95 protein-coding genes and 1 pseudogene (2 of these 96 cut by a window edge) are annotated in these 115343 nt (G+C 47.5%); 41 read left to right on the forward strand and 55 right to left on the reverse strand.

Annotated features, from left to right (window positions below):
- On the reverse strand, positions 1 to 610 hold the 5' portion of the coding sequence (locus LZU85_RS00945; RefSeq protein WP_237286137.1) for an HD domain-containing phosphohydrolase. 2270 nt of this gene lie to the left of the window's left edge; the window shows 610 of its 2880 coding nt (coding positions 1-610); it begins with the start codon at positions 608 to 610; its stop codon lies beyond the left edge, outside the window.
- A gap of 195 nt (positions 611 to 805) precedes the next feature.
- On the opposite strand from LZU85_RS00945, the gene LZU85_RS00950 reads away from it, so the two are divergent.
- The 5 genes from LZU85_RS00950 to LZU85_RS00970 all read left to right on the forward strand — a co-directional run bounded on the left by LZU85_RS00950 (position 806) and on the right by LZU85_RS00970 (position 4656).
- Positions 806 to 1246: an SRPBCC family protein gene (locus tag LZU85_RS00950; RefSeq protein WP_176297893.1), complete on the forward strand. Its 441-nt coding sequence runs from the start codon at positions 806 to 808 to the stop codon at positions 1244 to 1246.
- An 82-nt stretch (positions 1247 to 1328) separates the two neighbouring features.
- A complete protein-coding gene (locus tag LZU85_RS00955) occupies positions 1329 to 2078 on the forward strand; it encodes a phosphatase (RefSeq protein WP_176297894.1) in 750 nt (249 codons plus the stop codon).
- Positions 2079 to 2162: 84 nt separating this feature from the next.
- On the forward strand, positions 2163 to 2564 hold the full coding sequence (locus LZU85_RS00960) for a cytochrome b562 (protein WP_176297895.1): 402 nt from the start codon (positions 2163 to 2165) through the stop codon (positions 2562 to 2564).
- A 212-nt stretch (positions 2565 to 2776) separates the two neighbouring features.
- Entirely contained in the window at positions 2777 to 3133 is a 357-nt protein-coding gene (locus LZU85_RS00965) for a hypothetical protein (RefSeq protein ID WP_237286473.1), read from the forward strand.
- Positions 3134 to 3240: 107 nt separating this feature from the next.
- The gene (locus tag LZU85_RS00970) at positions 3241 to 4656 is read left to right on the forward strand and encodes a PepSY-associated TM helix domain-containing protein (RefSeq protein ID WP_237286138.1); all 1416 of its coding nucleotides are present in this window, start codon (positions 3241 to 3243) and stop codon (positions 4654 to 4656) included.
- Positions 4657 to 4849: 193 nt separating this feature from the next.
- On the opposite strand, the gene gloA2 is transcribed toward LZU85_RS00970, so the two are convergent.
- Complete coding sequence (gene gloA2, locus LZU85_RS00975) at positions 4850 to 5233, reverse strand: SMU1112c/YaeR family gloxylase I-like metalloprotein (RefSeq protein WP_080537021.1); 384 nt, start codon at positions 5231 to 5233, stop codon at positions 4850 to 4852.
- Positions 5233 to 6144, reverse strand: coding sequence for a LysR family transcriptional regulator (locus LZU85_RS00980; protein ID WP_011082336.1), 912 nt, complete (start codon positions 6142 to 6144; stop codon positions 5233 to 5235). Before LZU85_RS00980 ends, gloA2 begins: the two co-directional genes overlap by 1 nt.
- A 320-nt stretch (positions 6145 to 6464) precedes the next feature.
- Between LZU85_RS00980 and LZU85_RS00985 the strand changes: the two genes are divergently transcribed.
- The 4 genes from LZU85_RS00985 (at position 6465) to tdh (ending at position 12089) form a co-directional block, all read left to right on the forward strand.
- Positions 6465 to 7706, forward strand: a complete 1242-nt coding sequence (locus LZU85_RS00985; protein WP_011082337.1) for an MDR family MFS transporter — start codon at positions 6465 to 6467, stop codon at positions 7704 to 7706.
- A 560-nt stretch (positions 7707 to 8266) separates the two neighbouring features.
- Positions 8267 to 9520, forward strand: coding sequence for an SGNH/GDSL hydrolase family protein (locus LZU85_RS00990; RefSeq protein ID WP_237286139.1), 1254 nt, complete (start codon positions 8267 to 8269; stop codon positions 9518 to 9520).
- 271 nt (positions 9521 to 9791) lie between these two features.
- Complete coding sequence (locus tag LZU85_RS00995) at positions 9792 to 10985, forward strand: glycine C-acetyltransferase (RefSeq protein ID WP_011082341.1); 1194 nt, start codon at positions 9792 to 9794, stop codon at positions 10983 to 10985.
- 72 nt (positions 10986 to 11057) lie between these two features.
- Positions 11058 to 12089 (forward strand): L-threonine 3-dehydrogenase, encoded by a 1032-nt coding sequence (tdh, locus tag LZU85_RS01000; protein ID WP_011082342.1) that lies wholly within the window; start codon positions 11058 to 11060, stop codon positions 12087 to 12089.
- A gap of 79 nt (positions 12090 to 12168) precedes the next feature.
- On the opposite strand, the gene LZU85_RS01005 is transcribed toward tdh, so the two are convergent.
- The 3 genes from LZU85_RS01005 to LZU85_RS01015 all read right to left on the reverse strand — a co-directional run bounded on the left by LZU85_RS01005 (position 12169) and on the right by LZU85_RS01015 (position 14077).
- The gene (locus tag LZU85_RS01005; protein WP_237286140.1) at positions 12169 to 12669 is read right to left on the reverse strand and encodes an opioid growth factor receptor-related protein; all 501 of its coding nucleotides are present in this window, start codon (positions 12667 to 12669) and stop codon (positions 12169 to 12171) included.
- Between the two features lie 77 nt (positions 12670 to 12746).
- Positions 12747 to 13010, reverse strand: a complete 264-nt coding sequence (locus LZU85_RS01010; protein WP_011082346.1) for a hypothetical protein — start codon at positions 13008 to 13010, stop codon at positions 12747 to 12749.
- Positions 13011 to 13249: 239 nt separating this feature from the next.
- On the reverse strand, positions 13250 to 14077 hold the full coding sequence (locus tag LZU85_RS01015) for a formylglycine-generating enzyme family protein (protein ID WP_237286141.1): 828 nt from the start codon (positions 14075 to 14077) through the stop codon (positions 13250 to 13252).
- Between the two features lie 215 nt (positions 14078 to 14292).
- Here LZU85_RS01015 and LZU85_RS01020 point away from each other — a divergent pair, with 215 nt between their 5' ends.
- On the forward strand, positions 14293 to 14577 hold the full coding sequence (locus LZU85_RS01020) for a type II toxin-antitoxin system TacA family antitoxin (protein WP_011082348.1): 285 nt from the start codon (positions 14293 to 14295) through the stop codon (positions 14575 to 14577).
- Positions 14574 to 14852, forward strand: coding sequence for a type II toxin-antitoxin system RelE/ParE family toxin (locus LZU85_RS01025; RefSeq protein ID WP_237286142.1), 279 nt, complete (start codon positions 14574 to 14576; stop codon positions 14850 to 14852). Before LZU85_RS01020 ends, LZU85_RS01025 begins: the two co-directional genes overlap by 4 nt.
- A 144-nt stretch (positions 14853 to 14996) precedes the next feature.
- Here LZU85_RS01025 and LZU85_RS01035 read toward each other — a convergent pair whose 3' ends face one another.
- The 5 genes from LZU85_RS01035 to LZU85_RS01055 form a co-directional block, all read right to left on the reverse strand.
- Positions 14997 to 16721: an ATP-dependent nuclease gene (locus LZU85_RS01035; protein ID WP_237286143.1), complete on the reverse strand. Its 1725-nt coding sequence runs from the start codon at positions 16719 to 16721 to the stop codon at positions 14997 to 14999.
- A 175-nt stretch (positions 16722 to 16896) separates the two neighbouring features.
- Complete coding sequence (locus LZU85_RS01040) at positions 16897 to 18219, reverse strand: hypothetical protein (protein ID WP_108653530.1); 1323 nt, start codon at positions 18217 to 18219, stop codon at positions 16897 to 16899.
- Between the two features lie 530 nt (positions 18220 to 18749).
- Positions 18750 to 19349, reverse strand: coding sequence for a pentapeptide repeat-containing protein (locus LZU85_RS01045; RefSeq protein ID WP_237286144.1), 600 nt, complete (start codon positions 19347 to 19349; stop codon positions 18750 to 18752).
- Between the two features lie 378 nt (positions 19350 to 19727).
- The gene (locus LZU85_RS01050) at positions 19728 to 20243 is read right to left on the reverse strand and encodes a lipocalin family protein (RefSeq protein WP_176297900.1); all 516 of its coding nucleotides are present in this window, start codon (positions 20241 to 20243) and stop codon (positions 19728 to 19730) included.
- 217 nt (positions 20244 to 20460) lie between these two features.
- Entirely contained in the window at positions 20461 to 21189 is a 729-nt protein-coding gene (locus LZU85_RS01055; RefSeq protein WP_237286145.1) for a MipA/OmpV family protein, read from the reverse strand.
- 449 nt (positions 21190 to 21638) lie between these two features.
- Here LZU85_RS01055 and LZU85_RS01060 point away from each other — a divergent pair, with 449 nt between their 5' ends.
- Positions 21639 to 22226 (forward strand): response regulator transcription factor, encoded by a 588-nt coding sequence (locus LZU85_RS01060; protein WP_237286146.1) that lies wholly within the window; start codon positions 21639 to 21641, stop codon positions 22224 to 22226.
- A 96-nt stretch (positions 22227 to 22322) separates the two neighbouring features.
- Here the strand turns inward: LZU85_RS01060 and LZU85_RS01065 are convergent, their stop codons facing one another.
- The 5 genes from LZU85_RS01065 to LZU85_RS01085 form a co-directional block, all read right to left on the reverse strand.
- Entirely contained in the window at positions 22323 to 23678 is a 1356-nt protein-coding gene (locus tag LZU85_RS01065; protein ID WP_237286147.1) for a GGDEF domain-containing protein, read from the reverse strand.
- 34 nt (positions 23679 to 23712) lie between these two features.
- Positions 23713 to 24312, reverse strand: coding sequence for a response regulator transcription factor (locus tag LZU85_RS01070; protein ID WP_011151728.1), 600 nt, complete (start codon positions 24310 to 24312; stop codon positions 23713 to 23715).
- A 1-nt stretch (position 24313) separates the two neighbouring features.
- Positions 24314 to 25474 (reverse strand): EAL domain-containing response regulator, encoded by a 1161-nt coding sequence (locus LZU85_RS01075; RefSeq protein ID WP_237286148.1) that lies wholly within the window; start codon positions 25472 to 25474, stop codon positions 24314 to 24316.
- Positions 25467 to 29120, reverse strand: coding sequence for an ATP-binding protein (locus LZU85_RS01080; protein ID WP_237286149.1), 3654 nt, complete (start codon positions 29118 to 29120; stop codon positions 25467 to 25469). The genes LZU85_RS01075 and LZU85_RS01080 overlap by 8 nt, the downstream gene beginning before the upstream one ends.
- Before the next feature lie 343 nt (positions 29121 to 29463).
- A complete protein-coding gene (locus LZU85_RS01085) occupies positions 29464 to 30135 on the reverse strand; it encodes a tRNA (adenine(22)-N(1))-methyltransferase (protein WP_237286150.1) in 672 nt (223 codons plus the stop codon).
- A 447-nt stretch (positions 30136 to 30582) separates the two neighbouring features.
- Between LZU85_RS01085 and LZU85_RS01090 the strand changes: the two genes are divergently transcribed.
- The gene (locus tag LZU85_RS01090; protein WP_237286151.1) at positions 30583 to 31782 is read left to right on the forward strand and encodes a type III PLP-dependent enzyme; all 1200 of its coding nucleotides are present in this window, start codon (positions 30583 to 30585) and stop codon (positions 31780 to 31782) included.
- A gap of 81 nt (positions 31783 to 31863) precedes the next feature.
- Here LZU85_RS01090 and pulA read toward each other — a convergent pair whose 3' ends face one another.
- The 6 genes from pulA to LZU85_RS01120 all read right to left on the reverse strand — a co-directional run bounded on the left by pulA (position 31864) and on the right by LZU85_RS01120 (position 41791).
- Entirely contained in the window at positions 31864 to 35481 is a 3618-nt protein-coding gene (gene pulA / locus LZU85_RS01095) for a pullulanase-type alpha-1,6-glucosidase (protein WP_237286152.1), read from the reverse strand.
- Positions 35482 to 35928: 447 nt separating this feature from the next.
- Entirely contained in the window at positions 35929 to 37212 is a 1284-nt protein-coding gene (locus LZU85_RS01100) for a hypothetical protein (protein ID WP_237286153.1), read from the reverse strand.
- Positions 37206 to 39290, reverse strand: a complete 2085-nt coding sequence (locus LZU85_RS01105; RefSeq protein WP_237286154.1) for a TonB-dependent receptor family protein — start codon at positions 39288 to 39290, stop codon at positions 37206 to 37208. Before LZU85_RS01105 ends, LZU85_RS01100 begins: the two co-directional genes overlap by 7 nt.
- On the reverse strand, positions 39287 to 40732 hold the full coding sequence (locus tag LZU85_RS01110) for a hypothetical protein (protein ID WP_237286155.1): 1446 nt from the start codon (positions 40730 to 40732) through the stop codon (positions 39287 to 39289). Before LZU85_RS01110 ends, LZU85_RS01105 begins: the two co-directional genes overlap by 4 nt.
- Positions 40733 to 40786: 54 nt before the next feature.
- Entirely contained in the window at positions 40787 to 41278 is a 492-nt protein-coding gene (locus LZU85_RS01115) for a hypothetical protein (protein WP_038968303.1), read from the reverse strand.
- Between the two features lie 72 nt (positions 41279 to 41350).
- Complete coding sequence (locus LZU85_RS01120) at positions 41351 to 41791, reverse strand: CopD family copper resistance protein (protein WP_038963193.1); 441 nt, start codon at positions 41789 to 41791, stop codon at positions 41351 to 41353.
- A gap of 87 nt (positions 41792 to 41878) precedes the next feature.
- On the opposite strand from LZU85_RS01120, the gene LZU85_RS01125 reads away from it, so the two are divergent.
- Positions 41879 to 42661: a Crp/Fnr family transcriptional regulator gene (locus LZU85_RS01125; RefSeq protein WP_237286156.1), complete on the forward strand. Its 783-nt coding sequence runs from the start codon at positions 41879 to 41881 to the stop codon at positions 42659 to 42661.
- 63 nt (positions 42662 to 42724) lie between these two features.
- On the opposite strand, the gene sstT is transcribed toward LZU85_RS01125, so the two are convergent.
- From sstT to LZU85_RS01185, 12 genes are all read right to left on the reverse strand, one after another.
- Positions 42725 to 43945: a serine/threonine transporter SstT gene (sstT, locus tag LZU85_RS01130; RefSeq protein WP_133295537.1), complete on the reverse strand. Its 1221-nt coding sequence runs from the start codon at positions 43943 to 43945 to the stop codon at positions 42725 to 42727.
- Positions 43946 to 44227: 282 nt separating this feature from the next.
- Positions 44228 to 45289 carry a ribosome small subunit-dependent GTPase A gene (gene rsgA / locus LZU85_RS01135; RefSeq protein WP_194624699.1) on the reverse strand — a complete coding sequence of 354 codons (1062 nt, stop codon included), beginning with the start codon at positions 45287 to 45289 and terminating at the stop codon, positions 44228 to 44230.
- Positions 45290 to 45594: 305 nt separating this feature from the next.
- Positions 45595 to 46044 (reverse strand): copper chaperone PCu(A)C, encoded by a 450-nt coding sequence (locus LZU85_RS01140; protein WP_237286157.1) that lies wholly within the window; start codon positions 46042 to 46044, stop codon positions 45595 to 45597.
- A 1-nt stretch (position 46045) separates the two neighbouring features.
- A complete protein-coding gene (locus LZU85_RS01145) occupies positions 46046 to 46645 on the reverse strand; it encodes an SCO family protein (RefSeq protein ID WP_011082133.1) in 600 nt (199 codons plus the stop codon).
- Positions 46642 to 47085 carry a hypothetical protein gene (locus tag LZU85_RS01150; RefSeq protein ID WP_044024003.1) on the reverse strand — a complete coding sequence of 148 codons (444 nt, stop codon included), beginning with the start codon at positions 47083 to 47085 and terminating at the stop codon, positions 46642 to 46644. Before LZU85_RS01150 ends, LZU85_RS01145 begins: the two co-directional genes overlap by 4 nt.
- Before the next feature lie 135 nt (positions 47086 to 47220).
- Positions 47221 to 48141 (reverse strand): polyprenyl-phosphate transporter, encoded by a 921-nt coding sequence (locus LZU85_RS01155; protein WP_086016894.1) that lies wholly within the window; start codon positions 48139 to 48141, stop codon positions 47221 to 47223.
- A 466-nt stretch (positions 48142 to 48607) separates the two neighbouring features.
- The gene (locus LZU85_RS01160) at positions 48608 to 49414 is read right to left on the reverse strand and encodes a TrmB family transcriptional regulator (protein WP_053541507.1); all 807 of its coding nucleotides are present in this window, start codon (positions 49412 to 49414) and stop codon (positions 48608 to 48610) included.
- 55 nt (positions 49415 to 49469) lie between these two features.
- Positions 49470 to 50363: an ROK family protein gene (locus LZU85_RS01165; RefSeq protein WP_103194375.1), complete on the reverse strand. Its 894-nt coding sequence runs from the start codon at positions 50361 to 50363 to the stop codon at positions 49470 to 49472.
- A 5-nt stretch (positions 50364 to 50368) separates the two neighbouring features.
- Entirely contained in the window at positions 50369 to 52147 is a 1779-nt protein-coding gene (locus tag LZU85_RS01170; protein WP_206625059.1) for a glycoside hydrolase family 13 protein, read from the reverse strand.
- A 14-nt stretch (positions 52148 to 52161) separates the two neighbouring features.
- Positions 52162 to 52995, reverse strand: a complete 834-nt coding sequence (locus LZU85_RS01175) for a sugar ABC transporter permease (RefSeq protein WP_206625060.1) — start codon at positions 52993 to 52995, stop codon at positions 52162 to 52164.
- Positions 52996 to 52997: 2 nt separating this feature from the next.
- Positions 52998 to 54281: a carbohydrate ABC transporter permease gene (locus tag LZU85_RS01180; protein ID WP_060533081.1), complete on the reverse strand. Its 1284-nt coding sequence runs from the start codon at positions 54279 to 54281 to the stop codon at positions 52998 to 53000.
- A 2-nt stretch (positions 54282 to 54283) separates the two neighbouring features.
- Positions 54284 to 55513, reverse strand: coding sequence for a sugar ABC transporter substrate-binding protein (locus LZU85_RS01185; RefSeq protein WP_237286158.1), 1230 nt, complete (start codon positions 55511 to 55513; stop codon positions 54284 to 54286).
- Between the two features lie 401 nt (positions 55514 to 55914).
- Here LZU85_RS01185 and LZU85_RS01190 point away from each other — a divergent pair, with 401 nt between their 5' ends.
- The 4 genes from LZU85_RS01190 to LZU85_RS01205 all read left to right on the forward strand — a co-directional run bounded on the left by LZU85_RS01190 (position 55915) and on the right by LZU85_RS01205 (position 59824).
- On the forward strand, positions 55915 to 56952 hold the full coding sequence (locus LZU85_RS01190; protein WP_045597562.1) for a hypothetical protein: 1038 nt from the start codon (positions 55915 to 55917) through the stop codon (positions 56950 to 56952).
- A gap of 33 nt (positions 56953 to 56985) precedes the next feature.
- Complete coding sequence (gene lpxD, locus LZU85_RS01195) at positions 56986 to 57996, forward strand: UDP-3-O-(3-hydroxymyristoyl)glucosamine N-acyltransferase (protein ID WP_053541506.1); 1011 nt, start codon at positions 56986 to 56988, stop codon at positions 57994 to 57996.
- Positions 57997 to 58083: 87 nt separating this feature from the next.
- Positions 58084 to 58572: a glycosidase gene (locus LZU85_RS01200; protein WP_237286159.1), complete on the forward strand. Its 489-nt coding sequence runs from the start codon at positions 58084 to 58086 to the stop codon at positions 58570 to 58572.
- Positions 58573 to 58693: 121 nt separating this feature from the next.
- A complete protein-coding gene (locus LZU85_RS01205) occupies positions 58694 to 59824 on the forward strand; it encodes an ABC transporter ATP-binding protein (RefSeq protein WP_017421728.1) in 1131 nt (376 codons plus the stop codon).
- 167 nt (positions 59825 to 59991) lie between these two features.
- Here the strand turns inward: LZU85_RS01205 and malT are convergent, their stop codons facing one another.
- Entirely contained in the window at positions 59992 to 62700 is a 2709-nt protein-coding gene (gene malT / locus LZU85_RS01210; protein WP_040110391.1) for an HTH-type transcriptional regulator MalT, read from the reverse strand.
- 555 nt (positions 62701 to 63255) lie between these two features.
- Here malT and LZU85_RS01215 point away from each other — a divergent pair.
- The 4 genes from LZU85_RS01215 (at position 63256) to rimO (ending at position 72074) form a co-directional block, all read left to right on the forward strand.
- Positions 63256 to 65709: a glycogen/starch/alpha-glucan phosphorylase gene (locus LZU85_RS01215; RefSeq protein WP_045597592.1), complete on the forward strand. Its 2454-nt coding sequence runs from the start codon at positions 63256 to 63258 to the stop codon at positions 65707 to 65709.
- A gap of 112 nt (positions 65710 to 65821) precedes the next feature.
- Positions 65822 to 68002: a 4-alpha-glucanotransferase gene (gene malQ / locus LZU85_RS01220; protein WP_011082140.1), complete on the forward strand. Its 2181-nt coding sequence runs from the start codon at positions 65822 to 65824 to the stop codon at positions 68000 to 68002.
- A gap of 186 nt (positions 68003 to 68188) precedes the next feature.
- The gene (glgB, locus tag LZU85_RS01225; RefSeq protein ID WP_237286160.1) at positions 68189 to 70417 is read left to right on the forward strand and encodes a 1,4-alpha-glucan branching protein GlgB; all 2229 of its coding nucleotides are present in this window, start codon (positions 68189 to 68191) and stop codon (positions 70415 to 70417) included.
- Between the two features lie 247 nt (positions 70418 to 70664).
- Entirely contained in the window at positions 70665 to 72074 is a 1410-nt protein-coding gene (rimO, locus tag LZU85_RS01230) for a 30S ribosomal protein S12 methylthiotransferase RimO (protein WP_237286161.1), read from the forward strand.
- Positions 72075 to 72151: 77 nt separating this feature from the next.
- Here rimO and LZU85_RS01235 read toward each other — a convergent pair whose 3' ends face one another.
- The gene (locus LZU85_RS01235; RefSeq protein ID WP_015727381.1) at positions 72152 to 72739 is read right to left on the reverse strand and encodes a LysE family translocator; all 588 of its coding nucleotides are present in this window, start codon (positions 72737 to 72739) and stop codon (positions 72152 to 72154) included.
- A 122-nt stretch (positions 72740 to 72861) separates the two neighbouring features.
- On the opposite strand from LZU85_RS01235, the gene LZU85_RS01240 reads away from it, so the two are divergent.
- Positions 72862 to 73302, forward strand: a complete 441-nt coding sequence (locus tag LZU85_RS01240; RefSeq protein WP_015727382.1) for an Lrp/AsnC family transcriptional regulator — start codon at positions 72862 to 72864, stop codon at positions 73300 to 73302.
- Here LZU85_RS01240 and pcp read toward each other — a convergent pair.
- Complete coding sequence (pcp, locus tag LZU85_RS01245; protein ID WP_040110398.1) at positions 73299 to 73937, reverse strand: pyroglutamyl-peptidase I; 639 nt, start codon at positions 73935 to 73937, stop codon at positions 73299 to 73301. The genes LZU85_RS01240 and pcp overlap by 4 nt on opposite strands.
- A gap of 407 nt (positions 73938 to 74344) precedes the next feature.
- On the opposite strand from pcp, the gene LZU85_RS01250 reads away from it, so the two are divergent.
- The 3 genes from LZU85_RS01250 to LZU85_RS01260 all read left to right on the forward strand — a co-directional run bounded on the left by LZU85_RS01250 (position 74345) and on the right by LZU85_RS01260 (position 76478).
- Complete coding sequence (locus tag LZU85_RS01250; protein WP_237286162.1) at positions 74345 to 75526, forward strand: lytic polysaccharide monooxygenase; 1182 nt, start codon at positions 74345 to 74347, stop codon at positions 75524 to 75526.
- Between the two features lie 195 nt (positions 75527 to 75721).
- On the forward strand, positions 75722 to 75877 hold the full coding sequence (locus LZU85_RS01255) for a hypothetical protein (protein WP_237286163.1): 156 nt from the start codon (positions 75722 to 75724) through the stop codon (positions 75875 to 75877).
- Entirely contained in the window at positions 75867 to 76478 is a 612-nt protein-coding gene (locus LZU85_RS01260; protein ID WP_237286164.1) for a Fic/DOC family protein, read from the forward strand. The genes LZU85_RS01255 and LZU85_RS01260 overlap by 11 nt, the downstream gene beginning before the upstream one ends.
- 81 nt (positions 76479 to 76559) lie before the next feature.
- Here LZU85_RS01260 and LZU85_RS01265 read toward each other — a convergent pair whose 3' ends face one another.
- On the reverse strand, positions 76560 to 77162 hold the full coding sequence (locus tag LZU85_RS01265; RefSeq protein WP_237286474.1) for an HAD family hydrolase: 603 nt from the start codon (positions 77160 to 77162) through the stop codon (positions 76560 to 76562).
- Between the two features lie 214 nt (positions 77163 to 77376).
- On the opposite strand from LZU85_RS01265, the gene LZU85_RS01270 reads away from it, so the two are divergent.
- The gene (locus LZU85_RS01270) at positions 77377 to 78999 is read left to right on the forward strand and encodes a methyl-accepting chemotaxis protein (RefSeq protein WP_237286165.1); all 1623 of its coding nucleotides are present in this window, start codon (positions 77377 to 77379) and stop codon (positions 78997 to 78999) included.
- Positions 79000 to 79067: 68 nt separating this feature from the next.
- Here the strand turns inward: LZU85_RS01270 and LZU85_RS01275 are convergent, their stop codons facing one another.
- Positions 79068 to 79613 (reverse strand): hypothetical protein, encoded by a 546-nt coding sequence (locus LZU85_RS01275; protein WP_237286166.1) that lies wholly within the window; start codon positions 79611 to 79613, stop codon positions 79068 to 79070.
- Positions 79614 to 79888: 275 nt separating this feature from the next.
- On the opposite strand from LZU85_RS01275, the gene LZU85_RS01280 reads away from it, so the two are divergent.
- Positions 79889 to 81316, forward strand: a complete 1428-nt coding sequence (locus LZU85_RS01280; RefSeq protein WP_237286167.1) for an NAD-dependent succinate-semialdehyde dehydrogenase — start codon at positions 79889 to 79891, stop codon at positions 81314 to 81316.
- A 153-nt stretch (positions 81317 to 81469) separates the two neighbouring features.
- Positions 81470 to 82327, forward strand: coding sequence for a glutathione-dependent disulfide-bond oxidoreductase (gene yghU, locus LZU85_RS01285; protein WP_237286168.1), 858 nt, complete (start codon positions 81470 to 81472; stop codon positions 82325 to 82327).
- Between the two features lie 72 nt (positions 82328 to 82399).
- On the opposite strand, the gene LZU85_RS01290 is transcribed toward yghU, so the two are convergent.
- Both LZU85_RS01290 and LZU85_RS01295 read right to left on the reverse strand, forming a co-directional pair.
- Positions 82400 to 83746 carry an HD-GYP domain-containing protein gene (locus tag LZU85_RS01290; RefSeq protein ID WP_237286169.1) on the reverse strand — a complete coding sequence of 449 codons (1347 nt, stop codon included), beginning with the start codon at positions 83744 to 83746 and terminating at the stop codon, positions 82400 to 82402.
- A 116-nt stretch (positions 83747 to 83862) separates the two neighbouring features.
- The gene (locus LZU85_RS01295; RefSeq protein WP_176299140.1) at positions 83863 to 85671 is read right to left on the reverse strand and encodes a Na/Pi cotransporter family protein; all 1809 of its coding nucleotides are present in this window, start codon (positions 85669 to 85671) and stop codon (positions 83863 to 83865) included.
- A 189-nt stretch (positions 85672 to 85860) separates the two neighbouring features.
- Between LZU85_RS01295 and LZU85_RS01300 the strand changes: the two genes are divergently transcribed.
- On the forward strand, positions 85861 to 88611 hold the full coding sequence (locus LZU85_RS01300) for a M16 family metallopeptidase (RefSeq protein WP_237286170.1): 2751 nt from the start codon (positions 85861 to 85863) through the stop codon (positions 88609 to 88611).
- A 108-nt stretch (positions 88612 to 88719) separates the two neighbouring features.
- Here LZU85_RS01300 and LZU85_RS01305 read toward each other — a convergent pair whose 3' ends face one another.
- Positions 88720 to 89205: a VOC family protein gene (locus LZU85_RS01305; protein ID WP_176299142.1), complete on the reverse strand. Its 486-nt coding sequence runs from the start codon at positions 89203 to 89205 to the stop codon at positions 88720 to 88722.
- Between the two features lie 187 nt (positions 89206 to 89392).
- Here LZU85_RS01305 and LZU85_RS01310 point away from each other — a divergent pair, with 187 nt between their 5' ends.
- A complete protein-coding gene (locus tag LZU85_RS01310) occupies positions 89393 to 90268 on the forward strand; it encodes a LysR family transcriptional regulator (RefSeq protein WP_237286171.1) in 876 nt (291 codons plus the stop codon).
- Positions 90269 to 90296: 28 nt separating this feature from the next.
- On the opposite strand, the gene LZU85_RS01315 is transcribed toward LZU85_RS01310, so the two are convergent.
- From LZU85_RS01315 to LZU85_RS01325, 3 genes are all read right to left on the reverse strand, one after another.
- On the reverse strand, positions 90297 to 91238 hold the full coding sequence (locus LZU85_RS01315; protein WP_237286172.1) for a LysR family transcriptional regulator: 942 nt from the start codon (positions 91236 to 91238) through the stop codon (positions 90297 to 90299).
- A gap of 370 nt (positions 91239 to 91608) precedes the next feature.
- Positions 91609 to 92694: a calcium:cation antiporter gene (locus tag LZU85_RS01320; RefSeq protein ID WP_176299144.1), complete on the reverse strand. Its 1086-nt coding sequence runs from the start codon at positions 92692 to 92694 to the stop codon at positions 91609 to 91611.
- Between the two features lie 33 nt (positions 92695 to 92727).
- Positions 92728 to 93351 (reverse strand): DedA family protein, encoded by a 624-nt coding sequence (locus LZU85_RS01325; RefSeq protein ID WP_237286173.1) that lies wholly within the window; start codon positions 93349 to 93351, stop codon positions 92728 to 92730.
- 348 nt (positions 93352 to 93699) lie between these two features.
- On the opposite strand from LZU85_RS01325, the gene LZU85_RS01330 reads away from it, so the two are divergent.
- Positions 93700 to 94512 carry a substrate-binding periplasmic protein gene (locus LZU85_RS01330; RefSeq protein ID WP_065090882.1) on the forward strand — a complete coding sequence of 271 codons (813 nt, stop codon included), beginning with the start codon at positions 93700 to 93702 and terminating at the stop codon, positions 94510 to 94512.
- A gap of 86 nt (positions 94513 to 94598) precedes the next feature.
- Here LZU85_RS01330 and LZU85_RS01335 read toward each other — a convergent pair whose 3' ends face one another.
- The 9 genes and pseudogenes from LZU85_RS01335 to LZU85_RS01375 form a co-directional block, all read right to left on the reverse strand.
- The gene (locus LZU85_RS01335; RefSeq protein ID WP_237286174.1) at positions 94599 to 96017 is read right to left on the reverse strand and encodes an ATP-binding protein; all 1419 of its coding nucleotides are present in this window, start codon (positions 96015 to 96017) and stop codon (positions 94599 to 94601) included.
- Complete coding sequence (locus tag LZU85_RS01340; RefSeq protein ID WP_237286175.1) at positions 96007 to 96663, reverse strand: response regulator; 657 nt, start codon at positions 96661 to 96663, stop codon at positions 96007 to 96009. Before LZU85_RS01340 ends, LZU85_RS01335 begins: the two co-directional genes overlap by 11 nt.
- A gap of 3 nt (positions 96664 to 96666) precedes the next feature.
- The gene (locus LZU85_RS01345) at positions 96667 to 97296 is read right to left on the reverse strand and encodes a tetratricopeptide repeat protein (RefSeq protein WP_045618959.1); all 630 of its coding nucleotides are present in this window, start codon (positions 97294 to 97296) and stop codon (positions 96667 to 96669) included.
- Positions 97297 to 97309: 13 nt separating this feature from the next.
- Entirely contained in the window at positions 97310 to 98116 is an 807-nt protein-coding gene (locus LZU85_RS01350; protein ID WP_237286176.1) for an SDR family oxidoreductase, read from the reverse strand.
- Positions 98117 to 98125: 9 nt separating this feature from the next.
- A complete protein-coding gene (locus LZU85_RS01355) occupies positions 98126 to 98809 on the reverse strand; it encodes an iron-containing redox enzyme family protein (protein WP_224638775.1) in 684 nt (227 codons plus the stop codon).
- Between the two features lie 513 nt (positions 98810 to 99322).
- Positions 99323 to 100318 (reverse strand): annotated as a pseudogene (locus LZU85_RS01360) (AMP-binding protein); the annotation flags it as partial.
- 9 nt (positions 100319 to 100327) lie between these two features.
- Positions 100328 to 100870, reverse strand: a complete 543-nt coding sequence (locus tag LZU85_RS01365) for a thermostable hemolysin (RefSeq protein ID WP_175546629.1) — start codon at positions 100868 to 100870, stop codon at positions 100328 to 100330.
- A gap of 279 nt (positions 100871 to 101149) precedes the next feature.
- Positions 101150 to 102241: a GGDEF domain-containing protein gene (locus tag LZU85_RS01370; protein ID WP_332189851.1), complete on the reverse strand. Its 1092-nt coding sequence runs from the start codon at positions 102239 to 102241 to the stop codon at positions 101150 to 101152.
- Complete coding sequence (locus LZU85_RS01375; RefSeq protein ID WP_237286178.1) at positions 102241 to 102582, reverse strand: putative pterin-binding protein; 342 nt, start codon at positions 102580 to 102582, stop codon at positions 102241 to 102243. The genes LZU85_RS01370 and LZU85_RS01375 overlap by 1 nt, the downstream gene beginning before the upstream one ends.
- Positions 102583 to 103224: 642 nt before the next feature.
- Here LZU85_RS01375 and LZU85_RS01380 point away from each other — a divergent pair.
- The 8 genes from LZU85_RS01380 to LZU85_RS01415 all read left to right on the forward strand — a co-directional run bounded on the left by LZU85_RS01380 (position 103225) and on the right by LZU85_RS01415 (position 112736).
- Entirely contained in the window at positions 103225 to 104505 is a 1281-nt protein-coding gene (locus LZU85_RS01380; protein WP_237286179.1) for a carbohydrate porin, read from the forward strand.
- A 332-nt stretch (positions 104506 to 104837) separates the two neighbouring features.
- Positions 104838 to 105842 (forward strand): LacI family DNA-binding transcriptional regulator, encoded by a 1005-nt coding sequence (locus tag LZU85_RS01385; protein ID WP_206638200.1) that lies wholly within the window; start codon positions 104838 to 104840, stop codon positions 105840 to 105842.
- Between the two features lie 20 nt (positions 105843 to 105862).
- On the forward strand, positions 105863 to 107107 hold the full coding sequence (locus tag LZU85_RS01390) for an extracellular solute-binding protein (protein WP_011082171.1): 1245 nt from the start codon (positions 105863 to 105865) through the stop codon (positions 107105 to 107107).
- A gap of 88 nt (positions 107108 to 107195) precedes the next feature.
- Entirely contained in the window at positions 107196 to 108185 is a 990-nt protein-coding gene (locus LZU85_RS01395; RefSeq protein WP_038939207.1) for a carbohydrate ABC transporter permease, read from the forward strand.
- Between the two features lies 1 nt (position 108186).
- A complete protein-coding gene (locus LZU85_RS01400; RefSeq protein ID WP_011082173.1) occupies positions 108187 to 109068 on the forward strand; it encodes a carbohydrate ABC transporter permease in 882 nt (293 codons plus the stop codon).
- Between the two features lie 32 nt (positions 109069 to 109100).
- Entirely contained in the window at positions 109101 to 110450 is a 1350-nt protein-coding gene (locus tag LZU85_RS01405) for a GH1 family beta-glucosidase (protein WP_176301461.1), read from the forward strand.
- Complete coding sequence (locus LZU85_RS01410; protein ID WP_237286180.1) at positions 110450 to 111547, forward strand: ABC transporter ATP-binding protein; 1098 nt, start codon at positions 110450 to 110452, stop codon at positions 111545 to 111547. The genes LZU85_RS01405 and LZU85_RS01410 overlap by 1 nt, the downstream gene beginning before the upstream one ends.
- 166 nt (positions 111548 to 111713) lie before the next feature.
- Positions 111714 to 112736, forward strand: a complete 1023-nt coding sequence (locus LZU85_RS01415; protein WP_011082176.1) for a LacI family DNA-binding transcriptional regulator — start codon at positions 111714 to 111716, stop codon at positions 112734 to 112736.
- Between the two features lie 17 nt (positions 112737 to 112753).
- Here LZU85_RS01415 and LZU85_RS01420 read toward each other — a convergent pair whose 3' ends face one another.
- A complete protein-coding gene (locus tag LZU85_RS01420; protein ID WP_130268002.1) occupies positions 112754 to 113533 on the reverse strand; it encodes a type 2 periplasmic-binding domain-containing protein in 780 nt (259 codons plus the stop codon).
- Between the two features lie 478 nt (positions 113534 to 114011).
- Here LZU85_RS01420 and LZU85_RS01425 point away from each other — a divergent pair, with 478 nt between their 5' ends.
- Positions 114012 to 115343 carry the 5' portion of an ABC transporter substrate-binding protein gene (locus LZU85_RS01425; RefSeq protein WP_237286181.1) on the forward strand. The gene runs 306 nt beyond the window's last position, so the window shows 1332 of its 1638 coding nt (coding positions 1-1332); its start codon is at positions 114012 to 114014; the stop codon falls past the right edge of the window.

Genomic DNA, 115343 nt, shown 5'->3' on the forward strand with positions numbered 1-115343 from the left:
CGTTGGTTTTGAGAAAAAAGAAGAAGTAGGGCTCCGTGAGTCGTATTTCTCCGTCGCGTTCAGCGTTGATAAACCAAGGCCTCACTCGTGGGTCAAGCGTGTTGTCGCTGGTTTTCTTTTGCGCGATTTTCTTGAACTGATCATCAAGGTAAATGAACTCATTGGTGCCATCGACATCTGTATTATTGATCAAAAAAAAGGTATTGGTTGGCGCGTCAAAACTGCTGCGTATTTCCGGTGAGCTCAGTATTCGATATTGCGTAAACATCCCCGTTTCGGAGGCGTGGTAAAGCGCGACAAGATTTGGGTTTTCCTCAAAAATGTGTGCAAGCGTCTCTAACCAAGGCTTGAATTTCTCTGGCTGCTTATAGTCCTCGAGAAAGGAGCTGACCGACATAAAATCGAGTGTGGTCAAAATGGGCCCCACCGAGGTCTGAAAAGCCGATTCCAATTTATGGGCGTGTTCGTTACTTAAACTTTCAGCCGTTTTGGTTAACAGAGTTTGGGAATGGGTGTAGCTGATCGCAATAAGAGCCACGCCCACGATAGTGGTAAGAAAGAGGAACAGGCTAGTGATATGAATACTCAGAGGGTAACGTTGTTTCTTCATGAGCGCTCCGGGTTCGCATCAACAAACTCGTTACTGTCACCCGTTCAAACCATTAGGGGGTGTTCAGTCAAATCGAGACATGGTAGTTACTTTGAATAAGTATTGTCGAAATTATCCGGCTTGCCAAAAAATAACTGGTTGATTTTTAGCCTATATACGCTAGCGTGTTTACTAGGCAAGCAAGGAGGCAAAAGGATGTTGACACTGAATTATCATATCGAAATCGAGGCCAACGCAGAAAAAGTGTGGCAAGTGCTCACCGATTTTGAGCTTTATAAGCAATGGGCTAAAGCGTTTTCTCCACAATCGCAGTTCGACGGTGTTTGGCGCGAGGGCGAAGATATCAAATTTTTTGACCCAGACATGGGCGGCACGCGAGCGGTCATTGACGCAATAGAGCCTCAACAACGCATCGAATTTCATCATGTTGCCATCTTTAATCCTGACCATATTCAAGATATCGACAGCGATGTGGCGATGAAATGGATTGGTTCTACGGAACGTTACCAACTTCGCCCGAAAGACGGCAGGTTACTGTTGATGGTGACCATCACGACACACAGCGATTTTGTTTCCATGTTCAATCATGGTTGGGAAAAGGCGCTTCCCCTGATAAAAGCGCTGAGTGAAGAGTAAACTTATTTCACATCAGATCGTTGCGCTACGAAGTGTCGTACAATATCGATGTCAATCCGATTAAGTGAACTAGAGAAGTGAAATGGAACTGAAGATCGACACACATAGCCATACTTATGCGAGTGGCCACGCCTATAGCACGCTGATTGAAAATGCGCGTAGCGCGAAAGAAAACGGCTTGGCGATGTTTTGTACCACCGACCATGCAGAATCCATGCCCGGAGCGCCTCACTATTGGTTTTTCGCCAACCAACGTGTCTTGCCTCGTTTCCTCGAAGGCGTGGCGATTTTACGCGGTGTGGAAGCCAATATTCTCAATACCGAAGGAGAGATTGACCTCCCTCTCAGCGTGGACCCCAATTTGGATTGGGCGATAGCCAGTTTCCATGAGCCTGTTTTTGCTCCTTCCAATAAAGAAGCGCACACCCAAGCATTGCTCAATGTGATTCAATCTGGTCGTGTTGATGCGTTGGGGCATTTGGGTAATCCACACTTTGATTTTGATTTCCATGCGGTATTGCTCTGCGCTAAAGAACATAACGTGGCCATCGAGATCAATAATTCCACGTTGAAAGGGCATAGCCGAGTCGGCAGTGTTGAGCGCTGTTATGAGATTGCGCGAGTGGGTAAAGCGCTTGGCGTCTACTTTACAACGGGCAGTGATGCACATTTTTGTCACGATGTTGGCAAGTTGGATCTCGCTAGAGAGCTACTGACTTCACTCGATATCGATTCCCGTCAAGTGATCACGCACAGCCCAGAGCAGTTCCTGAACTTTCTTGAGTTGAGGGGACGTGGAGTGATTGAAGAATTTGCCTCTCTCCGTAAGTGATATTTACAATTTCTTTACCCTATTATCGAGGCTCATAGAGTACACTTGCAGCGCAAAATAACCACAACAAAACTCGGAGAAGTAATGAAGTTAAGTAAAGTGCTGCTAGGTTCAGTTTTGGTATTGGCCTCTTTTTCAGGATTGGCAAGCGAAGAAACCAAAGTCGATTTGAAAGCCAACATGAAAGAGATGAAGCTGGAGTTTCGTCAAGCAGCAGAAGCGCAGGATATTGAGTCAATGCAAGCGGCGGTTAAGCAGCTGATCACTTTGGTGGAAAACTCAAAAACCGGTGAATACGCACCAGAAAAAAATGACTTGTACCAAGAAGGCTTCAACAAGCTGACCATTGCGCTGGACAAAGTCAACGGTGAGCTGGCTCAGGGAAATCTTGAGGCCGCCAAGCAAGCACTGGTTGAAGTGGATGAGCTGCGTAAAGAGTACCACGAGAAGAAGAAAACCAGCATCTGGGGTAAGTTGTTTAGCTAACCTCCACTCTTGAATGTCCTGATTAACCCGAAAGAGCTCATAACGGATGAGCTCTTTTTTGTGGGACTCAGAAAAGGGTTCACCTTTTGCAGCAGACAATCTCGTTTTTGGCCTCTATTTGTTGTGATAAACGAATCACTTATTCACCTCCATTTTGCAAGTATTGACGCTTTGCTATAACATTTCGAGCAAATTGTTAAACAACGGTTATGATGCGTTTCTCTTCTTTCCATCGTTCAATGCTCGTGGCGACCGCGTTAAGCTGGGTACTAGTCACGCTAATGCCTGTTATCAATGCTCATGGTAGCAGCGCAGGCGTATGGGCGACGCTGTGTACCGTTAATGGCTTTGAACTGGTTCAAATAGAAGAAGGCGAAGAGGTGCCTACCCACAGTGGTAAGCCTTGTCCATTTAGCCATTTTTCTACCTTCCACCAAGATTCGCTTCCAACTGCACTTGTTCTTACACGACAGAGCTTGGTTATTTCAGACAGCTACACTTTTTTGGCTCTAAGTGTACGATTTGAAAGACAAGTTCCGCGCGCGCCTCCTTTCACGACGCTGACTTAATACAAAACCTAAAACAACACTCATTTAAGTAAAGTCAACACGCTCAAAGCGCACTGTTTCCTCTTCGGTCACGGTGTTTTTTAGCGTTCGCAAAAGGAATTTATAAAATGTTGAGCGATCACTCTAAGACCGCCAAACCCAGCTCGAGTGCAAAATCTCGCTACTTTCTCACCTGGCGTTGGCATTTTTATGCCGGGCTATTTGTTATCCCCTTTATGCTGATGCTCAGTGTCACTGGGCTTGTGATGCTGTTTGATGATGAAATCGAATTTGCTCGCTATCAATCTATTCTTCAAGTTACGCCTCAACATCATGAGGTATTGCCATCTGTTCAGCTGGCCAACGTGCAAGCGCGTTATCCCGAGGGCACCGTTACCCAATTTGTGCCGGCGAAACAGGTCGATTTGGCCAACCGTTTTAACGTCAAGTTTGCCGACGGCACCTCACGTTTTGTCACGGTGGATCCCTACACTGGCGCGGTGCTTGGCACGATTGATCGCAGCGACAGTTGGTACCAATTGGCGAATGATATCCACGGAGAGCTGCTGATGGGGGAGTATGGCGATTACCTCATCGAAGTGGCGGCCAGTTTGTCTATTTTGTTACTGGTGACGGGGATTTACTTGTGGTGGCCACGAGATAATGCCAGCCGTGCGGGCTTTTTGCGCCTGCGTTTGAACTCAGGCAAGCGCGTGATGATGCGAGATCTGCACGCCAACCTCGGTGGGCTAACCAGCGTTGTTCTGCTCTTTTTCTTGCTTTCCGGCTTGGCGTGGGCAGGCATTTGGGGAGGCAAGTTTGTGCAACCTTGGAGTAGCTTTCCTGCGCAGAAATGGGACGATGTGCCGTTTTCTACCCTCACACACCAAGATCTGAACCACGGCAGCGAAGAAGAAATGCCGTGGAATCTGGAACAAACGCCACTGCCAGCCTCTCACGATCACAGCAACATGGCGGATTCAGAGCATCACACCATGATGGAAAACATTGGCATTGATGCCATGGTGAGCAAAGCGCGTGAGTTAGGATTTACCCACTACAAACTCAATTTTCCTCGCTCAGAGACAGGCGTCTTTACCCTTTCCGCCAACACCATGAGCGGTGACATTATCGACCCAACGCAGGATCGCACCAGCCATTTCGATCAATACAGTGGTGCGTTATTGGCCGATGTAACATGGGAAGATTACAACCTCGTCGCCAAAGCCATGGCAGCAGGGATTGCGCTGCACCAAGGAGACATCAGTGTGTTCAATAAAGTGGCCAACGCGTTATTGTGTTTGGGCTTTGTGGTGATTGCCGTGACAGGGGGAATCATGTGGTGGCTTCGTCGCCCTGTTGGTCAGGGTAAGCTTGGCGTGCCCGCAAAATTTGCCAGCGATGGCGTGTGGAAAACAGCGTTGGTGACGCTCGTGGTGATCGGCGTGCTCTTCCCGCTGGCGGGTGCAAGTATTGTGGTGGCGTTGCTACTCGATTGGCTGCTGTTTAATCGTGTTGAACGTCTGAAAACGGTGTTTAGCTAGCCGTTAAGCTCATTGGTTTGAATCGAGTTATTTGAATCGAGCGATTTGAATCGATCTATTTGAAATAGAGAGGTTTGAATAGCGCGTTTTAAATAGATCGCAGAACGCGTTCTTAGGTGATTTGGGTATTCGCGCCCAAATCACCTTGGTTAGCGCGATAACGCTATCGTTAGTAAAGCTATTGTTGGTAAAGCTACTGTTGGTAAAGCTCCAACGGCAGGCCATCAGGGTCGGCGAAAAAGGTGTACTGCTTACCGGTAAATTCATCGATCCGGATCGGCTCGACCAGCACATCGTGGCTTTCTAAATAGTCTTTCATTTGCACAATGTCTTCCACCACAAACGCCAAATGCCTTAACCCTTGCGCTTCGGGGAAACTGGGCCGCTCTGGTGCGTTGGGAAAACTAAACAGTTCGATCTGCGTACCACAAGGTAGCGCCAGATCAAGCTTATAAGAATCTCGCGCCTCGCGGTAATTTTCTGCAATGATCGTCAGCCCCAACAGTTCACTGTAGAACTGCTTTGAGCGAGGGTAGTCGGAACAAATAATCGCGACATGATGAACGGTTTTCAGCATCACAACACCAACTTCTGGTTAATAAAATCGATAAACACGCGCAAACGAGCGGGCATGTATTTGGTTTGCGGATATTGCATGGCAATCGCGCCGTGATAATTACTTTTGATCATCCAATCGTCCAACACCTTAACCACTTCACCGCGTTCAAGCGCATCGCGAATCACAAAATCATGGAAGATGCCGATGCCGAGTCCTTGTTTGACGCCGTTGAGGCGCATTTGCGAATGGTTAACGGCATAGCGACCAGAAACGGCCACCGAATAAAACGCTTCATCTTTAAAGAATGACCACAGGTTGTCTTTGTCGTTTTCCGCCAGATACAAGCAGTCATGCTCGGTGAGTTCGGTCGGGTGGGTGGGCATGCCGCGCTGCGCTAGGTAATCCGGAGAGGCGCACAAAACCAGATGGGTTTTACTGAGCTCTTTGAGCACCAAATTTTCATCCGGTTTGTCGGTCAGTTTAAACGCCACGTCAATATTGTCGCGGAACAGGTCAATCTCGCCGTCTGCGGCGCGCAGTTTGAGTTGGATATTCGGGTACTGCTGCAAAAAGGGCACCACAAAGGGTTGCAACACGGAATTCAAAAACGCTTCAGGTGCCGCCACGGTTAAGGCTCCTGCTGGCTCACTGTGGTCAGAGGCTGAAATCTCAATCGCTTGCTGAGCGGCATTCACCATCGCAATGCTTTGGTCATACACCTTTTGTCCCGCCTGAGTGATAAGCAATTTGCGCGTGGTGCGTTCAAACAATTTCACCTGCAATGCCTGTTCTAAGCGGGTGATCAACTTGCTTAACGCGGAAGGGGTCACATCGAGCTTTTTTGCTGCGGCGGTAAAACTGCCCTCATTCACCACCAAGATAAAACTGGCAAGATCGGGCAGGAGGGCGATGAGTTTCGGGTTAACCATGAGAATGCGCTTCTTTTACAACACCATTTAGCTTGGCAGTGTAACAGAAATCCGCCTGTTTTCGCGCGCAACAGTTCACGTTTGCTTTGTTAAAAAAACGCATTTCGGGCAGTGCGTTAGCTCGCGGTATAAGAGGGAAAAATAATATTAACAATGGGGTTACATATTGTGACTTAGCTCTCTATACTGGCCAAATTGTGATCAGCAACCGATTGTGAAAGGGCGCGCTTTCAATGCTTGCTATGGGTACTGTGATGGGCAGGTTGACACAAACTTAAAAAAGAAAAAAAACAGAAAAACGGACGAGAGAGGCTAGGCGTATGGAAAGAGAAAGTTTATTTCAAAGAGAGAGAATAAGGCGTTTTAATTTTTCCATCTGGACGGTGCTCAGTGGGACTTTATTGGCGCGCACCAGTTACTTTATGGCGTGGCCATTTTTAATTGTTTTCCTATACCAAGATTACAACGCCAGTGCGGCGCAAATCGGCGGCATGCTGGCTGGCTCAGCGATTGTTGGCGCAGTGACAGGGCTCTATTCGGGCTATTTGTCCGATAAGTTTGGCCGCAAGTGGGTAATGGTGATCGGCAGTTTGGTGGCGTCTGCGGCGTACACTGGCATCGCCTTAGCGGATCAATTGTGGCACTTCTATTTTCTGATGCTGGTGACGGGCCTAATGCGTCCGATGATTGAAGCGCCCGCCAAAGCGGTGATTGGCGATAATCTTGCCAACGTGAAAGACCGCGAACTGGCGCTGAACATTCGTTACTTTTTACTCAACCTAGGTGGTGCGATTGGCCCGCTGTTGGGGGTGACGATTGGTTTGAGCTCACCACAACATCTTTTCTACATCACCGGTGTGACGTATTTGGTTTACACCGTGTGGCTGTTTTTTGGCATTGAACGCAAACAGACCTTTACCAAGCCCGATCCCTCTTTGTTGCCTAACTTCCGTGCCACGATGAAGGTCATCAGTCGCGATGCCATCTTTGTTAAATTGATGATTGCCAACTTCTTGATGATGTTTGTCTATGCCCAGTTGGAATCGTCTATCCCGCAGGTCATCGTACGTTCGGACATTACCGATGCGGCAACGCTGGTGGCCGGATTGGTGCTGGTGAACACGTTGACCATCATCATTTTTCAGTTTCCGATGTTGAAATGGCTAGAGCACGTGCCGCTCTTTTTACGTACGCGTATTGGCATGATGTTGATGGCGCTGGCACAAATCGGATTTATGCTCACGCCAGCGGATTTACCTTGGGGCTGGGCTCTGGCTTGTTTTGTGATGAGCTTAGGCGAAGTGATAGCCTTCCCAACCTTGAATGTGCAGATTGACCGCTTGGCACCGGCGCATTTGCGCGGCTCCTATTTTGGAGCATCGGCACTTTATTCGTTGGGTTTTGCGGTGTCCCCATTGGTTGGCGGTATGGTGATCGATTCGCTGAACTCAAACTGGTTATTTGGGCTCTGTTTCGCTCTATGCCTAATGATGATTTGGCTCTACTGGCTTGCCGAAAACAGCCAAGATAATGTGGAAAGAGAACAAGCCATCGCGCAGTGACCCTTTATGACAGGCACCAATATGACAGGTGCAATAAATGGCCGCGAACCATAAGCAGCGGCCAAGAACCATAAACAGTGGCCAACAATAGACGAAACGCCCCAACATGCTGGGGCGTTTTTGTTCCCTCTCTTGTCTTGATTGCATTTCTATTCATTTCCCCATTATTTAATTCACTTTTTATTTCTGTAATACCGTCGCTGAATTAGAGGGGGCACAAGTAAAAAGCACTCATTTTTCGTTGTGTCGAACCGGTACGAGTAGGACTCTGCCGAACCAAGATAATTGGAAAAATGAATGGAGTTGAATTTAAAAACACTTATAAAGCATATGCTTAATTAGATTTTGATCATGATAAATGATGGTTAGGATAGGTTGTTTTGAGTCGAATAGCATGAAGAACAAATAAATCTTATGAATGTTATTTGATGTTGCTGCCATTTTCTGAATGTGAATATTTAGTTGTTTGACATGGTAGAGTAATTACTCAAAACTAAATTGCACTCTTACGAGGCAACGTCTAACAAATCATTGTAATGAAATAATAAGAAGATAGTTCTATGAAGAAGATAACTATTCTGTTGGGTGCTCTGTTGCCCTTCACATCTGCAGTGGCGGATGAGCCAGCTCTCTCTCCTGAAGCGATCACTTCAGCACAGGTGTTCAGTACGCAAAGTAAAGAAACGTATACATATGTACGTTGTTGGTATCGAACGGGCAACTCTCATGACGAATCGGCGACCGATTGGGAATGGGCGGAAAATCCGGACGGCAGCTACTTTACCATCGACGGTTACTGGTGGAGCTCGGTTCGCCTGAAAAACATGTTCTACACCAACACATCACAAAATGTGATTAAGCAACGTTGTGAAGAAACGCTAGGCGTCACGCACGATGCCGCAGACATCACCTATTTTGCTGCGGACAACCGTTGGTCATACAACCACACCATTTGGACCAATGATCCGGTGATGCAAGCCGATCAAATCAACAAGATTGTCGCATTCGGTGACAGCCTCTCTGATACCGGCAACATCTTCAACGCGGCGCAGTGGCGTTTCCCGAACCCGGATACCTGGTTCCTTGGCCATTTCTCTAACGGTTTTGTTTGGACGGAATACATCGCGCAGGCGAAGAAACTGCCTCTTTATAACTGGGCAGTGGGCGGCGCGGCCGGTTCCAACCAATACGTGGCGCTAACTGGCGTGAAAGATCAGGTTCTTTCTTACCTCACGTACGTCAAAATGGCGAAAAACTACAAGCCAGAAAACACCTTGTTCACACTGGAGTTTGGCTTGAACGACTTCATGAACTACAACCGCGAAGTGGTGGATGTGAAAGCCGATTTCAGCACCGCGCTGATCAAACTCACTGACGCAGGGGCGAAGAACATCATGCTGATGACCTTGCCTGATGCAACCAAAGCGCCACAGTTCAAATACTCCACTCAAGCGGAAATAGAGAAAGTGCGCGCGAAGATCGTCGAGTTCAACGAGTTCATCAAAGCACAAGCGGCCTTTTACATCATTCAGGGTTACAACATTACCCTTTACGATACACATGGCCTGTTTGAACAACTGACGCAAAACCCACAGCAACATGGTTTTGTAAACGCCAGCGACGCCTGCTTAAACATCAATCGTGCCTCTTCTGCGGACTACCTATACAGCCACAGCTTGACCAACGATTGTGCCACTCACAGCTCAGACAAATACGTATTCTGGGGTGTGACGCATCCCACCACGGCAGTGCACAAGTACATCGCTGAGAAAATGCTCGCACCAGGGGCAGGCATGCAACGCTTTAATTTTTAGGTCAACAGAGCCTAATATCTCTTAACGTTAACAATGAAAACGGAAGCCAAGTGCTTCCGTTTTCTTTTTCGGTAGGGGGGGGAGGGGAGTAAATTTCATTTGTGCCTGAAATTCACTAATGCTTTTCCAAATACTGGGATAATCGTTTTCTCTGCCATGGATTACACTTGAAAGTAATAACGCGCATTCGCCTGTGACCCTTGTCACATAAAGGCTGCCCTATAATCAGCCGACCTCAAGGTTGGCCAATCAAACTGGAAGGAAATTCTCCATGTCGTCTGCATTTTACCAGCAAATTCGCGATCAACTTGAAGATGTGAAAGCGGAAGGTCTCTACAAATCTGAACGTATCATTACTTCTCACCAGCAAGCAGCCGTTAAGATTGCCAGTGGCGAAGAAGTGTTGAACTTCTGTGCCAACAACTACCTAGGTTTGGCGAATCACCCTGCGCTGATTGAAGCGGCAAAAGAGGGCATGGACGGCCACGGTTTTGGTATGGCGTCTGTGCGTTTTATCTGTGGTACACAAGACATCCATAAAGAGCTAGAGCAAAAGCTTTCTCAATTCCTAGGTAAAGAAGACACCATCCTTTACACCTCTTGTTTCGATGCCAACGCTGGCCTATTTGAAACCTTGCTGGACAAAGAAGACGCGATCATCTCTGACGCACTGAACCACGCTTCTATCATTGACGGTGTGCGCCTATGTAAAGCAATGCGTTTCCGCTATTCAAACAACAACATGGCTGAGCTAGAAGAGCAATTGATCGCAGCGGATGCCGCTGGCGCTCGCCACAAATTGATCGTCACTGACGGCGTGTTCTCAATGGATGGTGTGGTTGCGAACCTACCAGCAATTTGTGACCTTGCGGACAAATACAACGCGCTTGTGATGGTGGATGACTCTCACGCCGTCGGCTTTATGGGCAAAAACGGCGCAGGCACGCACGAGTACCACAACGTGATGGATCGCATCGACATCATCACTGGTACGCTTGGCAAAGCGATGGGTGGCGCATCAGGCGGTTACACATCCGCAAAAGCAGAAGTGATCGACTGGTTACGTCAGCGTTCTCGTCCATACCTATTCTCTAACTCAGTGGCACCTGCCATTGTTGCCGCCTCAATTCGCGTATTGGATTTGCTACAAGAAAGTGGCGATCTACGTGAGCGCCTATGGGAAAACGCAGCGCACTTCCGCACGCGTATGGAAGCGGCTGGCTTCACCATGGGTGGTGCCGATCACGCTATCATTCCAATCATGCTAGGCGATGCCAAAGTGGCCGCAGAGTTTGCTGAGCGTGCCCTTGCAAAAGGCATCTACGTCATTGGTTTCTCTTTCCCTGTGGTACCAAAAGGCCAAGCGCGTATTCGTACGCAAATGTCTGCGGCGCACTCACGCGAGCAACTAGACCGCGCGATCGATGCCTTCATCGAAGTGGGCAAAGACATGGGTATCATCTAGGATTCTAGTACCTAGTACCTAGTACCTAGTACCTAGTACCTAGTACCTAGTACCTTTATTTAAGGCTAAATTATGAAAATCAAAGCACTATCAAAGCTAAAGCCAGAAGAAGGCATTTGGATGACCGAAGTGGACAAGCCTGTTCTTGGCCACAACGATCTGCTGATCAAAATTAAGAAAACCGCGATTTGTGGTACCGACGTACACATCTACAACTGGGACGAATGGTCACAAAAAACCATCCCAGTACCTATGGTGGTTGGTCATGAATACGTGGGTGAAGTGGTTGGCATTGGCCAAGAAGTTCGTGGTTTTGAAATCGGCGACCGCGTTTCTGGCGAAGGTCACATCACTTGTGGCCACTGTCGTAACTGCCGTGGTGGCCGCACGCACTTGTGCCGCAACACCATTGGTGTGGGCGTAAACCGCACAGGTTGTTTCTCTGAATATCTTGTGATCCCAGCGTTCAACGCTTTTAAGATCCCTGCAAACATCTCTGATGATCTTGCGTCTATCTTCGACCCGTTTGGCAACGCAGTACACACTGCACTGTCGTTCGATCTGGTTGGTGAAGATGTACTGATCACCGGCGCTGGCCCAATCGGCATTATGGCGGCTGCGGTCGCGAAGCACGTTGGTGCGCGCCACGTCGTGATCACCGATGTGAACGAATACCGTCTAGACCTCGCACGCAAAATGGGCGTGACTCGCGCGGTGAACGTTGCCGAGCAGAAACTTGACGATGTGATGGCAGAGCTAGGCATGACAGAAGGCTTCGACGTGGGCCTAGAGATGTCGGGCAACCCATCAGCATTCAACTCAATGCTGAAAACCATGAACCACGGTGGCCGCATTGCACTGCTTGGCATTCCACCATCAGACATGGGTATCGACTGGAACCAAGTGATCTTCAAAGGCTTGGTGATCAAAGGCATCTATGGCCGTGAAATGTTTGAAACTTGGTATAAGATGGCAAGCTTGATTCAATCTGGCCTTGATCTAACACCAATCATCACTCACCACTTCAAAGTGGATGATTTCCAGCAAGGCTTCGACATCATGCGCAGCGGCATGTCAGGCAAAGTGATTCTTGATTGGGAATAATCGGCCCTAGCCAAAAACAACGAAAGCGCTCCGAAAGGGGCGCTTTTTCGTTGTCATCCATCGATATGCTTCGCTTTTCTCACTCTTCTAGAGCATAGCACCAATACTGCTGCGTTTTCTCCGAGACACTACCCACTTGCTTGGCGGCAGAGAGGAGGAAATCACACAGGTTGCGTGCAATGCGCTCATTACCCAATAGATACAAGCTGCGAATTACCCGCGTTAATCGCAGTTGGTTGTGATCGTGATGTTTGAGCCAAACATGATTAGTAGGGCTGAGCGGCAGTAACGATGAGATTTCATCGCCATTTCTCACCATGCCCCAAAATTCGAGCATAAGGTCGAGAGCCTTCAAATGCGCGGTGCGAAGGGCTAAAGAGCTGGCAAATTGCTCTCTGTCTTGCACTGTTACAAGAGGAGCGTGTTGATTGAACTTGGTTCCCTCGTCAATCGGAAACAGCACTTGTATGTATTTGTGGTCGTGCTCCAACCAAAAGTGGTTGTAAGCCAGCAACTGTTTTATGTTGCGACCAAACTTATCTGGCGCTTCGCCAGAGATGAAACGAGCAATCTCACTCATTGTAAATCCTGTAAAAACTCTCTAGTGGGGGAATGTGTTTTGAGTGAAGCCTTCACAACGCCACTGTGAAGCGGTGGTTAACGTTTTTCACACTCTTTTTTATCTTTGAATAAGTTTGTAAGTGCCGTTGCTTCCGTCCGCTCAAGATCTTGGTATGCGTCAAAAGCATCGCCATTTTTGTAGCCTAATAAGCATAAACCGCCTTGAATGATCAGGGTAAAAAGCGACACTACGAGTACCAAAAACGGGATCACACCAAACATATCAATCGAAATCAAAATGGAAGACAAGACGATAGCAATGGCAGAAATAACGACTTTAACTTTGCTAGTAAAAACCATAACGCACTCTAATATTAGGAATTTTAGCCATTTTATAAGTTCTCAGTTGCGCATAGTGATTGCTTGGTCACATGAAAGCGACAGAGACCACACCGCAGGGCGTGTATGTAGTGATGTGGGGGTTGCCGATTTGAGTTCTAAGCCCAACGCATGTGAGGATGCGTTGGGGATTCTTAAATGCTTTGTTAACTGAGCGCGTCACTATTCACGCTCACGAATGGCAAGAACGCATGATCATATTATTTTTCTTCAACAAGTCGAAAACCTACGTATGGCTCTCGAATATCAATATGTCGTGCCCAGTAGGTATGAGGAACTAAATCTTGTCCCGGTAAAAACCACCCTCCGCCGACAAACAAGTAAACTGCACATTCTTGACTTCCTTTTTCTCGTTTAGGTAAACATTGCTCTACCCACTCTCCTACATTTCCTAGCATGTCAAAAACGCCAAACCGATTTGGAGGAAAAGAGCCTACTTGTGCGGTTTGTTTATTACTCCAAGCTGTGCCACAGTTATTGCAGTTAGCGTTGCTGGCCTTAGGTGGGTTTCCCCAATCATAACTCTCCGACATACCTGCTCTCGCAACATACTCCCACTCAGCACGCGTAGGTAAGCGGTATTTTTTACCAAACTTGGCATTAGCCCAGTCTATATAACCTTGCACATCAGAATAACTTACATTGATAACGGGACGAGTTCCTCTACCCCAACCCATATCATCAGGGTATTGACAGACTTCCCCCTCTACACATGGCGCTTTTATAGGACGATTTTTATATGCCCAGTCAGATTTAGGCTTTTGACAGCCTCCATCAGAAACACAGGTGTCCCATTGTTCCATTGTGACTTCAAATTTACCGATGCGAAAAGAAGGAACTGCAATATTGCGTAATATAAACTCGGGTTCGCTGCAAATTCTCGCATCATCAGGACATGTATAAAGATCAACGTTACCCTTTGGAACATCTATCATTTCTAAAATAGTAAGTTGACTCTCTGCATACACTTTCAAAGAGATACAGCTGACACTTACAATCCAAAAAAACAGACTAACAACTCTTGCCACATTACCCTCTCTAAAATAACGACCAATTGCCAGTTAACACCGCGTTAAGGTGTGGGTGGCGCAATCACGAAACCTAATCAGACCACCGTAAATACAAAATCCAACAATGGAATGAAAAATGCCATGCGTTGGGAATCACTCTTAAATTGTTTGTTAGTTGCCCATCTCAAAGCCTAGTGCTAACATTTGTACACACACCAACAAAGGAACAAATCATGGACACTAGAATTCAATTTCGTGTTGATGAAGAAACAAAACGCCTAGCTCAACAAATGGCTGAGAGCCAAGGTCGCACTCTTAGTGACGCATGCCGTGAACTTACTGAGCAACTCGCTGAACAACAAAGAAAAACATTGTCTCACGATGCATGGCTAACTGAACAAGTAAATCTAGCATTTGAGAAGTTTGACTCAGGAAAATCCGTTTTCATTGAGCACCAAACTGCTAAATCTCGAATGGAAGAGCGCAAAGCCAGAATCCGTAATCGAGGTAAGCAATGATTTTATGGGAAGAAGAGTCACTTAATGATCGTGAAAAGATCTTCGAGTTTCTCTATGACTTCAACCCTGATGCGGCAGAAAAAACTGACAATCTCATTGAAGCAAAAGTAGAAAACTTGCTTGAACAACCTTTAATGGGTGTACAACGAGATAGCATCCGCGGTCGATTACTCATTATTCCTAAGATTTCGATGGTTATCTCTTACTGGGTCGAGGGCGATATCATCCGAATTATGCGTGTCCTCCACCAGAAACAAAAATTCCCTACGGATTGATTGCTTCCTCTTGGGAACTAACGCCCGCTTAAGGGGTGAACAACGCAATACCGAAGCCGCCGCATACCACCTTAAACACTAAAACCAACGCATAGTAAAAATGCCACGCATTGCGAATCACTCTTAAACAGTTTGTTATACGTTTCAAGCTTCTAGCTGGTATCGTTCAACAACAACTTCTTCTAAGTTCTCTTGGGTAAATTCGGTTGTACGAGGATCAATACTCGCTATCTGTCTAACAAAGCTGGTAATTGATGCATCACCTGCAATGTCGAGATTTTGCGCAAATTCCCATGCTGATAAAGGTTTCCCTTTTTTAGCATCATGACTGTAATTATGCGAATCTTCGAAATTTTGAACTGACACGTAACGCCTTACAATATTTGGAAATATCTCATTACTAGTAACCATCTGATCCCAAATGGTTTGATTAAGGGTCCAAGCACTGTTTGCTTTCGGTGTTTGATCATTTTTCAAAAGCACATTACCTTCTCGATCGTATTGGTACCTACAATCACTATCGTGGATTACATGTTGTTTTATCTTAAAGTGTGAGAGCACTTTAACAAAAAAGGGCATGTTGTTTTTTGTACCAGTATTTAAAACAAATATATCTTTTTCAGGGTAATGTTCATGTAAGAGTTGTCTTACTACTATAGCTTCCGTGTCGCCCTCAACCAAAACAACTTCATCCGCAAAGAACGTTTCGCAGATGTGTGGGTTAAAGCGATTGAGCATTAGAATACGGTCTCGGTTTTCGCCCTGAGAATCAAACACATTATCCCCCACTTGATGAATAATAGTCGTTCCATCTTCTTGTGCCGTCAAACGAGCCAATGTCGTGTGAGGCTTAGATAAATCAATTAGTTGAGGATTGTGTGATGCGCATAAAATTTGAAATTTTGATGCTCGGCAAAGAGAATAAAGTGTGTCTTTTAGTAAGCGAATTCGCTTAGGGTGTAGGTACAACTCAGGCTCTTCAAAAAGGATGATAAATTCCTTTTTAACTCCTTCATTTGCGTCTTCGGGATCATAGTCATTTTTAGATAAGCCCAAGAAGTTAAACATAGCTTGGCGTATTACGCCATGCCCGTGAGAGTTAAACTCGCTCTTACCATCTTGCCCTTCATGATTGATAGCAACGCAGAACTCTTTATCCAATGCTTTCGTTACATCGACACTTTGTCCAATCAGCGGTGATATAGATAGTGATAATTCTGGGAAAACTTTTTGAAAGTTAGCGTTGGCTTTATCTGAAAATCCTTTTACTAAGTCAGTATCTTCAATTTGAGCCTGAAGCTCATTCAACTTATCAAGTGCTTCTTGATAAGTTTCAGCATGTTCTGTAGAGAGAGTTTTCAATACCTGCTTTTTAATTGTCTCAGTAATCCACTTACTTAAATCTTCTGGAGTTGGCATAGCAGGTATGACTATTGGAGTAGGAGCCTCTTTTGCCAAGTGTGAGTCAAAACCACCAAAACCATTATTTACAAAATCACCTTCAACGGGGTCAAATGTTTCTTTCTGCCCTTCAGCACCTGCGCGAGTCCACGTTTTCCGAAACCTAATTTCGTTTTGTTCTGATACCCATCGGTTAAGTCCCTTACGCTCGAATACAGCCTCATCACCAGCTTCTTTAGTAAACACCATTTCCATTTCAATAGTGTTTTCTTCATCAAACTTGTGAAAATCTGATAAGGCGCTTTTTTTCTTGGGTGTTACGAAATATTCATATGCTCGCAGAAAGGTGGATTTACCAACATTGTTCTGACCAAAGATAAAAATAATGTCAGAATCATCGAACTCTAACACGTTATTTTTACCGTTGATGTTTCTGAAACTTATGACTTTTAATGATTTTATTTTCATTTTTACCAACTGATATTTTATATGTATGACTCAAAACTTGGGGAAACGTATAACGCCCTGTTAAGGGGCAGACAACGCTACTACTAACTTTCCGCATACCATCGTAATCACGACAGCCAACGCACAGTAAAAATGCCATGCGTTGGCTGTCCTTTTCAAAGCGTTTGTTAGCTGCCTATCTCATTAGTGAGTCATAGTCCGTTTTAACTCCACTAGGGATGCTTGCAGGATCAAATAATTCTAAAGCTTGTTTTAGTCGAGTTCTTGCCGCAGCAGAATTACTAAGTCTTCGACCAAGATCTGAATGGCGGTTCATTGCAAGACGAATTAATGTCGCAATTTCCCGAGGCGAGAAGGCTTCAATAATTTTCTTGTAATAAGGGACAGCTGCGTTAGAAACTCCATACCCATTCCCAACAGTACAGCAAGCCACAACATGAACTAAAGTTTCTTGCATTGTTTCAGGAATTGCTCCTTGCTGAGTCAGTTCTAATAAGCGTTCAGCAAAAGGAGGCTCATTATAAAAATTATTCATTCCATTATGGACATTCCACAAACGTGTTGTCGCTTTTGAGAATACAGCATGTTGCTCAGACTCGTTTAGAAGACCTAAATAGCCTAATTTTTCAAAAAACTGTAAGGATGCTGTGTGCTTATCTTCTAAGCCTTTAGCCACATAGTCAGTATGGTTGTTTATTAACTCTGATTTAATCGAGCTTGTAAGTGTATCCCTCAAGCCCAAACAAATGTCTAAAGCATTCAAGCGAGCTGGTTCGCTTGTAGCTGAATCACAATAAATGCCATGAACCATTGTTACTAATAATTGACGTTGAGCATCATGGGTATCATTTAACCTTTGTGTCCAAATTTGGCATTGCTGCTCATTAAACCTAGGACCTTTAACAGCAGAAATAAATGCGCCTATTTCGACACCTTTTGGTGATACTGAGTCAGCCAATGCATATCGCACACAGCGATTTAAGAAAGTGGTAAATTCACGATCGTTTACTTTTCCCATTGTAGGGTGGGCTGCTGAGAAATTATTCCTAACATCTCGACATTGATCTAAGAAGAAATAACCATCTTCATCAATGATATTCAGCTTGAGACATAATTCGAGGAGCCGGCTGTCCTGAAGCTCCAACAAGTGCTTTTCTTCAAAGTCACATTGGCGAATTTGAGCCACAACAGCCAAACCAAAATTTCTAATTTTCTGACGTAAATGAAGAATTGCAGCATTCCATATGTAATTCATTGCACCATCAAATAAGCCCGAACTTACAGCAACACACATTCTTGCAACAAGCTCTCCACGGAGATCTGATGGTATTTCTCTTAATTCTCTTGGCAAATCACGCCAGGCGTATTCAATTTCTTCATCACTAGCAAGGACATTACGAGGAATACCTAACGAAGCTGTTAATTCAGCAAGAGCTGGAAGTACAGTGTTAGGAAGTGATGGTAATTGGATGTTTTCTCTTACTACTATATCTGTCATGGCAAATATAACCTTTTTCTAATAATTTCTACTAAACGTGAAATGCGAGAGCAGCTAACCACTGCTAGTAATCACTGTGCTTATCTAACCTTTGTAATTGTGATTTAGGTGTCGCACCGAATGCTAACGTAATGCGCAAATGCTAGCATATTTATCAATAAAGTCATTGCTCTTTAAGTGGTTACATTCACACTTTGGCTACTAACTAATGATCTGATATATATAGGAAAAGTTTATAAAATGGCGTGTGTTTGGAGCATCTTGTAATGAGCGCTGAAACTATGGTTTCCTAACCGAACTTCCAGCACACTTTGCGCAATGGATTCTGCATCACGCTCGTACCTCGCTGTCCAGAATGACGAGCGCAGAGAGCGGTGTCTGGGAAAGGGCTTTAAGCGGCAAGTTGTCTGTGAAGAGAGCTAAAAACGACAGAAAACAGGCCGCAGGGCGGGGACGTAGTGATGTGATGACTGAGCAACTTGAGCTCTAAGCCCAACCCATAGGGCTGCTTTAAAAAGTTTGTTCTGTTATTAGTCAACCAACTCAATACCTAAGCTCTCGAGCAGGCTTAATGCTTCATAGCGTGAGAACTTTGCCTTTTTAACGTTGTTTCCTAACACATCAATCGAGTAGGCTGTGGATTCGCTGAAATCGACACCTTGCAAATTTGTCCGCATGAACAAACTATGATGAAAATCGCTATAAGTCATGGTTGAATCTGCAAAGTTACCGTCGCGAAAGTCGACATCATGCAACTTACATTCATCTAAAACCAATTCATTAAGGGTAAGACCAAAGAAAGACGAGTCATTTAAAATGCAACGTTTAAAACTGAGCTCAAAGTCTGAGTGATAAACTGGCCATGTCGCTTTAGTCCAATCCACACCAACTAACTTACAATCGTTGAACTCGAGCTCAAAGAGCTTAGAACCAGAAAAGTCGACCAAGCTTAAGTTACAACGCTCAAATGTGCAGTTTGTGAACTTACATTTTTGAAACCGGACTGCTGAAAAATCGCAATCGGAAAACTGGCACTCTTCAAACTCGATCTCACGGTACTGCTCATCCGGTACGGAAAGCTTCTCAAAAGAAACATCGAAATACTGCTCATTGTTTATTAAATCTTTCATCGCGTCCTCTGAATAGCTTAACTACTACGAGTAATCGCTGTGCCTATTTAACCCTATGGGTCGTGTTTTTAGATGTCACAACGAACGTTAAATCAATGCGCAAATACTAGCATACTCATCAATAAAGTCATTACTATAAAAGGGATATGCCACTCTTTGGTTTTCATCTAATTAGTTGATATGAATGGAAAGTTGATCAAAAGTGGAAGGTTTTGAGAGCCTTGTAATGCGCGTTGATACTGTGGCTTTCTCACCGAGCTTCAATCACATGTTGTTGAATGGATTTTAAGTCACGCTCGTTCCTTGCTGCCCCGTATGACGAGCTTAAAGAGCGCTTCCTAGAAGAAGCGCGAGCGTTAAGCGTTCTTATCTCTGGCGTTATTTTTGCTCAACAAAGATAAGGCGATCTGTATCAAATCCACGCTCTTTGGCCATGGATACGAAAGTATCGATGAGCGATTGGTCGACGGTTGGGGTGCGTGCTAAAAGCCATAAATAGTCGGTATTAGGACCAGAGACAAAGGCGTATTGGTAGTCGGTTTTGTCGAGTGCAAACACCACATAAGAGCCGTAAAACGGGCCAAAGAACGAGACTTTCAAGTAACCTTCAGAGTCGCCATTGACGAAGTAGGCTTTTCCTTCGGCTTCTTTCCATTGGTTTTCATCGGCCAAAAAGCCTTTGTTGAGTACCGCGACACCGCCATCGTCTTTTAAGGTGTATTCGGCGGTAACTTGAGTTAATCCTTCTTCAAAAGAGTGGTCGAGGCGGGCGATTTCGTACCATTTCCCCAAGTAATTTTGTAGGTTGAACTCGTCGACGGGTTTGACGGTTTCTGGCATGCCAAGGCAGCCACTTAGCGTGATTGAAAGTGCTAACAGTAGAATTTTTCTCACAATTCGCTCCTGAAAAATGAGTATCACATTGCCTTCAAGTCTAAGCGTTTGAACTAAAAAACAGAAGCGACATATGGGTAGATTATGTGAAGGCGTTTGGGAGCTCTAGTAAGTAGCATCTCAACGGAAAAGTGTTAGAAGGTAAAAATAAAAAGCGCTCGTTGATCGAGCGCTTTGCTTATTCCCTAGAGGGGGAGTTTTGTGGGAATTCGAGTTATTAAAACTTATACGCCCCGCCTAAGCTGATTTGCCAAGCAAGGTCGTTTTGAATCAGTGGGCTATTTGAATCGTGGTGTTCAAACTCCACTTTGGCAATGGCTAGCCACTGCTCGGTGATATCGTAGAGTGAAATCAAACCTGCCTTGTAAACCCAAGTCTCTTCAGCATCAAATTGCGCTAAACCGGACGCGGCAGATTCTTGCGCTGAGACGTTGTAAAGATGCTGCGAGAGTTTTTTGGAGCGGTAATCCACTTCAACATAAGGGGAGAGCACCCACTGATCAAACGGGGTATCAAAAGCGCGACCAAGATGAAGTTGAATCTCATAACCGTCGTGAACATTGGTGACATCTTGCAGGTAGGTGAGGCGTGCACCAACTGTTCCCACGGTGATACCAAGATCGGCATTACCATCGCGGTTTTTGATGCCGCGGGAGATGTCATCGAAATCGTCCGACACTTCAGCAAAACGTAAGTTGCCCGACAAACCCAACCAAGGGGTGAGTGAATAATTGGCTAAGCTGCCATCAATAAAGCCGTATTTTCCGTTGTAAAACAAAGAGGGCTCAATGCCAGCTTTGGCTCCATCCGTTGACAATGCCGATTCGCCGTAGGTGACACCCGCGCCAACAAACGCGTAATCTTGGTATCGCTCTTGCGCCAACACAGAAGCAGACAGTATCAGCAGGGGGATGGACACGCGCATGCCGCGCATAAGATTTTTCATCGCTAACTTCCTTTTTCTTTTCGTTTTATAAAAGAACGGCTAAGTGGCGGTTTTCTTACATCAGCGGGGAAACTCCGTATTTAACCACGCGTTAAAAAGATTGAATCACAGTGTGGATTGGCATCGTTGCTGGCGCATTTTTCGATGGTTCCACAGTTGTTGCAGCATGCCTCTACAGGAGAGTAATGTTAGTGGGTGCTCTATTTTGCAAAATATCATTTTCCATTTTTGAAAAATAGACCGAGAGAAAATAGAGAAATGATTTTAAAACAGTATGTTATGACAAGTTGTGAGTAAATTAGGCTGGTCTAATTTAGCGGTGTGTTATGGAAGTGTCAGAGCAGAAATAAATTATGACGTGGCAATAACAGAATTTTCCTACAAGCACTTAAGCTGTGTGTCTTACAAAAACCGACAAGGAGTGTTGTGAATAAAAAGAGAAAGTAAACATGACAGTAGAAAAAGTATTGATTATCGACTCACAACCCCTTTACGCAAGAGCGCTCTACTCATTGGTCAAAGAGGTGATTAATCCCCTTGAAGTGACCATCACGACAAACACTAAGCAGATCCTCGACGGCGTGCGCGAGGGAAATGTGGAACTGATCATCATGGACGTTTCAATTGAAGGCCGAGATGGTATCAGTTTGGCGAAGTCGATTTTTGCCAATGGCTATGCTGGAAAGCTGCTTTTTGTCTCTTCCAATGACTATGACAGCCTGTCCAACGTAGCGTATACCATCGGCGCACATGGGTATTTGACCAAGTACGCGAGTCAATCGACACTTAGCAATGCCATTGTTAACGTGCTGAAAGGGTATACGATGTTTAAAGGGCAACCTGCTCAGTCTGATCAACAAGCATTATCTGAACGCGAAGTCACGGTGCTGAGTTACTTAATGCAAGGCTACAGTAATCAGAAGATCTCCGAGCTTTTGATGCTGAGCAACAAAACCATCAGCACCTACAAAGCTCGAATTTTGAAGAAGTACAACGCGAAGTCCATTGTCGAAATTGCGGAAATCCATCGTTCTTAAGTACTTGTTTAGATGTTTGCGAATTGCCAATCCCCATTCGTGCAGATAGCCATGCTATGCACGGTCGCAATGCGATGGGGATGGCGAAGTAAACCGTTATCTTCGGCTCTCCTTGGCTTTATAGAGCGCTTCATCCGCTTGCATCATCAATTCTTGCAATGTTTCGCCTTGTGCTCGCGTGGCAACCCCTGCGCTTACTGCAATCGTAAGATCTTTATAAGGTAGAGTGCTGTTTTTTAAATGCTGCTTGAGCTTTCCAACCAGTTCACTGGCTTTCCTGTGATCACAATCTGGCAATATTGCCAAAAATTCATCTCCTCCGGTTCGAATGAGGAAATCACCACGGCGAAATGTGGCCTTCATGGATTTGCCGACTTGGCAAATCACTTCATCACCGACGTGATGGCCAAAGGTGTCGTTGATGTTTTTAAAACCGTCGCCATCAATGGCGATCACCGTGTATTGAGAATCTTCCAGCGTGTCTTTAAACAGAGTGTCATTGAAGACCTTTCGATTGTGCAGCCCGGTGAGTTCGTCTTTGATCACCTCGGAAGAAACTTCTTCTAACTGCTGTTTTCTGGTTTTGGATTGTTCATACAGACTCAAGTAGACAAAAAACAACAGCAGAAAAACGAAAAACAGATACGAATAATCCATCACCAGTTTTGAAAGAGGGTAGGAAAATAAGAAAATGGTTTTGTTATCCGCAATGTAGGTTTTAGTGTAGGCAAACTTAGCCAAAGGATAGCCATTGTAGGTTAACAGTGTGGTTTTAAACCCTTGGTTGAAGATGGTTTCGACACTTCTCCCGTTCAGATCATAGAAGATACTAAAGACATATTCGCCGACAATTTCATCTTCTTCTTCGCTTGAATAGACAGGGCTAGCGACAGAAATTAAGTTTTCTCCTAGATCGCTGTCGTGGTAGATGGTGGACACCACCGCGCGATCCAACAGTTGATCTGGCCATGCGTACTGAGTACAGACAAATTGTGTTTTACACCAGTTTTCGCTGAACTTGCGCGCATCGACTTTGAAGCCGTTGACTTTGCGATCAAGCAGGTATTTCTTACCGGAATAAGAGCGGTAATAAAAAATGGAATTTTGATAACTAAATAAACTCAAAAAGTAGTTTCTTGTTTCATGCATGGTTTTATAGGCAACCGACTCATAATAATCCAACTCTGAACTGTCAATGGCGTAAATATACTCTTCAAACGAACGTTGAGTGGATTGAATGATGTTCTTTCTATCCTTTTTCTCAGAGGTATCGATGTTAGATTGGGTTAATAAGCCCATGGTTACCACGTAGTTTTTAATACTTTCTAAGCGGTCTGCGTGCCTATCAAATCGCTCCACTTCAATGGAAACGGCATAGATAGCCAGTGCAATTAAACACGATAAAAAAGAAAGTGTGGCAAACAAAAAGGCCAGGCTTAAACTTTTTTTCATTTTCTTTCTCAGCTGAAGGTGGTGATTGTTATTTTTATAGTGAAACGAGTTTTGCTAAATCAACGATGTTTTCGACATTGAATTTATTCAGCAATCGCCGTTTGTAGGTGCTAATGGTTTTATCGCTGATCGACAAAATATTGGCTATTTCACGGTTGGTTTTGCCTTTTAAAAGGTAATTCATTACGGCCGCTTCTCGGTCTGAAAGTTCTGGTTGAGCTTGGTTGACCGCAGAATTTGGCTTGAATTTGAAAAAGGTGTAACCGTTGATCACCGCGTCGATAGCGTCTTTCAATATGCTTTGATCTTCGGATTTGCACACATAACCATCCGCGCCTAAGCGAAAGGCTATCTCGCTAAACAGCTGGCTGGTTTCCGCGGAAAAGAAGATCACTTTGCCTTTATAACCGTGGGATTTGATGCGTCTTAAGAAGTCAAATCCATCACAGTCTGAAAGATTAACGTCCAATAAGATGAGGTTTATTTGCTCTTGTTTGATTAAGGCCATCGCAGACTTCATCGAGCCCGCAGTGCTGACACTCTCCACATGGCAAAACCGCTCAATTAACGTCTTGATAGCGAAACAGACCATTGGGTGATCATCAAAGATCAGGCAGTTGACTTTATTTATCATGCTATGCGCTCAATATATTGATTGCCTCAATCGGCATCGGTTTGTTAAAGAGATAACCTTGGCAAACGTCGATATTGTATTTTTTCAACATGTTCCAAGTGGATTGTTTTTCAACGCCTTCGGCGACGATTTTTAAATTTAAACTTTTCGCCAGTCCGCAAATGGAATTGACAATTTTCTGCTTTTTGCTGTCTATTTCCATTTCGGAGACAAACGAGCGATCGATTTTCAGTTCGTTAAAAGGCAGCAAAGAAAGTTTCTCGAGAGACGAGTGCCCTGTTCCAAAATCATCAATTGAGACATTGACGCCGTTGAGGCGCAGTTTTGCCAAGTTTTTATACAGCGCCACGCTGTTGCTAAACGACGTGTTTTCCGTAATTTCAATGGTAAAAACGCTTGGCTCCACCTGGCTTTCTAGGCACTTAGCGATAAAACGCTCGCTGAAGTTGCCATCTTCGATGTTGATTTGATCCGCATTGATTGAGATACGCTGGCCTTGGTTGATGTGCCTTGCGTCGCGAATGGCGTTATCCGTGACAATATCAAACAGCTCATGTGAGAGATTGCATCGCTCAACGATGGGCAAAAAGTGCGCCGGAGAGAGCATGCCGTAGATAGGGTGCAACCATCTTGCGAGTGCTTCATAACCAACCACGTCACCAGTGCGGCAATCTACTAACGGTTGGTAGTAGTTTTTTACGCGGCCATTGGCCAAATCGAACAAAAACTCTTGATCGCTCACATCGATTTTTCGACGCAACTTTCGCGCAGGCTTTAGGGCCTTGGCGGCGTTGTCCAGTAATTGCTGAATGTCGCTATTGGAGTAAGGCTTGCTAATCTTGCCTAACACTTGAAACGAAAAGTTTTCACACATGGCAGAAACGGCAGAAATAATCGGGCGGTCCAGTGCGCTGATTAACGCGACATTGCCGGCGTATTTCTGTTCATTCAGTGATATCAACAAGTCAATGCCATCACTGTGTGGCATGTCTAAATCACAGAAGACGAAATCGTAATGCTCTTTAGACAGGGTGCTCAAGGCGCTTGCCACGGTTTGCTCGGTGGCAACACGGGTATTGGGTATTTTCGCCAGTTGTTGTTTCATCAAAGTCAGATGGATCGGATGATCATCAACAACCAATATTTTCAAATCATTACGCATAGCTTTCCATCCACATGATTGTTCGGTTAATTTCCGCATCCAGTTCAGAGATCACTTTCTCCACCAATGCGGGTTTGCGCGCCATCTCCACCGATTCAGCGTCTTCACAAAGGGCGACAATGTGCTGAATGCCCAGCGCGCCACATGCGCCTTTTACCTTGTGCACTGCCGCTCTCATTTGGTGGCCACTCTCCGCTTGTTCCAGTTGCGTTAAGTCTTTGGCCATTTCGACAATGAAGACTTTCGCCACTTCTTGGGCGTCGTTTTCCGAGAACTTATCGAGCCAGTTTTCTCGAGCCTTTGGTCTGACGAGGTAACGCGCTAATAATGCGCCGAGTTGTTTCAGGTCATAGGGTTTATACAAAATTTCATTGATGCCGCTTTGCACCGCTTTTTCATTGGCGATTCTCGAGTCTTCAGCGGTCACGCCGACAACCGGAAGCGTGGCAAAGCGCTCGTTCGCACGTAATGTTTTCACTAACTCATAGCCATCCATTTCTGGCATATGGAAGTCGGTCAGTAAGAGGGCAACATCGCCGTGCTGTTTGATGTAGTTCAGCGCTTCGACGCCGTTGTTGACCACAATGGGGGTGAGCCCCAACTCGGCAAATTGCATTTTGACAATGTGCTGGTTGATCTTGTTGTCCTCCGCCACGAGCACCTTGCCTGCCAGTGCGTCCATCGGGATTTCCTCGATGTGGCGCTCTTGCTCTGTACTGGTCATCTTTAATAAGCAATCCAATAACGCATCTGGGTATTGCGTGCATTCCAGTGCGCTGTTTCTCTGACAGCCACTTGGCTGGCAACTGAGCGTGTTGCATTCACCGCTTAGCCCCTTGTTTACGCTTGGGTTAGCGTCGTTTTTGACCAGCCCCCAGCATTGACACCAATCCTGAATGACCGTAGGTAATTGTGACGAATAGCTTAAGGCGTTCAGCTCAGGATAAGCGCCTTCACACGGGGTCAATGGCAGTTCAATGTCAACTTGAGTCCCGACATTCAACGCACTATGCAACGCGATGTGACCACCCATTTGCTTCAACAGTTGTTCAACAATGGCCAATCCCAATCCTGTCCCGCCAAATTGTCTGGTGATGGAGTCATCAGCTTGAACAAAGGGCTTGAAGATATTGGCCAGTTGCTCTTGCGTCATACCAATACCAGTGTCTTTGATGGTCAGAAGTAATCGCTCTTTGACCACTTGCGCTGTCAGCGTAATGTCTCCTTGTTCAGTAAACTTGATGGCATTGGAAATCAAATTACTGACGATCTGGTTAAATCTGAGATCATCAATCATCGCCCACCTCAATGAGAACGGAATGATGTTCACCGTGTAGTCCAGCCCTTTGCTGTTGGCTTTGGCTTCAAACCCGCGCAAGGTTTGGCTCAACAGACGCAACAGTTCATTTTTAGCTGGATGAATTTGCAACTCGCCCGCTTCCAGTTTTGAGTAATCAAGTACCTCATCCACCAACAGATTGAGGTGGTTTAGCGACTGCTTGGCTCGTAACACCAGCTCTTTGTCTCGCTCACTGGTGGAGTGGATTGCCACTAAATCGAGCAAGCCATAAGTCGCGGCGAGTGGCGTTCTCAATTCATGGCTCATGGTTGCCAAGAATCGCTCGCGTGCTTTAACGGCACTTTGTGCTTCATGCTGAGCGGCGATCAGTGCGGCCTCGCGCTCTTTTTGCGCCGTCACATCTTGCAATACGGTTAAAACGAACTGCTTGCTATGATCTAAAGAGCGAATGGCTTTGCGCTCACGATAAATGTGCTCGATTTGCAAATCACAGTTAACGGTCTGGCTGTACTCTTTGATTCGTTTACCGCTCAGGACTTGCTGCACTTCCTCGAAATCACCAACGAGTGAGATTTGCGTTGCGGCGTTCTTAATTTGGCAATTCGTGCAGTTGCCTTTGAGATAATCAGAGCAGTTGCTAAGAACCAGTTGTCCCTTATCATCATGAATAAAAACTTTGTTATTCAGTTCTTGAATGATTTGGGTTAACCACTGTTTCTCTTTCTCTTCATTGTCGGCGTTAATTTCCGCTAAGCTCACTTTGAGCTTCATATTGCTAATCACGAAATAAATAATGATCGCAACAATGATTAATAAAACCGATATGATAATGGCGGAAAAAATAACTTTTTCTGAGTCGTAGCCATACGTGAGATTAAAGTCTCGATAGCTTTTGTTTATTTTCTCGATTTCTTTACTATCGATGGTGTCGATTATGCTATCGAGCAGTTTCTTTAACTTAACGTCATGGTTAGACACCGAAAATGCGATAGAGAAATGTTTTTCTTGAGATTTGTCGACCTTCAGATGCCCTTTATTAAACTGAGATAGAAGGCTGTAAAGCACATCATCAGACATATATGCCGATTGAATTTTTCCGTCTTCCAAGTCCTTCATCAGTTTTTTAATGTCAGAATATTCTTTGACGTTTTCATTGCTCCAAGCGTTGATATGGATCAGCCCTTGCTTTTGTAAACTGAGCAAAATGCCAGAGATCGGTTTGCTATTATCGCTGGCTTTAGCTGAAGCCAACTCCACTTTGTGAAACTTTATCTGCATAAAGGGCTTAGTGAGGAGCCAATTAGGTGACTCCACACGATCAATGTAGGCAACAGGAATAATATTGGCATTGAACGTAGCAAGTTCTTGATTGTATTCAAATATAGGGCTCTTATATTCAAAATCTAAACCAGAACGTGACTGGATCAAATCGAGAAAATCGGCTAATAACCCTCTTTGTTCACCATTGTCTGATATTTCAAAAAATGGGTAGGCGTTATTGCTGGTGCTGAATGTGATGACATCATCGTCATGATGCTCCCTGCGATATTCAGAGAGAAGCCTGTCATTAAGATGGTAAAGATTATTCGATGCAACCGAGCGAATATTCTTGCCTTTCACTTCCCATTCTAAAACTTTATCAATACTCTCCATTAATGCGACGTTGTTTTTCGCGGTAATAAAACTGATCTCTTCTGGTTCTATCCAATCGGGTATTTCAACTGCGCCACGTACAACATCATGCTTGTCGAGATATTCGTTAATCGTGACAAATGACGAGATAAACGCATTCGCTTGCCCTTTATTCATGATCGCAATGGCGTCAGTAAAATTCAGAGCATAATGAATGTTTTTGATGCCTTTGATTCTTAAATATTCGCAGTAAGAAGTGCCTTTCACACATGTCCAATTGAGCGTGCTAAATGGCCTTGTTTGATAAAAACTTTCTTTGAACCAAATGGAAACACTGCTTTTAAATAGAGGCTTAGAAAAGAGAAAACGGTTCATCCTTTCTGGTGTTTTTGCAAAACCTACTGTGCCATCAATTACACCGGTTTCAACGTCATGCAGCAGCTCAACGACGTTTGAATAATGTTTCAGTTGAATATTGATGTTGAGAATTTTGGCGATATTTCTTAGGTATTCAACATTGACGCCCCAATAAACGCCCAACGATTCACTATCCAGTGATGGGTTGATCGATTTTGAGGTGATGCCGATCACTATTGTTGATGGAGGATTCGTTTCTTGTTCAGAGTTTTCTTCTTGTGGCAGTGCATTACCCGAAAATAACAGTCCGGATAGTAAAATTAAAAATGAAACGAATCTAATGTGGGCGTTCAACATCTTATATTCCTCAAATATGGAATATAAGATTAAAATTATGTGAGAATTTGTCAAATTTTGAGTTTTTAATAAATCTACATAAATTATTGAATTTTAAAAATAAATTTTGATTGTGCAAGAATGTTCCTACAGAGGAATCGGTATAGGATTACAAATGGAGATAGGGGAGGATTATATTAATTTGAATTTTATTTACGTTTAATGAACATGGGAAAGTCGGCGAAAGAAAATAATGAAAGTGCGTGTGTATGTCAATGTTGTTCAAAATACACGTTTGCGAATTTGAAGAATACCAAACGAGTTGAGTAATGGCGTTTCAACGTCGTTTGGTATGCCAAACCGCTTAGTCGGCGAACTGGATTTGTTGGTAGTGCTCAATGATCTTTTCAATGGCTTCACCCTGCCCAATTTTTATACGTTGATAGTGCGCCACGGTTTTCTTTTGATAGCGTATTGCGGTCGCTTTGTCGGCATTTTGCCAAAGTTGTTGACCGACGGGGCTCACGAGCTGCGGGAAATCTTCTGAATTGCTGATGTGTAGTAGCTCATAGAACCTGCGGTTCTCTTCGATAAGGGTCTCAGACAATAAGCGAAAATCCATCTCTCTTAGTGCTTGGCGCAACATATAAAGGTGGTGAACGGGGCAGAGTAAGAAATCCAGTGGCTGGTTTGGATGTTTGGCTCGCAATTGCATGACCAGTTCAAGGGTGAGATCGCCCCCCACACCGGCAATAATGATCAAATGCTTACCAGGGTATTGCTCAAGGGGCAGCGAGGCAACATCGATACAGTGAGTCACCCCATTTGAATGATTGGTACGAGCCATTTGTTGGACAGACAGCGAGACGTTATCGATCAACTCCGGCACGATGTCGACGAAATGAACGGTTCGCTGCGGGTATTTTTCCATCAAGGCTAAGCCAAGATAGCCGTGGTCACAGCAACAATCCCAAATATGGTGGTAATCGTCTTTTACCATGTCTAACAATGCTTGGATGCGTCGGCTGAGTTTCACGGAAGTCTCCGAACCAATGAGAGGAATGCGGGGGCGGATTGTAGAATGATTTTTAACGGGTGGCGAGGTTCTCTGAGTTATGTCTATCGACGAAGACTCAATAGAGAGTGATGAGTTTTGAATGACTATTCGGATAACGGTGTTTTCCTGCAAAATATTGCTTTTTTATTCATCTTGGCTTGCATAACAAATCATGGTCATTACAACAAAAAATCGTTGCCGTTCTCGGGACATTTTTTATTGCACTGAGAAAAAGATGACCTTACTATCGCATCGCTTCTTGATGATAGCCAATCCGAGTACATCACAGCTGTTTATGTGGCAAGGCGATAGAGCAACTATCCAAGAGTGACTTTGACGGCGCACCAGCGCTTTTATTGACGCTCCACTTTTCATACCCACTCATCTCTTATGTATGAAAAGTGCCCATTACTTTGGAGGTTTGCGATGGCACATTCACATTCTATTTTTGATATTCATTCATTAGCTTCACCTGTGTTAAATGCTGAAGAAATCCATTTGATCGAAGCGTCGGTTGAGCAATTTGGTGCGCCTTTATTGCTACTGGATTGCGATGTGATTCGTCAGCAGTACCGCGCTTTGAAAAACGCGTTGCCAAACGTGACGCTGCACTACGCATTAAAACCGCTGCCACACCCAGTGGTGGTGCGTACTTTGTTAGCAGAAGGGGCGAGTTTCGACCTTGCAACCACAGGGGAAGTGGAGTTGGTCGCTTCTGAAGGCGTACCGGCGGATCTTACTATCCACACTCACCCAATCAAGCGCGATGCCGACATTCGTGATGCACTGGCATACGGCTGCAACGTGTTTGTGGTGGATAACTTGAATGAGCTAGAGAAATTCAAAGCGTATCGTGATGACGTCGAGTTATTGGTGCGTTTGAGCTTCCGTAACTCTGAAGCGTTTGCCGATTTGTCGAAGAAGTTTGGTTGTTCAGCAGAGCAGGCATTGGTGATCATCGAAACCGCGAAAGAGTGGAATATTCGCATCAAAGGTTTGTCGTTCCATGTGGGCTCACAAACCACTAACCCAAACAAGTATGTTGAAGCGATCCACACTTGCCGACATGTGATGGAACAAGTGGTTGAACGCGGTTTGCCAGCGTTGAGCACGCTTGATATTGGTGGTGGCTTCCCGGTGAACTACACCCAACAAGTGATGCCGATTGATCAGTTCTGCGCGCCAATTAATGAAGCGCTAAGCTTGTTGCCAGAAACCGTTCATGTTTTGGCAGAACCGGGTCGCTTTATCTGTGCACCTGCGGTGACCAGTGTGGCTTCAGTGATGGGGCAAGCCGAGCGTGAAGGGCAAATCTGGTACTACTTGGATGACGGTATTTATGGCTCGTTCAGTGGTTTGATGTTTGACGATGCACGTTATCCGCTCACCACCATCAAACAAGGTGGCGAGCTGATCCCAAGCGTACTTTCTGGCCCAACGTGCGACAGCGTGGATGTGATTGCAGAAAACATTCTGTTGCCAAAATTAAACAATGGCGATTTGGTGATTGGCCGCACCATGGGTGCCTACACCAGTGCAACCGCGACCGATTTTAACTTCTTTAAACGCGCTCAAACCATCGCATTGAACGAACATGTCGCGGTGAGCGAACGTTTGATTGGTTAAGCACTCGCTAACTTGAACAAAAAAGGGGGAAGCCATTTGGCTTCCCCCTTTGTTTTATATCCTGTTATTGATGAACAAGGATTAACGCAGTTTTTCAAATACGGCAACAGACCACGCAGGGACGGAGAGGGCTCCGTTTGTCACGGTTGCCACACTGGTTTGGTTCTCCGCTAGAGATGCATTGCCTGCATTGATCGCACTGGTTTGCAGGGCATGGAGCGTGTAACCCGCTGCATCAAACTTGGCAAAGTCACTAACCATGGTTGGCGCTGCGTTCACCACAATCACCACGCCATCACGTTGAGCATCAATGGTGGCATCGTGGTTATCACCGCTGTTGTCGATGCTCATCACGATGAGGCCAGGTCTTTGCTCCGCGCCTGTATTGTGGAACTTCACGCGTTTGACGATCTCCTCCCCTTTACCTAGGGTAAACAGGCCAGAAGAAGCGCGTAGGGCTGCCAACTCGTTGAAGAACGTGTCCATGTTATCGATATCAGTCGTATTTGGCCTTGCATGATCGTCTGCCATTTCTAAGACGCTATCGATGATTGCCCAGTTGCTGCCGTCTTTGTCTTCGCGTGGCAGGCCAACATTCCAGTTGTTGTCTTGCTTAGTGAAGTCAACGCGGTTGTACCAATCACCAGAGTCATACGAGTCGCGCTGCATCGATTTAGAACGCAGTAGCTCACTACCCATATGGATAAATGGCACGCCTTGACCTAGCATTGCGGTAGACAAGCCAACCGCTTGCATACGTGTGCGCTCTGCGGATGTCGCGGTGTAAGCAATCTTGTACTGGTTGTTGTCCCACAGGGTTTGGTTGTCATGTTTGGAGACGTAGTTCTGGATTTCCCAGGCATGGTCTGCGTAACCCGCGGGTTGGCCGTTGTAATCCAACTCAGCACCGGTGATCGCATTGCCTTTGCTATCGATGAATGGGAAGGCTTTTAAGTTGCCCGCCATGCCCAAACGAGTCAGATCGGCAAGGTGCAGCGCAGTTGCCATCAGCTCGGCGTTTTGCTGGTTCTTATCATTCACTTGAACGTAGATGCCGTTACCAAAACCTTGATTTGAGCGAAGCGTATCTTGGCTGTCGAATGGGCCACCGCCGCGCACGGCATCACGAAGACGATCAGAGAACGAACCAATGCCGGTACCCGCGAGGTTCAGCTGAGTGGCTTGTTTGAACATGCGATCGTTACCCACTTCACCGAAGTTCCAACCTTCACCGTAGAAGTAGACATTTGGATCCACGGCTTGGGCGGCAGTCAAGGTTTGCTGTATTTGCGCCAGTGGGTGGTGGCCCATCAAATCCCAGCGGAACGCATCGATCTTGTACTCTTTCACCCAAGTGGTAATGGAGTCATCAATCAGCTTGGCAAACATTTGGTTTTCCGGAGCCGTGTTAGAACAACAGGTCGATTGCTCCACTGCACCTGAAAACTCGTTCAGGCGTTGGTAGTACCAAGGTACAATGCGATCCAACACCGATTTGGACGATACCCCTGATTCGTTAGTGTGGTTGTAGACCACATCCATCACCACGTTCATGCCGATCTCTTTTTTCACCGACATCACCATTTCACGGAACTCTTTGATTCTCACCATGCCTTCGGCATCCGATGCGTAAGAACCTTCAGGCACCGTGTAGTGGAACGGATCGTAACCCCAGTTAAACGAGTCTAGATTGCGCACATGGCTGTTTAGACGTTGCACCAATGGGTTGTCTTTATCATCGATTTTAGCCAGTGTTTCAAACACTGTACTGAGCGTTTCATTGCTGTCGCAGTAGCTGCTGAAATCGGCATCGTCTTTCACGCTCGCATCCAGTTCACACAACTTGGCAAAGGGCTGATTGATGTTCGCCACTTTGGTTGGGTCTTCATTGATGGTTGCAATATCAAAGGTTGGCAGCAGGTGTAAGTGCGTGACGCCCGATTGAGCCAGTTTTTTCAGATGCTCGACAGGTACTGCGTCTTGTTGAGTAAACGCTTTGTACTTGCCACGATTGGCTTCGGCCGTTGACTGATCCAGTGCCGAGAAGTCACGAATGTGTGCTTCATACAAGACAAACTCGGCTGGGTTTGCTTGGTTGTGTGGTGCAGCAAGGGCATCCCATCCAGATGGCGTCAGCTCCGTGTTGGCCAAATCCACCACTTGGCTGTATTCCGAGTTCATCGATAGGCTCAAGGAATAGGGATCGGTCACTTGGTACGTTTCGACCTTGTCTGTCGCTGGGTGGTAAACCGTCACTTCGTAGCGGTAGAAATCACCGTGTTTGAGTGCGGTGTTCTCCGCTACCCAGGCACCGCTGGTGGCATCAAATGTCATTGCGATGGCGGTTTGCGCTTGCTTTTCAGCATTGTATGGGATCAGCTTGACGCTCTGCGCCGTTGGAGCCCAAAGTCGGAATGTGGTGGTGCTGTCTGGGTTGATCACCGCACCATAACTGAGCTTGGTCGCAGCCGTGGCGTAGAGTGCATCTAATGCGCTGGCGGGTTGTACTTCGGTCGCTTTAATAACGCCTGTCGCATCGCTTGCCACCAAGATCAATTGACCTTTCAGCAGATCTTTCAGCGCGTTACCTTCGCCACTAAAGTCCATTTCAAAACCGATAAAATCGTTGCTCAGATGAGGCTTGGTTTTGTTCCAATCGTTGTTCGCCGCTTTGCTGGAACTGATTTGTTTGGTTGCGCCAGTGACTTTTTTGCTAGCGCTATCGAAGGCCAATTCACCGCTTTCTGAGTAGTAGAGTGTAACGCTGGTGGCGTCTTTGGCGTTGACCAGAATCACGCTGTCATCGGCAAAAATCGCGCTCGCGCCCGCCAGTTCAACTTGTGCCACAGGTTTTTGTGCTAAGGCGGTGTAGTACACCTTGTTGGTGCCTTTAAACACAAACGCGACATTGCCAATCGCGGTGGTTTTATCAAACTCAAACTTAAGGTCTGAAGTTTGGTAGTCGCCGTTGGATTTGTTGTTTGGGATGATGTTGATGCAACCCTCTGCGCCTTTCACTGGCAGATCCCAATACGGTCCGTACACATCACTAAAGCCGGTGGGCTCCATACCAGGCCAATCTCTGTTGTTACCATTAAACGCGCCACAGGTGTCGTTGTTCCAAACGTGTAAGGTGAAGTGCCCTTCATCGCCATCTGGCGTGTTCATGTAAACGCGTGCCGTGTTGGCCGGGATGTCAGAGGTGGAGATCAGCTCTGGGTAAACCGCAGCGACACCTTGCTGGGTGTAGACGGCGTTATTTTTGCCTGTTTGGGTCAGATCGAGTTTGGCATCGAAGTTACCAAGGGGTTTATCGTTGCCAACGCGAGGAATAAAGTTGATGCACTGGGTCGCTTCGCTGCGCACTTGCAGATCCCAGTAGGCACCAAACTTATCGTCCACACCAGTGGGTTTAATACCCGTGTTCCAATCATCATGGCCTTCGTCGGTTTCGGCGTAGCCACCACAGGTTTCATTGTTCCAAACGTATAACGTTGCGTTGTCATAACCGCTGCTCTCCGCAGCAGGAGTGACCGTTTCGCTGGCTTTGAAATAGACACGTGCCATTTTTTTAGGCTCTGAGCGGGGTGGGGTGTTTTCACCGTCGTTCGAGGCATTGCAACCAATGAGTAACGAGGTTGCCATGATGGGCATGATGGCTTTCGCCAGCAGAGATAAATTGAAAGGTTGTTTGTTCACGTTTTATATCCATATGCGTAATGATAATAAGCTCGGATATGCTATGAATTTCGTTTGCCTGCAAAATGTGAGAGAGCGCAGCAAAGATTTTTGTTATTGATAAATAAAGCAATGTAGGTATGGCGATCACGAATGGTAGAAGGAAGCCGTGTGAAATGACGCACACATTTAGGGCGTAGGTGGGGGGATGAAAAGTCTGTTTTGTGATCGAGCCACGCTGGAAAAACCGTCGCAAGAGAAAAAGCCGTTGTCACTCAATGTGCTGACGTTCACGTTTTCAACGATAGTTAATTTTTATCGGAAATTAACGAACAGTGGATGATGGATAAGCGAGCTAGCAGCAAACGTATAAAAACAGTGGAAATACATTGGCTTTACGAGTGCAAAAGGAGGCTGCATGCCAGCCGATGAACGACTGGCAGTTTTTGGTGTCAACGAGGGTGCTGGTTATCCACGTGATGGGCGGCGTCGCCAAACCGCTATGATGCCTAAGAACCATAACCAGTGCATTGCTAGGCTACCAGCCGATGAGCCCGCGTGTTGTTCGCGAGCGACATCACCCAAGGTATTTTCCGCAAGGGCAAGCGTGAGTTGCGGTTGGCCACTGGCATTTGGTTGCAGCCAAGCATCGTCACTATTGAGTAACAGCGTGATGGTACGGTCGTCATCGCGACGAATTCGACTTGCGGGAATACGTTGATACTGATGCTCGACCTTGGGGTCATAAGCGTACAGCAAAAGCTTTTGTGGCAAATGGGCAGAAAAACGCAAACGAAGGGATTGCTGCTGAAATTGGCTGGTGGCAGGTGAGAACGTCAGCGCGAGATTTCCCCATGGGTAGTCCAAACCGGGTTGGCCCAAGGTGGAGTCGAGCTCAATAAAATCATCACTGTTGTCTGGGTTCGACACCGGTTTTAGCATCGAGCCAATTTGAGCGTTGTGGAGGGTAAAGTGTGGATAACCATCAACGGATAAGCGTTGTTGGTTGAGCGTTTTCAGCCCGGAGGCTAGGTGTGGATTGTGGGCATCGCTACCGTGTTCTAAGGCATCGATAACTGAGTCACCATCGCTATCGAGTGGTGTGGAAAGGTTGCCCGCGATTTCTTGCCAATCGCTGATGCCATCGTTATCGCTGTCGAGGGCGTTGGGGTCGAGCCCAAGTTGCAGCGCGATATGATCCTCAATGCCATCGTGGTTGCTGTCTTGTCCTGAAGCCACAATAAAACCGGCCAAATCCGGTTCAATCACCAAAGGAAATACATTGGGAATTTGCGTACCCACAATGCCATCGGGCCCATTTGCTTCCCAATCGATCGCTTTCACCATGAGCTTTGCGCCTTCTTGGGTCACCGCAAAACGCGTCGATGTGTTGGCCATGGGGTTACCCAAACCTGGGTGGTAGATCTGCAGTGCGTAATGCAGCGTTAAGGTGCCATCGGCATTTCGAGTGAAGTGGAGAACATCACTCTTTGCATCTTGGTTATTGAGATCGTGTAGTGCGTAGTTAAAGCCAACCGATAAAGTGGTGCCAGACACCACGGCGGTATCGTTGTCAAAATCCCATTGCCAATTGGCGTGAGTGACGCCATAGCCGAGAATGTTCCCCAGTGGCGCGGCACGCATGGTGATTTGATATTGGCCTTGGTAAAGGCCGGTGTGTGGGATCTCTGCTTGCACTGAAAGAGCGGAGAATATGCCCAAACCAATGAGTAATGCGCAACGTTTTACCATGTGTAGCTCGCTCCTATCATGGCGTTGATTCCTGGGCCTGGAATGAATGTGGGCAAATCTGGCGCCCCCAATCCACGAATGGCATAAGCGGTTTGATAGTCGGTGTTGGTCAAGTTATTGATCTCCAAAAACAGTGACAAGTCGTGGTTTGGCTCGTAACCCAGTTTGAGGCCTAGCAGGAAATAAGGGTCTTGGCGGTTGGCTTGGCTATTGGCGTGGTCGGTGTAGGTTTCGCTTGGCTGCCAAGTGAAATTGGGGGTGATGCGCCATTGCTGGGATGGGCGATAATCCCATTCCCCTTGAATCAAATGGACAGGAATGCCAGCAATTTGATTGCCCTGATAGAGCCCGTCGGCAAAATAGAAATGGCTCCAGTTGTAAATGAGCCGGCTTGCCAACGCATCGCCTTCAAATAGCAGCGAATCGCTGTGGTGGGCCAACGCCGCTTCGATACCGTGATGAATGGTTTCGCCTTGGTAGTTGATGGTTTTGCCGTTTACCGCAAAATCGCCTACCACTGAGATCAGTTCATCTTGCACCCAAGAGTAATACCAAGCGAGATCCCACTGCAGGGTTTGCTGTTGCCAAGAGCCGCCGATTTCTAGGGTGGTGGCGGTTTGTAATTGCAGATCATTGATATAAACGTGGTTGTTGAGGGGATCGGTTGGGTTGGCGGAAACGGTGGCCAATTGCCAAAAGTTGGGCGCTTCGGAGCTGCCACTGAGATTGGCAAATACGCGTTTATTGCTGTCCCATTGATACACCACACCCAGCTTGGGGTTGAACACTTGATAGTCAAAGTCGCTGTCTAAAATGCCTTCACTCATCAAGTCGGTGATGGTGCGTTGATTGTGCACCCACTGAACCGCAGCGATGGTCGAGAATCCGGACCACAGCTCGTAGCGCAGTTGTCCACCAATGGTGAGGTTTTTTGCTTGCAAATCTAGGCGAGCAAAAGGGCTGAGCAAATCGCCGCTGACAGGATGCACCGAGGCAAACTCTCGCGGCATTTCACCGTGGTTGAACTGAGCAAAGACGAGCAACTGACGATTTAGGTAATCATTGGACGACCAATCCCATCCACTGGATAGATCGATCCCGACATTCTTATGCTCGCTGTTGGCTTGGGTTAACGGGTTACGAAATTGATCATCGAGATGTTCATAATAAAAGCCGAGCTGTGTTTCATGTTGCTCTCCTTGCCACACGGTTTGGTTGGCGAGGCGTTGCTGCTCTGTGGTCCGAAATGGCTTGCGGCGTGGAATGTTCAGCAGGGTGTCCATTGGCTGATTGCCTTGACCCATCACTTGCTGGGGATCCGCAAGGGCGCGATCTTTCGGCAGCAGAAAAGGGATCTCAAAATGGTTCTCTACCCAAGTAAAATAGGTGCGGTTGTGCCACGTTTCCCCTTGGTAACCCACATTGACGTTCACAGAATCACGTTTGGCTGCGCTGTTGGGGCGATAGCCTTCACGTTGGCTGTGAGCAATGCTCAATAGGCTGTCCCACTGCTGGTTTTGATTGGCCAATGTGGCCCCTGCTTTGAATGCGCCGAAAGAGCCGCCTTCCAGTTGCAGTTGATTCGGTTGGTTTTGGCCATTTTTGCTGTGGAAGTTGATCGCGCCACCGAGAGTGGTTGCGCCATAGCGTAAGGCATTGGCGCCGCGATAAACGGAGATCAAACTGGCTTGTTCAGGGTCGATCAGGCCGATGACAAAGGATCCATCCGCTTGGTTGAGTGCCAATCCATCATAGAGCAACTGAATGCCACGGTTGACCGGATTGTCTTGTAAGCCAGAGCCACGGATATTAATCCGTGGCTGATCATTGCCACCAAAAAACTCTTGAACGATGATGCCTGCCTGCTGATTGAGCACCTTGGCTAAGGACGATTGACTGCCCGCGAGCGCGTTGGTGTCAATCAAATTGGTGCCACCTGGAATTTGGCTCAGTTGCTCTTGCAACACGACTTTGTCGATGGATTCATCACCGTGGCCTTGAATGATGATCGTGTCATTCACCGCAAAGCAAAAGGGGCTCACCAAGGCGAGCCCATAAATCATACCCGATTGTTTCATCGTGACTGTCGCTTCCAGCTTGTGAGTGGACGACGTAACGATGCCAAACCCAATAGCAATAGTGACCACATGCCCATGCCGCCACCTGAGCTGCTGCTTGCAGCGGTGTCTGGTTTGTCGCCTTCACTCTTCACTTGTGGTGCGGTGAAAATGAGGTTTGCCTGAAAAATCGGATTAAAGTCAGGATTTTGCAATTTCAGTGAAATCTGACCATTGTCCGGGCTCGCCCAGCTCAGTTTGACAAACTCTTGAGTCCATCCACCGATGTCAAAATCGGTTTTTCTCACCACTTGATAGATTTCTAACCCTGCGGGGAGTTGAGTCAATGTAAGGTTGAGCTCAACGTGATCCGATTCGAGCATTTTTTCTGGGGTGCCGATGTTAAAGGCTAACATGCCATAACCATAATCGAGGGTTTGTAGTTCGGCATTTTTACTCGGTGGCAACTCGCCAACTAAGGTGTGCATAGGTGGCAGCGAAGTATCAAGCTTGCCTACACGAGTGTGGGTGATCGGGATTGGTGTGGGATTGGATAAGTCAAGGCGTAAACCATTTTCCAATCTTACTCCACTGACTAACATCGAGTTATTTGCCGCATCGCCCGCTTCATGGGCATCGGACAATCCGTCAAAATCAGAGTCTTTGGCTCGTAGGAACACGGGGATTTCCACAATGTCATCTAAGTGGTCACCATCGGTGTCTCCAGAAATAGGATCTAAACCGAGTAATTTGGCCACCGTATCAGTAATACCGTCATTGTTGCTGTCGGTTTTAGGGTCGAAACGCATGCCTTTGGCGTTATATTCAACCTGAACAATCGCAGGGAAGACCCCTTCAATGCGCGTTCCCGGAACCTGATCAGGTTCGATACCCTCTTCAACATCGGCGGTGCTGATGGTCAAAGTGCCATTCTCTTGTTGTTGGATGCGCAGGTAAGATTGCGTGAGGCCAATAGGGTAGTTGGCGACGCCTTCAACGGGAAACGGAGGCTGCACGTATTTCTTCTGTGCGTACTCTATTTTGTATAAGCCAGTGACACTGTCGTACTCAAAGGGGAATGTAATTTCAGTGAGATCATCAATCACAACGGTTTGATCCGCTCTGCGGTTTTCAATTTCTGCGGCATTGAAGGCTTGGAAAGGCACATACAACATGCCCATGGCCAAGAGAGTGCTGCCGGAGATGGTGACCGTCTGTTGGTCGAAATCCCACACCCAGATGCCATCCGTAATGCTGTTGCCTAAAATTTTGTATTTATTGCCTTGATACTCGCCATCGAGCGAGCGTTCAGGCCATGGCATATTGTTGATGCCATTGTCTCGGTGGGCATTCATGGTCAGAGAATAATGGCCAGCATAGGTGCCGGAAAGAGCAGCGGAAAATGCCGAAGTCGAAATGACTAGGCTGGCTGCGAGAGTCGATGCGAGTGCGCACTTTTTCATGGGGTATCCTTTTAATATCGGTGGCCAAACGGCCACCGAGCATCCGTGTGAGGTTTATTGGGCGGTGCCAGTCCAGTTCAGTTCGATATCCCAAGGGAACAAGCCGTAAATGGCTTCGCCAATCACGCCATCTTGGTCTGAATCCAAGGTTTTGATTTCAAGACCAAAACCGGTATCCGTGATTTCAAACGTGGTACTAGTGTTGGCTTTCGGGAAACCATAAAGCGGGTTATACGCTTGGAAGACGTAGTCAATGGTGTACGTACCGTCCCCATTGTCAGCCAGCGTAATTGGCTGGTGCGCGTTATAGCCAATAGGAATCGAGGCAAAAGCACTGCGAATAAAACCGGCATTGATGGTCACCGTTTTGGCGTCGAAGTCCCACTTCCAGTCGTAACGTTGGGCGCTTTTCGCCATCAATTGGTTGCTGGTGGTCCTCACTTCCAACTGGTAGTTACCGCTGTAGCTGCCGCTTAAGTGTGGCGTGCCCGCAGAAAATGCAGAAAGGGAGACAAAGGCAAGGGCCATTGTGGATAGTTTGAGCATGGTGTCTTTCTCCAAAATTAAAATATGCTTTGGTTGAATCAATGGTGTGTGCATTGCTCTAGCGGCAATTGGCTACCAGTGGATGTAATACATGCCTTTGGCGAGGAAGATGATCGCCAGCATGTGAATGAATACGCTGAGATGGGTGTACTTAAAGCGTTTAGAGGTCATGTTGCCGCAGATCGAGTACTTCATGGCGATCAAGAAATGAGTCAAAACACTCAGCGCCAGTAAGATCTTGATGGTCAACAGGGTCGAAAAGGACGATGCAAACAATGAAGGCAGCGGGCTGAGATGCTGATAGCCCATTAAGCCGCCCGTAATGAAGAGTGTTGCCACCACAAAGGGCATGATTTTCCGGCCACGAAGATGGATGCCTTGCTCTACCAGCGACATGGTTTTAGCAGGAAGGTGCGGGCGAATCCCTTCAAGTATCAATACTTCAAACGCGACGATGCCGATAAAGATGGCCGCACATAAAAGGTGTAAACCCACTAATACGCCGTAATGCATGTTGTTAGTCCCAATTCCAGTTAATCTTGTTATTGATGTGTGTGATAATACTTATCAATTAGATTAACATTTGTAATTGGAACTCAAATGACATTTGTCAATTCGGCAAAAAAGATGGACGACTGTACTCGCCAATTGATTCAAGATTCCTTCATCTTTTCAGGTATTCCACTGGAAGCGAAAGTCTCGATTTGCAAAGGAATGCAAGTGGTGCATGTCAAGCAGGGTCGGCATCTGTTTGAAACGGGTGAAAATGCCCAACGGTTTTATTTGATTCAATCGGGTGAAATTTGCCTTTATCGCTTTTCTCCAGAGGGAGAAGAAAAAGTTTTTCAGTTACTCAGTAGTGGCGACAGCATCGCGGAAGCGGTGATGTTCATGCGGCCAAGCCATTATCCAGTCAGTGCCAAAGCCAAAGTGGATTCTGTGGTGCTCTCTTTCTCCAGAGAAGTGCTACTGGCGTTTTGTGAGAAAAACTCTGAGTTTGCGTTTCACTTGCTGGGGGCGATGGCGACCAAGCTCAATCAAGCGGTCAATCGCGTTGATCAACTGACATTGAAAAATGCCAATCAACGTTTGGTTTCTTATCTGTTGGAGCTGTATCAGCAGCAAGGCAGTGATTGGTTGAAGTTACCTGTGGCACACAGTGTCTTGGCGGGGCAACTTAATATTGCGCCAGAAACTTTGTCTCGGTTGTTTAAGAAGCTAAAACAGCAAGAGGTGATCAGTGGTAAAGGTAACGTGGTGGTGCTTTTAGACATTGAAGCCATGTGCCAGTTGGTTAACTTGCCCAATCCCATGGAGGCGTCTTTGGCTTGTTCAAGCCAAGCTTGGGGCGGTTGCTGTAATCTTTCAGGTCAGTGGATTTAACCCCCAAAAATGAAAACGCCCTGCATAAAGCAGGGCGTTGCAGTATTGAGCAGTGAGGCAAGATTAACCTTTTGCTTTCTGCGCTTCTGACTCACAGACAGCGGCAGTAAATACCACGTCCGTTGAGCTGTTTAGCGCCGTTTCAGCAGAATCTTGAATCACACCGATGATGAAGCCAACCGCGACCACTTGCATCGCGATGTCGTTTGAAATACCAAACAGACCACACGCAAGTGGGATCAGGAGCAAAGAACCGCCAGCAACACCTGATGCACCACAAGCAGAAACGGCAGCAACCACGCTCAGTAGAATCGCTGTCATCAAGTCTACTTCGATACCCATGGTATGAACTGCAGCCAGCGTCAGTGTGGTGATGGTGATGGCCGCACCCGCCATGTTGATGGTTGCACCCAGTGGGATAGAGACAGAGTACGTATCTTCGTCTAATTTTAGTTTTTCACACAACGCCATGTTTACCGGAATGTTGGCGGCACTTGAACGAGTGAAGAAGGCCGTTACACCACTTTCACGTAGGCATTGGAATACCAATGGATATGGGTTTTGCTTGGTTTTCACGTAAACCATGGCAGGGTTCACGATCAACGCAATGATCGCCATGGCGCTCAGCAACACCACCAATAGGTGCGCATAGCCAGCTAAGGCATCGAAACCCGTCGTCGCGAATGTAGAAGCCACTAAGCCAAAGATACCAAATGGCGCAAGACGAATGATGAAGCGCACGATGTGAGAAACACTGTGGCTCAGGTCTTCAAATACCGCTTTGGTGGTGTCTGATGCGTGGTGAAGTGCCAAACCAAGGCCGACACCCCATGCCAAAATACCAATGTAGTTTGCGCTCATCAGTGCATTAACTGGGTTATCAACCAACTTGAACAGCAAGGTTTTGATCACTTCCAGAATGCCTTGAGGAGGGTTTGCCCCTTCTGCGCCAGTGACTAGAGTTAATGTCGTCGGGAACATGAAGCTCAAAACAACGGCTGTTAGAGCGGCAAAGAAAGTCCCGGCTAAGTACATTACAATGATAGGGCGCATATGGGTGTGTTGGTTTTTCTTTTGATTAGCAATCGAAGCGGCGACCAAAATGAACACAAGAATAGGGGCGATCGCTTTCAGTGCGCCGACAAACAAGCTGCCTAGCATACCGACACTTTCCGCTGAGCTTGGTGAAACCAACGCGAGCGAGATACCGAGGATGATACCGACTAAGATTTGGAGCACCAGATTGCCTTGGGCAAATCGGGCGATAAGACTGTTATGTTGCATACATCATTCCTGCATTTATCAGAATTATGGTTATTTGAATAATCGTTTTATAGAACTAATAAAAATTCAGCCATTTTTATGCTGAATGGAACCTATAGTAGCTTGGTAATATTTTGTGTCTAGTTTTAGTTTGTTTTTGGGGTTATTGTTTGTTCAATGTTGTGATGCATGGTTAAAAATGTTGAATAATGGTAAATTTGACATGGTGATTGGTAAGGAGAAAGCATAACCAAAGTGAATGAATGCCCACTTTGGTTATGAAAAAGTTACGCTCTGTCGAGGTTAATAGGTGGTTTTGAGTTTTTGCTTATCACTTTGCACGTGACGGCACATTTTGCCAAATTGTTTCATTCTGTTCCTTTGCTCTGCAAACGTTGAAGCGTTGTAGGCTTGTTCTCGTTGCAGCTTAAAGTAGTTTTGTAAACGTCTGGTTTCCAAGGTGCCATTGTTAATCGCTTGTTGAACGGCGCATCCTGGCTCTTGCTGATGCTGGCAATCTTTAAAGCGACAGTGTTGCGCGAGCGTTTCGATCTCAGCAAAAGTCTCGCTGACGCCTTCACTACAATCGGCAAGTTGCAGTTCACGCATTCCCGGTGTATCGATGATCAATGCACCATCAGGGATCATATGAACAGAGCGTGCCGTGGTGGTGTGGCGGCCTTTGCTGTCATCTTCACGAATTCCACCCGTTTGTTGGGTTTCTTCACCAAGTAAGGTATTGGTGAGTGTCGATTTACCCACACCAGAAGAACCAATAAATGCCACTGTTCTGCCTTTGGCACACCAAGGTTGTAATGCCGCGACGCTGACAGGATCGAGCGCATTTACCGCCTCTACCCATAACGTTGCACTGAGCTGCTGAACCTGCGTAATGTTTTGCTCTGCCTGCGGAGATAAATCGGCTTTGGTGAGCACCACCACAGGCTCGATGTGCGCTTCTTTTGCGATGCTCAGATAGCGCTCAATACGGCTGAGGTTAAAGTCATCATTGAGCGAGCAGACGATAAACAGTGTATCGACATTGGTGGCGATCAACTGCTCCGCAATTTTGCTGCCAGCCGCTTTGCGACTCAGTTCGCTTTGGCGTTCAAGTAGACGTTTAAACTGTTGCTGCTCATCGAGCAAAACCCAATCGCCAACCGTCATTTTCGGTTGCGCATGGTGAATGGCAAGGTGAAAGCGCCCTTGTTCACTGCAAAGCTGATAACCACTGCGATGATGAGCAACGATACGGCAGATCTGCGTATTTTCGTAATCTTCAAGCGTCAGTTGTTGTTGAAAAAATGGTTTCCAGCCTAGTTGAGTCAAAGTGTAAGGCTGAGAAGACGTCATTGTGTTGTTCATTGCGAATTTTCCCGGTGCGCAAAAGCACCCACTAAGTAATAGCTTCAGGGTTTCATTCGTAAATCAAATAGAATCACCCCGGTTTGACCGGGCAAATTGAGAAGGGAAGGGAGAAGTCGCGTAATGCGATAATAGAATTGAAAACGGACTTTCCGTTAACCCAACCATGCCCTTTGAATTTGGTTTGTTACAATCATCAGAATTCCTCCAGTCAGTCATAGAAACCGCATGAGTATACGTTGCATAAAGAAAAGGAGCAAACTGAGTTGCTCCTTTTTTACATTTTGCTGTCAGCTGCCAAGGACTTAGTGGCCTGAGCGCTGCATGCCTTTCATTACTTTTTTTACCGGCGCTTGGAAGGTCATCTTTTCACCGTTGGCGAAAGTCACCGTGACATCGATCTGCTCGCCTTCATTCAATGGCGCTTTGAGATCAAACAGCATGATGTGAAGGCTGCCCGGTTTGAGCACGGTTTTGCCTTTCGCTGGGATCTCAATCGAATCAACTTGACGCATCTTCATCACATCGCCTTCTTTGATGACGTCATGCAGTTCCACTTTGCCTGCTGCTGGTGTTTCTGCGGCAACAATCGTGCGCACGTTGTCACTGCGGTTCATCAGTTCAACAAAGACCGCACTGTTCACGGCACCCGGGGCCATCGCTCGGGCATAAGGGTGGTGAGCCATGAGATCCATTTGCGCGCTAACCAACGGGCTGACAAATAGTGCGGCAAGCGCGAGAGCTTTAAGTTTCATCCTAATTTCCTTGGGTTATCGTTTTTATTGCTTCCACAATCGGAGCGGGAGTTAAGGTGTGTGGCACTTTGGTGATCAAGGTGCCATCGGGCTGCAAAAAGTAGAAGTAAGAGCTGTGATCGAGCGTGTACTTCAACTCTGAGTCTTTTAATTCTGTTTTGCGGAAAATGACCCCGTAGCGTTTGGCCAGTTCCGTGGTGACGTCCAGTGAAGAAGAGAGCCCTTCAATCATTGGGTGGAAATAGTGGGCGTACTGCGCAGAAAGCTTCGCGTCATCACGCTCAGGATCGAGCGAAATAAACAGAGGGCGCAGCTTCGCCTTGGTGGCATCGTCCAACTCGTTCAAAGCGCCAGAGAGCATCGCCAAAGACGTCGGGCACACATCTGGGCAGCGCGTAAAACCAAAATAGACCACACGGATGCGCGTATCTTCCGTGTCAAAAATGTTCACCGCTTGCTCATCTTGCCCATAGAGCATGGCTGCTGAGTGCGTTGGTGGTGTGGCTTCGTTTTCCACTTTACCTTGCAGATCCAAATAGCTTTTGAGTGCAAATCCAAGCACAAAAGCGACCACCAGAAAGAGAGACCAATTTTTACTCATCGTTGCATCCTTATTGCAGGGTAAACCGTGGTAGTACCGTCGGTAAGCTCGCCTAACCACGTCATCGCATCGGTGGTGCAAACGGGCAGAATCACTTCACCGCGAAAAAGACCGGGTGAGGTTTGCTTTAAGATAAACTTTGGCGTGCCCATTTCCATTTCTAGCCCGCGCAGACTCAGCATAAGTTGCTCACCGCTTGTCGAAGGCCATTCCACCGTGATTTCACTGGCAATCAGCGGTTGCGCGGTATCGTTGCTTAACGTCATGCTTACCGCTTGCTGCGTGCAAGCTTGGGTTGAGAGCATGCAATAATCCTCTAACCGAGGCGCAGATTGAGCCACAGCGGTTGTGTCGGATGAAAACAGCTGTACGATGTCTTTGGCAAAGAATCCGCCTGAGAGAGCGACGATAAACGCGATAATTTTCAGTATGTTGTTCATTATTTTTGAAGCTGGAAGAAGCGTGAGGCGATCCTACCACATTCCATTTGAAACACTGCGACAGCCGTTGAAAATTGTGCGTTAGCAATAAAAAAGCGGAGAGGATTCTCCGCTTTGAACTGATTTAGGTCGGGGTTATTTGGCGTTGGCTTCGGCAAACTTCTCTAAGCCCAGCACCAAAGCAATGGCGACCAGCGCCATGATAATCGCCATCACCCATTGCGAAGGTTGCGAGGTCAGCGCTTCGAACTCAAAAGGTGACAGGTTGTGTTGCACTAATGGCACTTGCTCACCTTTAGAGTTCAAACGCCAGCTAATGGTCTCTTTCCAAGGCCAGATTTTCGGCAGTGTGCCGATCATCAATCCCGTTAAGAACATCAGCGTGAAATCGCGGAACTTGCGCAGCAACCAGGACAACACGTGAGAGAACGTCAGCAGGCCTGTTACACAGCCCACTAAGAACAGCGCCAGAATGTCAACTTGGAAGCTTTTAACAGCGCCAAGAACCGGCGCGTACATGCCAATGAGCAGCAGAATAAAGCTGCCTGAAATACCCGGTAGAATCATCGCGCAAATCGCAATTGCCCCCGCAATCAAGACATTGATGGACGTGGGTTCTAAATGAAGTGGTTTAAGCACAGTAATGCTGTAGGCAAACGCGATGCCGAGAAACAACAGAGCGAAACGAGTGAGGTCTTTTTTCTCAACCTGTTTGAGGATGTGATAAACCGATACCAAGATGAGACCAAAGAAAAACGACCAAATTGGAATAGGGTGATTGGCCAAAAGCCAAGTGATCAGTTTGGCAAGCGTTGCGATACTAGTCAGTACGCCACCAAACAAAGCGATTAAGAAAAAGCCGTTAATGTGGTTAAACGCCGCCTTAAAGCCTTCTGCACGCCAGATTTTTATCACGCTAGGGTTAATGCGACGAATGCTTTCGAGCAAGGTGTCATAGATACCCGTAATAAACGCGATTGTGCCACCAGAGACACCTGGCACCACGTCGGCGGCGCCCATCGCTAAACCTTTTAAGAAAGTAAACAAATAATTCATGTCGTTGAAATCGTAAAAAAGCAGTGCAGCGAGTATACCCAGATTCATGTCAAAAAAGTATGAAATTACGTGGACATAGCGCTCCTTGCCTTCGAACAATGGTCACGATTCTTATCTTTTAGATTCATCGTATAAAAAGTAAGCGCAACTGTATTCACAATAGCTATTTGCATAACCATTTGCAAAATGCTTTTGCATAATGCAAAAATTATTTTAGCAACAGTTAATATATGAGATATTCAGCCCAAAAATAGGGCTTTTAAAGTTGGCATGATTAATGCATAATACTTCTCGACCCTTATTAAGCCGAGGGTCACCTAGCCAACTGACGTTGTTAGTGAATACACATTGTTCACATCATACATAAGCCAATCGCACTTATTTTGCGGTTGGTTTTTTTTTGCTTGTGATTTGGGAGATGGATGACAGGCAGAACGTTTGCTCTGCCTGTAAAAAAGCGGAAGGCTCAAGAAGGTGTGTGGACTTGCTGACGATCATCCACAACCATGTCATTTTCGAGCTCGTGAATGGTCGCGATACGGCAACGTTTCTCAGGGTCTAACTTTTCATACTCAGTGAGATAAATGTCGCTGTGGATGTGCTCGGCCATCATTTTCACAATCAAGCGATTGTTAGAATACAGCCCTTGAGTTTCCTGGCGGTGTGAAAACATCATCGCTTGCTTCATATCCACCACAAGCATAAATCGGTGTGAAGGATAGCGTTTTTCGCTTTGTTCTGAGCGCGAGTACAACTCCACTTTAGGGTGAGGGATAGCGAGTCGGTTAAAGGAGAAAACAATCACTCTGACGCCGCGCTCAATCGCTTGACTGATCTCTTCTGAGAGTAACTCTAGATGAAAATCGGTATTGAGGTAAATTTCCACCTGAGCGAGGTTTAGCATCTCTCTGGCTTTTTGTAGAAGGTTTTCAAACCCAGTCACGTTGTAGATGAACTCTTTCTCTTCTTGCAGCATCATGCGAGAGAGCTCTTTCTTCAAAATTTGAATGTTTTCAATCGTCTTTTTTTCAATTTGGTTGAAGATCAAATCGGGCGACTTCGCTTCATATTCTTTTGTTTCTCCATCAGACATAAAAATGCAGCCATTTTTGTATAGATTATCGATGGAAGAATAAACAGAGGATCGTGATAAACCGATCTCTTTGGCAATTTTGTATCCGCTTGCTCGGCCATTTTTTAGCAAATTGATGTAAACCAAGGCGTCGGTCTTAGTAAAACCGAAATCCATCAATTTTGTTACCAGCTCTGTCACGGGGGCTCCTCGGTACTGATTCACGCTTTTATATTCCTATGTAGGTTATCACTCATCACGCAGTGAATGTAGAGACTTGTCTTGGATTTATGTCGCACATTGACGCTGCGCCATGGGCAAATCGATACTCGTCTACTGGTAAGCACTGTATGTTGAGTGAGTAGTCAATCGCGCAATGGCGACTTAAGGTGCTTTTTAGGTTAAGAGCAAGATCGTCATTCTGGATTAAGCTACCACTTAGCAGCAGCAAGCTTGGCTGGAAACGCAGAATAGGCTCAGTCAGTGCACGCGCCAGTTGGTCAATCCATATTCGATAGATTCGAATGGCCCATGATTGTTGATTAGCCACATTTTGTAGAATGTCTTGATAACCCAGAGTTTGAAGCGAAAGTTGATGATACTGTCGCTCAATGCCTTTTTGAGTTAAGTACTGTCGATGACATTCATCTGAACCACAGCCGCAGAGAGGCGTTAAGCCGTCAATGAGGCTTTGATAATTTTTAAGTGGTTTATGAGCCCAAGACAATTGCAACGTATTTCCAATCCACTGATCGTCATTTTGGTTGGTGGTCATGCAAAGTTCACAGCCATCATCTAGAACCGCACTTAGAATGTTCCCTTTAGGAAGATGATTAACTTGGCTTAGAGCAATGATAGCACTACTCACTTGGCTGCATGGCACTGGCAATGATTGTGCAAGGACTCTAGGCAAGTTGTTGTTTGCTGTCAGCGTGAATTCGTCTTGCCAACAATCTTCCATAACATTGAGGCCTGCCATTGAGATGCTCCCAAACATTCGTTGCATATTGGCAGTCATGTAGCTAAGGGTGCTTGCTGCTTGCAATGGTGTGCTTGGAGTCCTGACTTGAGTGCGATAGAGAACGTTTTGATTCTCTAACAAAACGCCTCTTATCCATTGTGAATCAAGTGATAAGCCAAGTTTGATCATGTGCTTTATGACACCGTTAATAGCAGGTAGCCGTATGGGTTTAGCGAGATTGTTTGCTCTTCAAACATCACCTCAACATAACAGTCACTATTGTTGAGGAAAAATTGAGAGTCTCCTCTTTGGTAGCCAATGATGTCGGGGTGGTTGATATTTAACCAGTGAAGAACAGGGGCATTCCACTCGGGGTTCGTTTGACGCCAAGTGATCAGTTGTTGGATGAATGCTTTGAACTCCAGATCTTGCTCGTTGTTATCCCAAGTCATGCATTTTCGGTTGAGTTCAAGCCCCATTCCACGTTTTCCATCCATGCCAATTTCGCCGCCATAGTAAAGACAAGGAGAGCCAACCTGGCTGAACATGAATAGATAAGCGAGTTTGGCTTTACGCTTGTCATTCCCACATAAACTCAACAAGCGTGTAGTGTCATGGCTTTCAAGCAAGTTAAACATTGCTTCGTTTACGTTACGCGGATATGCCAAGTAGGCGCGAGTTACCGCGTTCATAAATGTAGTTTTGTCGTCGGCACCCAGAGCAAAAAAATCGGTAATGGCTTGAGTGAGAGGATAATTCATCAGCGAGTCGTATTGATCGCCTCTTAGCCAAGGCATGCCTTCGTGCCAGATTTCTCCGAGTATGTAACAACTTGGTTTAATTTCTTTCACGACCTGACGAAAATCGCGCCAAAATGCGTGATCAACTTCATTCGCCACGTCCAAACGCCAGCCATCAATATCAAATTCTTCCACCCAATGGCGGGCTACATCTAATAGATAGGCGCGACATTCTGGGTTCTCGGTATTCAGTTTTGGCATTTCCGCCACGTTACCAAACGTTTCGTAGTTGAGATTGCTGTAATCCCACTGAGACTTTGGCTTATCAGGATAAACGGGGAACTGTTTAATCCAGAACCAGTCTGCGTAAGCGGATTGTTGGCCTTTTTTCACCACATCTAACCACAAAGGAGATTGATCGCCAATGTGGTTAAAAACTGCGTCCAACATCACTTTCATACCGCGAGAATGCGCTTGCTTTACTAAGGCTCTAAAAGCCTCGTTACCACCAAAATGGGGATCCACATTGTAATAGTCGACGGTATCGTATTTGTGATTTGCGTTAGCGGTAAAAATAGGACAAAAGTAGAGTCCATTGACCCCCAACTCTTGTAAATAATCCAGTTTATCAATCACTCCCCAAAGATCTCCGCCCATGAAGTTATCGCTTTTGGGCTCACTTCCCCAAGGTTGTACATCCGAAGGTGAAACCTCTGGGCGACCATTGCAAAAGCGTTCTGGGAATATTTGATACCAGATGGTGTTACGTACCCAATCTGGTGTTTTCAATACGTCTTTGGGGTTGATAAACGGAAAGCAGAAAAAGTTACTTAAATTACTCAACTCTCTTTCCGCGTCACGCGGATCGTGAATATCCACACAGCGTTTTTCACCAAAGAGCAGTTTTTCGCCGTGTTTCCCGTACAGGATAAACCCGTAACGAGCGCGTTTTTTTGGTGGAGAGAATTCGGCAAACCAATGGTCGTGGTGCTCCGTTTGTCCCTCAAGGACCATGTTAACCTCCGTACCGCCAATCCAGCCATGTGCATCGCTGCCACCGAGGTTACCGCCATCTAAGCCACCTTCGGCCCATTGATAAGGGTCGCCAATCCATAGGGTGACGCGATTAATTTCGTTTTTTGCGCTGCGAAAACGGATGTGCAACGTCTCATTGTTATAGGCGTAGCTGTCCGCACTTTTTGCCAAGTGAGTTAGTGAGCTTCTAGTAATCATAATTATTCCTAAAGTTATTCTTTTACTGCGCCACTGACTAAGCCAGTTGTAATGTGTTTTTGTGTGGCAACAAACAGCAAGGTGATCGGTACAGCGACCAGCAACGAGCCTGCCGCGAATAAAGTGAAGTTTTCTGCTGAGTTAGAAGAGATCCAACTGAAGATACCAATTGCCAAGGTCATTTTCTCTTCGCTACGCAGAATCAGTGTTGGCAAAATGAAATCCATCCATGGGCCCGTGAAGGAGACGAGTGCGACAAATACCAGTATGGGTTTGGCAAGAGGCAAGATGATTTCGAGGAAGATGGTCATATGGCCAGCACCGTCGATTTTTGCCGCTTCATCAAGTGAGGTAGGTATTGCATCAAAGTAACCTTTTACTAACCAGGTCATGAAAGGCAGGGAGCCCGTTACGTAAACGAACAACAAACCGAGATAGGTATCAATCAACCCCATCTTAGACAGCAAAATGTAAATTGCGGTCATGGAGAGAAACGCAGGGAACATCTGTAACACCAAAATGCTCATGAGTACGTTTCGTTTTCCCTGAAAACGGTATCGAGAGAACACAAATGCCGTCATAGTGACAATCACTAAAGAGATCAACATATTGGCTGTTGCGAGCATAAAAGTGTTTTTGTACCAATCTAAGTATGGTGTGTCGGTAAACAGTGTTTGGTAGTGGTCTAAAGTGAAGGTCCATTCACCAAACGATGAACTGAACAGGTTATTACCGGGTTTAAATGACGCGAGGATGGTCCATAGCACCGGGCCTAAAACCAATAGGGCATTTAACGTCAAAAAAAGATAGACGATCACGGTCCCCAGTTTTTCTAATATACGACTCATAGTTACATCCCCACATCGTCTTTAAAGGATTTCATGCGACGGAACTGCCATATCGCGATGACGGATAGGAAGAGGAAGATGACGATCGAAATCACCGACGCAATTTGGTACTGCTGGAAGTCTAAGGTGAGTTTGTAAATCCATGTGATTAAGATGTCAGTGTGACCAGCAAAGCGATATTCCGGGTTGATAGGGCCACCTTCTGTCAGCAAGAAAATTGCACCGAAGTTATTGAAGTTATGCGCAAAGGTCATCACCAATGATGGCGCAACTTGATGAAGTACCATTGGTAGCGTGATTTCTCGAAATTGCTGAAACTTACTGGCCCCATCCACTTCGCTCGCTTCATAAAGATCGCGTGGAATGTTGGTTAATGCGCCAGCAATCAGCAACATAAAATAGGGGGCTCCTACCCAAACGCTCACGGCGATCACCGTCAGTTTTGCCAAAAATGGGTCGGAGAGAAAAGCGACCGATTCGAATCCCCAAGAATTCAGTGTGGCGTTGATTGGGCCGATGCCATTCAACAACAAGCGGAACATCAATAAGGTGACAAAGGCTGGAATGGCATAAGGCAGAATAAAGATAAAGCGCCACAGTTTTTTCGCTTTGATGTTGCGATTCTCCAGTGCCAGAGCTAAGACAAAACCAAAACCACAGGTGCACACTGTGGCAGCGATGGCCCATATTACCGTCCACGTTGCCACGCCGACGAACGTGCTCGACCAGATTCTCAACTCAAATAAGGTGAGGAAGTTCTTAAATCCGACCCAGTCCACCAAGTTTCTCGGAGGAATATGGTGTGGTGATGAGTAGTTGGTAAACGAAACCAAGACCGTAATAGCGATCGGCATGATAATGAAAGCAATACTGGCAACAAAGGCTGGTGACAGCACGATGAACGCGAACTTTTCTTCATAAATTGATTTCGCTTGTTGCGCAACGCTTAGGTGAGAGACGCGACATTGCTTGGCGTCTCTCACGTTCATGAAATAAATCACAAGGAAGAGGAAGAGAAAGAGTGCGGCAATGACCCCCTCTACCAGCATAAAGATCGAATTGTCACCTTGGATGACCTTGAAGCCCTGACGAGTTTGGGCAACGTCACCTAGTGTGATCAATCCTTTCAGTGCGCTGGCCATGTCAGGTAGATAGACAATGAACGTGCATTGGAGAGCCAGCAATATTGCCCCTTTCACCCAATGTCTGTTAGCCAGCTGGGTTGCTCCCATGATCAACCAAGAGGCATGCAACGTGGGGACTTTGATGTTTTGAGACAACAGCATGATTACTCCTGAAATGCGATCTGCTCTTCGATGATCGCTTTAGCATGATCAAGCACTTTCTTAGGGGATTGATCGTTGACCCACATGGCGGTGATCGCACTTGCCATCGGTGACCATAAGTAGCCCATTTCAGGGATAGATGGCATTGCATCGGAATAGAAGCCTTGTGCAATGATGGCGTAGGTTGCTTCGTCGGCATCGACGATGATTTTTTCCATCAGAGCCTGAACGGGTGGGATTGATTTTGTCATCTCATAGCGTTTCATCAACATTTTGTCCGAGCTGAGATAGTCGGCAAATAGCTGAGCCGCTTGTGGGTATTCGCTGTACGAAGAGACGACCGCCAATCTTACCGTCGAAAAGGTACGTGGTTGCTGGCCTTCAAATGTTGGAATAGGAACGACGCCATAATTGACGTTACTGCTGTCATAGCTTTGGATTGCCCAAGGGCCATCAATGATCGCTGCAACTTTTCCTTCGCCAAAGAGCCCGCGCCTCACTTGAGGGTTGCGCATATCAACAGGGTTGGAATTATTCGCCGCTTTCAAGCTTTTCATTGCTTCCATTCCTTGCAGTGCAAGCGGTGAATTAATGCCCAGATCTTTCGCATCAGTGCCGTTTTGACCGAATTCGTAAGCCCCATACAAGGTTAAGAACATTCTCGATTCGTAGTAATTTTGAATATCCCAAAGCAACGCATACTTGTTCTCTTTGACGTTGTTGAATGCTTTGCCAAACGTGATGATTTCTTCAAATGTTTTTGGTGCATTTGGCAGAAGCTCTTTATTGTAAAACAGCGCTAAAGTGGCGTAACTGACAGGGAAGCCATAACTTGCTCCTGCGTATTCTGCTGCAGAAGTGGCATTAGGTAAAAAGGTGGATTTTATTCTCGCCGCAGAAACTAAATTCTCCATTGCGCCACCTGCGACAACGAGGCGACCGAGCAAGTCGTGCTCAATCTCTGCAATATCTGCCACTCGAGCAGAACCACCGTCTTGAATCATTCTCGATGCCGCATCAATGGGGGCTAGCCCACGGAATGAGAATTTAACGTTGTAGCCAAAATCTTGGTTGAACGACTCCGCAGCGTATTTCATGTAGTCGAGTGTTGTCGTATCTGTCCACACCAATAAATCGGCACCAGACTCTGGGGCAATTTCTTGAGCATGTGAAACGACGGGTAACCCAAACAGTGAAGTGATCAGTGCAGCTTTAATCCATGTCTTATTCATAGTGATAGCTCTGTAGTAGTTCAGAATATACTACTAGGTTAGATGCGGCGATTTTTAAGTCAATCAATATTCACAGCTCAGACTGTCTAAATGTGATCTTTCTCAACAAAGCTTGTTGTGATAAGCAATTGCCTTACTGGATGGGTATGAGTGTATAGGTGTAACTTTGGTGAGCAAAAAGTGCGCACAATTTGATTTTACTTTGCGCTCATTTGGGTGTTTTTGTGATTCACGTCACTTAAGTGAGGTAATGAAAGTGATGGGTATCTCATTTGAAGAAAAGTGTTGAGGAAAAACAGAATCACATGCTGAAGAATAAATAGGCGTTCACAGTGAACTACTAAAAATTCAACTAAACAATACAGACGATTTACAACCTGAATGGTTGATAAGGACCTATCGTGAAAAGAACGTTAATTTCTGTCTCCGTGGCAACGGCGCTTGCTCTTTCTTCTTCATCCGTAGTTGCGGCCAGTGGTCGTGGGTTGGATGCAGAAAACAGCTTCTTCGATGAAGCCTTACAGTTCGGTGGCCATATTGGTACTTCTATCGAGTACGAAGATAAAGTCACGGATGGTTTCAATGGCAACAAGAAGAAAGAAAAAACCACCACCAACGAAGTCTTTGGTATCTACTACAACAATGCGCGTTGGAACTTAACCGCGTTGTATTCACTGAAAACACAAGATCGTTCTCAAGTCGAGCCTGGGTATCACGAGAACGAAGATGGTATGAAACATCTTGTGTCGTTGAACAAAGGCTTTGACCTCAGCAATGGTTGGGCGACTGGGGTGATTTACGATCTAGAGTTCACGAAGAGCAAAGTGTATTCACCCTATGTGACGGGCTTGCGTAAAGAGCTCGCCGAGCACAGCTTACGTCCTTATCTCACTTACTTTAACAACGATCACAACTGGGGTTTCTATTCGAACCTTGAGTATCTCTATAGCAAAGAAGATAAGAGTGCTTGGGGGGAACGCATCGAAGAAGGCTACAGCATTCTATTTAAGCCATACAAGCGCTTGGGGAATTGGGAGCTCGGCGTTGAATTTTACTACCAAATTAAAGACAACGAAGATCGCCAAGCTAGTGGCGGCATAAATGAAATCAGTGACTTCACTGAGAAGTATATCGAACCTATTGTGCAATACAGTTTTGATGATGCGGGTGTTCTTTACGCACGTGTTCGTGTTGGTGAAAATGAAACCAATAATGCTGCTAACAGCGGTGGTGGCAACGCCAATGTTGATTACTTTAAAGATATTCGTAAAGCCACGCTTGGTTATGAACAGGCGGTCGGTGATAACTGGTTGCTAAAAGGTGAATATGAGTATGCGAATGAAATTGAAGAAAAAAGTAAACTGGCTGGATGGGAAGCTAAAAATGAGAGTGAGCTAAAGCAGCATACTCTCTATCTTCAAGCTTTGTACCGCTTTTAACTCAGCGTTCAACCAAATTCATGAGGGGGCGTCATGCTAACCGTTTTAGAAATCGCGCAATGTTTGTCTGGCCGTATTGAAGGAGATCGTTCCATCATTGTGGATACCATTCGACCGATACAAAGTCAGCAAACGGGTGGCCTTGCAGTGGTCTTTGCACGGTCAGATCTCAAGTGGGTATCTAAATCGCAAGCGGACGTATTGGTTGGACCTGAAGCTATTCTTCAGAGTTCAGCCAAAGCTCATGTGGTCATTGAACAGCTTGAAGTCGACAAACTCAATCAGTTGCTTCGATATTACAAAGTGCATAAATATCAGCTCTTTGATCAAGAAAATACCTCAACAATTGAAGGGGTCTACATAGGAAAACATTGCCATATTGGTCAAGGTTGTCACTTTATGCCCGGTGTTCGCATCATGAATGGTGTCACCATTGGTAACAACGTGGCAATTCACGCGAATACAGTGATTAAAGAAGGAACGGTTATTGGTAACAATGTCACCATTGATTCAAACAACTCGATTGGCAACTACAGCTTTGAATATATGTCGGGCAAAGGAGGGCAATATCAAAGAGTAGAAAGTGTCGGTAGAGTAGTCATTGAAGATGATGTTGAGATCGGCTGTAACAACACCATAGACCGTGGCACATTAGGCGATACAGTAATCGGCCAAGGTAGCAAAATCGATAATCAAGTGCAGATTGGTCACGACTGCCGTCTTGGCAAACACTGCCTGATAGTCTCTCAGTGTGGTTTTGCGGGACACACTGTCATGGGAGATCACGTCGTGGTTCACGGGCAAGTGGGCACTGCGGGGCATATTACTATCGGGAGCCACTCCGTTATTAAAGCCAAATCTGGCGTGAGTCATTCCTTTCCTGCTGGTAGCGATTTGTTTGGTTATCCCGCCAAAGAGTCCAAAGCGTATTACCGTAACTTAGCGGTACTCAACAAAATCACCCAGCAATACGAACACATGAAAGCTTCTCGGCCAGAGCAAAAACGCTGGTTTGCTCGGCTGTTTGACAAGAAATCAGCCTAATGGCTGGTGAGGACCAACCATCGCTGAGATCTCAAGGGGTTGGGCTCAACAGTTATCCAGTAAAAATTGATTTTTCAAGGATTTGTTATGAAACGTACTTTTTTGATTGCCGTCGTGACAGCGACCGTTCTCGCCGGTTGTGCCAGTACTTCGCCAGAGCAAGCCGCTCCTGAACTCACCAATGTGGATGCTCGTTTTTCAGATTGCCGTTTACCAACATTGGAAAGCGATCGTGGCCCAATTAAACCGTCGTTATTTGTTGTGGGTACCTTCCCCGATGGTCAGTGGATTCACATGGATAATCGTAAGATGGGTTACAAAGGAGATGGCATTTACCAAGTAGTGAGCGAAGAAAAAGCAGGTAACGTTAGCTTGCAATTTGCCACCATGAGTTGGACACCTCAGTTCACGGTTTCTGGTATGGAAATGGCCGTTGGGCAACTTAAAGAGCTTAAACGCGGTGGTTTTGCTAAAAACACCGTCGTGCATTTGCCCAAAGATGCTAAGTATTTGTGGACGATTCAACTGTCGCCAGATAAGAAGCCGCAATGGGCGATGGTGACGGATTGCCAATAGCGAGTTGGTTTGACCGCTCATCAAGGTGAGTGGTCACATTTACCCAGATAGATTGGTGCTTTCAGTCTGTCTGGGTAAATGAAAAACCTGTTTGAATACCCTGAGGTATGTGGAGAGATTCATGGCAACGGTAAGCCTACGTAAAGTAGAAAAAAAATATGAGAACGGCTTCAAAGCTGTCCATGGCATAGATTTAGAGATTCATGAAGGTGAGTTTATGGTGTTTGTCGGCCCATCGGGTTGTGCCAAATCTACCACGTTGAGAATGATTGCGGGCCTTGAAAGTATCTCAGGTGGTGAAATCCGTATCGGTAATCAAGTGGTGAACGATTTACCGCCGAAAGATCGTGGTATCGCGATGGTGTTTCAGAATTACGCGCTTTACCCCCATAAAACGGTCTTCGATAACATGGCCTTTGGTTTGAAAATGCAAAAGCGCCCTAAAGATGAGATTAAACGACGGGTTGAAGAAGCTGCAGAAAAATTGGAGATTACCGATCTTCTTTATCGAAAACCGAAAGAAATGTCTGGTGGACAGCGCCAACGTGTAGCTGTGGGGCGTGCGATAGTGCGTAAGCCTGATGTTTTCCTTTTTGACGAACCGTTGTCCAATCTTGACGCAAAATTGCGTGTGTCGATGCGCGTAAAAATTGCTCAACTACATCAATCGCTCAAAGAAGAAGGCAATCCTGCAACCATGATCTATGTGACGCACGATCAAACAGAAGCGTTGACGCTAGGAGATCGCATTTGCGTATTGAATCAAGGCAAAATCATGCAGGTGGATACGCCTGCGAACCTTTACAATTTTCCAGCTAACAAGTTTGTAGCGAGCTTCATTGGCTCTCCTGCCATGAACCTAATTGATACCGTGATTCGCGAAGAGAATGGCCAACTTTACATTGAAATTGGCAATGAGATTCGCATGTTTATTCCAGTGGAAAAGCAGAAGTTGTTGAGCGAATACATCGACAAACCGGTCTGCTTTGGTATTCGTCCTGAACATATCCGCGTTGCTGCACCTGGTGACAAAATTAACGCCGTTGAGGGAATATTAACGGTGGTCGAAAATATGGGTAATGAGAAATATCTCTACTTTAAAGTGGGTGGTAAAGAGTTGATCGCCAGAGTGAACGATCAAACCATCACGACCGCAGATATCGGTAAACCGATGCGCTTTAATCTCAACACTGCGTTTTGCCATATTTTTGATTTCTACAGTGAAAAGAACTTAACCAACATCCGGGAATAACCACCGGATTATGGTAGATAGAATGCTGTTATTTTGAATCCGATGCCTAGATGGTTATCGGATTTTTTGTAAATTTTCCGAAATCTTGCTTGTTCATAGAAAGAAAAAAAAGCCGATCGATTGATCGGCTTTTGAGTGTTGTAACTATTATCTAAAATCGGGAGTATTTAATACCCCATCAACTGCAAGAGATTCTCTGCGGTGGTGACCGCTTCTTTACGGTTGGCGATATTGAGTTTTTGGTACAAGTTGCGGATGTGGGTTTTGATGGTGGTGCCCGCCACATCGAGCTCTTGGGCGATCTGCTCGTTACTAAAGCCAGAATAGATCAAACCCAGCACTTGCCACTCTCTTTGTGTCAGTGGGCTGGTGCGCACTAACTCAGGCACATTCGGGTGGGTGACCAGTTTCTCGACAAATTCTTCGTCAAAGTGAACCGAACGGCTGCGCTGATTGGAAGAGATGTCTTTCATCAATTGCAGCGCGCGGTGGCGTTCTAAGTCACCCAGCTCATGGCGGTTGGTGAGTTTTTCCAACAAGGTGCCAATCGTCGCGCCATCAATCAAGAAATTACCGACCATACCAGTTTGGTTAGTGAGCTGCAGTGCTTCCTTAAGCAGCACTTTGGCTTGATTTTCATCTTTCTGATGAACAGCGAAAATTGCCTCAATGATCAGGTTACGGTTGCGATCGGTGACTAAATTCGCTTTCTCAGCCTCACTTTGCAAGAAATCCAAGGCTTGGCGCGCTTGGTCGTATTGACCAAGGTTGATGTGAGCACGAGCGATATTGCGCCACTGTAATTGGCAGAAGTGGTTGCAGGCATTTTCAGGACGCACTGCCGTGTCTAGCCACTCTTGAATTGCGTTGAGTTTGCCTTTCGCTTGCCAGTATAGGATCAGTGAAAGTGAAGCATTGGCGGTCCAATCCACGTGGTAGGTGGACTGCTTCATCAAATGTTGAATGTGTTCGATGAACTTGCCTGCGCGATCGAGCTCGCCACGGCCAATCGCAATGCGAGCCAGCATCGAATAACTGTGCAAGTGTTTACTTGGCGCGTGATTTTCCAGAATTTGCAGCCCTTTGTAAGCGCACTCTTCGGCTTCGTCCAAACGGTTCCAACACCACAACACTTGCGCTCGTACGCGCAGTAAGAACTCATGCAAAGGCACATGTTGAAGCTGCTGCTCCTCAATCAGACGGAAGGCGGAATCTTGCAGCTCAAACGCTGCTTGCACATAGCCTTGCGCGATGAGGATTTCGCTTTGCTGCAAAATCGCCCACAGCGCTTGGTGGTAAACCTGGTATTGGCGCGCCAGCTTTTCGGTTTGCTGCATCATTGGCAGAGCGCGATCAAGGCGGCCAATCACGTGGTTCACTTCCCCTACGACTGAAGTAGCGACGATGCGGCTGCGGTAAACCGTGCTATCCAGTTGGCTTAATGCCAGTTCAGCCAGCTCGAGGGCTTTTTCTGGATCGTTGCTGTTGATCGCTACCTGAGCAAGTAATGCATTCGCTTGGCCTTGGTATTGGATATCAAGATCAATATTGCGCTTTTTGTGCTCATTTTCTGCTTCGGCCAGTAAGGTGCCCACTTGGTTGTAGCGGTGCTGACTTTGTGCAAGCCAAGCGCGGAGCATGGTCAGTTTTGGGTTGCTGAACAGCAGATCTTTTTCCAGCAGATTGATGGCGGATTCCAGAGTAGATAGCTCACCTTGGTTGAACATTTTCCAACCAAACTCGTTGAGGATCTCCGCCACCAGTTCTCCGTCATACGCTTTTTGGGCGTGACGAATCGCTTGATGCGGGGATTTTTGTTTCAACCACGCGATGGCAGCATTGCGGTTGAGCTCCTGCTCCTGTTGTGGAATACGCGCTTGACGCTCGTGAGACAAAAACTCGCCAAACAAGTTGTGGAAGCGGAACCAGTTTTGCTCCCCTTCAAGCGGGTAGATGAATAAGCCGTAGCGGTTGAGAGATTCAATCATCCCCAATGCATCTTCACGCTGGGTGAGAGCGTAAACCAGCTCATCGTTAAAGTGATCGAGCACTGACACCTGCATCAAGAATTTGCGAGTATCGGCATCGAGCAAGTCAAACACCTCTTCCACCAAATAATCCCAGAGATGAGCATGATTAAACTGGGAAACCGATTCGGCCGATTGCGCTAAGGTGCGTTTTTGATGCTGTGCTTGAAGGGCGATCAGTTGCAATGCCGATGGCCAGCCTTCCACATAGTTACGCAGATTATTCGCGGTATCTTCATCGATGCCATCGGCGACGCGCTGGTTGAAAAATCGTGTGGTCTCTTCGGTGTCGAAGGCCAACATCTCATTGCCAATCTCAATCATCAGATCGCGCACACGCAAGTTGGCTGTGCCCAGAGGTGGGTTGGCACGGCTGGTGACCACAAGGGTGAGGTTGTCTGGCATGTGTTTTAGGAAGAAACGCATCGCTTCGTGCACTTCTTCGTTGTTGATCACGTGGTAGTCATCCAGTACCACATAGCACTCTTGATGAAAGTCGACCATCTCAGCGAACACATCGCTAAACAGCGAGCGCAGGGAGGAAAACTGGCGCTTTTCTGCTAATTTTTGTGCATTGTTGCAGTTGCCATTAGTCGCTTTATTGAGTGCTTGCAGCAGGTAGTTAATGAAGCGGAAACCGTCGTTATCACTGTCATCGATGCTGTACCAACCCACGTTGGTTTTGTCTGCCAACCATTGTGCAGCCATGGTGGTTTTTCCGTAGCCAGCGGGAGAGCGGAACAGCACCAACTTATAGTAAGGGGCTTGTTGCAGCAGCTCTAACACTCTCGGGCGGACAATCGCATTATGCAGTCGGCCTGGACGTGTGAGTTTTGAAGGAATCCACATTCTAATACTTCCTTTTTATATTGGGTTTTTCATGGCAGAAAAACCGGATGTAGCCAGCGAACAAAAATTAGACAAAATGCTCGAATTGCTGGGCATGTTACGTTAAAGAAATCACCTCAGACTTTGATCCACTTCCTAATTCTCAAGAGTTGATGGTTTTGACGCCAACTACGCCCCAATTTTGTGAATTTGATCTATAAATTCTCCATCTGAATCGTTAAGTAAGAATGGCATTGCGCAATATTTTGCAACATTTTTCATAAACCAAAACTTTATTGTGATCGAATTTACAAAAATGGATTTTCTAAAATCGCTCTTCAACCTGGGCGTCATATTTGCCATCTAGAGTTATTAGTTGATGGCTGTGATCTCAATCACTGCAATCTGGTGTCTGAGTGGGAAAGGTGGGAGACGGATCACTAACAGTCCCCCAATCCCCCCTCTACGCCCTTGCCCCTCCTCCTGTAGAGGCTGAAAACTAGGAGGATGTTTATTCATTGCCATCCATGCACGATGTATCGCAGATGGATTAGAACCAAAAGTGAGATTTCGGTAATGAAACCTACTCAACAGAAACAGTTCGACAAAGTGTCGTTCCAAGAAAGTGTTAAAAAACACCTGTCAGCAACCTATGCACACACGCTTGAAAACGCAGATAGCCGCGCTTGGTATCTTGCAATGGGCCGTGCGTTAGCTGAGCTGACAACTTTTGATTTGCTTGCAACAGAGACAGACAAAAAAATCGTTGAAGCGAAAAGCGTCAACTACCTATCGCTTGAATTCTTGATTGGCCGTTTAACCGGTAACAACTTGATCAGCATGGGTCTGTACGAGCAGATCACCGAAGCGATGGCAGAGCTTGGCCAAAACCTAACGGATCTTCTTGAAGAAGAACGCGACCCATCATTGGGTAATGGTGGTCTAGGCCGTCTAGCAGCGTGTTTTATGGATTCTTTGGCGGCGCAAGAGTTCCCAACCGTGGGTTACGGCTTGCACTACGAATACGGTCTATTCAAACAATCCTTTGAAGCAGGTCGTCAAAAAGAAGCGCCAGACGCATGGCGCGGTGTAGAAGGCTACCCATGGGAAGTAGCTCGTCCTGAATTGGCTCAAGAGATTGGTTTCTACGGTCATGTTGAAGTCATCAACGAAGGTGGCAAAGAGCGCCGTCAGTGGGTACCAGGCATGCATGTTAAAGCCATGCCATGGGATCTACCGATCGTAGGTTACGAAAGCGATACTGTTTATCCGCTACGTTTGTGGGAATGTCAGGCGATTGCGCCATTCTCACTAGAGAGCTTCAATAACGGTAACTACTTTGAAGCGCAGCACGCACTGATCGACGCGGGCAACATCACCAAAGTACTTTACCCGAACGACAACCACGAAAAAGGCAAAACGCTACGTTTGATGCAACAGTACTTCCACAGTGCAGCATCGGTACGCGATATTCTTCGTCGTCATGAAGCGGCTGGCCACACATTGGCTTCGCTACCAAACTTTGAAACCATTCAGTTGAACGACACGCACCCAACCATCGCGATTCCTGAGTTGATGCGTATTCTGATTGATGAAAAAGGCCTAAATTGGGATGAAGCGTGGGCGATCAGCTCGAAGACATTTGCTTACACCAACCACACGCTATTGCCAGAAGCATTAGAAACGTGGAGCGAATCTCTGATTCAGCACCTACTTCCTCGTCACATGGAAATCATTTACGAAATCAACCACCGCTTCCTACAAGAAGTGCGTGCGAAGTGGCCTGGTGATGTTGCGAAGCAGCAGAAGCTTTCTATCATCCAAGAAGGTTTCCACCGCATGGTTCGCATGGCAAACCTGTGTGTGATTGGCTCTTACGCAGTCAACGGTGTAGCAGCGCTTCACTCTGAGTTGGTTAAACGTGACCTATTCCCAGAGTTTGATGAGCTTTACCCAACACGTCTACAAAACGTGACAAACGGTGTAACTCCACGTCGTTGGTTGAAATTCTGTAACCCAGGTTTGTCTGCACTGATCTCTGAGAAGATTGGTACGGATTGGCCTGCGCACCTAGAGCAGCTAGAAGGTGTTGCCAAGTTTGCTGATGACGCGAAATTCCAGAAGGAATACATGGCGGTTAAGAAGGCGAACAAAGAGCGCCTAGCGAACTGGGTGAAAGAGAACATGAACATCGATCTCGATACTAATGCGATCTTCGATGTGCAAATCAAGCGTCTACACGAGTACAAGCGTCAGCACCTAAACATGCTGCACATTTTGTCTCTGTACCACCGCCTACTGAACGATGCGAACTTCGACATGGCGCCACGCGTGGTGTTCTTCGCAGCGAAAGCGGCACCGGGTTACCACCTAGCGAAAGAGATCATTTTTGCGCTGAACAAGATTGCAGAGAAGATCAACAACGATCCACGTATCGGTAACAAGCTAAAAGTGGTCTTCATTCCTGATTACCGCGTGAGCATGGCTGAAATCATCATTCCAGCGGCGGATGTGTCTGAGCAAATCTCAACCGCAGGTAAAGAAGCATCCGGTACTGGTAACATGAAGATGGCACTGAACGGTGCGTTGACTATCGGTACTATGGACGGTGCGAACGTTGAGATTCGTGAAGAAGTGGGCGATGACAACATCTACATCTTCGGTCTAGAAGTGGATGGCGTAGAAGCGCTGAAAGCGAAAGGGTACAACCCATTCGACTACTACAACGCAGACCCACTACTGAAAGCGTCGATGGATCTTCTTCTTGGTGAAGAGTTCACTCCGGGTCAACCTGGCCTACTACGAGCGACCTTCGATAGCCTACTCGATGGCGGTGACCCGTACCTATGTCTTGCAGACTTCGCTTCCTATGTGAAAGCGCACGAAGCGATGGACAAACAGTACCGCGATCAAGCCGGTTGGGCGAAGAAAGCGATTCTGAACACCGCTTTGGTTGGCAAGTTCAGTTCAGACCGCTCCATTCGCGATTACGTGAACAACATTTGGAAACTCGAAGCTGTTCACCGTTAATCAACAAAACCAAGGTAGCCCAATGGCTGCCTTGGTCCTTTATCTACAGATAATGACTAGCAGCAAATAAACCCTACATTGAAGGTTTTCAGAAGTACCTTCGGAGAGAGCGATGAAAGAACAAACAGCATTAAAGAAAGTCGCAGAAATGGCACGATTAGCTGACAGCTATGTCAGCGCTTGGGGAGACGAAGCATTGGTCTCCGAAGAAACGCTACGCCGCCTGCTCAACTCTCTTGGCTATGACACTAGCAGCGATGAAAAACTACTGGCTTCAGCTGAGAAAAAACACAAGAAAGACGTATTAGCGCCAGTATTGGTATTGCGTGATGGCGATCCGGTGGAAGTGGAACTGAATCTTGGCACCAGTGCGCGTGAAAGCGAGTTCAACTGGCGTTTAGAAACAGAACAAGGAGAGGTACTGGAAGGCTATCTTCAGTCACAGATTGTTCGCGATGAACGTGCCGAGGGTGGCCCTCTAGTGTTTGCCCTGCCAAAAGATTTGGCTTGGGGTTATCACAAACTATACGTGAGCCGTAAGCGTCGTAAAGCACCGTATGAAATGGCGTTGATCATCACGCCACGCGCTTGTTTCAAACAAGATTCTCTAGAGTTGAACAAAAAGCTCTGGGGCCCAAGTATCCAGCTTTACACCCTACGCACCCAGCACAACTGGGGTATCGGTGATTTCGGCGATCTTAAATTGCTGGTGAGTGACATCGCATCTCGCGGCGGTGATTTCATCGGTCTGAACCCGATCCACTCGCTATTCCCTGCCAACCCAGAAGGCGCTAGCCCATACAGCCCATCGTCTCGCCGTTGGTTGAACATTCTTTATATCGATGTGAGCTCTGTTCCTGAGTTTGCGCTCAGTGCGGAAGCGCAACAGAAAGTTGGCAGCGCCGAATTCCAGCAGCGCCTGCAAAAAGCGCGCGAATCACATTGGGTGAACTACACCGAAGTGGCAGAGCTGAAAATGAGCGTATTGCCACTGCTGTTTGCGGAGTTTAAAACTCGCCATCTCGACAAAAACAGCGATCGTGCTCGCGCGTTCTTAGAGTTTGTGGAAGAAGGTGGTGACAGCCTCGTGCACCAAGCGGCGTTCGATGCATTGCACGCAGAGCTACACGCGCAAGATTCAAACGTGTGGGGCTGGCCAGTTTTCCCTGAGCAATACCGCCGCTTTGATTCTGCCGCGACGCAGAAATTCATCAAAGACAACCAAGAAAAAGTACACCTTTACATGTACTTGCAGTGGATTGCCGACGGCCAGATCAAAGAAGCGCAAGCGCTGGCTGAAGAGAAAGGCATGTCTGTTGGTCTCTACCGTGACCTTGCAGTCGGTGTGGCTGATTCTGGTAGCGAAACATGGGCAGATAACGGCAACCTAGTACTGGATGCTAGCATCGGTGCGCCACCGGATATCCTTGGTCCACTGGGGCAAAACTGGGGTCTGCCACCACTCAACCCTGAAGTGCTGCAAGCCACAGGTTATGACGCGTACATCAAACTGCTGCGTGCCAACATGAAACATTGTGGCGCACTGCGTATTGACCACGTACTTGGCCTTCTTCGCCTATGGTGGATTCCAAAAGGCGAAAAAGCGACAGAAGGGGCGTACCTCTACTACCCAGTCGAAGACATGCTAGCGATTTTGGCGTTGGAATCTCACCGTCATCAGTGCAGCGTGATCGGTGAAGACTTGGGTACGGTGCCAGATGAAATCGTTGATATCCTGCGTGATGCGGGCGTGCACTCATACAAAGTGTTCTTCTTCGAAACATCAAAAGAAGATGGCGGTTTCATTTCGCCAAAACACTATGCCGATCAGTCGATGGCGGCTTTGTGTACCCACGATATGCCAACGCTTCGCGGCTTCTGGCATTGCGATGACCTCAAAATGGGGCGTGAAATTGGCCTCTATCCAAACGAAGAGCAGCTCAATGGCTTGTTCGACGATCGCCTAAAATGCAAGCAAGGCATTTTGGATAGCGTGCGTTGGCATGGTTACTTGCCAGAAGGCATTGGCCACGATGCGCAATACGTGCCAATGGATGCGCATTTAAGTGAAGCATTGCAGTTGCATGTTGCAGCAGGCGCTTCCGCATTGCTCAGTGTTCAGCTGGAAGACTGGTTGCAAATGGACAACCCAGTCAACATCCCGGGCACGGTCGATGAGTACCCGAACTGGCGTCGTAAATTGTCGATGAACCTTGAAGAGATTTTCAGCCGTGAGGATGTGAATCGAATCGCTCGTCGTCTAACGGAAGTGCGCGCGCAAGCGAGCAAATAAGAGTGAACTCAATGAGATGACCCATATGTAATGACTTGATTTGCAGACAGAAACTACAGCCTGGGTCACTCTCTGTATACCAGTAAAATGGTAGAATGAGGTACCGTTATTATGCCCGCACCAATAGCGGGCATTTTTATTATTTGCGTACCTTGTGGATGAACAAGAATAAGTACGCGGTCGTGAATGAGGATTGTGTTCACAACGTTGGCTGTTTGGCGAGGGAAAAAAGGTTTGAAAAAATTAGTAAAAAGTAAAGTGAATCAGATGTTTGAGAAATTGTCTCAAGCCGCTTGTTCAGAGCCGTTTGCATTTTTAGGTCCATTTATCGACCCAACACAAGGGGCACTGCGCGTCTGGATGCCGGGTGCAACGGGGGTGGCATTGGTATTAGAAGGCCAACCACGTATCGCGCTTGAGCGAGAAAAAGAGAGTGCCTTCATTCTCAAAGCCGATCTCAATCTGCATCTTACCCATTATCAATTGGCGATCGATTGGAATGGCGTCGAGCAACTTGTCGATGACCCATACCAATACCACGGTATCTACGCCGAGTATGACGATCTCCACACGCCGAAAACCATGTATCAACACATGGGCTCACAGTTCATGACGCTTGAGCGCGACGGCAAATCAATCTCAGGCATCCGTTTCTTGGTGTACGCACCGCATGCGACCGCAGTAAGTCTCGTGGGCTGTTTCAATGATTGGGATGGCCGACGCCATCCAATGCAGCGCCTTGATTACGGCATTTGGGGTCTATTCATTCCGGATTTAGCCGAAGGGGTGAGCTACAAATTCGAAATGAAAGGGCCGAAGGGTGAAGGCTTACCACACAAAGCTGACCCTTGGGGTTTCTACGCAGAGCAATACCCATCTTTTGCTTCCGTCACGTACGATCACGCTCGCTACCAGTGGCAAGATGCCCAATGGCAAACTCGCCCAGTGACCGAGAAACGCAAAGAAGCGCTCTCTTTCTACGAGCTGCATGCCGGTTCTTGGAAGCGCAACGAGCAAGGTGAATTCCTGAATTATCGCGAACTGGCCGCCGAGTTGGTGCCATATTTAGTGGATATGGGCTACACCCATGTTGAACTGATGCCTGTTTCTGAGCACCCGTTCTACGGCTCTTGGGGTTACCAGCCTGTGGGTCTCTTTGCACCAACCAGCCGCTATGGTTCACCCGATGATTTCAAATTCTTCGTCGATGCGTGTCACCAAGCGGGCATTGGTGTGGTATTGGATTGGGTGCCTGCGCACTTCCCATCGGACGATCACGGCTTGGCCAATTTTGATGGTACGCCATTGTTCCACGACCCAGATCCACGCCGTGGCTGGCACCAAGACTGGAACTCGTTTATCTACGATCTTGGCCGCGAGCAAGTACGCCGTTTCTTGGTTTCTAATGCACTGTATTGGTTTGAGCAGTTCCATATCGATGGTATTCGGGTGGATGCGGTGGCATCGATGCTGTATCTCGATTATTCACGCAGCCATGGCCAGTGGATACCGAACATGGATGGCGGCAACGAAAACTACGATGCGATTGCCACCCTAAAATGGATGAATGAGGAAGTGTACAAATACTTCCCGAATGCGATGACGATTGCGGAAGAGTCGACCGCTTTCCCTGGCGTGTCCGCACCGACCTTTATGGGCGGTTTGGGCTTTGGCTTTAAGTGGAATATGGGGTGGATGCACGATAGCCTTTCTTACATCAAAGAAGAGCCTGTTCATCGTAAATACCACCACAATACCCTCACGTTCCCGCTCGTTTACGCTCACAGTGAGAACTACGTCTTGTCGCTTTCCCACGATGAAGTGGTGTACGGCAAAGGCTCTATTCACAACAAGATGCCAGGTGATGAGTGGCAGCAAACCGCCAATTTACGTGCGTATTTTGGTTACATGTATGGTCAACCGGGCAAAAAACTCAACTTTATGGGCGCGGAAATTGGCCAAACGGCAGAGTGGAATCACGATGACCAACTGCAATGGTTCTTGCTCGATTTCCCCCGTCACCAAGGCGTGCAAGCCTTGACGCGTGATCTCAACCACTTGTATCGAAATGAAGCGGCGCTGCACGATCAAGATTGCATTCCAGCCGGTTTTGAGTGGCGTTTACAAGATGCTGCCGAACAGAGCATTATTGCGCACGAGCGTATCAGTGAAGCAGGCGAGCGTATCTTGGTGGTGAGTAACTTTACCCCTGTGCCACGTGATGAATTCCGCTTAGGCGTGCCAAACAAAGGCCGCTACCAATTGCTGCTCAACACCGACGACAGCAAATACGCAGGCAGCGGCTACGAGGTTGTAGTAGACGTCAAGAGCGAAGCGGTGGTCAGTGAAGATTTAGCCCAGTCGATTGTGCTGCGCCTACCACCACTGTCGACCCTGTTCTACAAACTTAGTTAACGATTTGTTCCTTCTGGAATGAACGGTGAGGGAGGTTAAACACCTCCCTTTTTTGTTTGTTTTTTGCTCAAAAATACATTGCAGGATCTATGCATTTTTTTATCCTCAGTTATAATTCGCGCTCGCGATACCTAAGCGGCTTTTAACAAGCAACAGAAGCCTTTTCGCTATCGATTTTTCACCAGTAAACCGTGGCGATTCGATCACTGATGACTGGCACCAATCAACACTGGAAGCAAAGCAAGTAATGACAGTTCAAACGTTTACGCCAAACCAAACCACGACGTTGGATACGGCCAAAAAAACCATCGAGCAACAGAGCCAAGAGTTAACGCCAAGCGGCGGTAACAAAATCGGTTTCGTCTCATTAGGTTGTCCCAAAAACCTCGTTGATTCTGAACGAATCCTGACGCAACTTCGCACCGAAGGCTATGAAATCGTCAACAGCTACCACGATTCGGACGTGGTGATCGTCAACACTTGTGGCTTTATTGATAGCGCAGTTCAAGAGTCGCTCGACACTATCGGTGAAGCGCTTAAAGAGAACGGTAAAGTGATCGTGACCGGTTGCTTGGGCGCGCGTGAAGATGAAATTCGCGAAGTGCACCCGGGCGTTTTAGGCATTACGGGCCCACATGCGTATGAAAACGTGTTAGAGCACGTACATCAGTTTGCGCCAAAGCCAGAGCACAACCCGTTTACCAGCCTAGTGCCTGACCACGGCGTGAAGCTGACGCCAAAACACTATGCTTACCTAAAAATATCGGAAGGCTGTAACCACCGTTGTACCTTCTGCATCATCCCGTCCATGCGTGGTGACTTGGTCAGCCGCCCGGTGGGAGAAATCCTCAGTGAAGCAGAACGTCTGAAAAACGCAGGGGTGAAAGAGCTATTGGTGATCAGCCAAGACACCAGTGCCTACGGTGTGGACAGCAAACACAGCCTGGGTTTTGCTAACGGTTCTCCAGTGCGTCAAAACATCAAAGCGCTGAGTGAAGAGTTGGGCAAAATGGGCATTTGGGTGCGCCTGCACTACGTTTACCCATACCCACATGTGGATGATTTGATCCCGCTGATGGCGGAAGGAAAAATCCTGCCTTACTTGGATATTCCATTCCAGCACGCCAGCCCGAATGTACTTAAAGCGATGAAGCGCCCTGGCCGTGCGGAACGCACGCTCGATCAAATCAAAAAATGGCGCGAGATCTGCCCAGAGTTGGTGATTCGCTCAACCTTTATCGTTGGTTTCCCAGGCGAAACGGAAGAAGATTTCGAGATGCTGCTAGAGTGGCTAAAAGAAGCGCAACTGGATCGTGTGGGCTGTTTCAAATACTCACCAGTAGAAGGGGCGGCTGCAAACGACATTGATGATCAGATCTCAGAAGAAGTGAAGCAAGAGCGTTTTGAGCGTTTCATGCTGGTTCAACAAGAAATCAGCGCGGCGAAGCTACAAAAACGCATTGGCAGAACCATGAAAGTGATCATCGATGAAGTAGACGAAGAAGGCGCGATTGGCCGCACCTACGCGGATGCACCAGAAATCGATGGTTTAGTTTACCTAAACGGTGAAACCAGCCTCAAAGCAGGCGAGTTGGTGGATGTGCTTATCGAGCACGCTGACGAATACGACCTATGGGGCTCGTTGGTTAGCGCCTAATCTCGCTGTGTTACGTCACACCGACAAAGAGCCGATGATTCGGCTCTTTGTTTTTTTCTGTCACTCTCTGTCTACGGTTAGTTGAGCATTGGTACGGTCGACAGCAACAGCAGTAATGCCATGCTGATATTAAAGCTCTTTACTCGGGTATGCGTGGTGAGCCAGCGCTGTAACTGAGTTCCTGCCGCGGTCCAAAAGCTGACCGAAGGCAGATTGGCCAAAATGAATACCCCAGCGATCAAAACCAATTCCCACCATTGACTCCCGGTGCTGTAAACGCTGACTGCCGTCAGGGCCATGGTCCAGCCTTTTGGGTTCACCCACTGGAAACTTGCCGCTTGCAAAAAACTCATCGGTTTAAAATCTTTTCGCTCACTGGCTTTGCCGCTGAAAGCAATCTTCGCCGCCAGATAAACCAAATAGCTCAAACTGAGGTACTTAAGGATTTGGTGCGAGAGTGGGTAGCTGTGAAAAAGCCCCATCAAGCCCACACCAATGAGCATCACCATCACCGCAAAGCCAAGCGTAATGCCGAGCATGTGCGGAATGGTACGAACAAACCCGACATTGGCGCCGGAGGTCATCAACATAATGTTGTTGGGACCGGGGGTAAACGTCGATACAAAGGCAAACAGCGCCAAGGCGCTGAGCTGAGACAGCTCCATTTTTTCTCTCCTACACGTTGATAATTGTTTTCTGACCGGTCAACACAATCATAGGTAGTTATCGTCGCAATTTTGTGCTTTTATTTGATCATCAAGCCGACACTGCGCAAGAAAATTTCACTATGGATAGATTTGACGAAAAAATATTGCACGCCCTCAAGCGTGATGGCCGAATTTCAAATGTAGAGCTCTCAGAAAGGGTTGGATTGTCGCCTTCCGCGACTCTGCGCCGCGTGCAGGAGCTGGAGCGAAAAGGGGTTATCAAGGGGTATCGTGCGGTATTGGATAGCAACCAATTGGGGATCGGTTTTGTCGCCTACGTGTCGATTGGTTTGGCATCGCACAGCAAAAAAGCGCAGCAAGAGTTTGAAGATCACGTCCGCTTCGTTGATGAAGTGGTGGAATGCCACAACATTACCGGCGCCAATGAGTATTTGTTACGGGTAGAAACCAAAGATCTCGTCGCGTATAAGAAGTTTCACGCCGATGTGCTGGGTGAATGCGAGCAGGTAAAATCCATCACCACCATGGTCGTGATGGATTCGCCGAAAGATGAGCGTTAACAAATCGTGCCGCCAGTGTGTTTGGTGTCTTGTTCTGTTTCAAGGCAGGTCATCATCATAATTTCCAAGCCATGTACCAATGTCTCTAAGCTCATACTCGGTTGGTTGGAAGCACTGGCTTGCTCTGGCAGCAGAGGGATGTGGACAAATCCACTGCGAATTGCGCGTGTGTGCAAATGATGCTGAACACCGTAGAAAAGGTGATTGCACACAAACGTGCCTGCGCTGTGAGAGAGTTGGCACGGGATGCCTGCTTGTTGCAGCGCGTGGGTGATCGCCTTCACGGGTAAGGTCGAAAAATAGGCAGCAGGGCCCGTTGCTATGATCGGCTCGTCCACCGGTTGATGACCGGCATTGTCTTCGATGCGATAGTCATCCAGATTAATCGCAACACGCTCAGGAGTGATGGCGCAACGCCCTGACGCTTGGCCAATCATGAGTACTAAATCTGGTTGATGTGTTTCAACGGCTTGCAGCACTGTCTCGATCGCTTGGTAGCGAACCACAGGCACTTCACAGCCAATGATCTCCACCTGTGGCAAAGCGCGCGAAGCCATTTGCTTGACCAACTCCAGTGAGGGGTTGATTGATTCGCCACCAAATGGCTCAAATCCGGTGAGTAGTACCTTGCGCATAGAAAATATCCTTTAGACAACTGCTTCGCATAGAAAACCGCTCTGCACTATGCATCAAATCCGTCGGCTTGCCAATGAATCCGCCATAAACCTTGCCGAGTCAATTTGAAGTGACTCGAAAATGTTTGTTACACCAATCTCCGTGCTACAAAACGTCTGGAAAGCAAGTAGCAAACTCGCGACAAAAACACCCGACAATTTGCCCTATCCACACTATGAAACAGACATCCTGCTAGCTTTATTACACCCGAATAAGATCGGGATTAGAGGTTCTGTTACCCAAACTACGGGGAGTTGCAGGTAGGTGGCAAGTGAATGAGCGTAGCCAACGCCACTGCGGCATCAAGTAGCACGGGTATACTCTCCCGTATGCCGTAGAGGGAGTGACAATCACAAAAGGAAATAGGATGAAAAAAGCACTTTCTTTTTCGCTGGCTGGTGCCAGTGTTCTTGCCGCGTTAAGCACCTTTCAGGTTCAGGCTCACGGTTGGGTTGAATACCCAAGTGCCAGACAAAATACCTGTTATGAAGATGGCGGTTTTTGGACCAATGAGATCCCAAACCAAGCATGTCAGGCGGCGTTTGACGCCTCTGGCGCTTACCCATTTGTGCAACGCAGCGAAATTGCCGCGAACGTACCGAATTACCGCGATATGGCGCATGTCAAAGCGATCGTACCGAATGGCGAGCTTTGTTCAGCGGGTGATTCTGCCAAAGCGGGATTAAACATACCTTCACCCTATTGGCAGCGCACGTCAATCACGCCAGATGCGAACAATCAAATTGAACTGGTGTTCTTTGGTAAAGCGCCGCACAACCCTTCTTACTGGGAATTTTACTTAACCAAGCCGAGCTACGATGCGTCTTTGCCGTTGACTTGGGATGATCTGGAGCTGATTGACACCGCAGGTGACATTTTTGTCGATGAGCAAAAACGCTACCGCATGAAAGTGACCTTCCCGGCGGACCGCAGTGGTGATGCCATTCTCTACACACGTTGGCAGCGCATTGATGTGGTTGGTGAAGGTTTCTATAACTGCAGTGACATTACCTTGAGAAGCGGAGGCACAACACCACCAACAGACCCAACCGATCCACCAACGGAACCAGGCAACAACCTCAGCGTACTTGGCTATTTCGTACCACAAGGTTTTGGCCCTGTTGAATCCGGTGATACGGTTCGCTTGCGTACCTTTGACGCGACTGGCGCTGAGCAGGTGGACATCTCATTGGCTATTTCTGCCAACAACACCGGCACTTGGGCTGCGGAGCTGGCGGGGCAATTTAATGGTCAACAACATAAAGATTGGTACATCGGCATTTGGCACCAAGAGATGAACCACTACATGTACGACAGCAGCAATGTGTTTGCTAACCAAGTGCATGCACCTAGCGCTAACTTTAGCTACGCGCTTTCGTTGATCAAAGCGGATACCACGCCTCCAACGTTACCCACCAACGGTTGGAGTAAAGAGAAAGTGTATGTCGCGGGCGATGTGGTAAGCCACAATGGTCGTGAGTGGACGGCAAAATGGTGGACAACGGGTGAAGAGCCGGGAACCACGGGTGAGTGGGGCGTTTGGCGTTAAGCGATTGTTCTGCTTCAACACTGAGGAGGCTGCGGCCTCCTTTTTGCTAAGAGAATCTCGTCTAAGCTACGATGATTTGCGATTGTCTATGCCTTACTAGAGTTGAGTTTATAAATGGCATTGCGCTACTGAATTTGCTAGTTATAGGTTTGAAAGCTAAAATGACGACATTAGACATGTTGTTAGAGTATCGCGATGAAAAATGATAAGAAAGAAGTGAGCACAACAGATACCGAGCGTCGTTTTGTACCTAAAGCGAGAAACTTTAAAGTTAGTGCGTCTTATGAAGGGCTTACTTCAAGCGGTAAGCAAAAAACATTGGAGGCACTAAAGCGCCAGTATGCGAGATAAGTACGGCGCAGAGCAGGATCATTATTGCTATCCAGATTCCAACACTCTTGTTAACTTGCTTGATATCCGTGATAGCGACGAATTAGACACAGCAGAAGTTGCATTTTCTGAACTTAGGTATATCGAATATTCGAGTTCAGTGTTAACACTGGAAGAAATGGATATCACTCATTTCAAACACCTTCATTGGGTTCTTTTTCAGGATGTATATGGGTGGGCTGGAGAGTTTCGAGATGTTGATATAAGTAAAGGTAGTTCTCGTTTTGCTCATTGTGATTTTATAGAGCGTAGTCTTGTAAAAGAGTTGGGACGTATTCCTCAGTTAAGGCATAGCAAGGATCGCATTTCAGCTGTACGGCTTATTGCTGATATCTTTTGTGAAATTAATGTTATTCACCCATTCCGAGAAGGCAATGGTCGAGCAACACGTTTCTTTTTTGAAGAACTGGTTTTTATTGCTGGCTATGATATTAATTGGCCAGAGATATCAAAAGAAGAGTGGGTTGAGGCCAACATACAAGGCTTTTTGGGTAATACATCATTTCTTGAATCTATTTTTGATATCGCAATCAGTGGTGATAAATATCACTCTACTAACTAATTATATACTACGCATATCGAATACTAGCCGGTTCGATTTTGCTTAGACTAAGTTGAATATTATTCCGGTTTACTACACTACTCATCCCTGCGGCGCAACTCTCTCCCATTGAAAATACGCTTCGTCTGCCAGTGCCAGCATTGGGCGATCTTCATCGGTATCGCCATAGGCATAAATGCGCGGGTATTGGTCGATATCGCAATGTGCTTTGACTCTGGCAACTTTGCGGGTTTTGCTGCAATCCCCATTGAGGTAGGTACCAGTTAATGCGGTGTGGTGGATTTTCATTTCGCTGCAAAGCAATTCAATACCTTGGGTTTGACACCAAGGCGCAAGGTAAAGGTCGAGCGAAGCGGAGACCAAGATAATACGGTCGCCTTTGGCTTGGTGCCACGCCAGTTTTTCCATTGCTTCTACTCGGAGGTAATGAGGAATCACCTCAGCTGCAAAATGTTCCCCCAACTGTTGCAGTTGATGGGCATCGCGGCCACGGAAAGCCACCCAACTGGCAATCGGGCGCATTACATGTGCAGGCAACAGCTTGAGTTTGTATAGGGCATAAAACGGCATGATCACGAGCCGACCTAGCCATTTGCGCTTGGGAGACGCGGAGTGCTGCAAAAAGAGCGAAAACATATCTTCATGAGTGATGGTGCCATCAAAATCAAACAGAGCGAGATGCATGCGAATACCTAAGCGAAGGGGATAGCTGTTTATAGTGATAGGTAATGGAAAGCGCAAGTATTTCTGTTGTGTCATAGCAATATCGCTTTGCTCTCTAAGTTTGAGTCACTCATGACTCAAATATAAATAGAACAGAAATTAAACTTTTAGATCAGTCATAGAATAGAAAATGGCTTTTCCAGACAATATGCCTAAACAGTAACTAGGTAGTCATATGAAAATACAACACAAACTAACAATTCCTGTAGGCATTATTTTGCTGACGTTTTTGTTGGTCTCTTTTATTAATTATTCGCTGTCTGAAAAACAAGCCAAAATTGCCGATGATATTAACAATGGTATGTATCCGGTGGTTATGAGCCTAGAAGATGCCTATCGAGATTTATACCAAGCAAGCAATGCTGCTCAAGGATTGTTGCTATCGACGTCTGAGGAAGAGCTGGCATACCATACCGAAGAGTTTGAATTTAATGGATACAAAGCGATTCCACGTATCAAAAAAGTGCAAACATTAATCGACTCCCAACTTATCCCTTCAACAATGCAACGTGAATTAGATCGACTGGTCAATTTAACACAGAGTTGGATCTCTCTTTACGAGCCCATATTTAAGCGGCCTGAGTTCGCAGCGGCTTATTATGCTGATAATAAAGAGAAAATACACGATGAGTTTGTGCTGATGCGTGCTCAACTCAAAACCCTGAGTAATGCCATTGATGATGAGTTGATGTTGCTCAATCAGCAATATGTTGAACGCCAGAACTTTGTCGACAACGTGATCCTCATGGGTCTGGTGGCGGTGGTGATCAGCGTGTCGTTTGCCTACTGGGTGATTCAGCGTTTTGTGATGAAACCGATGCGACAAATTCAGGTAGCGATGCGCGATATTGCGGAGGGGGAAGGGGATCTTTCTCGCCGTATCGACATTCGCAGCCACGATGAATTGGGCGAGCTTGCGCACTCCTTCAACCAATTTACCAGCCGCATTCATAACACTATTGACGAGGTAGTAGCGGCAACGCAAAGCGTGCGCAGTAACATGCATTTGATTTTGCAATCGACACAGAAAATCAGCCAGTTTTCTCATGGGCAGCAGCACGAAAGCCATACGGTTGCGGCAGCAGTGAACGAGATGCAAGCCACCAGCCAATCCGTGAGTGACAGCGCGAGTGATGCGGCGGATTCCAGTTCGCAAGCCAGCCAGCAAGTGGCTCAAGCTCAACACACAGTGCAGCAGACGGTGGCGTCGATCGAGCATCTTGCCAGCGAAATAGAGACAGCGACGCAAGTGATTCATCGTTTGGACTCACAAGTAAGCAACATTGCCTCAGTGTTGGATGTGATTCGTGGCATCGCTGACCAAACCAATTTGTTGGCGCTTAACGCGGCGATTGAAGCGGCACGTGCGGGTGAGCAAGGGCGCGGTTTTGCCGTGGTGGCGGACGAAGTGCGCTCTTTGGCGAGTCGTACATCCGACAGTACGGGAGAAATTCAGGCGATGATTGAACGCTTACAGCAAGGCGCTCAAGAGGCGGTGGCAGTGATGTCGCGCAGCGTGTCTAGCCGTGAAGAAACGCTGCATAAAGCGAGTTATGCGACTGATTCCTTAGCGCAAATCGGTGCATCTATTCTTCACATGAACGACATGAACAGCCAAATCGCTTCTGCTGCAACTCAGCAAAGTACGGTGAGCGCCGACATAAACCTGAATGTGCAGAACATTGCTGACAGTTCAAAACAGATGGTCAGTATGGTGGCGCAGGTACAACAAGCGTGTGAGAGTCTAGACTCCCAATGTGAGCAGCTGGATACGTTGTTGGGACGATTCAAAATCTAGTCAGTAGAGAAGCAAGTCAAGCGCTGCGAAAGCGTATTTTGCAGCGCTTGAGTGGTAGAAAAGACGGATCACTCGATTTTGGCGTAGTGGTCCACCGCGAAGCTGAAAACAACCTTCATCATGAAAAACAGCGAGCAGGCCAAAAACCAAGGTTCCAGCGGTAACATAGTTAAGAGTAATAACCCGTAACACAATAGGTTTGCCGCAACGATCAATTGAAGTCGATGCCCCTTGAGTGCATTGATGATGAGAGCGGCTGCAATGGTGCTACCCCATACAATCCAAGCGTTCAGTAACGAACCTCCGAGCAGCCAAGCAATCACAACAATATGAAAATGAATGGCGATAAAGGTGTATCGACTACTCGGACGAGCGGCGTAATATTGGTTTGTACCTTTAGTGAAGTTAGCCACGCAGCCAGCCAGCACGTCAGCGATGACAACAAAGCCCACAACGATCTTCCAATTAAGCTCCGAAGACGTTGGTAAATAGAGTTGCCAATAAATGAGGAAAGTGCCAGCGATAGCGAAAGCGAACACACTGGCAATTTCAAATACGGTTTGCCGCTCACCGAAAACATCATGCAGGGACTTAGGTACTTGAATCTCAGCCATCATTGGCTCCTGTCAATTAAGGTTGTGCGACCACTATCAAATAGCTACCAATGATAAATCAATCTTGTTTATCGCGTTACTTTGGTTGCATGGTTTATGTTTGTGATGGGGCACAGTTTGGCGGTTCCTTGGGGTAGGTTGGACGTGCATAGAGATCGCGAAACGACAAATAGTGACGATTAGGCGTATAGTGTCTCTGATTTGGCCCACACTGAAAGGGTCACCCATTTTCATTGCCAGCAAAACGGCAATGTCACGCTCAATAGGAATCCAGTATGAACTCATTATTCAGGCAGCAATGTTATCTGCTCGGGGAATGGCGCGGTGCGCCGCAAACCATGACCATTACCAATCCTTTTAACGATGAAGTGATTGGTACGGTGCCGAATATGGGGGAAAAGGAGACCCAAGAAGTGATCGCGGGTGCAGACAAAGCGTTTCAGCAGTTTAAAGCACTCACGGCACAAGAACGGGCCAATCTGCTGCATTGTTGGCATCAGTTGATCCTAGAACACAGCGATGAGTTGGCGCACATCATGACGTTAGAACAAGGTAAGCCATTGGCTGAAGCGAAGGGAGAAGTGCTTTATGCCGCCAGTTTTATTGAATGGTTTGCTGAAGAGGCGCGCAGAGCCTATGGCACGCTCGTGCCAAGCCACAAAGCAAACGCCAAGATTTTGGTGACCAAAGAGCCGATCGGCGTGGTGGCCGCGATTACCCCTTGGAACTTCCCTGCGGCGATGATCACCCGCAAGTGTGGCCCTGCCTTTGCAGCGGGTTGCCCGGTGATTTTAAAACCCGCGCCGGATACCCCTTTTACCGCACTTGCACTGGCTGTGCTGGCGGAAAAAGCGGGTTTTCCTGCTGGGGTATTTAACGTGATCACCGGTGATGCGGTTGCGATTGGTGGCGAACTGACCAGTAACAAGCGCGTTCGTAAATTATCGTTCACGGGCTCAACGCCGGTAGGCAAACTGTTGATGCGTCAATCGGCAGACAACATCAAAAAGCTCTCTCTTGAATTGGGTGGCAATGCCCCGTTTATCGTCTTTGAAGATGCCGATTTGGATGCCGCCGTTGAGGGGGCAATGATCGCCAAATTCCGCAATGCCGGGCAAACCTGCGTCTGTGCAAACCGCCTTTATGTTCAACGTTCGGTCTATACAGAGTTTTGTGAAAAATTGGTGGAGAAAGTCTCAGCACTTAACGTGGGCAATGGTTTTGACCAAGGCGTTCATCTTGGCCCGCTGATCAACGATGCCGCAGTCGCCAAGGTGGTGCAACACGTCGAAGATGCCCAAAGCAAAGGGGCGCACATTGAATGTGGCCAATTGCCCATGGCAGGCAGTCGACTTGTGCAGCCTTTGGTGCTCAGTGGCGTGACGGATGAGATGTTGGTGGCGCAGGAGGAAACCTTTGGCCCAATGGCACCACTGTTTGTCTTTGATAGCGAAGAGGAAGTGCTGGCGCGTGCCAACAACACCGATTTTGGCCTCGCGGCGTACTTCTATACACAATCGCTCTCACGAGCTTGGCGCGTGTCGGAAGCGCTTGAAGCGGGCATTGTCGGTGTTAATGAAGGATTGATTTCCACCACCGTTGCGCCGTTTGGTGGAGTGAAAGAATCGGGCTTAGGGAGAGAAGGTTCATTCCTTGGCATGGATGATTACATGGAAAGTAAGTACATCCTGATGGGGTTATAAAAGGCGTGATTGAGGCGGGTACTGAGCTCAGAAAAGATATATAACCGATCGTTCTAGTTAAGACGAGTTTCGTTGGAAAGTATTCCTTTTAATTTGAGGTCTAAGGACTGATATTAAACAGGTAATTACCTCCAAACCAAAAAAGGACACATCATGGCAAATACCTATACTCCTCCAGCAGTCTGGACCATGAATGAAGAAAACGGCGGTCAGTGGGCGAGCATCAACCGTCCAGATTCGGGTGCGAGATTTGAACGCGAGCTGCCAGTTGGCTCACACCCACTCCAGCTTTACTCTATGGGTACACCCAATGGTCAGAAGGTGACCATCATGCTGGAGGAGTTGTTGGCTCTTGGCGTGAAAGAAGCCGAATACGATGCGCACATCATCAAGATTGGCGATGCGGATCAGTTTTCATCGGGCTTTGTGGCGGTGAATCCAAACTCAAAAATTCCCGCCTTGGTTGACCGCTCCGTGGCTGAGTCGATCAATGTGTTTGAGTCGGGTCATATTCTGCTTTATCTCGCCGAGAAGTTTGGCAAATTGCTGCCTACGGATTTAGCGGCGCGCACTCAAGTCATGAACTGGCTATTCTGGCTGCAAGGTTCAGCTCCCTACTTGGGCGGTGGTTTTGGCCATTTTTATGCTTACGCACCAGAGAAATTTGAGTACCCGATTAATCGCTTCACTATGGAAGCCAAGCGTCAACTTGACGTGCTGGATAAGCAATTGGCGAAACATCGTTACCTCGGCGGCGATGAATATTCGATTGCTGACATTGCCGTTTGGCCTTGGTATGGCAACCTTGTGCTGGGCAAACTGTACAATGCGGCTGAGTTTTTAGACGTGGCGAGCTACCAGAACGTGGTGCGTTGGGCGAAAGACATTGAACAACGTGACGCAGTAAAACGTGGCCGTATCGTCAATAAAACCTGGGGCGAATCGTGGGAGATGGTGGAAGAGCGTCACAGCGCCAGTGACATCGATCAAGCGTTAGCCAGCCAAGCTTGATCATCCTGTCTATTTATTCAAAAGCCTCTGAAATCAGAGGCTTTTCTTTTACGCTGTGTTTTTTGTGGCCAGTTAGGCCGTTAACGTGGTCGGCGGTGAAAGCGACATCGTGGTCTGCGTTTCCGCTTGCTCGCACGGTGTTGAGAGTTGTTGTTCAGAATCTTCAACACTGATTTGGTAGCAAGTGTTGAGATTGCGCGCGAGATGATCGTAAACATCGGCATCCAACTTACTCTGTATCACCATCGGCCGCATGATGTTGGTGATCTCTTGTGGCGACAACTTGTTGCGATAGGGACGGTTTTGCGACAGTGCTTGAAACACATCGGCAATGGCGATAATACGTGATGGGAGATCGATCTGCTCAGCCGTTTTTCCGTACGGATAGCCACTACCATCTAACCTTTCATGGTGATTAGACGCCCATTCGCTAAGTTTCGAGTTGGGGAATATCATTTTTAACGCAACATCGGTATCGACGGTGTGCCGTCTGATGTGAATATATTCGTTTTCCGTTAGAGGTCCTTCTTTATGCAAGATCTCGTCTGGGGTTCTCAATTTGCCAATGTCATGCACCAATCCAGCCACGTAGATCAGCTTGCTGGTCGATTTTGGCAACCCCATTCGATTGGCAAGATATTCACTGAGTTCTGCCACTTTGAGTGAATGCTGATAGGTGAAGGGGCTTTTCGCATCGACAATGCCTGCAATAAACCGCCCGAGCTGAGTTAAGGCCGACAACGAGAGGTCTTGATGTAGCCATTTGAGCTGGTTGAATGAAAATGGGATGGTTTCAATGTGGGTCGCATCCATCGCAAACCAAAATCCGTCTTTGTGAATCAAAGTAATCAACGCATCAACAAACGTAGGACAAAATAAGCTCCCTTTATGCAGAGTGAGCTCCTCGGTGATCGCTTTTTTGTACAAAGTGATGAGATCCTGATGGGTGTTTTTCAGATATTTTGCGCGTAAAAAATCCAGCCGGTCCGCCAAGTAAATGAGAGCAGCAACATCTTTTTCATAGGGGCTGATAGGGGCGTGCTGTAAATGAAGCCAGTCGGTATGGTGGTAGAGAATGATGTTAGAAAATTGAGCCAGTAACTCACACTGCTCGAGGGCTTGAAAGCCGATGTGGCAGTGATGCTCACTTTCACTGGGCAGCATATCGCTAATCAGGTGGGAATGTTCTGTGGTTTGTGAAACGCCACAATCATGAATCAGCCCAGAAAGAAAACAAAACTCTTGCTTTTTCTTTTCCCAGCCAAGTACTTGTGCACATTGATAGGCGATGTAAGCGACACGATGATTATGATTTAAATCATCAACACCAACGTAATCGAGTGCGCGTGCCACCCATATCAAGGCGTGTTTGAGATCGACGCTAAACGCATCTCTACTCACGGGTTTGATGGCTTCCATATACCGCTCCTAGCCGAGTGACATTGTTGCTAAACTTATATGAGTCTTATTGCTTAAATCTTAGTCCAATAGTAGGTTTTCAGCCAATTTGACCTTAGTCGCATCCTAAGGAAAAACTAATTTTGTATTTCGGTGGAAATGTCCCGTTGGCGTAATTGAAGCTTCGAAATGCGCTTAGTAAGGGTATAAATGCGTTTGAGTGTTTCCACCCATTCCATTTCATAACGAAAAATGCGCAGACGGTTGGGTTGCTCTTCCGATAAACGCTGCGCTTGGTGCGCTAACACTGCGTCAATCAGTGAATTCAGTTCACGTTTGGCATTCAAAACCAACTGGGCCGTGGCGGGATCATCGCGACGAATGGCGTTAACGCAGTCGAGCAAAGTTCGGTTCACTTTGTCTTGCACGGTATCTAAGGTGGTGCGCATTTGTGGGCTTATCACAATATCGTCGTTGAGCGCCTTGTAAGCCAATGGTAATAAAGAATTCACCACCAAATCCGCGATGCTTTCCAGTTGGTCGGTGATGCTGATCAGCTTAATTTGCCGCGCGCTTTGCGCATCGGAGAGCGGCTCGCGACGCAGGCGACCCAAATAAGACAAGATCGTGCTGTGCAGTTGATCAACCTCTTCTTCAATCGATTCAATCTGGTTGAGTGTCTCGCGCACCATTTGAGTTTCTTGTGCATCTTTGCACTTTGGTGCCAATGGCGGCAGCATGTTGAGCATATTACACACCCTTCTGCCAACTCGCCCGAGCTCGAGTTGCGCTTGGTCGAGCGCGATATCGGGTGTAGGCAAAAAGGCGTCGTTGATGTATTTGGTTTGAACGGTGGCTTCGCTTTTTTCGGTTGACGTATGAGGCAAGAGCTTGCGAACCAGCCAAACAAATACGCTAGCAAACGGAAGCATGATCAAGGTGTTTAACACATTAAACAGAGTGTTGGCATTAGCGATTTGTCGCGGCAGTTCAGCGGCCATTCGCTCTGTCCCCAAGAGCTCAGGATGAAGCGGAGATAGCATGATCGCCAGCTCGCTCAATACGCTGATCAGAGGTAGCCAAATAATCACGCCTATGACGTTAAAAATGATGTGAATGGTCGCGGCCTGCACCGCCTCTCTTGGTTTACCTATTGCTGCCAACACAGCAGTAACACAGGTACCAATATTGGCACCCATTGCCAATGCAATCCCGGTTTCGAGTGGAATAAAACCTTGGCCAGCAAGCACAATCACAATCCCTGTGGTGGCAGATGAAGATTGGACCAAAGCCGTAAAGGCTGCGGCAATCAAAATTGCCAGCAACAAGTTATCCATGTGCGCCATCAAATCAATAAAGGGTTGATAGCTTCGCAGCGGCGCCATCGCTTCACTCATCAAATTCATTCCAAGAAAGATCAAACCGAGGCCAAACAGCATATTGCCGTAGTGTTGAGTGGTTTCCTTTTTTGAGGTGAAAAACATCATAAAACCGATCGCCACCATCACCAATGCCGCCTTGGTGACTTTGAAGGCGATGATTTGCGCGGTGACCGTGGTGCCGATGTTGGCTCCCATGATGACGCCGACCGCTTGTGGTAGAGACATTAATCCGGCAGAAATAAAACCGACCAGCAGCACCGTGGTCACTGATGAAGATTGAATGATCGCTGTAATGCCCGTGCCCGTCAGTACCCCTGCGACACGGTTGGTGGTGAGTTTGGCCAGCCACTGTTTCATCTTATTGCCTGCGGCGCGTTTGAGCGCATCAGACATTTTTTCCATGCCGTAGAGGAAGATCGCCAGCCCACCTAAAAGCCCGACCGTCATCGGCAGATAGTCGATTTCTTGCGCGCCAGAGGCGGCCAATAAAGGGAAGGAAGGAAATGAAGCCAGCACGAAAAGTACTGAGCGAGGAAAAGCAAACACACGGCTTAAACTCATCATAGCAACCACTCAAATTGTTTTAATTATCACTAATAAGAATAGACAGGTTTCGCATGGCAAGGGGAAAAGCTTGTTCGCCGATTTCTGCGACTGATCTCCTGAAAAAAGGTTATCGTATCTATATAAAATAGGTTGAATAGATGGATGGCGATATATTCTGTAGATAAATTATTACTAGGGACGAGATTTATGCGAAGTATGTTGTTCTTCCCAGCATTACTACTGTCAGGTTGTGCTTTAACCCCCAACTCCACGCCATTACAACAAGATGCCAACTGGACAGTTGGTCAGTTACCCAATGGCATGAAATACCACATTTACCCCACAGATGATCAGGAGATCTCGCTGCGTTTGACCGTCAATATCGGTTCCTTCCAAGAGAGTGAGCAGCAGAAAGGGTACGCGCATTTTGTGGAACATATGGCCTTTAACGGCAGTCAACATTTTGCTGGCAATGATGTGATTAAACTCTTTGCGCAAGCAGGAGGTAGCTTTGGCGCAGACATCAATGCGTTCACGACGTACCAGCAGACCACTTACAAGCTGGAACTCAATGATGCCAGTCATCTACAACAAGCATTGGTTTGGATGCGCGATGTCAGCGATGGCATTGAGTTTGATCCTCAAGAAGTGGAAAAAGAGAAAGGCGTCATTCTTGGTGAGTGGCGTCGTGCTCGCCCGGAAGACAAGCCCTTTGCATTGAATGCCTACTATGCGTCGATAGATGACACTGTTTATGAGAAACATGATCCGATTGGCGATCGAGAATCGATTGAAAACGCCACGGCGGAGTCATTGAAGTCGTTCTACCAAACTTGGTATCAACCGCAATATTCAGAGTTAATCATTACTGGCAATGTTGGCGTTGAAGAGATCACCACCCTCATTGAAGAAAAATTTGCCAATTGGCAGACAACGGCCAATAACGTCGTTGAAAAACGCCGCGACATTCCGGTGAAAACGGAGCCTAGAGTGTTGTTTAGCAGCGTGATGGAATCGCCAAGTGTTCATTTTGCTATCGACCGCGGGTTTGTAGGCATGAGCACATCAGCACAACAACAACAGATGTGGCATGACGACGTGAGCGCTAAGCTGATTCAACAGCGTCTCTACTCGGTGCTCAATGACGCTGCGGAGCCGTATCAATATGTTTATGCCAATGCCTTCGTCAATAACTACAGCCGTATGCTCGCGGGTGGTGTGTCATACGCGCCAGGTCAACGACACGAAATGCATCGCCTTTTTGTCGAAACACTCGCTTCGCTGCGCGATTATGGCGTCAGCCAAGCAGAGCTTGACAGTGTGATGTCGGCGTATCAAACAGAACTAACTAACTTAGACAGTGATTGGCAGCAACGGAAACCCTTTCATATTGCGGACAACCGTGTCATCGATCTTGACCAAGGCAGTGTCAGTCAATCGAAGCAGAGTTATCAAGCTCATTTAACCCAATTTATTGCCCTCAATACATTGGCGATCGCAAACGAGCAATTACAGGGTCTACTTAAAGAAGAGCCTGTGTTCATCATGGGCTTAGGCAAAGGTGAGCATATGGCCACTTGGGCGAAAACCCCCAAGCAGATTGCGGCCGCGTATCAGCGACCGGGCGTAAAACCTTTGACTTTGGCAGTGAAGAATGAGGGCTTCCTTCAGCCCGTTATCGATGGCCAGATTGTCGATATCCGTGACCATGACGGTGGTTTTAAGGTCTATTCGCTATCCAATGGTGTGGAAGTGTGGTTCCAGCAGGATGCACAAGCGGGTAAACGTGCCTACCTCAATTTTGCAAGTCTAGGAGGCAAAGCAGCGATAGATCCAAGCTTGTATCCTGCTTATGACATAACCACTCTTGCGGCCATTCGCAGCGGCTTAGGCACGTTTTCTGGCACAGAACTGGACAGCTATTTGCGCAAACATGATTTGATGATCAATCCCATTTTGGGTACCACCTATCATGGTGTTGAAATGATCGGCGCCAAAGAAAAATTGGCCATCACTTTGAATGCGCTCTATAACCTAGCAACAGAGATCAATGTTGAACCACGTCAACTGGATGCAGTGAAGAAAGAGTTTGAGCAAGACAGTACCGCATTTTTAAGAGCAGGTATCGGACAACTGGTTTTACAGGCGAATCGTTCCGTCTATTTACCTTCTACTCGTCATCGTCTTGTCACTGGAGAGCAAATGGAGCGCGTGACCGCTGAGCAAGTTCAAGCGATTCACCATGAGCTTTTCGGCAAAAATCATGGCTTCAAAATGGTGTTGATTGCGGATCTCACGCCAGAACAAGTTGCCCCTTTACTAAGACAGTATGTGGCGTCCATCGAGCTACAACCGGCCAATGCACTGAGTTATAACGTCGCCTATCAACCGAACTTACCCGACAGCACCGTGGTGAAAGAGGGAAGTCAAGAATCTTCTTTGCATTGGGTGCGAGTAGTAAACCAGAATGTTGCCGCGAAAGTGGGCAAAGATATGTTTATTGAAGACATGCTGCAACGTATCGCCTCTGCTCGTATTTTGGATCAAGTGCGTGAAAAAGCGAGTTTGGATTACAACCCAGCGGTGTATCCGGTAATGCAAGATCAAGAAACGGTGTCAGATTGGGTCTTTGAGTCGCAGATCGCCCCCAAAGACGCCAAATTGATGGGTCAACAAGTTGAACAGGTGATGGCTGAGTTGGCGGAAAACATCACGCAAGAGGAAGTCAATACCGCAGCAAAACAACTCAGTGCCGATTTGAGAGCCTTGGACAGCGATCCCCGTTTTCGTAACGGCTTCTATATCCGTTATTTGATCAACCGCTATGGTATCGATGCGCTAGTGTCTTACGAGAAAACCGCGCAAAGCGTGACCTTGGAAGAGGTTCAACAAAGAGCACAAAGCACCTTTGGTGAAGGTGTGAAGCGGATGACGTTTGTCCTAGAGCCTAAAGAGTAGTGCGCCAATTGGTTGGTGGTGTTTACCACTAACGGTGTTTTACGCCAATAAAAATGGATTAGCTTTTCGGCTAATCCATTTTTTACGCTAATCTATTGTGCTCTGCGATTACTCGTAATCTGAAGCGTAGGTTTCTTCGTAGGTGTGCGAGTAAAGCTCAAACAAGTTACCAAATGGGTCTTCTAGGTAGACCATTTTCGCTGGCTTGTTGTCGTCTTCTGGGTGGTAACGCATGATGTCCATACGCACTTTACCGCCAAACTCTTCTGTGCGTTTAATGACGCCTTCAAAATCATCGGTTTGTAGACAGAAATGGAAGATGCCAAGGCGAGAGAAATCCACAACGTGACGCTCTTGACGTTCTTTCATTTCAAATAGCTCAACGCCAATGCCGTCGGTGGTGACTAAGTGAGCAATGTTGAAGCCTTTAAAACCCTCGCCAAATACTGCAATACACATTCTGCCGATGGCGCTTTCACGCTCTTCCACCACTTTGGTGTTGTTCATAACGATTTTTAGGCCAAGTGCATGGGTGTAAAATTCTACCGCTTTATCCATGTCACCGACCATGATGCCTACGTGATTCATTTTCATTTTTCTGCTCCAAACGCTCGTGAGTTCGATTCGTTGATTGGTGTCGATCAGCAAATCCCGTTGATTGCTGAATCCGTTTCGATGGAGAGAGTATAGGGAGTTATAATTATTACTTGAAATTATCATAATTTATTACTTTAATAATTTTTTGTTTTTATCATTAAGCAATCACTTAGGTGGGCAAGCGATGTTAAATCCAGTTTGGCTGACGACTTTTAAAACCTTAATTGAGGTCGGCCACTTTACCAAAACCGCTGAAAAGCTTTTCATGACTCAACCGGGGGTCAGCCAACACATTCGCAAGCTGGAAGAGAGCTGCGGTGCTGCGCTCATTGAGCGGGACAAAAAGAGTTTTGAAATCACCGAAGCGGGGCAGCGTGTTTATCAATACGCAAAACAGTTGGAAAGTGAGCAAGCCGAACTGCTGCAAAGTCTGCAATTTGATAATCCACATGCGGGGGGCTGCCGGGTGGCCTGTTCGGGCGCTTTGGGGTTAAAGCTTTATCCGCAGCTGCTCGATTTACAATGTAAATACCCAGAACTGATCCCCCAGTTGGAAGTGGCGCCCAATCATAAAATCATTCAAGCGGTACTCAATGGCGAAGCCGATTTAGGCATTGTCACTCACTTGCCGCAACCGGCTTTGTTTGAAGTACAAGCGCTGGGCTCGGATGAACTTTGTCTGTTTTATCCCGCCAAGTTTAAAGGGGAAACGCTCGCCAGTATTATCGAGCTAGGTTTGATTGAACACCCTGATGCGCCGCACTATTTAGAGCTCTATTTGGCGCTGTGTGGGGGAGTTGAGCAAGGCTTAGATAGACGACAGGTTCAAAGCTCAGGCTATGTGAATCAGCTGAGCCAAATTCTTTTGCCCGTCGCTCGGGGGCTTGGATTCACCGTATTACCACGCTCGGCAATGAGCCAATTTTCATTGACGGAGCACTTGGCCATCTACCCAAGCGCTCAGAGAGTGGAGGAATCTCTTTACTTAATCAGCAAAAAAGCGCGCACTCTGCCAGCACGCTTTGAGGTGGTGGCGCAAGCCATACGACAAGCGCTGTAGGTATATTGGCACGAAAAACGGGTTGCGGTTATTGAGGTGTGGAGGCAGAGCCTTGCTCTTGTAGCGCTTCGGCTAATTTTCTCTTTAGCCATAATATCGTTGGGCTTGCTTGGTACTTCTCATGAAAATAAACGTTGATGTCGGTATTGAGTGGCGTGGGGCCAAAAGAAATATCGATAGAGCGCAGGCCCGATTGGCCATCAAGGTTTAAATAGCGTGAACCAAGAAACAGCATATCGCTGTTTTTGGTCACCTCAATCACCGCCGAAGGCAACTCTGAGCGAAAGCCGACCTTAGCTTGGTGCCCATAGATTTGCAGGAGTTTTTCCGCGACAGATTGGGTGTAGTTCCAGTCAGCGGCGATCAGTGTGGAAAACTCAAATTGATGGCCATCTTCCACTCGCGCGGTACTTTGTTTATAGGGATGATCGTCACGCACGTAGGCTCTAAAGGTATCTTTAGCGATGGTGGTGTGTAGCACCTCTTTCGGCAAACGTTCTATGGCGTAGTTCAAACCAAGATGCACCTTATCATTCACGATGTCCTCGACGCTGGATTTCCCCCAATTAAGAAATTGGATTTGAGCGTTGGGAGCTTCTGCGCGAATCAAGGTAAACAGGCGTTGGGCAATCCCAGTCAGCAGAAATGGGGAGACAACAATTCTGAGCGGCCTATCAATTTGGCTCGGGTCAAACCCACCAGAATAGTTCACCACATGCATCAAATCGTTCATCACTGGGGCCAGTGATTCGGCGAGTTGTTCGGCAAACTCCGTGGCTTTGAGCCCGTGATAGGTCTTCACAAAGAGCTCATCACCGAATGAGTCTCTTAAGCGCTGTAGCGATTTACTCACCGCCGGTTGAGAGATAAAAAGCCTCTCGGCGGCTTTACGCATGTTTCTTTCTTGGTTGAGAATCAAAAAAGTTCGCAATAAGTTAAGGTCGAGTTTTGAAAAGAGATCTCTTGCCATTTACTGGAGTCCAAACCATCTGAAATCGCTGTGTAGCATGAGTATAAGTGATTGAGAGATATAAGCGATACCTGTTCGCCATCGCCGTGATTGTCACGGCAATTTGCTAAGGGGATCTGTTACAAATAGACGTAAAATGGCAAGCCAAAGCCAATGAACAGTGCGCCAAAAATGGTCAAACGGAAAAAGTGGTTCATGATGCGAGTCAACATATCAGGGCCTCTTGAATGAGTGGTGGGTTTGTCGCTGCAATACCCGAGTAAAGAGTAGAAAAAGGTGATATCCCTATCTGTTTTTCCCTGAGCCGAGGCTAGTTTCACGTTATGGTTTTATGTTTCGCATGTGGTGTCAGTTCGTGGTCTAGCGAGAACTAGTCGAACATCAACACCACGTAAGCGATGAAGAGTACAAGGTGTGTCGCGCCGTTGAGTGGGTGCGTACGGCCGCTGCTAAAGGTCATCATTGAGACCAATATCGTTGCGACTAACAACACCATATCGGCGGGACCCAATCCAAGAATCACCGTTTCTCCTAAAAATACCGCAATGAGCAGTACCGCGGGCACCGTGAGTGAAATGGTCGCCAATACCGAGCCGTAAAAAAGATTCATCGCACGCTGCAACTGGTTATTGAGTGCCGCTTTAATTGCGCCCACACCTTCCGGCGAGAGGATAATCATCGCCACGATGAGTCCACCCAGCGCAGAGGGGGCGCCTAAGGTGTTGATGCTTTGGTCAATCGGGATCGCAATGCTTTTGGCAAGGCCGATCACTAACGCTAAATTTGCCACCAAAAAGAGTGCGTGATAACCGATAGAGCGAGTTTCGTGATGCTCATGTTCAGTCTCTGACACATCGTTAATGAAATAGTCGGTATGGCTCTTGGTTTGGATAAAGAGAAACACACCATACAGCAGCAGTGACGTCACGATCAGCGTGAAAATCATCACGGTCGACATGCCACCAAAGCTGTCTTGAGAAGTAAAGTTTGGCAAAATCAGGCAGATGGTCACCACTGGAATAATCGCGGCGATATAGGCTTTCAGCCCTTGAACATTGTATGCCTGAGAGTGATACCTTAACCCGCCAATCAGCAAAGTGATACCAACCAAACCGTTCATGACCCCCATCACGACCGCAAACATAGTATCTCTTGCCATTACTGGGTTTTCAGAGCCCGTCAGCATGACTGACGAAATCATCGCCACTTCCAGCAGCACCACCGATAACGTCAAAATCAAGGTGCCATAGGGTTCGCCGAGCTTATGGGCTAAGGCATCCGCATGTCGCACAACCGCGAATATCATCACCATGGTCACGGCGAATAAAATCAACACAGAAAGAATACCCAGTGGTGACATCAAATCATGGCTGAGTAAGTCGTTCCCTTTGAAGAGAAACGTGGCAACCGTGAGCGAACCTAGTAGGAAAGAACGAGTTTCATGAGCGTGTTTCATCTTGTTCCTCAACGTGACAAAAAGTGGTTGAACTTATCGTTGGTTGAAATAACGAATGACGATGCCAAACAGGGTAATAAACATCAATGTTAGGCTGACGCCGACCAATCCTTTTATCAGTATGGCTTGATAATTTTCGAACATAGGGTTGAGTAGGGTGAATTTTCCTATCAGCAATAAAAGAGCCACCCACAATAATGAACTCGATAAATTCGAGAAAAATACTTTGATGGCATTTAATCTATTCACTCCCATCATCATTGGCGTTAGCACGCGTACAAATGGAATAAAACGCGAAACAAAGAGGGATAAAAAACCGTATTTCATCAACAGTGTTGTCGCTCTCGCTAATGTGCCATTGGGTAAGATGCCTTCTAGTGAACGATGAACGCGGCTCTGCCTGAGCAAGAACCCTTGCCAGTAAGCCACTAAACCGCCAAGGCTGGCTGCTAAGGTGAGCAGAATGATACTCTCGGTCACAGGCAGCACCCCCAATGCCACCATGCCACCGGAAAAAATCACCAAGCTATCGCCGGGAAGCGGCAGAAAAACAAACGCCGATTCCAAAAATAAAATAGCGGTCAAAATAATCAGTAGATACTTTGAATTCTGTATAACATCGAAATCACTTGTGATTAACGCAGTAAAAAACTCCACTGACTTTCTCCCTTTAGAAATAACCACCGACAGCAAGTCCAGCGAGAAAAATAATAATTAAGTACACAAAGGCTAATATTCTTGAAATGTTCATAATTTTATATTCCTTATTACTTGGTCTTTGCGGAATGGCGATTTAACAGTGGTGTTTTGCTTCAGTCACGCTCGCTATTGGCTGGTTTCTCTGTTCGATAGGTATTGTATTGGCGGCAGAATGGTCGGTCTAATGAAAGCCCTTCAACACCATAATAACCATGAGTTATTAATGAATTCGTTCGCCAAGCTTCACAACAGGAGAGAGTGGCGCTGCTATAGTTTAAGGAATGGCAAAAAGGGACTGAGGTAGTTATGCGGCTATTACTGGGATGTTTCATTGCGCTTTGCAGTTATGTCACTGTGGCGAGTGCCACAACAGAGATCATCATGGGCTATCGCACCACCGCGAAAATGCCTTATATCCATGCAGAGCCGAGTGATGATGGCTTCTATTTCGAGTTGTATGACGAGGCGGCCAAACGGATTGGTGCAAAACTCAAAGTAGTGCGTTTGCCAAAGTTACGTGTTTTGATCGCCTTGGAAGCGGGGGAGATTGACTTCTACCCTGGCTTTGCCTTTGATGAGGAACGAGCCAAATATGCTTATTGGGTACCCAATGGCACCTATCAACGTGATGTGGCGATCACGCTCAAAGGGCGGCCGCTCATGACGCAGGCAACCAGCCTTGATGGGCTTACGCAGCTGGTGGCGCTGGGAAATCCAGATTATTTGGTGGGGCGCGACACGTCACAGATGGATCAACTGACGGTGTCAGAACTCGATGTCGGCCGAGCCATGACCTTTTTGCGTCGAGGTCGCGCGGATTTTTATGTCTATGAAGAAGATACACTACGTTATTTTCTCAAAACCGAAGGGTCGAGCGATATGATGATTCACCCTCAATTTGTCGATCGCAGTTCACCTTCTTGGGCGGGATTTAGTCGCAATTCTGCTCTATTTGAAGGCCAAGAGAATCCGGCCTATGACCCCAACTTACCTTTGGCTTGGGATAACATGCCGATGCGGCTAGTGCCAGGCTCGGTGATTGACGAGTTTCAGCAAGCCCTTCACCAAATGGAAATGGAAGGTTGGACGCAAGCTTTGTACCGCAAGTATTTTGAGTGATTGCGATAGCTTAATTGCAGTCAGAGAAAAGGCGCCAACAGCGCCTTATGGTCATCTAGTTCACCTTTTCTGCCCGTTAGGGCAGGTTACGGGTTGGTTCGCCAAAAGCGCACACGAAACACATTGCGATGCTCGCGGCGAGGGAGCAGTTCGAGTGTGGCGTTGTGCAACTTGGCGATGTCTTGGCAAATCGCCATGCCCAAACCTGCACCATCGCCTTTCTCGCTATTGGCGCGGAAGAAGGGTTCAAACAACTTACCACGGCTGGCTTCGTCAATTGGGTTGCCATTGTCGGCCACCAATACATCCACATATTGATCGGTTTCCACTACGCTGATGTCAATGTCGCTTTGAGCGCCTGAGTAGCGGATTGCGTTATCCAGTAGGTTACGAAACAGCGCTTCGAGCAGAGTTTTGTCACCTTGCAACGACACTTCTGCGCTCTGCAAACTGAGCTCTTGTTGCTGCTTTAAGGCCAACAACGCCATATCCGCCATCACGCTTTGCAGCAGCTTATCAAGTTCAACGCTGTCGCACGCCAGCTCGCTGGCGTTTTCTACCTTAGCCAAGGTTAGCAGCTGGTGAATCAAACGGTCGGTACGGTCGATGCCTTTGAGGATGTTATTGAGGTCATGAGAAAGTTGCTGTGGATTCTCGCTGGCGAGGGCATTCTCTGCATTCAGGCGCAAAATGGTCAGGGGTGTTTTCAGCTCGTGCGCCGCAGTGCGCGTAAAACGTTTTTCGCGCTGCCATGCTTGCTCTAACGCGCTGAGCAACTGGTTGAGAGCATCCACTAACGGGGTGAGCTCCTGCGTTGGTTGATCCACTTCAATACGATCCAACTTGTTGGCGCTGCGGTGGCTGATGGCAGCGCGCAGTGATTCGATCGGGCGAAAGTTCTTATCAATTAACCACAACAAAATCACCAACAACGCGGGCAATAAGATCAGTTGTGGCAAAGCGGTCGAGAGGGCAATTTCACTGATGATTTCATTGCGAATGCGATGATTTTCCGCCACCACAATCCATTCGGAATAACCGGATCCTGCGGGAGAGGATAGCTGAAAAATACGCCAGCGTTCACCATTCATTTGAGTATCACGAAAGCCGTTTTTTTGCGTCTCTGAGCCCAGTGCCGTCAACGATGAATCGGAGCTCCAAATCAGCTCGCCATGGCGGAAAAACTGCAATACCAGATTTTGCTCGTAAGGATGGCCAAACGCGGTGCCTTCGTCATCGTCTTCTCGGGCGAGGCGGCGTAAGTTGGTGCGCCACTGCTCAAACTGTTGTTGGTGCTGCTGCAAACTGTCTTTTTCGGGGGCGATGGACCATGCCATCAACATCAGTTTTGCCGTTTGACCCAAGCGCGCGTCGTACACTTCTCCCACTTCATGCTGCGCAGAGCTGTAGCTGAAATACATGGTCATGATCAGTAAAAAGCAGGAAAGCAAGCTCACAGAGAGCGTTAAGCGTCGCTTGATGGAGAAGGGTTGGCTACTTTTCAATGATGTACCCCACGCCACGGATATTTTTAATCGGCACGTTGGGTGCCTTTTTGCGCAAGTTGTGAATGTGCACTTCAATGGCGTTGTCGCTGGCAGTGTCATCCCAACCGTGCAGAGACTGCTGCAACTGATCTTTACTCATCACTCGCCCAGCATTGGTCATTAACGCCGCAAGGATTTTAAACTCGTTACGCGTCAGTTTTAAAACGGCCTCTTGATAACGAATGGATTGGTCGGAGAGGGAGAGGCTCAATTCGCCCACTTCAATCACTTCCGTTGCGCTACCAGATTGACGACGAATCACCACTCGCAAACGGGCCAACAGCTCTTCTAGCGCAAAAGGTTTGCCCAGATAATCGTCCGCGCCTCGGTCTAAACCTTGGACGCGATCTTTGATGTCGTCTCTGGCGGTCAAAATCACCACAGGCAAGTTGAAGCCCGCACTGCGAATGTTGCGCAGCACGTCTAAGCCGTCGATATCCGGTAAGGTTAAATCGAGGATCACCGCCGTGAAATCTTCAGTTTTCAGTGCGCTGGTGACGCCCGAGCCTTTTTCTAACCAATCAACCGTATAGCCATGGCGACTTAGCGAAGTCACCATGGATTGGCCAAGCAGTGTGTCGTCTTCAATCAGTAGTAATCGCATGATTTATTTCAGTTTCTCCAATGCGGCATCAATTTCAAGTTGTCTGCCTTTGTCGGCCAAGAGTCGATTGAGGCGCGGCTCAGCTTGTTTGGCGCGGGTCAAATAGACTTTGGCTTCTTTGCTTCGCCCATCTTCTGCTAGAAAGTCTCCATAAAAATAGTTGGGATCAATGCCTTTTGGGTTGATCTCTAACGCTTTTTTCAACATTTCTTCCGCTTTTTCGTCATCGCCAAAGCCCAGTGGCCAGCCAGGGACTTTGTAGTAGAGCGACCCCAAGCTGGTGTAGGCCGAGCCATCGAGTGTATTCGGGGCGGTGGCAATCACTTTTTCCAGCAACGCTTTCGCTTCCTTGGCTAAGGACAATGCACCCAAACCGCCTTGCGCTCCCGCGAGGGAGGCTTTGTTAATCGCAAGCCAAACGGTGAGTTCGGGATTGTCCGGCATCTGCTGTAACATGGCGGTATTATGCATGATCAAGTTTTCTAAACACTTGATTTTTTGATCCTCATCTTCTACCTGATATTGGCATACCGCCCATTTGCTTTGCACATCCTGCAATGGGGTGACAGCAAAGCTGCTGGCGGAAAGCATGCTGAGCGCTAAGATGCTCGAGGTCGTTAAAATACGTTTCATAGCGAACTCCTTTTCAGTGACTGGTTCGGTTGATGAACTGTTCAATGGTGTGTTGCTGTTTGCGAATGGCGTTGGCCACGACGCTGGGCAGCAGTTGATTGAGCCGAGCAAAGAGCTTTTCTGGCCAGCCTATCCACTTGGCTGCGATCTCTTTTTCCAGCATGAGTACGATGTGGTCAGCGACCACTTGTGGGTCGTCGCTGCGATTACCCAGTTGTTGGTTCATTTGCACCACGGCCTCGGAATTGAGGGATGTTGAGGTGGCTCTAGGGGCAAGATAGAGCACGCGAATTTCCTCTGCCGTCAGCTCTCGATCCAGCGCTTCGCTAAAGCGATGTAATCCCGCTTTGGCCGCGCAATAGCTGCTGTAGCCGGGGTAGCCAATGGATCCAAACGTCGAGCCAATGTTGAGGATGATGCCAGGGCGGCTCAGCCAAGAGAGCGCCGCTTGGCTGAGCAACATGGGTGTTAGCAAGTTGAGTTTGAGCTCTTGTTCTAGCTCGTGGGCGCTTCGCTGACTCAACGGAGCAAACGCGTTGCAGCCTGCGTTGTTGATCAACACATTGATGCGCTGATGATTCTCGTAGTGTTGCTGCGCAAAGCGATTCACGGCTGTAATGCCTTCCTCACTCGCCAGATCGGCCAGTAAAATATGGTGGCGTTCTGCACCTGAGAGCTGATTTTTTAAGGCGCGCAGTTTTTGCTCATTGCGTCCTTGTAAAATCAAGTTTGCACCGAGCCTTGCGAGGGTTTTCGCCGTTGCTTGGCCAATGCCGCCAGTGGCACCGGTGAGCAATATGTTTGCCTGTGAAAGTTGCATAGTGCCTCCTTAAGCCGCTTGTTGCTGTGTGTGCTCGCCTAACGAGCGCAGCATTTCACCGTAGAGTGAAAAAACCATATTGGCGGAGTCGATGATCACTTGTTGGTCGTTTGGATCGGTAATTTGATTCATTAAGCGTTCAAAAAACTGCAAGTGACTCTGGTCGAGCACACTGTGCGAGGTGAGGTAACTCATCGCTTCGCTAGGAAGTTGCAAGGTGCGTTGAATTTGCTGAGCCATTTGGCCTCCAATGCCGACACTGGTGCCTTCCAATACCCACACCATGCCAAACAGGGCGAGTGGATTGTGGCGATCGATGTGGTGATAGAGATAGGCCACCATCAACTCAATGGCGCGTCCCGCTTTGCCTTCGCCAAGATTGTTTTTCACCGCAATGGCATCACCGCCACAGGCGCGAATGTCGTTTAAGATCCACTCTTGGTGCCCTTTTTCTTCGTCGATGTATTCTGCCAACGCTTCTCGTACCCACTCGTATTGGCCGGATAAGCGCCCTCCGCATGCCATGAGAAGCGGCACCGTGTGTTTAACGTGGTGATAAGCTTGGGTGAGAAACGCAATATAGAGGGATTTGGAAATCGCACCACTCATCACTTGGCCGATCACTGGTGCTTGTAACATCTCTTGCTGTGCAGTGAGTGTGTGTTGTTTGAGTTGGTCGAAAAATGTGTGCATGGGCACCTCCGTTGGCAAAGTCGTCGGCTGTTTGGTGAGTTCGGTGATCTGAACGGGATGTTGTAGAAAATGGGTTGGCTGCAGTGTTAGCAAAAACGCAGCATCGCGTTCCACGTTTTGTCGTTGCAGCTTGCCATTGGCCGTAAACCAGTCGCTGATCGTGGTGAGTTGCTCAACCTCAATCAAATAATGGATGCGGGCATAGTCAGGTAACGATGAGTTTAAGGTAATGAGTTGCTGAGCAAGCTGCGAGCTCGGCTGGGCGATGGCGCAAAGCGCCTGTTGGCCATCCCCCGTGACAATAAAAGGCTGTCCGGGTAAGAAAATTTGCGCTTGAGATTCAAGCCACTCAGGGCAAACATTGCGTCCGTAAGCGGTGATGATCAGGTTTTTCTTGCGACCAGAAAGGTGGACATAGCCTTGTTCATCAATGCTGGCGAGATCCCCAGTGGCTAACCACTCTTGCTCAAAAGGCTGTTGCAGATAACCCAGAGCACTGTTGCCTTTGACCAGCAATTCACCATCGTCGGAAATACGGACTTGGCAATGGGGCAGTGGCTGTCCACAACTGCCTACTTGATGATTCTGGGGCAGATTCAAACAAACCACCGATCCACATTCCGATAAACCATAGCCTTCAAAGGCCGGAATGCCGAGACTATGAGCTTGATGAATCAGCCCCGCGGCGACTTTTGCGCCGCCTACCGCGACAAAGCGCAGCGAATGGGCCAGTTCTGGCTTAGCGTGAACCACGCCAATCAATGCCATCAACAAGGCGGGGGTAAGCACCAGTGTGGCTGGGTGATAGTGCGCCAGAGCCTTGGCAAAGAGAGCAGGGTCAAATTGGCTTGAGCCTAATAACCCCACCTTGTGGCCTGGCAGAATGATGGATGGCAGGCCAAGCAATAAGGGCACGTAAATTCCGGTGATGTTTTCCAGCAAGGTGGAAAGTGGCAGCAGCACCAGATGTTCCCCTTGAGTTAAAGCGAGCCCGTTGGCTAACGCTTGGCTGACATTGGCCAAATGTTCGTGGCTTAAACAGACCCCTTTTGGGTTTCCTGTTGAACCAGAGGTGAAGGTAATTTTCCCTGTATTAGGCAGATACTCCACTTCTCCGTCACAAGGGCGATGATAAAGCGCCAGCCCAGCCATTTCACCGAGGTATTGTTGAGCATCAGATTGCCAATCACCCAATAAATAGGTGATCCCTGCCGCTTCTAAACTGTGTGCCACTTGCTGCGGTGAAAAGAACATCGGGATTGGCACGATCACCACGTTGGCCATAATCGCAGCGAGATCGACAATCAGCCAATTGAGGCTGTTTTCTGCTCGTAGCGCCAATGCCGAGATGTTGCGCTCTTGCAGTTGTTGCGCTGTTTGGCGGACCGCCTTCAGCAATTGCTGATAGGTGTAGCTCTGCTCGCGGCCTTCGTCATTGAGGCCGAAGAAAGCCACTTGCTCTGGGCGCTGTTCCGCATATTGCTGCAAGGTTTGAATGATGAGGTTCATGCTTTCCTCCTAGGCGTGGCGCTGCGAGCGTTGAAAGAGGGCATGCAAGCGGTCTAGCCCTTTTCTCAGGTTTCCGGCCAGAATGCGTGGCTGGTGCTCGTAGTAGCTGCCCCAACTTTCTGCATTGGCGAGGCAGTTTGGATCAGCGCGAGCAATCTCCTGTGGCTCTAAGCCCATGCGAGTCATCAACGCATGTAGTGGGTCGGTGGCAGTAAAAATGCACCATTCGAAACCCATGGAAACCAACATCTCGGCCATCAAGTAAAAATGGATGGGAGAGGTGCCTTTGGTGAATGAGGCCAAGTGGCCAAACTCAATTAAGTTGGCACGTTGGATGTCTGAGGCAAAACGTTGGGACAGCACATGTTCGGCGGGCTGATCTAAATACTGCTCAAGAAATAGAGGCTCATCTGCCGCAATACGAAATCCACACAGAGAAAGCAGATGGCCTTGATGCGCCAACACCAAGTAAGCGGGCATGAACTGGTGCAAATGGGCGGAAAAGGCCAGCTCATAACGCTGTTGGACATACTCAACCGCCGCCTCCCACATGGGATGTTGTGGATAGACAATCTCTAAGCTCACTTCTTGTAACTGAGCCGTGCCCAGTTTTGACCCAGCAGGCTGTTGTGATGGCTGTGCGGTCGAGAGTGATGGATTCCGTTTCATGATGCGCCCCTTAACTCGTTGGTTACTGACAAGGTAAGAGGCGAAACTTAAGAAACCCTTAAGAGGCCAAACTTTTTTGTATCGACATGAAGAAACAGCGCCGAAATGGCGCTGAAAATGAAGAAAAATAGAGTAAGCCAGAAAGGCTAAGGTGATTTTGCTTTATCGAGAAAACTTCATGCGGTACATGCGCTTATCGGCGATGTTAATCAAAGTATCTACGTTGCTCGAATCTTCAGGGAAACATGCTCTGCCGATGCTGGTAGAGAGTTTCGCTGGGCCATTTTCAAGTTGAATGGGCGGCACAAACAGTTGATGGATCACTTGGTTAAGTACCTGATGTTCATCATCATCCGTGTGTTGGCACAATATGGCAAACTCATCGCCTCCCATACGGCATACTCGCACTTGACTGTGTTCGAGTTGGCGCAACCTTCGTGCGACTTCTTTTAACGCAAGGTCACCAGCTTGGTGACCAAGGGTGTCGTTGATGGTTTTAAAACCATTGAGATCAAGTAAGTAAATAGAAAAACGGGCGTTGGCTTCCATCATCTTTTCAATGTGGAGAAACAAACCAATGCGGTTGGGTAGCTGAGTCAGGGGATCCGTCAGCGCCATTTTTTTGTGGAAACGCGCTTCTTTAAAGAAAAAATATCCCATGATGCCAGCACAAAGTACGAAGATGCCTAACAAGACAAACTGAGCTTGATATAAGAGCTGAGCTTGAACTTGTTGCTGTCGGTAAAGTGGGCTCGCCAAACGAAAATTGCGCGCCACATAGTCAATCATTGACAGATAGAGCTTGTCTGCGCCGCGATGAAACAATACCGCTGCATTTTCTTCGCCTGCGACTGCACGTTGCAATGTGGGCTCCAGTGCTTGGAACTGCTCGAACAGTTCAACAAAAAAAACACGCACTTCAGCGCGGGATAAAAACGAGTCACTTTCTCTACTGTTGATGAGCAGATCAAAACGGCTCCAAGTTAACTCATATTTGAGTTCAACCCGTTTAATGTTGTAGCTGTTCTTTTCAGCGTGTCTCGATTCACTGACCAAATCAGAAAGCTCTTTCGATAGGTTAAAGAGAAACCAAGTGGCTTGGTTTTGCGAATCGGAATAGGAGCGCGCGAGTGTTCGGGTTTCCTTCAATAACAATATGTTTGCTAACAACAAACTTAGTGTGATCGCCAATAGCGTGAGCTTTGCGGTCGTGGAAAAGGGGCTTTTATACAAACTTGTCTGTGTTTTGTGCATCATTGCGCTATATATATTTGATTTATTTGCCAAACCATCTGTGCATGGTAGTACTCAAAGTTCAGTTCTTTCGGAAATGAACTTTGAGGGTAGATCAGCCAAAATGGCCCTTTATCTCGAATTTTCATTGGCTTACCGTTCTGCCAATAAGCGATGATCGGCTGATATTTTTCGATGTCTTCTTTCTTTACGTCTGCCGCATAGTCATTCAGTGCGCGTATCGTGACCTGAGGGGGGATAAATCCATAATACTTAGTCAGAATAGTGCTTAGTTTTACGCCAGTAAACTCGGTTGGTTCATTGACCCACGGAAGCTCGGTCACGTACAGCGTGGCTTCCATTTTTTCTAAGTCTTGTATTGTTACCTCAATGGGCAAAGCATCAACGAGCTGAATTTGAAAACTCTCGCTATGGGCGAAAGGAGCCAGAAAAAGGCTCAGAAATAGAGCAAAACATCTCATCCGTGATGCCTTCTAGTTATTGATTCTGACAATATTATAACCCTAATATGCTGGTTTTATAACCTTGTTGTGTTGTTTATTTGAACTGTTAAACAACGGGATAGACTGCAAGTCAGGTGTAATCTGTTTTAGTATTAAGACGATAGTAAATCGAGAAGTGAAAGTGTTGGATGCAGTATATGAATTTGATTCACACACCCTCTAGCGTTGTTTAAGCGTAGGTGAACTGTGAAAACTTTCACTGCCATGAAAAATTCACAATCCACTCAGTGAAAACTGGGCCTGCCCTCAATAAAAAATGTGATGACATTAGTCAACCGCCATGAAATGAAACCGATTTCAAAGACAGTAACGCTAAGGTTTTTTCTTCTATCTAACTGATATAAAAACAGTATCTTCTGCTGAGTGAAGCTCTTGGCGTTTCATGGCTTGCAATGGTCGACAAGCCTGTGAAGCGGGGCGACATTTTCAAACCTTTCATTCCCTACTATGGCAACCAATAACCATAAACAGGGAACGCTCATGAAAACCTTACAACTTTTACCTCTTGCTCTTGCGGTGGCCTCTTCGCTTGCTTCTGTCTCTGCCTTTGCAACCTCGGAATCTGACCTTGATGCGTTAGAAAAACGCATTCAAGAGCTCGAGGCCAAACTGGAAACGGCTTACGTCTACGATCAACAACCTGCGGTGCTCACGCCAGACACCGAAGTGCCGCTGGGCATTGTGTTTTCCGGCTACGCACGTTACGGCGCGCACTATGCAGCGGGGGACAACCGCTACGTGCAAGTGGGCAGCAGCGGCGCGGCGGTGGGCCGTTTGGGTAATGAAGCAAACGGTGGCGAGTTTCAGCTTGCGAAAGCCTTTAAGACCGACGGCGGTGCGATTTGGGACATCGTCTTCATGATGGATCAATGGGGTATTGATCAATGGAACTCACCGGGTGGTTTGAATTTGAAAAAAGCCTATGCGGGTGCCACCAATTTGTTTGAAAGCCAGCCTGAGCTTTATGTGTGGGCGGGGCGTGATTTCCATCAGCGTCCACAACAAGGGCTAAATGACTACTTTTGGATGAGCCACGATGGCCAAGGTGGCGGCTTCAAAAACCTTAACTTGGGCGGTGCGAAGTTTGACTTTGGCTTTGTCGGCCAAGTGGACAACGGGGATGGCGGCGCGCTGGGCAATGACACCGGCATCTATGCCTTAACCTCTCGATTGCACGCGATGGATTTGGGCGCGGCAACGCTCGATCTCTACGCCAACTATGGTTTTGCCTCCGATGAAGCTGAGGCAGCAAAACAAGGAGAAACCGCTTGGCAAGTGGGCGCGGTGGTGGATTTTGGTGGCGGCAATAAGCTGACGATGAAATACGCGGATGGCGCGGATAACTCGGCGTTTGATTTAGCAGGCGATCAACAAGTGACTTACCTCAGCTGGGAAGGCAGCTTTAACCCGTCACAGCCGCTGTATATCGATTACTTGGCCTCTTTCAAAAACATCTCGGGTAAAGATGTGGATGAGAAAAATGAATACTCGGCGATCGTGCGGCCCATGTACAACTGGAGCGATGTTCATTCCACTTGGTTAGAAGCGGGCTACGCGCTGGAAGATTTTGACAACGGCGATGAAAAATCGGGTTGGAAAGTCACGCTTTCACAAAACATCTCGATGCGTGGATTGCCTTGGAGCCGTCCGATGTTGCGCTTTTACGCCACGGTGGGTGATGTAGACAGCACCGTTTCGGGTGTGGATCAAGCCAAGCAAGATACGCTGAGCGTGGGCGCAATGTGGGAAGCGTGGTGGTAACACCTTAACGCGCATGGCCGAAGGGTCGCCTTTGGCCATGCTTTTCGCTCTAGCCTATTTTCTCTCTTAATAGTGAGCTCCCCTTAGTCGATTCGCCTGAAAGATGAACGCCAGTGGTGATGCTTTGCTGTGAACCGCTGCCTTGAATGTCGCTCATGAAACAGTTTCATGAGCGCTAAATAAAGTGAGTTGGCCTTCATTATTTAAGCATTTACTCATTTTAACCCCCACTTGGCTGTGATCTTGATCGCGCGTCTCTAGTGGAGAATAGGAAATACTTAGCGGTATGAAAGCGGTTTCGAAAACAAGGCGCAAACGTTAGGAGCAAACGAGTGGCAACGATTAAAGATGTATCGGAATACGCAGGCGTGTCTCAAGCAACCGTTTCTCGGGTTGTGAATGGCTCTTGCCGCGTTAGCCACGACAAAAAACTCCGCGTTGAAAAAGCGATCCAAGTGTTGGGCTATCGGCCGAACGCCATCGCTCAAGCGCTTGCTTCTAGCCGCACTGGCAGTATTGGCATCATCGTGCCCGAGCTGGGTGGGCCGTTTTATTCCGGCATTTTGCACTGCATTGAAGAACAGTTTCGCCGTTTTGGTTACCACGTGATTGTCACCGCCGGTAACAACAGTGAGCAGAGCCAACGGGAATCGGTGGAATTTCTTCTTGGCAGGCGAGTGGACGCGATGATCCTCCACACGCAAAACCTGTCGGATGACTATTTAATTGAGTTGGAAAGCAAAGGCATTCCGCTGGTGCTGGTGAACCGTTTTATACCCGAGCTCGCCAGCAGCTGTATTGATATTGATAACGAGCTGGGGGGACGAATGGCAACGGAATATCTGTTGCAACGTGGCCACCACAGCATCGCCTGTATTACCGGACCTCTGGACAAATCTGACGCACGGGGGCGTTTACAAGGTTACCGCAAAGCTTTAGAAGCGGCGGGCATCGAGTATGACGAGGCGTTGGTGTCCGAGGCCGGTTTTACCGAAGAGAGTGGCGCAAGTGCCATGCGAAAATTACTCAATCGTGGACACACTTTTTCTGCGGTATTCGCGTGTAACGATCACATGGCGTTTGGTGCTTTCGAGGTAATGAAAGAGCAACGAATTCGAATACCCGAAGACGTTTCTCTGGTGGGGTTTGATGACATTTTGTTTGCGCGCTACTTAACTCCCGCGCTGACCACCGTCAATTTCCCCATTGAGCAAATGAGTCTGGAGGCAGTACAGCTCACTTTGCAAATATTGAATAAAAACAAACGTGACGTGAATTTTCGTCTATCGCCGACCTTGGTGATCCGAGAGTCCGTTAACGTGAGTTCGACCCTATAAAAACCATTAAGGACAATACCATGAAACTGACATCATTGACGCTTGCTTGCAGTGTGGCTCTGGGACTCGCCGCCACGGTGAATGCCGCAGAACAGAAAATCCGCTTCGATGGCTTTCCCGATTTTGACAGCAGCTTAAAAGTGCTGTTGCCGGAGTTTGAACAAGAAACGGGCATCAAAGTGGATTATTTGATGAACAACCACGGCGATCACCACACCAAGTTGACCACCAACCTCGCCACAGGCTCAGGCGCAGGGGATGTGATTGTCGTTGACGTTGAGAAGATTGGTCCGTTTGTCGCCTCGGGTGGTTTGGTTAACCTTTCGCAGCAATATGGCGCCGATAAATATCAAGAACGTTTTGCACCGTACGCTTGGGCACAAGGCAAAGGGGCGGATGGAAACATGTACGGTATTCCCGTCGACCTTGGCCCTGGGGTGATGTACTACCGCAGCGACATTTTTGCCAAAGCGGGCATTGATGTGAAAGAGGCGATCAAAGATTGGGATTCGTACATCGCGGCGGGTGAAAAACTCAAGCAGCAAAACGTGCAGTTGATTGCGTCTGCGGCGGACGTGGCGCAAGCGATCATCTTCACCACCGTACCGGAAGGAGAAGGGCTCTACTTCGATAAAGAGGGCAACCCAGTTGTCACCTCAGAACGCTTTGTTCACGCCTTTGAAGTGGCGAAAACCATTCGCGACAAAGGGTTAGATGGCCGCATTTTGGCGTGGTCAAACGAATGGTATGAAGGCTTCCGTAACGGCACCTTTGCCACCCAACTTTCTGGCGCGTGGCTATTGGGCCACCTCAATAACTGGATTGCGCCAGAAACCGCCGGAAAATGGGGCGTCTCTCACCTGCCTGATGGCATTTACGGCAGTTGGGGCGGTTCGTTCCTCTCGATTCCAACCCAATCGAAACATCAGGATGAAGCGTGGAAGCTGATCGAGTACATGACGACGCGTCGTGATATTCAGTTGCAGCATTTCGCCACCATTGCGGCGTTCCCGGCCAACACCACCACTTACGATGACCCTATGTTCCAAGAAGAGATTGCCTTCTTAGGCGGCCAGCAAGCGCGCGTGTTGTTTGCCGATGTGGCGAAAAACATCAAACCGGTTGCGCCAGCTAAGGGCGATCACGTCGCACGGTCTATCATTTTAGAAAACGCCTTGATGGAAGTGTTAGATGAAGGCAAAGACATCAAAACCGCACTCAAAGAAGCGGAACGTCTGATTAAGCGCCGCACGCGCAATATGTAATCTTGCCGATGGCTTCAATGACGAAGTCATCAGGCATCCAGTAAAGCAGGGAAGGGGCATGCTCCTTCCCGAGCAAGAGGTCGTGACTATGAATCATGCAGCGAGCAAGGTTATGGAAACATCACAGCGTAAGAGTTTTTTTTCTCGTCTCAATTTGAAAGCGCTTACACCGTATGGATTTTTGCTGCCGTTTTTGATTATTTTTTCTGTGTTCGGGGTCTTCCCGTTACTGTTTTCTATTTTTCTCTCCTTTCACGAGTGGAACCCCGTGGAAGGATTGGGAGCGATGAACTATGTGGGGCTGGAGAATTACCACATCGCCTTAACCGACCCTTGGTTGTGGCGTTCACTCAAAAATACCTTATGGCTGGCCATTACCTCCGGTGTGGCACAACACCTTGTGGCGTTACCTGTGGCTTATATCTTGGTGTCGATGAGTGATCGCCTGCGTCATTGGCTGACATCGGCTTACTTCTTACCGTTCATTACCTCAACCGTTGCCGCGTCGCTGATCTTCTTCAACATGTATTCACCGAACTCGGGGATCATCAACCAAAGCTTGATGGCATTGGCAGACAGTTCACTGCTGGGTTGGGCCTTCTCTTGGGTGAATGACTATCAGCCGATTCGCTGGCTCGATGACGCCAGTATGGTCAAACCGTCCATCGCCATTATGGTGTTTTGGAAATACACCGGTTTCAATATCGTGCTCTACACCACCGGCCTCATGACCATTCCGAAAGAGATTTTGGAAGCGGCGCGCATGGATGGTGCCAACGCGTGGCGACGTTTCTGGAGCATTTCTTTGCCAATGATTCGCCCGTTTATTTTCTTCGCCGTCACCATGACCATCATCGGCAACTTGCAGCTGTTTGAAGAGCCGTTTGTGCTGACGCGCGGCACCGGTGGCACGGGACAGTCTGGCTTAACCATCTCGATGTATTTGTACAAAGTGGGTTGGGAGTGGCTTGAAATGGGCACGGCGTCTGCGATTTCGTGGCTACTGTTTATTTTGATTGCGGGCTGTACCGCAGTGCAATTTTTCTTCTTTGGTAAGAAAGGGTTAGGGGAGCAATAAGATGTCGACCAAACACAACGCATTATTGCCGTGGAAACCGAGTGAGCAAGCCTTGGCACTGCTGACAAAAAGCCTGATGGTATTGCTGGCGGTGGTGCTGATTGTCTCCGCCATCATGACGGTGTTTCCGTTCTTGTGGTCGGCGCTGCTGTCCACGCGAGATCGCACCGAAATCTTTGGTACAGGAATCAGCTTTGCCATTGGCGATAGCTTGGCGGTGAACTACGCCAAGCTGTTGGAAATCATGCCGTTTTGGCAGGCGATGTTTAACTCAATTTACATTGCCTTCCTTGGCACCACCATCTCACTGCTGTTTTGCAGCATGGGTGGCTACGCTTTTGCCGTTTACCAATTTAAGGGTAAGAATTTTCTCTTTGGCATGCTGGTGGGTTCAATGATGATCCCGCCCGTATTGAGCCTCATCCCCTACTTTATGATCGTCAAATTCCTCGGTTTGCTCGATAACCACATGGCGGTGTGGCTGCCCTTTACCACCACGCCATTCGGGATTTTCTTGATGCGTCAGCACGTGGTGGCCTCGATTCCCAAAGAGCTACTCGAAGCGGCGAAACTCGATGGCGCAGGAGAATTTCGCACCTACTGGAGCGTGGTGCTACCACTGATGAAACCCGCACTGGCGACCTTAGCGATTGTGCAGTTTGTCTTTTTCTGGAACAGCTTCATGAACCCGCTGGTGGTGCTGACCACGCCAGAGAACTACGTGATTACCCAAGCGCTGCGAAGCGTACAAGGCATTCCTAATACGCCTTGGGGGGCGGTGATGCTGGGCACCACCATTTCCATTTTACCGTTAGTGATTACTTACTTATTTGCCTCGAAACAGATGATCAGCGGCCTCACCTCCGGCGCAGTCAAAGGCTAAGTGAAACAAAAAAATAATATAGGTTTAGAACCATGAATAAATACCAATTACCCCAAGACTCTCAATTGCGTCAGGCGGATTTTCTGTTTGGTGTCGCCACCTCCTCTTATCAAATCGAGGGCGGCGCACAACTGGGTGGGCGCACCCCATCGATTTGGGATACCTTCTGCAACCAACCCGGCGCAGTCGACAACATGGACAATGGTGATGTGGCGTGTGACCACTTCCATTTGTGGCAACAAGACATCGCACTGATCCAAGGTTTAGGCGTGGATGCGTATCGCCTTTCCATGGCGTGGCCACGCATCTTGCCGAAAGATGGCCAAGTTAACCAACAAGGGCTCGAGTTTTACGAGCGCATTATTGATGAGTGCCACGCGCGCGGCCTAAAAGTGTTTGTCACGCTCTATCACTGGGATTTGCCGCAATACTTGGAAGACAAAGGGGGTTGGCTCAACCGTGAAACCGCCTACAAATTTGCCGAATACGCAGAGGTAGTGAGTGGTTACTTCGGCAATAAAATCGATTCATACGCGACCTTGAACGAACCGTTCTGCTCGGCCTATTTGGGCTACCGTTGGGGCATTCATGCTCCGGGTAAGAAGGGCGAGCGTGAAGGCTTTTTGTCGGCGCACCATCTGATGTTGGCACACGGTTTAGCGATGCCAATCATGCGCAAAAACGCGCCGCAATCGATGCACGGTTGTGTGTTCAATGCCACGCCTGCTTACCCGTATCGTGAGCAGGATGTCGCTGCGGCCGAATACAGTGATGCCGAGGGTTTCCACTGGTTTATCGACCCAGTGCTCAAAGGGGAATACCCGCAAAGCGTGTTAGAGCGCCAAGCGCACAACATGCCGATGATCTTAGACGGCGACCTCGACATCATCCGTGGCGACCTCGACTTTATCGGCATCAACTTTTACACCCGTTGCGTGGTGCGTTTTGATGCCAATGGCGAGTTGGAAAGCATGCCTCAGCCAGACGCAGAGCACACGTACATCGGCTGGGAGATTTACCCGCAAGCGCTGACCGATTTGTTGTTGCGCTTAAAACAGCGCTATCCGAACTTACCGCCAGTCTACATTACCGAAAACGGTGCGGCAGGAGAGGATGCGTGTATCAATGGCGAAGTGAATGATGAACAGCGCGTGCGCTATTTCCAAAGCCACTTATTGGCCTTGGATGAAGCCATTCGCGCCGGAGTCAATGTGCAAGGGTATTTTGCTTGGAGTTTGATGGACAACTTCGAGTGGGCCTACGGTTATAAGCAGCGCTTTGGCATTGTGCATGTGGATTACGCCACGCAAAAACGGACCTTAAAACAGAGCGCGATCGCGTATCGCAATACGTTGCTGGCGCGTGCAGAGGAGAAGCAATAATGGCACGAGTGGAATTTCGCGATATCAAAAAATCGTACGACGATGTGGAAGTGGTCAAACACTTTGATTTCACCGTCGAAGATGGTGAGTTTGTGGTGTTTTTAGGCCCCTCGGGCTGTGGAAAATCCACCACGTTGCGCATGCTCGCGGGCTTAGAAAGCATCACCTCGGGGGAGATTTACGTTGGCGACAAACTGATGAACAAGATCGACGCCAAAGATCGCGATTTGGCGATGGTGTTCCAAAGTTACGCGCTCTACCCGCACATGACGGTGTACGAAAACATCGCTTTTGCCCTCAAACTGAAAGGGATGGCAAAAGCGCAAATCGATGTTGAAGTACGCAAAGCGGCCAAAATGTTGGAACTGGAAGCGCTGCTGGATCGCAAACCCAAAGAGCTTTCCGGTGGTCAGCGTCAGCGTGTGGCGATGGGCCGCGCTATGGTCCGTACCCCCAAAGTGTTCCTCTTTGATGAGCCGTTATCAAACTTGGATGCCAAACTGCGTGGCACCATGCGTGAAGAGATCAAACAACTGCATCGAGAGCTGAAAACCACCACCATCTATGTGACGCACGACCAAATAGAAGCGATGACGCTGGCTGACCGCATTGTGATCCTCAAAGATGGCTATGTGGCGCAAGTGGGCACGCCAACGGAGGTGTTTAAACGCCCGGCCAACAAGTTTGTGGCTCAGTTTATTGGCAACCCGTCGATGAACATGCTTGAAGCCAAGTTGGTCGGTGAAGAGGGCAACTGGCACATCGCATTGGGTGACGTGACCATTCCGTTGCCAGAGCGCTTTCACGCCCATGCTTCGAAGAATCTTGCTTTGCATTTTGGCATTCGGCCGACAGACATTCATTTGCGAGCCGAGCAAGTGGCGCACGATCGCGTGTTGCCGATAGAGGTGGCGATCAAAGACAAAGAGCTGCTGGGCGCGAGCATCTTGCTCAAAACCGAAGTGGCAGGGCAGCCCTTGATGGTGGAAACCCAAGCGGCAGAGGTGGACGTTCGCCAACTGACCTTGTACCTCGACTTGGACGCCATTCATCTGTTTGATGCTTTGAGTGAGAAGTCGCTGGCGAGCTTTAGGTGATCACATCGCGTAAAGCAACGCATCAACCGTGTTGGCTCTTTAAGGGCTAACACGGTTGATTGAGCTTGTTGAATGGGGAAACTATAGTAAAGTTGTGTGGCTAACTTCCGTGAACAGTGGAGATTTAGCCGATAAAGTGACCAGTTTTGAGCTTGCTGGATAAAAAATGAAAACCCAAAAAAAGAAAAAAAGTACCCCTTCCATCTACGACGTTGCCAAGCTGGCTGATGTGTCACCGAGCACGGTTTCCCGCTTTCTCAATCGCACCACTTATGTCTCGGATGACAAGAGTGATCGCATCGAAAAAGCGATCAAATCTCTCAATTACAAACCCAACTATCTGATGAGTCGAGACAAAAATACCCGCTCGATGACCATTGGTGTGTTGGTCCAGCACCCAGAAAGTCCCTACACCAGTCGTATTCTCAACGACATGGAAAAAGTGCTGAATGCTCAAGGTTACTCCTTGGTGATTGCCACCGGGCATTGGCAGCGCAGTTTAGAAACCCACGCTTTGGAGTATCTGGCTAAAAGCCATGTGGATGGGGTCATCATTGTGACCGGCAGCTTGAGTGAAGAGCAGATTTTGGCGTACGCCGAGCGCATTCCGGTGATTGCCGTGGGCTATCAAGTTTCGGGGCCCAATGTGCGCAGTGTGAACGTCGATAATGTGCTGGCGGGTTATATGGCCACGCTCCATTTGCTTCAGCAAGGGCACGTCAACATCGCCCATATTAAAGGATTGCTCAACCAACCTGACGCCGTTGCCCGCTTTGTCGGCTATAAAAAAGCGTTGAAAGAAGCGGGAATCAAAGTGCAAGCCAAACTGATCAAGCAAGGGGATTTTAGTAGTGAAACGGGCTATGAAAAAACCGTCGAACTGATCCAGTCTCGTCACTACTTTTCGGCCATTTTTGCTGCCAATGATCAAACCGCTTACGGGGCAATTAAAGCCTTGCATGACCATGGTTTGCGCGTGCCTCAAGATGTGTCCGTGATTGGCTTTGATGATCTGCCCGTCTCGCAGTATTTCACACCTGCGCTTACGACCATGCGCCAACCGATAGAAGAGATTGGTGAAATCAGTGCGCGCAGCATATTAAACTTGCTCAATGGCGACCGTTCACCACAACGCTTACCGCCGATCGAACTGGTGGTGCGTGAATCCACTCAATCTAAATTTCGTTAGCCATTCAGCGCAGCAGGCTAACGTGATAAGTAGCGAGGTTGAAAGCCCTGCCAAACCGGACTGAGAGCAGGGTTCATCAGCTCAATCACTTGGCGCTGTTGCGGATTCATTTGGTTTACGCTGCGCGCGTAATGTTTCTCATACAACAGTTGTAACGTCCCTGCCTGCTCCAGTTTATTGAGCGCAGCCGTCATCTCTTTGTGAAGCGCTGGATGCTGCGGTGCCACGTAGAACACCACGGGGAGTGGGTAGTACAGCATGAGGCTAGGTTCAATGGCGAGTTTTTCACTGGCATGAGGGTATTCCTCTAATAAGCTTTGCGCTTCATTAATGCCCAGTGGAATGAAATCGCACAACCCTTCTTGCAGCAGCAAAAACATCTGTTCCAGTGAGCCTTTTTCCAACACCTGATAGCCGTTTTGGCGCAGTAAGTCGGCATCTGCCCAAGTCGCGGGAATGCCCGCCACCATCGCTTTTAGCTGCGTTTCTGTGGCGTTGGCAAAGTGGGCGGTGTCGGTGGCTCGAACCACCAAAACCCGACAACCTAAAATACCACCACACAGCGCGTGACTCACTTCGAGAAACTGCCCAGGGGCAAATTTTTGATTGCCAGCCACGGTGGTCAGCAGATCAATTCCGGTTTCAAACACACGTCCTTCATCTTCCGCATTGGGGTAGGCGGTAGTGTCTTCGAACATCGGCCAATAAGCGGACAATGCAGGCCGTAAAGCCTGTAAAACGTCCCGTTCGTGCTGTTGACGTGTCCAAGATTTATTGCCATTCCAAAATCGACTCATGTTGCTACGGCGCTCCGTTGGGTTGTCTGTCTCGTTTGAGTTTTCCGCTATCATTCCATGCGTAATATCAAAAAGAAAGCGGTTTCTTTTTGTGTGAAGTGAATGTTTGATTTGCGACAAAATCAGCGTTTGTGTGGGTTGATGGTCGTTAGGAGGAGAAAACGCTCCTCAGTTCACAAAATTCAATACAGCAATGAAAATATAACCAATTGATATATATGGAATTTTGTTATGTTACTTAATTGGTCTTATATCTATCTCATTGATATTTAAGTATTAAATAGATGTGTGATCTATGGTTTGTTTTATCGACTTTGAGTTGAATATCACGCTTGAAAGAGGAAAAATCCTCACAAAGAAAGCGCTTTCTTTTTCATTTTGACGCCATAGTGGTTGTTTTATGGCTGTCACCGCGGAAAATTTTTTATAACAACAAGAAAGCGCTTTCATGGGGTGTAACTAAAACAAGGACAATGTGATGCAAAAGAAAACTCTGCTCGCAACTCTCGCTGCCGGTCTTATGCTTTCTGCAACTGCTACAACAGCGGCTGAGATCAAACAGGGTGGTACGCTAACCGTGCCAATCATCAACACGGGGTTTGTTGATAACTTCAACCCGTATACCACCAAAGATCTGCTACACGGCGTGATGTTTGAACCTCTAATGGTGTTCAACAACATGACCGGTGAAACGGATTTCCGTTTGGCAAAATCGGTTGCTTACTCGGACGATCTAAAAACCATTACTCTGACACTGCGTGATGGCTTGAAATGGTCTGATGGTTCACCGCTCACGGCAGACGACGTGGTCTACAGCTTTATGCTCACCAAAGACGCGCCAGCGTTTGACCAAAAAGGCATTTGGTCAGGCAAGAATCTCCAGACGATTACAGCCAAAGACGCCACAACGGTGGTCTTTAACCTGAATGAAGCGGATTCGACTTTTGTTTGGAACCTAGAGCGTTACCACATTGTTCCTAAGCACATCTGGTCAAAAGTGGAAGACTTAACCACCTTTACCAACCCAAATCCAGTGGGTAGCGGCCCGATGACCGTGGTGAAATACGTTAAACCGCAACAAATGGAATTGTGCCGCAACCCGAACTACTACCTTGAAGGTCGTCCATACCTTGATTGCGTGAACTTCCGTTCTTACAACGACAACTCGCAAATTCAACCTGCGTTGATCAAAGGTGAAATCGACTGGGGTTCAAACTTCATTGCTGACGTGGAATCCACGTTTGTCGCGCAAGACAAAGCCAACAACCACTTCTGGTACCCAGCGAACGATGCGATTCACCTTTACGTCAACACCAAGAAAGCCCCATTTGATGATCTGCGTGTTCGCCAAGCGCTTTCTATCGCGCTTGACCGCGAAGCGATCGTTGATATTGCGGCGTATGGCTACCCAACGCCGAACTACAATGTTGGCGGCATTGGCGAACTGTACAAAACACACATCGATCCACAAATCTCGAAAAAATACGGCTATCTCACGCAATATGACGCTGAAAAAGCGAAACAATTGCTAGAAGAAGCGGGCATTGTTGACCGTAATGGCGACGGTTTCCGCGACAACAAAGATGGCTCAACTGTGCAGTTCGATATCGAAGTCGTTAACGGCTGGACCGACTGGATTCAAGTGGTGCAGATGGTGACGGAATACTTCGAAGAAGTCGGCATCAAAGCGAACGTGAAAACCGTTGACTGGGCAGTGTATGACGCCAACTTGAAAGAGAGCAAATACACCATGTCGATCAACTGGTCGATGGTCGCCACCAACCCAATTTTGGCTTACCAAGAGTACTTC

Source organism: Vibrio floridensis (assembly GCF_021852965.1).
Lineage (GTDB): Bacteria > Pseudomonadota > Gammaproteobacteria > Enterobacterales > Vibrionaceae > Vibrio > Vibrio floridensis.

Excerpts from the sequence above, each read along its gene's own strand:
- LZU85_RS01375 (WP_237286178.1), bottom strand. The coding sequence starts at position 102,582 with ATGGAAGCCACGCTGTACGTGACCGAGCTTCCGTGGGTCAATGAACCA.
- LZU85_RS01115 (WP_038968303.1), bottom strand. The coding sequence starts at position 41,278 with ATGCTCAAACTATCCACAATGGCCCTTGCCTTTGTCTCCCTTTCTGCA.
- LZU85_RS01090 (WP_237286151.1), top strand. The coding sequence starts at position 30,583 with ATGGCACATTCACATTCTATTTTTGATATTCATTCATTAGCTTCACCT.
- LZU85_RS01290 (WP_237286169.1), bottom strand. The coding sequence starts at position 83,746 with ATGGAAGCCATCAAACCCGTGAGTAGAGATGCGTTTAGCGTCGATCTC.
- LZU85_RS01400 (WP_011082173.1), top strand. The coding sequence starts at position 108,187 with ATGTCGACCAAACACAACGCATTATTGCCGTGGAAACCGAGTGAGCAA.
- LZU85_RS00950 (WP_176297893.1), top strand. The coding sequence starts at position 806 with ATGTTGACACTGAATTATCATATCGAAATCGAGGCCAACGCAGAAAAA.
- LZU85_RS01420 (WP_130268002.1), bottom strand. The coding sequence starts at position 113,533 with ATGAGTCGATTTTGGAATGGCAATAAATCTTGGACACGTCAACAGCAC.
- LZU85_RS01410 (WP_237286180.1), top strand. The coding sequence starts at position 110,450 with ATGGCACGAGTGGAATTTCGCGATATCAAAAAATCGTACGACGATGTG.
- LZU85_RS01265 (WP_237286474.1), bottom strand. The coding sequence starts at position 77,162 with ATGCATCTCGCTCTGTTTGATTTTGATGGCACCATCACTCATGAAGAT.
- LZU85_RS01280 (WP_237286167.1), top strand. The coding sequence starts at position 79,889 with ATGAACTCATTATTCAGGCAGCAATGTTATCTGCTCGGGGAATGGCGC.
- LZU85_RS00990 (WP_237286139.1), top strand. The coding sequence starts at position 8,267 with ATGAAGAAGATAACTATTCTGTTGGGTGCTCTGTTGCCCTTCACATCT.
- LZU85_RS01170 (WP_206625059.1), bottom strand. The coding sequence starts at position 52,147 with ATGATTACTAGAAGCTCACTAACTCACTTGGCAAAAAGTGCGGACAGC.
- LZU85_RS01405 (WP_176301461.1), top strand. The coding sequence starts at position 109,101 with ATGAATAAATACCAATTACCCCAAGACTCTCAATTGCGTCAGGCGGAT.
- LZU85_RS01270 (WP_237286165.1), top strand. The coding sequence starts at position 77,377 with ATGAAAATACAACACAAACTAACAATTCCTGTAGGCATTATTTTGCTG.
- yghU (WP_237286168.1), top strand. The coding sequence starts at position 81,470 with ATGGCAAATACCTATACTCCTCCAGCAGTCTGGACCATGAATGAAGAA.
- LZU85_RS01070 (WP_011151728.1), bottom strand. The coding sequence starts at position 24,312 with ATGATAAATAAAGTCAACTGCCTGATCTTTGATGATCACCCAATGGTC.
- LZU85_RS01140 (WP_237286157.1), bottom strand. The coding sequence starts at position 46,044 with ATGAAACTTAAAGCTCTCGCGCTTGCCGCACTATTTGTCAGCCCGTTG.
- glgB (WP_237286160.1), top strand. The coding sequence starts at position 68,189 with ATGAGGATTGTGTTCACAACGTTGGCTGTTTGGCGAGGGAAAAAAGGT.
- LZU85_RS00970 (WP_237286138.1), top strand. The coding sequence starts at position 3,241 with ATGTTGAGCGATCACTCTAAGACCGCCAAACCCAGCTCGAGTGCAAAA.
- LZU85_RS01005 (WP_237286140.1), bottom strand. The coding sequence starts at position 12,669 with ATGAGTGAGATTGCTCGTTTCATCTCTGGCGAAGCGCCAGATAAGTTT.
- LZU85_RS01235 (WP_015727381.1), bottom strand. The coding sequence starts at position 72,739 with ATGGAGCTGTCTCAGCTCAGCGCCTTGGCGCTGTTTGCCTTTGTATCG.
- LZU85_RS01045 (WP_237286144.1), bottom strand. The coding sequence starts at position 19,349 with ATGAAAGATTTAATAAACAATGAGCAGTATTTCGATGTTTCTTTTGAG.
- LZU85_RS01365 (WP_175546629.1), bottom strand. The coding sequence starts at position 100,870 with ATGTGGGAGGCGGCGGTTGAGTATGTCCAACAGCGTTATGAGCTGGCC.
- LZU85_RS01150 (WP_044024003.1), bottom strand. The coding sequence starts at position 47,085 with ATGAACAACATACTGAAAATTATCGCGTTTATCGTCGCTCTCTCAGGC.
- LZU85_RS01125 (WP_237286156.1), top strand. The coding sequence starts at position 41,879 with ATGACATTTGTCAATTCGGCAAAAAAGATGGACGACTGTACTCGCCAA.
- LZU85_RS01060 (WP_237286146.1), top strand. The coding sequence starts at position 21,639 with ATGACAGTAGAAAAAGTATTGATTATCGACTCACAACCCCTTTACGCA.
- LZU85_RS01020 (WP_011082348.1), top strand. The coding sequence starts at position 14,293 with ATGGACACTAGAATTCAATTTCGTGTTGATGAAGAAACAAAACGCCTA.
- malT (WP_040110391.1), bottom strand. The coding sequence starts at position 62,700 with ATGTGGATTCCTTCAAAACTCACACGTCCAGGCCGACTGCATAATGCG.
- LZU85_RS01080 (WP_237286149.1), bottom strand. The coding sequence starts at position 29,120 with ATGTTGAACGCCCACATTAGATTCGTTTCATTTTTAATTTTACTATCC.
- LZU85_RS01145 (WP_011082133.1), bottom strand. The coding sequence starts at position 46,645 with ATGAGTAAAAATTGGTCTCTCTTTCTGGTGGTCGCTTTTGTGCTTGGA.
- LZU85_RS01250 (WP_237286162.1), top strand. The coding sequence starts at position 74,345 with ATGAAAAAAGCACTTTCTTTTTCGCTGGCTGGTGCCAGTGTTCTTGCC.
- lpxD (WP_053541506.1), top strand. The coding sequence starts at position 56,986 with ATGCTAACCGTTTTAGAAATCGCGCAATGTTTGTCTGGCCGTATTGAA.
- LZU85_RS01345 (WP_045618959.1), bottom strand. The coding sequence starts at position 97,296 with ATGAAACGTATTTTAACGACCTCGAGCATCTTAGCGCTCAGCATGCTT.
- LZU85_RS00955 (WP_176297894.1), top strand. The coding sequence starts at position 1,329 with ATGGAACTGAAGATCGACACACATAGCCATACTTATGCGAGTGGCCAC.
- LZU85_RS01010 (WP_011082346.1), bottom strand. The coding sequence starts at position 13,010 with ATGGTTTTTACTAGCAAAGTTAAAGTCGTTATTTCTGCCATTGCTATC.
- LZU85_RS01185 (WP_237286158.1), bottom strand. The coding sequence starts at position 55,513 with ATGAATAAGACATGGATTAAAGCTGCACTGATCACTTCACTGTTTGGG.
- LZU85_RS01275 (WP_237286166.1), bottom strand. The coding sequence starts at position 79,613 with ATGGCTGAGATTCAAGTACCTAAGTCCCTGCATGATGTTTTCGGTGAG.
- LZU85_RS01035 (WP_237286143.1), bottom strand. The coding sequence starts at position 16,721 with ATGAAAATAAAATCATTAAAAGTCATAAGTTTCAGAAACATCAACGGT.
- LZU85_RS01320 (WP_176299144.1), bottom strand. The coding sequence starts at position 92,694 with ATGAAACACGCTCATGAAACTCGTTCTTTCCTACTAGGTTCGCTCACG.
- LZU85_RS00980 (WP_011082336.1), bottom strand. The coding sequence starts at position 6,144 with ATGGTTAACCCGAAACTCATCGCCCTCCTGCCCGATCTTGCCAGTTTT.
- LZU85_RS01355 (WP_224638775.1), bottom strand. The coding sequence starts at position 98,809 with ATGCACACATTTTTCGACCAACTCAAACAACACACACTCACTGCACAG.
- LZU85_RS01380 (WP_237286179.1), top strand. The coding sequence starts at position 103,225 with ATGAAAACCTTACAACTTTTACCTCTTGCTCTTGCGGTGGCCTCTTCG.
- LZU85_RS01055 (WP_237286145.1), bottom strand. The coding sequence starts at position 21,189 with ATGAAAAATCTTATGCGCGGCATGCGCGTGTCCATCCCCCTGCTGATA.
- LZU85_RS01075 (WP_237286148.1), bottom strand. The coding sequence starts at position 25,474 with ATGCGTAATGATTTGAAAATATTGGTTGTTGATGATCATCCGATCCAT.
- sstT (WP_133295537.1), bottom strand. The coding sequence starts at position 43,945 with ATGCAACATAACAGTCTTATCGCCCGATTTGCCCAAGGCAATCTGGTG.
- LZU85_RS01295 (WP_176299140.1), bottom strand. The coding sequence starts at position 85,671 with ATGATGAGTTTAAGCCGTGTGTTTGCTTTTCCTCGCTCAGTACTTTTC.
- LZU85_RS01025 (WP_237286142.1), top strand. The coding sequence starts at position 14,574 with ATGATTTTATGGGAAGAAGAGTCACTTAATGATCGTGAAAAGATCTTC.
- LZU85_RS01040 (WP_108653530.1), bottom strand. The coding sequence starts at position 18,219 with ATGACAGATATAGTAGTAAGAGAAAACATCCAATTACCATCACTTCCT.
- rimO (WP_237286161.1), top strand. The coding sequence starts at position 70,665 with ATGACAGTTCAAACGTTTACGCCAAACCAAACCACGACGTTGGATACG.
- tdh (WP_011082342.1), top strand. The coding sequence starts at position 11,058 with ATGAAAATCAAAGCACTATCAAAGCTAAAGCCAGAAGAAGGCATTTGG.
- malQ (WP_011082140.1), top strand. The coding sequence starts at position 65,822 with ATGAAAGAACAAACAGCATTAAAGAAAGTCGCAGAAATGGCACGATTA.
- LZU85_RS01260 (WP_237286164.1), top strand. The coding sequence starts at position 75,867 with ATGCGAGATAAGTACGGCGCAGAGCAGGATCATTATTGCTATCCAGAT.
- LZU85_RS01310 (WP_237286171.1), top strand. The coding sequence starts at position 89,393 with ATGTTAAATCCAGTTTGGCTGACGACTTTTAAAACCTTAATTGAGGTC.
- LZU85_RS01305 (WP_176299142.1), bottom strand. The coding sequence starts at position 89,205 with ATGAAAATGAATCACGTAGGCATCATGGTCGGTGACATGGATAAAGCG.
- LZU85_RS01205 (WP_017421728.1), top strand. The coding sequence starts at position 58,694 with ATGGCAACGGTAAGCCTACGTAAAGTAGAAAAAAAATATGAGAACGGC.
- LZU85_RS01180 (WP_060533081.1), bottom strand. The coding sequence starts at position 54,281 with ATGCTGTTGTCTCAAAACATCAAAGTCCCCACGTTGCATGCCTCTTGG.
- LZU85_RS01175 (WP_206625060.1), bottom strand. The coding sequence starts at position 52,995 with ATGAGTCGTATATTAGAAAAACTGGGGACCGTGATCGTCTATCTTTTT.
- LZU85_RS01315 (WP_237286172.1), bottom strand. The coding sequence starts at position 91,238 with ATGGCAAGAGATCTCTTTTCAAAACTCGACCTTAACTTATTGCGAACT.
- LZU85_RS01370 (WP_332189851.1), bottom strand. The coding sequence starts at position 102,241 with ATGCACAAAACACAGACAAGTTTGTATAAAAGCCCCTTTTCCACGACC.
- LZU85_RS01300 (WP_237286170.1), top strand. The coding sequence starts at position 85,861 with ATGCGAAGTATGTTGTTCTTCCCAGCATTACTACTGTCAGGTTGTGCT.
- rsgA (WP_194624699.1), bottom strand. The coding sequence starts at position 45,289 with ATGAACAACACAATGACGTCTTCTCAGCCTTACACTTTGACTCAACTA.
- LZU85_RS00960 (WP_176297895.1), top strand. The coding sequence starts at position 2,163 with ATGAAGTTAAGTAAAGTGCTGCTAGGTTCAGTTTTGGTATTGGCCTCT.
- LZU85_RS01120 (WP_038963193.1), bottom strand. The coding sequence starts at position 41,791 with ATGCATTACGGCGTATTAGTGGGTTTACACCTTTTATGTGCGGCCATC.
- LZU85_RS01330 (WP_065090882.1), top strand. The coding sequence starts at position 93,700 with ATGCGGCTATTACTGGGATGTTTCATTGCGCTTTGCAGTTATGTCACT.
- LZU85_RS00995 (WP_011082341.1), top strand. The coding sequence starts at position 9,792 with ATGTCGTCTGCATTTTACCAGCAAATTCGCGATCAACTTGAAGATGTG.
- LZU85_RS01415 (WP_011082176.1), top strand. The coding sequence starts at position 111,714 with ATGAAAACCCAAAAAAAGAAAAAAAGTACCCCTTCCATCTACGACGTT.
- LZU85_RS01200 (WP_237286159.1), top strand. The coding sequence starts at position 58,084 with ATGAAACGTACTTTTTTGATTGCCGTCGTGACAGCGACCGTTCTCGCC.
- LZU85_RS01155 (WP_086016894.1), bottom strand. The coding sequence starts at position 48,141 with ATGAATTATTTGTTTACTTTCTTAAAAGGTTTAGCGATGGGCGCCGCC.
- LZU85_RS01100 (WP_237286153.1), bottom strand. The coding sequence starts at position 37,212 with ATGGTAAAACGTTGCGCATTACTCATTGGTTTGGGCATATTCTCCGCT.
- pcp (WP_040110398.1), bottom strand. The coding sequence starts at position 73,937 with ATGCGCAAGGTACTACTCACCGGATTTGAGCCATTTGGTGGCGAATCA.
- LZU85_RS00965 (WP_237286473.1), top strand. The coding sequence starts at position 2,777 with ATGCGTTTCTCTTCTTTCCATCGTTCAATGCTCGTGGCGACCGCGTTA.
- LZU85_RS01340 (WP_237286175.1), bottom strand. The coding sequence starts at position 96,663 with ATGCGATTACTACTGATTGAAGACGACACACTGCTTGGCCAATCCATG.
- gloA2 (WP_080537021.1), bottom strand. The coding sequence starts at position 5,233 with ATGCTGAAAACCGTTCATCATGTCGCGATTATTTGTTCCGACTACCCT.
- LZU85_RS01240 (WP_015727382.1), top strand. The coding sequence starts at position 72,862 with ATGGATAGATTTGACGAAAAAATATTGCACGCCCTCAAGCGTGATGGC.
- LZU85_RS01065 (WP_237286147.1), bottom strand. The coding sequence starts at position 23,678 with ATGAAAAAAAGTTTAAGCCTGGCCTTTTTGTTTGCCACACTTTCTTTT.
- LZU85_RS01350 (WP_237286176.1), bottom strand. The coding sequence starts at position 98,116 with ATGCAACTTTCACAGGCAAACATATTGCTCACCGGTGCCACTGGCGGC.
- LZU85_RS01390 (WP_011082171.1), top strand. The coding sequence starts at position 105,863 with ATGAAACTGACATCATTGACGCTTGCTTGCAGTGTGGCTCTGGGACTC.
- LZU85_RS01165 (WP_103194375.1), bottom strand. The coding sequence starts at position 50,363 with ATGATCAAACTTGGCTTATCACTTGATTCACAATGGATAAGAGGCGTT.
- LZU85_RS01105 (WP_237286154.1), bottom strand. The coding sequence starts at position 39,290 with ATGAAACAATCGGGTATGATTTATGGGCTCGCCTTGGTGAGCCCCTTT.
- LZU85_RS01215 (WP_045597592.1), top strand. The coding sequence starts at position 63,256 with ATGAAACCTACTCAACAGAAACAGTTCGACAAAGTGTCGTTCCAAGAA.
- LZU85_RS01395 (WP_038939207.1), top strand. The coding sequence starts at position 107,196 with ATGAATCATGCAGCGAGCAAGGTTATGGAAACATCACAGCGTAAGAGT.
- LZU85_RS01110 (WP_237286155.1), bottom strand. The coding sequence starts at position 40,732 with ATGAAAAAGTGCGCACTCGCATCGACTCTCGCAGCCAGCCTAGTCATT.
- LZU85_RS01255 (WP_237286163.1), top strand. The coding sequence starts at position 75,722 with ATGAAAAATGATAAGAAAGAAGTGAGCACAACAGATACCGAGCGTCGT.
- LZU85_RS00985 (WP_011082337.1), top strand. The coding sequence starts at position 6,465 with ATGGAAAGAGAAAGTTTATTTCAAAGAGAGAGAATAAGGCGTTTTAAT.